Genomic DNA, 115,343 nt, shown 5'->3' with positions numbered 1-115,343 from the left:
TCTTTACAAAAAGCCATCGTAATAAAATACCTTGCGTCAGTTTCTTCTTCAAAGTTGTTTGGCATAATTGGATTATGGTAAATATTTTTATTTTTGTTGGGTCTACATTCTGAATAATTGCAACGTCTGGTTCATATTCGTCTAAAAAGCAATTAAGACTATTATCTATTTGTAAATTAAACATTTTCATATTTAAAGTTAGTAATCGCATTCTTTTTGAGCCCTCCAAATTCAAATTGACCCATTTAATCTTACTTACTCTATTTCATAAATATAATGGAAACCTCACTATCTATATGTAGCACTAGACTTTTTTATCTCAATAGAGTTTGAATCATACCCATTGCTTGGGCATGAAAGTATTGCCACAACCGAAATTTATACGCATGTTGATGAGGGGCAACTACAGGCTGCTGTAAATTTCAATCCTTTAGCTATGATGTTCAGTTGAACATTATGGCTTTCTAAACGTAATGTAAAATTCCATTAATTTTCCTTTTGGAGCTTAATTCATAATATTTTTTTGCTTAACGTTGCCATTGACAACCTCATTTACATTTTGACCAGTAAATATTTGAAATGGCAGTCCGCTCACATCAATGATGGCGGAATGCAAAGAGACCTCAACACCCAATTTGTCATTATTATTTATAATCCTATAGTTAAACAAAGAGTTAGAACTTCCTTTCGCCTGTTTGATAATAGAGTATATTTCATTCTCGTTTGAAACTGTTGGTAATACTCCGAGAACAAGAGCCAATTCACTTAGCAATTCCTTTTTTACAGCAAAACTCTCATCCACATTTTTTGTTAATGCAGCATATTTCAATGAATTAATCACATCTTCATATTTACTACAAATAAGTTCATTACCTTTTGTTTGGATTTCACCTATTTCATCAGCCGCCGCTGATGGCTTTTCGCTATAAGCGGTATTAGGTGCATACAAATAATAGCTTTCGATGGCTCCTTTTTTAAGAACGAAACATCCAACAGTTTCAAGAATTGAAAAAAGAGAATTTAATCTTGTTTTCAAACTCATCCATGCTGTGGCATCAGGCCAATTTTGTAATACATTATCATCAAAGCTGAATAATTGAGCTACTAGTGCTCTTCGAATATCTATGTCTTCATCCTCTTTATCATCCTTATTTATCCAATATGGATGTGTTTCATAAACAGCCTTCATATCATCCTTATGTGATTGTACTAATTCTGAGATTTTCGTCTTGATACTTCTAATCATCTCAGAAATATTATCGTTACCACATTCGTTTGCTAGCTTTATTGTGTCAGGTAATTGTGAAAATAAGTCTACAATACTATTATCATCGGTGAATCCGTCTAAATCAGTCAAAACAGCAACTTCTTTTCCAATTAATCTAAAAAGTTTTGTAACCACAGGAAATTGGCCCTTTCCATCAACTGGAATAATTTGTGAACCTGCTGCATCAATATTGAGGTCCAACTTGTTCGAAAGAAATCGGCAAATAATTAAATCGCTTGCTCCCTCAATTAAGAGCACTTTCTTGGCAAAGAACCCAGTTTTATAAACTTGACTCATTCTCATAAAAAAGTCTTTTAGTTTTCGATTTTCCAATTCAGGCATTTCTGGTGCTATTTGTATTGGGACTTCTTTTTCAGTAAAAAAGACCAAGTTACTTAAATCTTTAATTGAATTAAATGATATCATTTCTGTTGAATGAGTCGAAATAATAATAACTTTTCCATAACTGGCAACCGCTTTTTGAATTTCACGTAATAAATACGACTGAAGTTGTGGATGCAAAGAAACCTCTGGTTCATCAATCATTAATACTTGAACATCTTCATCAAATAAAGCAGCCAAAATTGAAATAATATTAACAAGTCCACTTGCCTCAGCTACAACTGAATACTCTTCCTCAAAATCTGTCTTTCCAAAAAATACTTTCATATTCCCTGCATCCCAGCGTATGTAAATTTGTCTGTTAAATAACACTGAGAGACGCTCTGCAACCTTAATATATACATCCTTTCTATCATCCATTGTAAAAAAGTCTCCATTAACAGTTTCAATCTCATGTCTAGCTTGTCTCGCACCTATATCACCAACATTATATTGATCTTCTGAATATGAATATTGATTAATCTTCGACCTAAACTGTTCCATTGTCCCGATTCGATTCGAAGATAAATATCTCACCTTATTACTACCTATATTCGTTTTAAGGTAACTTCTCAGTGCTTTTAAAGTTTGCGTTTTTCCTGATGCATTTGCACCTACGAAAGTTGTAAGTCCAGAATATAATGTTATTCCAACTTGTTGCTCTCCAAAAACTTTTTCCACTTTCAAATTACATTTATACGGATAATCCATCCCAATCCTCCTCATTTCATAAGTTACAAAATATCTTAATATCTGCGTAGTCCATAATTGCACTTTTATAATGAAGGGTATTTTCCTTTCATTATTGTTTATAATGCAGCTTAACTAAATTACTAAATTAATAAACTACTATTTATTATTACTTTGAACTTCCCATAATTGCTACAATACGTACAGTAACGAACTGCTAATTATTAGCCAAATGGGCACTTCCCACTATTTCAAAATCTTAATACCTTCTACTAAACATTTCCATTATACTCCAATACAATAAATATTTCTACAAAAATATATATTTTTTGCTAAATTTTACTATAATTTATTTTATATTAGTATATTGATAATATTTTTTTTCTTTCAGCAACTCATATATTATTATTTATCGATAAAGTTAATTGGTATTAATCTCTAGGAGAATTTTGCTAGCATATAAAAAAAGCATTCGAGTTTTTGCTTACTCGAATGCTAAATTGAAGTTACATTTGTATAACCTTATGTAAAAATTATTTACACAGTCAATTATTAGAATCATATTCTTTTTTTAATTGAAATCTTTCATGTTAAAATTCAATAAATTTAGCTGTTATACCTTCTAATCCTGTAATATCTTTGTATAAGGAATCAATTTCATCCTCTTTGCCTTTAAGTTGGAGCAATATAATTCCATCCACACTACATTTGTCACCTTCTCCACTCTCATGAAACCCGACTCTTGTCATAATTAAGCATCCGTATTTTGTAAGTATTTCCTGAAGGTGTGGAGCTTTTGAATTTCTTCCATTTACTTTTATTGCCATTAATCTGTTCATAATCTATTTCTCCTGTTTACAATTTTGAATTATAGCATAATTATTCGCTAAAATCTTAGTTATTATTCATATGCAAAATATGTGTCACTTGAATGGTTAATATATTAAATCTCATTTATTATTTTATCATCATTTATCAGATCTTTTTTATATGATAATACTTTCATTAACATCAAGAATAATTACTTCTGATGAGGTAACCTTTTTATTGAAATCATGAGGATCAGCTTCTATAGGTTTAAATGTGTTGTAATGCATAGGCACTACCTTTTTTGGTTTTATAAAATCTACCGCCTTTACTGCATCATCTATATCCATCGTATAATTGCCACCTATAGGTAGAAATGCAACATCTATTTTCTCATCTTCTAATAATTTCATATCGTAAATTAATCCTGTATCCCCTGCATGATACACTTTTTTACCATCTATTTCAATTATAAATCCTCCTGGATTTCCTCCATATATCATAGTTTCACCTTCTGTTATTCCTGAACCATGAACTGCATTAGTCATTTTTACTACACCAAAATCAAATTTTGTACGTCCTCCAATATGCATGGCATGAGTTTTTACATCAAATTTACATAAATAATTGCAAATTTCTGCATTTGATATGACTAAGGAATTATTTTTCTTTGCAATTTCAACAGCATCACCTAAATGATCTCCATGTCCATGTGTGATGAAAATATGTGTTATATTATGCAAATCATTTACAGTCAATGTGCATAATGAATTGCCTGTAATAAACGGATCTATTATCCCTTTAAAATTATCCTTTTCCATCAATATTACTGAATGTCCTAAATAAGATAATTTCATAAACAATAACCTCTCTTTTCTATATTTTTATAATATTAAATTGTAAGATTCATCCTATTTAATTAATTTCATCAGAGTTTTAAATTCTGGGGTACCTGATTCTTTTAATAGGTCAAATACTATTGTTTCTGTATTAGTAATAACTGCTCCCATTTCCCTCATAAGAGCTATTGCATTATCATAATTTTCTCTTGTTCTAGAACCTACCGCATCTTCTGCAACAAAAACATAATAACCTTGTTTTAATAAATCTCTAACAGTTTGGAAGACACATACATGCGCTTCAGCCCCTGTAATAATAACTTTTTTTCTTTTGATACTTTGTATATGATCTAATACTTCATTTGAGCAACTTGAAAAAACCATTTTGCTAAACTTAACGGCGCTTTCCAGTTTTTCATCAAGCTCTTCAACCGTTTTACCTAAGCCTTTTGGATATTGCTCAGTTACTAAAATTGGAATATCCATATTTTTTGCAGTCTCTATCAAAATTCCATTATTACTAATTATTTTTTCACCTTTGTTTATTGCAGGCATTAATTTTTCTTGTATGTCTATAATTAGTAAAATTGCCTCTTCTCTATGTAAACAATATTTTTCCATAAAATTTCTCCTTTTATTAGCAAATGCTGTGTCGTAACAGTATATTTACCTTTTTTGTTATATATTTGTTTATATTTTACCATATTTATATATCAACAGTAAAGAGAGTTTATCCAAATAAATCAACTTTATAATATATTTTACACTAAAATAATATACCTTGGAACTTTATCTATCCATGTTCGTCTAATAAATATAAACTAAAATTAACTAGGAGGTTACATAAATTGAAAAAAACAACTAAAATGTCAGCATTAATATTGTCAATGACAATTTCCTTTTCTTCAATTTCTGCTTTTGGAAACACAACAGGAAATGTCACTACTCAATTCAATGATACTAATGAAGTAATGCCAATAAGTGCAATTAATGAAACTATTAAGCCACATTCATTTTATTTATCATTTACAGGAACAGTAAAGGAAATTGATGAAACTAAAGATGGTATATCTAAAATATTTTTAGAAAACAAAGATGGTAATCAAGCATATTTTATTTTATCCGAAAATACTTATTATATTGATGATGTTAATATCGAGGTAGGTACTGAACTCACTGGTTACTATGAAAGTGATAGACCAATGATTTTAATTTACCCACCTCAATACAGCATTGATATAGTATCACCAGTTATTAAAGATGAAAATATAAAGGCAGATAAATTTGATACAGATCTATTAAGTAGAGATAAATGTTTAAAATTAAATATTTCTGAAAATACTGAAATATTATGGGAAAATAATACTCAAATAAATTGGATAAAAACACCAACTTTATCCGAACTTGAAACTATTCTTGGCAATAGAAAGCTTATAGCTTTTTATGACGTGACTACAAAAAGTATACCTGCTCAAACTACTCCAAATAAAATAATTGTATTATCTCAACAAGAAGATGATTCAATTATTAATATTTCAGTTAATAATGAAAAAATTGATTCTCCGCAAGCATTCATAAATCAAGATGGTGTAGCAATGGTTCCAATTCGTGCTATTGCTGAATCACTAGGATATAAAGTTACTTGGAATAATGATGAGAGAAGTGTTAAAATAGATGATGAAGCATCTTTAAAAATTGAGCAAAATATTTACTTGAATTTTGATAAAACACAAATTGAATTAGAAACAGCTCCTGTAATCGTAAATGACAATACGTTTGTACCACTTAGTTTTTTCAAAGAAGTACTAAATGTAGAATCAGTAAATTTCTTAAACAATGAAATTACTATAAATTAATATTTATAGTAAACTATAACAAGATATTAAAAAAGCCTAATAGCAACTATTAGGCTTTTTTGTATATTTCATATATTTACATCGATATATAATATATGAATGCAATGATTAAAGTTCTTTTATTATTTTGTCATCATTTATAATATTTTTTTCTTCAAATATACTTTTAACAGAATCCTCAACATTATTTAATAATGTTGATTGATGGCTATCATCTAGTTTTTTCATTTCAAAGAAAATAAATGTTCCAGTTACTACGGAAGATAATACATCTGCCAAAGGACCTGCTGATACTACCCCTTCTAGCCCAAAAAATCTTGGTAAAATTAACAAAGCAGGTATTAATATAAGTACTTGTCTCGATAGCGAAAGCAAGGCTGAATGTTTTGGTTTTCCAACAGCTTGAAAGTAATTTGATGATACTATTTGGAATCCAATTATAGGGAAAAACATCATGAATCTTTTTATAGCAAATGTTCCAAAAGATATAAGCTCTTTATCATCACTGTTAAACATAGAAACAAATTGTTCTGGGAACAACCTAGTCGCAACCCAACCAGTTGTAATAATAACCGTTGCAGAAATAACTGCTAATTTATATGCTTCCTTTACTCTATCGTACTTTTTAGCACCATAGTTATATCCAATAATAGGTTGAACACCTTGATTAATTCCAAAAATAGGCATAATCATAAGAGTAACAATACTATTAACAACACCCATACCTGAAATAGCAATATCACCACCATAAGTTGCTAAACTAGTATTCATAATAAAATTCTGAACACTTGCTGCAAGTTGCATTGCAAAAGGTGCAGCACCTAAAGCTACTATTTTGCTTACAACCGATGCTCTTAGTTTTATATTTTTAGTATGAATTTTTAACAAACTTTTCCCACCTAAGAAATAACTAATTACCCAAATTGCTGAAGTAGCTTGAGATATTATTGTAGCTATTGCAGCACCTCTCATACCCCAACGAAAGCCAAATATGAAAATAGGATCTAAAATCGTATTTACAACAGCACCTATTAGCATTGAATACATTGCTATTTTAGGATTACCTTCAGACCTTATAAAATTGTTCATACCCATTCCCACAGATTGAAATACGGCACCTATAAGTATAATTTGCAAATAGTCTCTTGCGTATGGTAATATTTTCTCACTAGCTCCTAAAAGCTTAAGTAAAGGGTTAAGGGTTAATGATCCAATAACAGTAAGACTCAATGAAATCAAAATTAATAAACTTAGAGCATTACCCAAAATACCTTCTGCTTCCTCTTTTTTATTTTCTCCCAATCTTATTGATACTAATGAGTTTGCTCCTATCCCTATTAACATTGAGAAAGCCATCATAATTAACATAACTGGAAATGCTATTGTTATACCAGCAATCCCTTCATAACCAATTCCATTGCCAATAAAAATTCTATCTACTACATTATATAAAGCATTAACTAACATACCAACTATAGCTGGTATGGAAAATTTCATCAATAGTTTTGATACTTTTACTTCACCTAATTGTTTTGATCTATCCATTTACTCACTCCTATTATAATTAACTTTTATTAAATTATTGAAATATAGATTATTGCATTTCCTTTAAATTATTTACAACACGCAATAAATAATTTCTAAAATCATTAACTTCTTCTTCTGAAAACCCCTTAACAATTGTGTTTCGGTTTTCAGAATGCATTTTTTCTAACTCTTCTAGTTTACCTACTGCTTTATCAGTAACTTTAATAAGTACAGACCTTCTATCATCTGGATTATCAAACCTTTCAACCCAACCTTGAGATTCTAACCTATCTATAACACCTGAAATAGTAGGTCTATCACATTCTAATCTAGCTGCTATACATGCAGGAGACAATCCTGAGTCAGTAGCTTTTTTTTGATAGTAATATAAATCCTTTAATACAGCAAATTGACCTGTTGTTATACCAATTGCATTTAATTTATTAGAAAAATTATTTTTCGCTAACATGGATACTTTATGCAAAATGTATCCTATATCTTTGTCTTTTAGCATTTTTCCTCCTAAAAAAGTAGTTAGTGCGCTAATCAAATTCAATATAATTAGTATACTAACTACTTTGTCAAATGTCAATCTTTATTTTATTATTCTCTGTCATTTATGCTTTCTACGCTTTCAAAATCTTCCCAGAAATTTTTAATTTTAAAGTACCTTATACCACCTTTCTTTCTATATCCTTCTTCATTATATGTTATTGGCTTATAAGATTTACCTATTACAATATCATCTGCAAAATATTTTTTATAAATAGCAATTTGTTGCAATCCATAGCTGCCTGTAATAGAAATATTAACTCTAAATCTACTCTTAAATGATTTTAATTGCTTATTATATTCATTAGCTTTATTAGCTTCTTTCATCAAATTAAAATTTGCAAAGCTATTTTTAAATGTATATGAATAATCATGCCTACCTAGATATGTAATATCACAATCTTCCACTATATTAAAAACACCAGCAATATCATCTCCTACATTATGTTCAGTAACACTTATTCTCACCTCTGGATTAATTAAAGCTTCTCTATTGGTATTAATAACTCTAAAAATTATCATATCTGTTTCTTTGTTATATATTATTTTCTTTGAAAACTTTATTGAATCTCCAGGATAAAACATTTTAATTGAAAGAACTGAAACCATTAATGCAAAATACATTGTTGACATGCATGAATGCATTATTATTAATACTTTTCCAACAAAATTAACTGGTACAAAATCACCATAACCAATTGCTAAAGAAGTCACAAACGAAAAATAAATATAATCAAAAAATCCAGTTCCATTTATTAAAACCTTATTGGCATAATAAATAATAGCAAAAAATAAATTAATTGATAAATAGAAACTTAATAATTTTGCTAAAACCATTATAAAGTTTTGTTTTCTAATTTCACTAACCCACCCATAGTTGGATCTTCTTGGATATCTAAATTTCATGAATACCTCACATTATACAATTTCTTAATTTATAATTGTATTATTGTATGCTAGAAAGCTAATATTAACAAAATATTTTATTTAAATTAGTTTTCTGGCAAAAAAAAGGTACGCACCAATGCGTACCTTACAATTTCATGTCATACTGTCTATTTAATTTAAAATTGTTGCAATAGATAAATCTCCATCTTGAACAAATTCTACTTTATATCCTAATTTTTCAAAATCTCTAACTTTTATCATAGTTTTAGAATTGAAAAGAATACCTGTTACCTCAATTTTTTCAGCACCTCTTACTATATAAGCTGTTTTTGTTGCATCTTCCCATGATACTTCCTCACCAAATGCTTCTCCTATATATCTTAGTGGCAAATATATTCTTCCATCAATTATAGTATATGGTTGAATATCAAAATCAGTATTTCCTTCTAATCTTGTAGAAGTTACCATTGCATCTTCATCTCCAGGATACCATTCTAATTCCATTTTTTGTATTGGATTAATTTTATCCTCAGCTGTGTTTAATAAACCTTCTAATTTTTCTACTTCAACAATATTGCCTTCTATTTGAGTTTTTTCAATTATTTCTGGAAATATTATAGTTTCAGATACTAAACTGCCCATTTCAATACCTTCATATACTATTTTCACTTCATCTTTTTCTATATATTTTTTTCCTTCTTTATATATTTCACTTTTTATCTTACTATCCTCTATCATATCAATATATGTATCAAGTTCGCCAGAAGCTAAAAACAATGCAGCTTCATCTATAAACTCATAGAAATCTTCTCTACTTTCCTCTAATTCAACAAACATTTCTTGTTTATCTTCTTCAGTAAAACCTTCTACCTCCATATTAGAGTATAAATTTTTAACATAAGAAACTGTTTCATCAAATACTATTGTTTTATTTTCATATAAATATGTAAATAAATTTTGAATAAATGTCAATGCATTTTCAGATGACAATTCAATAGAATACCCTTTAGATGTTTTTGTTATAATCTTAGAATCAAAACCTTTAAAAGCTTTTGTTAAATAATCATAACCACTATCTGACATTTCTTTATAAGACATATCCTTATAAACATCACCTAAATCAGTTAACAATATGTAATCAACATCTTTCAAATCATTATCATATACTTCTTGCATAACTTTTGCTTCGCTATCACTTTCCATAATACGTGCTAAAGTAATTACCTCTAATAGAGAATTTTTCGATACATATACTTTATTATCTACAACTTTAAAATTCATAGGACTTTCTATTCCCATATCATTTACTTTAAACAATAAATCAAATGACATATACATAGATTCTAAATCCTCTAAATTCACTTCTCCATCTAATGTAAAATCAACATTGAACTCTTCTCCTGCCATTTCCTCTGAAACATTAATTGTTGTGGTGTTTTCAAAACTATATTCAGTAATATTTGATAAATCTTTTGTATATTTTAAATATCCTAAATCATTTACTCCGCATCCAGTCAACATAGAAATAGACATAACACCAACTATTGCTAATGAAACTAACTTTTTAATCATATAATACACTCCCTCTTTCCCACAATTGTGGATTTGATTTTATAATATCTATTTATAGTATGTAATTTTATATACTATAATATTGTAATATGATAACACAATCCATTACAGTTCTACAAGAATAATTTTACCAAATAATAATTATCAATTTCATTTTTAATTATTTCGTTTTTGAGTTTTTATTATTTGTTGCTCCATCTGCACATCTTTTCGGAAATAAAATCAATTAAATTAAATAATAAAAAACCAACAATTGAAATCAAAATTATTCCAATATACATATCAATATAATTAATTCTAGACCACGCATCTATTATGTAATAACCCATTCCAAATTTAGTACCATATCCCTCAACAAAAAATAAAATCGCAACTGCTGTTCCTAAAGATACCCTTATACTAGTTAAAAGCTGTGGTAAAATGGCTGGTAAAGTAACGTTCCACAGTATTTGTAATTTATTTGCTCCAACGCTTTTTATTACTTGATATACCGTACTATCAATATTATTAACACTATCTCTAACCGAAATAATTACCTGAAAAACTATAATTAAAAACATAATTAATATTTTAGAACCATCCCTCATACCAAACAAAACCATTGCTATTGGCAATAGAGCTGTTTTGGGAATAGGATAACTGAAATAAATGAGTGGAAACAGTATTCTATTAGCAACTTTAGAATACGCCATACCAATTCCTATTGGAACTCCAATTAACAGAGATAGAATAAGACCAATTGCAATTCTTTTTAAGCTATAAAATACATGGAGAAATACATCATTGGTAAAAAGATTATTAAGATTTTTATATACATCAATTGGGTTGGGTACTACATTTATATTTAATATAATAGATGATATTAACCATATAGCATTTATTAAAAGAAAGCCTTGAATAAATATCTCCCATTGCTTAATCAATTTTCTCATTTATATCACCTTATTTTTGACATCTGGTTTTAGTTTATCTCTCAAAGTACGTTTAATAGATAGATATTCGACTTCATCAGGAAACAATTTCCCAAAATAAGGATTTTTAATTTGATATTTTATATTTCCCATGTTAGTTCCCATTACTAATATTCTACTTCCTAAATATAATGCTTCATCAATACTATGTGTAACTAATATTGTTGTTGGCTTATAATTTTCCCATATTTTCAAAAACAAAGACTGCGCTTCTTCTCTGGTGATTTCATCCAGTGAAGAAAACGGCTCATCCATAAGCAATAAATCAGGCTCTAAAATAAATGCCCTTGCAATAGCTGCCCTCTGAACTTGACCCCCACTTAATTCCCTAGGATATCTATGGAGCAGGGGAATAATATCTAAGGATTTGCATATTTCTTCAATACGTTTATTTGTTTCATTATTTATTTCTTCATGACGTATTTTAAGTGGTAACAAGTAATTTTCCATAACTGTTTTCCAAGGCAAAAGTCCACAGTTTTGAGGTATGATTCCAATTTTATGAACTTTAGAACTCAAAGCCTTTCTATCACCATCTTGTATATAATCAATTCTTCCACTTTCAATAGTTTTAGTTTTAGCTAGCGCATTTATTAATGTTGATTTCCCACACCCTGAAGGTCCAAGTATAACTAAAGTTTCTCCCTTTTCAATTTTTAGAGAAAGGTTATTTATGACTTGTGTTTTTTCATTTATAGATTTATAAGTTATAGAAACATTCTCTACTAAGACCATATTATCACCATGCTTTTACTATTATTCAGAATAAACATCATAAATCATTTGTTCATATTTTAAATCCGAACTACAAAGTCCTTTGTTGCTAGCCCAAGCTATTGCTTCTTCTATTTCTGATTTAGGAGGTAATTCACTTGTTCTAAAAGGCTTTATTTCAATTTTACCAATCATTTCTTCTGGATAACCTACAGCTTTAACAACAATTTCTTCATAATCCCTAATATTAGTTTTATTCATGTAGTCAACTGCTTCGTTATATGCTTTATAAAGATTATGAATTGCTTCACCCTTTTCATCTAGAACAGTTTGAGAAAACGCTGATACTGCTGGATATAAGTCAAATTCATTTGCGCTTCCTAGCAATACAGCTCCATCATTTAATGCTAAAGTTGCAAATGGTTCTGGCATTAATCCAAGGTCTATTTTGTCATTTCTAAGTAATTCTAACCTATCTGGTATCCTTGGAACTACTTCTCTTGTCACATCAACATTATCTATATTGTTATTCTTTAAAATATCATCAAAAGTGTAGTCTATTAAAGTATTTTCTGAAATAGCAATGCTTTTTCCCTTAATTTGACTTATATCTGTAATTCCTGTATTTTTACCTGCAAGCAATAAGTAATCTCCATCTGTGATACCTGTTATTTTAACATCAAAATTAGCATTTTGATACATGCACACACCTATATAATCTGTTAATACTCCATCTATTTCTTCAGCTTGAAATGCAGCATCTCTGTCTTTTGCCGATGTAAATACTTCTAAATTTAATTTAATATTATATTTTTCAGCTAATCCAATCTCATTTATCAATACATAAGGAATTACATCTGACGATGACATCATTCCTATTGTAATTTCAGTTGCTTCCTGTGTTGGTATATCACTAGAAGTTTCATTTTGAACTTCGTTAGGTGTTTCATTTGGTGTTTGGTTCTTTGTAGTACATCCTGTAAATAGTAGTGCTAAAATTAATAGCACAGAATAAATTTTAATTTTCATATCTTTACCTTTCAATTTTATTATTTTTCATATAAATGCATCAAGTAATCCAAAAACTAGCAAAACTATACTAACAAGTTGATTTATGCTATAAGATGCAATGTTTACATTTGTTAAATTAGTTGGTGATACAATGTTATACTCTGCTACAAAAAGTGCTGCTATAACTGCTATTCCTAAATAATAAATTAAACTCAATTCTATTGATAAAATTCCGATAAATATCAAGCATACCAATGTAATAACATGAAACATCATTGAAATGAACAAGGCATTTTTCACACCAAACTTTGCAGGAACAGAATGAAGTCCATTAGCTCTATCAAAATCATAATCCTGAGAACCATAAATAATATCAAATCCAGCAACCCATAATGTATTGGCTACCCCCATTACTAATGGAATCAAAGAAATTTTACCAGTTACTGCAATCCATGCCCCAACAGGAGCGCATGCACATGTAACTCCAAGTATGAGATGGCAAAAAAAAGTAAATCTTTTGGTATAAGAATAAATAATCATTAAGAACAAAGCAACTGGTGATAGCAATAAACAAACTAAGTTCAGTTTATATGCTCCAAAAAGCATGATAATAAAGCAAACTGATGTAAAAATAATTACTTCAATCTTTTTTATTTCTCCCTTTGGTATTTGTCTAGTTGCAGTACGAGGATTTCGTGAATCAATTTCTGCATCTATAACCCTGTTTATAGCATTTGCACCTGTTCTTGCCGCCATAAAACAAACAAGTATCCAAAACATTGTTGAAAGAGTTGGCAAGCCTTTAGCCGCCAAAATCATAGAGACAGCCGCGAAGCTAAGAGAAAAAATAGTATGAGAAAACATAACAAGCTTGCCATAATCTTTAATTTTGTTAATTATTTTAGTCAATTCCATATTCGTCCCATCTTTCATTTACATATTGTTTAATTTCTTCTGACATTTCAATATCATTTGGCCAATCTCTAGTTAGTCCTTCACTCTTCAATTTTTTCGTAGCATCAATTCCTATTTTATCATCAATTATTATAATATCTCTCTTTGCATCAATATTGTTAAATAACTTCCATATTATAGTTGATATATCCTTTGGATTATTAACATCATCTACAACAATTACAAATTTTTCAGGGTTTGTTTTAAAAAATTCCTTTAAAGTTTCTTTACCTTGATATGGTTTTTCTTTTTTAATTATAATAAATTTATAAGAATCATTTGTTTTATCTTGTTCTTCAATATTTATATTAGTAGTTGCATCAACACCTAAACGGCTACCATACATGGCATTATTTGAAGAATGATCTAAAGCATCTAAAGGGCCATCTGAAAAAACCAAATTTTCTTTATTTATTACATTTCTCAGAACAGCATCTTTTACTTCATTTAAATTTTGGACATTAACCTCTTCATCTACCACTACAATTAATTTAGTGTACATCATTTGTCCTATGCCCCAAATAGCATTCATGATTTTATGAGCACAGCCTGGATATTTATTTTTTACAGATACGATAGCACAGTTATGAAATACTCCTTCAAATGGTAAATTTAAATCTACTAATTCAGGCATAATCATTTTAAGCATAGGAAGAAAAATACGCTCCGTAGCTTTTGCCATGTAGCAATCCTCCATTGGAGGTTTTCCAACAATAGTAGCAGGATAAATGGCATTCTTTTTATGAGTTATGCAAGTAACATGAAACTTGGGATAATAATCCGCTAAAGAATAATATCCTGTGTGGTCACCAAAGGGACCTTCAAGAACTAATTCTTCTGCTGGGTCGACATATCCTTCTAGTATTATTTCTGCATTGCTTGGAACATATATATCATTTGTAATACACTTAACCATTTTTACATTTGATTTCCTAAGCCATCCAGCTAACATCATTTCATCAATCATTTTAGGAAGAGGAGCCGTTGCAGCATAAGTAATAGATGGATCGCAACCCAATGCAACTGAAACAGGCATTTTTTGTTTATTATCTTTATATCCTTTGTAGATTTCCGAACCATCCTTATGCTTATGCCAATGCATACCAGTGCTTTTTTCATCAAGTATCTGCAATCTATACATCCCAACATTTTGTTGTTTAGATTTTATATCCTTTGTAAATACTAAAGGCAAAGTTATAAATTTGCCTCCATCTTCTGGCCAACATTTAAGTACAGGCAATGCGTTTAGGTCTACTTGTTTTTCAATTACCTGCTGACATTTACCTTTTAATTTGCTTTTTATAGGAAAAACATGCAAAAGCCTAAATAATCTCGGTATGCTTTTAATCAGCTTTTTAACTGATAAGTAGTTAGACAAATCTAAATATTTATCTATTTCATCTCCAATATCATCTAAATTCTCAACACCCAAACCAATGCTCATTCTATCATAGCTACCCATTGCGTTAATTAAAAGTGGATATTTAGAATTTTTAACGTTTTTAAACAACAATGCTGGTCCATTAGCTTTTGATATTCTATCTGCGATTTCTGTAATCTCAAGTTCTGATAAAACACTTACATCTATAGATTTCAACTGACCCCTAGAATCTATTTCATTTATAAAAGTTTGTAAATCTTTATATGCCATAAAGCACATACCTCATAATTAGTTAAAATATTTATTTGCTTTATGTTTATTATTTAATAACATTATTGACAAATATAAGCTTATTCTAATACATCAAACTCAATTTTGCAATAATGAATTAAAAAAGCGACTACATTACTAGTCGCAATTATATTTATAACTTATTTAATATTTTAATCTTCCCATAACTCATTCATAAGATTAATTATTTTTTCTTTACGCTCCTCCGTTTCATTTACATCCACTTCAATAGAAATAACATCTCCTACTTTAGCGTTTGTAGGAATTATAGATTTTGGAATATTTATCATTTCTTTATTTTCTAATTCAACAACAAAAAAATTTTCTTCAATACGATCTATTATTATTTTCATAATCTTTCCTTATTTAAATATATTTTTCTTTATTATAAAAATTCTTCTACATTAATATTATATCCATCAGACATAATTACAATTGTACCTGACAAATCAGTTCTATAAATTTCAATGTTTGATTTATTTAGTAAATTTATTGTTTCCTCGTGAGGATGACCGTATTCATTATCTTTACCGGCAGAAATTATAGCATATGTTGGTGAAGCTTTTTTTAAAAATTCTTCCGATGTTGAGGTGTGACTTCCATGATGACCTATTTTTATTACATCCGCCCTAACATTTGCCATAATTTCATCTTCTGATAATTTTTCGGCATCTCCCATAAACAAAAATGAATTATTTTTATATGAAATTTTTACAACAGCAGAATAATTATTTAAATCTTCATAACTTTCATTTACAGGTGCTATTATATCTATTTTTAAATTATCGTTGTTTATAATATTCACCCCAGCTTTTGCTGCTTTAATTTTAAGATTTTTGTTTTTTATAGAAAGCAACACATCTTCAAAAGTTTTTGTAGTATGCTCAACTTTTGGCATATAAACATTCCCAATTTCAAATGTATTAATTACCGTATCAAGTCCTCCTATATGATCTTCGTGAGGATGTGTTCCAACAACATAATCTATTTTATCATAATGTAATTTTTTAATGTAATTAACTACAAATTTATCATCGGCGTTATTTCCAGCATCTATTAACATAGTTTCTTTGTTAGGTAATTCTATTAAAATAGAATCTGCTTGACCAACGTCTAAAAAATGTACTTTTAATGCATCTGTTAATTCAAGGGAATCTTGACTAGTACTTTTTAAATCATCAAGCCCTGGAAAATACGATATAAATAAGTATATTAAAAAACTTAGTGCAAAAATAATAGCTTTAATTTTATTCTTCTTCATTAAGCAATTGTTCCTCTTTTCATTTCAGTGTCATGGTTCTATTAATATAATCATTATAAAATTAAAAGAACACTCCCTTGCTATTTTAACATAATTTATATAAACTCACCAATCAATTTTTGAACAATATTTAAGTCCACTTTTTTATCAAGCAAAGGTTCACTATCTGATAAAGTAATATTTTGTTGATGATAAGTATTTCTTTTTTCTTTATAAATAACACCAATAGGTATTTTATCTTCAAATTCCATTGATTTTTGAATTGCTCCTAATTTATTTGAAGAATCATAATCTTTCTCTAAATGATAAACTCTGCTTTTATAATAAGCAAAAGTATTTATTTTGTTAAAACTAACACAAGGTTGCAAAATATCTACAATTGCGTATCCATCATAAGAAATTGCTTGTTTCATCATAGAAACAAGATGTTTTGTATCACCACTAAATGACCTTGCAACAAATCCAGCACCAGCTGAAATTGCTAAAAGTATGGGGTTTAATGGTAGGTTAGTATTTCCATTAGGCTGTATTCTAGTCACTTGACCTTCACTAGTTGTAGGTGATGCTTGCCCTTTCGTAAGTCCATATATTTGATTATCATGTACAAAATGAGTAATATTTACATTTCTGCGAATGTTGTGTATGAAATGATTTCCACCTTCTCCATATGAATCACCATCGCCTGAATTTACTATAACTGTTAATTTTTCATTTGCTATTTTAGCCGCTATAGCAACCGGTAAAGCTCTGCCATGCAATCCATTAAAGCTATTTGCGCTAATGTATTGAGCTGTTTTAGCCGCTTGACCTATACCAGAAACCATTAATACCTCATAAGGATCTTTATCTAGTTCTTCAAGCGCTGTCTTTAGACATTTTAATATATTAAAATTACCACATCCAGGACACCATGATGTTTTATAAGTATTAAAAGTATTCATATTATTGGTCTCCTCCTTTGAAAATTTGTGATACAATCTCTTCTGCAGATATTTGTCTTCCATCATATCTTAATATGCTTTGGCTACATTCTATACCAGTTTTTTCTCGAATCAAACTAGCTAATTGCCCTGTTGCATTTTGTTCTACATTTATGATATTATTCGTCACCATTGCCTTTTCTCTTAATAATTTTTCTGGAAGAGGATAAACATCTCCAAAAACTAATGCTCCATATTTCTTTTTCCCATCATTATTAAGGTTTTTAATTGCTTCAACGATTGCTCCATAAGTAGAACCCCAGCCAACAATTAGTGTTTCGCAATTTTCAAAACCAATAAACTCAGGATCTTGTAAATCTTCTTCTATTAATCTTTCAAGTTTTTTCATTCTTTTATCAACCATCTTTACACGTGTTTTAGCTTCTTCACAAATCCATCCTTGTTCATCATGTTCATGGCTATCAGCAGTGACAAAATTTCTTGATTTGCCTGGAATCAACCTAGGTGATACATAGTTATCCGTATAACGATATCTTAGATACTCTTCTTCCTTTTGTGGTGCTGTTATTGGTAGTTCCCAGCTTACTTTACTTAAATCATAAGGCTTCACACTTGAGGATGTGTCTGCAAGATATTGATCACTTAGAATAATAACTGGAATTTGATATTTTTCTGATAAATTAAAAGCTCTGACTGTTTGGTAAAATGCATCTGTATGGTTTCTTAATGCAATTACCATTCGCGGAAATTCCCCTTGAGATGCTGAGATTACAAATTTCAAATCAGATTGTTCTGTCCTAGTAGCTAATCCTGTTGCTGGTCCCGGTCTTTGAACATCAACTACTACAACTGGAATTTCTGCAACACCTGATAAACCTAAAGCTTCTACCATTAAACAAAATCCCCCACCTGATGTAGCAGTCATTGACCTAACTCCAGCAAATGATGCTCCAATAGCCATATTCATAGCAGCAATTTCATCTTCTGCCTGTTCTACTACTATTTCAGCCTCATTGCTTTTTGAAGCGATATAATCCATTATAGAAGTAGATGGAGACATGGGATATGCAGAGTAGAATTTCACACCTGCGGCAATTGCCCCTAATGCTAAAGCTTTATTGCCTGAAATAAGCATCCAGTCACTAAATTCTCCATTTTTACTTAAAAACATTGAATCTGCAATTCCATATCCAGCCTTTACAGCCTTTACATTCACTTCAATATTTTTTTCTTTTGTAGAAGCTCTTATTATATCTTCAAGTCCATCTAAATTTTCATTAAACATTTTTAATATAACACCAACTGCTATACTTCCCGCTACGTTTATATTTCCTATTTCTTTAGCCATTTTATTAATATCAAATTTGATTATCTGAGGACCGTCCGAATTCAAGCCTGAGTCACAAAGTATAAAACCATTATCTTTTAGCTTATTACTATGTAATTCTATCGTTTCATCATTAAGTGCTATTATAACATCAACTTTATTACTGTGGGAAGTTATAATTTCATTTCCAAATCGCAATAAAGAAAAATTATGTCCACCTCTTACACGAGACATAAAATCTTTAGTAGTAAAAACATAGTATCCAGATTTTTTGAAAAATTTCTCTAAAATAAATGAAGTAGTATCGATACCTTGACCTGCTTCCCCACCAATTAAAATATTGTACATATGTACCTCCATAGACTTTCTATTCATAATGTTACTTATTTATATATTATGATTAAGTAAATATAAAATGTTAACGAATGTATTTATTATACCCCCTACAGCTAAATTAAAACAAAAAGATGTCAATACAATTTAAATTACTTGTTTGCGAAGTAATTTAAATTGACTTTCATCTTTTTATATGTTTTCTTATATTTATTAATATCCTAAATCATTAACCTCCTGAAACAATATGTAGAAGTTTTATATTCATACCATTATTCAGAATTTCATCCTTTAATTTATCTAGGGCAATTACCTTTTCATCAACAACTACTAAAGTCATGTTATTGATAGATTCGCCTGATTCTTGCAAAGCATCATAAACAGACATTCCAATTTTATAATTTATTTCTCTATTATTTACAGTTATCATTTTTATTAGAAATCAAACAATACTTCTAATTCATAATCATTTATATCAAATTTTGAACCCGTTGCAAATGATTTGTCTTTATAGAAAAATCCTGGAAGTCTATCATCTTCAATAGTCATTCCTGCCATTTTATTATATTGCCTTTCCGTTAGCAGAGTTTTAACACCCATAGCGGCAACTCTTGAAAAATCGGCTTCTCCTCCATACAATGAAGCTACAAGTTCTCCAAGTAATGGTAAATTATTGGCAGCATGAGCAAATGCAAACAAACACATCATACTATCAGAGAAACAAATAGCAACCTGAAGTTTATTGGATACATATGCTTGTGCAGTTCTTCCAGCATCTTCAAAAGCACGCCCCATTGTTAGACCTGCGGTATGGTCTGCACCCATAGGACTTGTTGCATATGTTATACCAGTACCCTTAGTGTTTCGTGGATCATAACCAGCGAGTGCTTGGTGCTTAACAACTGGAATTCTCTCTACCCCTAAATGTTTACCAACTGCTTCACATCCATTACCTATAAGATTTCCAAATTCAGTTCCATCTTCCATTTCTTTCAGTAATGAAATAACAGCCTCAGAATCTCCCCAATTTATTTTACCTGATTCCATGCACATGGCTATTGCATTGGCCGTTTCTATAGTATCCACACCTAAATTATCACAGATACGATCCATTTGAGCAATTGCATCGAGATCAGAAATATGGCAATTTGGACCAAAAAGAGCTATTGTTTCATATTCAAACCCCGAAGTAAGGTATTTTCCATCTTTATCATTATAGCAATTTGAACATTGTATAACACATCCAGGTTGACATGGAATTTTGTTTCGACCACCACGAGCAGATAAATTGGTCATAAACTTATTTACTCCAACTTCTTGATATTCAGGGAACAACTTACCAGAAAAATTGTCAACAGGAAGTATGCCGTTTGCACCAGTTGCTTCTATTGTTGAAATTGTTCCAAAATTATGGAAAGGATCTTTTTTAGCTCCTGCTGCTATCATTTTATTAAATTTGAGACATGATTCATTAAATTTTCCCTCATCTGCATATTCAACCTTATATTTTTCCACGGGATTCTCTATTACTATGGCTTTAAGACATTTACTTCCCATTAATGATCCAAGTCCACCACGTGCGGCAGCACGGCTAGGATGATTTGAATTAAACTCAGTAACCTGTATTGAAGCGCTTTTATAAAGCCTTTCACCACCAATACCTATTGATATTACAGCAACCTTATCTCCATATCTTTCATTTATTTTTTCAACAAATTCGTAATTATTAATTCCCTTGTAAATATTTGCATCTTCTAATGACACATTACCTTTTGAGTCAATATGCGCAAACCACAATCCTTTTTCTTTTGGGATATTTTTAACTACTACCATTTTTATTCCTTGATTTGCTAATTGATATGCTGCATTTCCTCCAGCATTACTTTCCTTAATCCCTCCAGTTAAAGGACTTTTACCTCCGATTGAAAGTCTGTGTGCCGTTGTTAGCTTTGTTCCAGCAAAAATAGTATTACATATAACTAGTTGATTTTCACTGCCTAAAGGATCACATGTAGGAGGAACATTCCTAATCAAGTACTGAGCAATTAGTGCCCTGCCTCCTAATTCTTTGTATTCTTTTTCTATAGGTTCCTTTTTAATCTCAAGTTTTTCCATATCTATTGATAGTTTTGACCACATAGTCTTAACCTCCTTATTATTCATTAAATTAATTAAGCATCATAGGCCGATTTTATCATTTCAGCAATTCTCTTTGCTGTTATTCTATATGGTGCTATTGCCAAACCAGCATCGGCAGTTATTTTTGGAGCAACATTAACTGCATCTTCAAGAGAAATACCTAAATCCTTTAAATTAGGAATACCAACAGATTTAATTAATTTCCTCAAAGCTTCCCGTGCAGTTGACCCTACTTCTTCATATGTTGCATTGTCCTCTACATCAGCTCCTAAGCACTCACATATCATACGTACTTTATCAGATTCTGTTTTAGCTGTATATTCAATAACTTCTGGTAAAGCTATAGCACATGCGATACCATGGGGTATGTGAAAGGCTGCACCCAATGTGTGCCCTATAGAATGACCTAAGTGAACAAGTGCATTAGTAAAAGCCATACCTGCAAATGTTGAAGCTAATATCATATGTTCTCTTGCCTCTAAATTAGACCCATCCTTATATGCAATTGGCAACCATTTAGCAATTGTCCTGATAGCATCTCTAGCAAGGGCATCTGAAAGTGGATTTGATTGTCCTCCCGTTAGAGATTCTACTGCATGCGCTAATGCATCAACTCCCGTTGCTGCGGTTAATTTAGGTGGTAGCCCTAACGTAAGATCCGGGTCTACAATGGCAAGTTTAGCCAAACAAACAGGGCTTACAACACTATCCTTGTTTCCTCTTGATGTGCATGTAATAACGCACATATTTGTTACCTCACTGCCAGTACCACTTGTTGTTGGAATAAAAATCATAGGTACACCTGGCAAAAGATTTTTCTGAACACCAAAATAATTCATAATTGGAGGTTTGTTATTCATTAACACATTTACACCTTTAGCTGTATCCATGGAACTTCCTCCACCAACTGCAACTATAGAATCAATGTTCTCAGTACGAGCAATTTCTGCGGCCTCTTCAACCAAAATATCTGGAGGATCTGGTAATACTTTATCAAAGATAACGATTTCCATTCCTGCACTTTTTATATTTTCTACAATAACATCTGCTATTCCAACATCTTTGAGTCCTTTATCAAAAATTATAAGTGGTTTTTTACACCCAAAGCTTCGTAATTTCATGCCCGTACGTAGTGAAGAGCCACTACCCATGATAGTTGGAACAAATATTTCATATGACGTAATCATTCTATCTACTCCTTTCATATTTAATTTCCTATTTTTAAATTATATCAAAATATAATTAAACAGTATACGTACAGCAAACACAAAATAAAGTAAGTATTTTTGTGTAATATTCACAATAGGTGCTATCATCCAATTATTGCTTTTCTATTTTACTTTGTTTATTTTAATTTTAAGGATGAAAAAAAACAAATTTTATAGTATACTATATTATAAATAACGTACATCCATCTCTTTTCATATTCTAATTAAAGGAGAATTACAATGCGATTTATCGAGTTAGTAAATTTACTTAAAGAAAATCATGAGATTAATGTAATTATGGACTCCAATTCTAATAAAGTTACAGATATTAAATTAATAGACAGGAATATTTCTAAATGGGATGAAAATACATTATATTTAGGAAGTATAGATAATTTAAGTAATAAGCCCATCTGTCCTATTATGCTTTTTTGTATTGAAACTTACCCTGATTTACCTGTTGGAAGCAGTTGCATGCAAATACAAGAAAACGATTTAAATGATATATACAAAGAATCAATAGAATTAATTATTGAAGATTTGCGTATAGGTTCTGCTTTATTTGAATTAGCTAAATCAGTTATAGATAAAAAAAGCATAGTTCAAATTATTAATTTAGCTGCTAAAATTATAGGAAATGCACTAATTCTTGTAGATTCAGGAAACAAAATTCTAGCACATTCTACTATTTATGAAATTGCAGACCCTCTTTGGGCTGAAAATATAAAACGTGGATTCTGCTCTTTGGAATTTATGCAGCAAGTCCGTTCTAATAAAGAAATGTTGGAATGGAATAGGAATGGTTGTGAAACTAAAACAATCACATTGCCAGATGATTTACAACCAAAGCTTGTAGCTCGAATCATTCAAAATAGTCATGTTGTTGGTGCACTAATTATGATTGAACACCATACAGCAATTAACTATAGTCATCTTAAACAATTACCACTGATTGGTAACATTCTCTTTGATACTTTTAATTATGACGGCACCAAGGGAATACAAAAATCATTCAACAGCACATTTCTTTATAATTTACTTGATGAAAGAAATATGGACAATTTTGATATTTTTGATATATCAAAAACAAATTTTCCTGAAAAAATGTATGTAGTAGTAGCTCAATTTTTAAAAAGAATAGAAAATAACTATTTAAAGAATACAATTAGTTTATATTTAGAAAATATTTTCCCAAATGGAAATTCTGTCCGCTACAAAAGTTATATAGCAATTCTTGTTTCCTCGATTTCAGAAAAGCAAAGAAAAGAATTAACTTTTTTGGCTAAAAGAGAAAATATTAATATTGGTATAAGTTGGCCTTTTGAGGATATATTAGATTTCAAACGATTTTTTAACCAAGCGGTAACCTGTATTAAACAAGCCCACCATTTTGGAAAAACAAACCAAATATTTGATTACACATATTTCTCATATTATGACTTAATGTACAATTACTCGGGAAAAATAGATTTGAAGAACTATATTCATCCAGCTCTAAAAATACTCAAAAATTATGACACAGATTTCTATACAACTTTAAAAACATACTTAGAATGTAATAAGAATCTCGGTGAAACATCGGAATTATTGTTTATTCATAGAAATACATTAAATTACAGAATAAATCGCATAAAACAATTGACTGGATTAAATCTAGAGAATAGCAATGTAATTTATTCACTTATAGATTCTTTTAGAATTGAAGCATTCCTTGAATCGATGACTACAGATGTTAATAAATAAAAAAGATGATATATTTTTTTATTTCACAACTGTTATTTGTTTAACAGCTATGCTTTCAAAAAATTTATCATCCATAACTACAATTAATAAATTAGAATGCTATAATATTCTAATTTCTACTCAAGCTCCTTATGATGAATTTTATTTATAATAATTTGCTTAGCCTTTTCATGTCCATATTTGGCCTTGCCTTGAATTTCCGGAACTGGTGGCACATCATTTTTTGGCATATGCATTTTATGATTGCTTTCCGTTCCATGTGGTTCTTTTGGGTCTGGTCTTCTCATACCAGCTTTTGCCATATTTATCACCTCTTTATTAGTTTTTCACTTTTCAAAACAGTTATACCTGTTTTTTTATTTTAAATAATATAAATTTACATTCAAAAAAACAACAGGTAGACCATTTAGTCTACCCGTAAGATTTTAAATATTACAATTTTGCTCTTTTAACTGCACTTTCAATTATTGTGTTTCTATTTACTATGACTTTTTCATATTTACCTTTGCAAAATTCACCAAGGTAATCACTTCCCACAAATTCCAAATGAACTCTTTGTTTATCTACTTTTACTACTTTAATAACAATTGATATTTTTTCTCCTATTAGTGTAGGATGATAGTGAGAAAGCTCTAAATTACGACCAACAGTAATATATTCATCTGGCAACAACTTATCTAACATCTTACATGATACATCAATTATCGTAGAAAGAAGCGACGGTGATGAAAGAAGACTATCTATTGATGTTGAATTAGATATATATGAATCTGCTGCTGTTGTAACTTTCTCGTAAGTAATGGAAAGTCCTTCATAAATTTTATGGTTTATATTTGAATTTAACATAATGTGACCTCCTATTAATGATATCGTTTTCAATTAATTATACCATTAAATGAGATTTATTACAAGGGTCGAATTTTAATATCTTTTAGAATAAAAAGGCAGACCAAATAGTCTGCCTTTATGAATTAAATCTGTTTTCTATTTATTTGTTATTATTTCAATTTCATCACCAGGTTTAATATAACCTGGAATTATAATTTTTGTAAATATTCCCTCTCTTGGCATTACACAATCTCCTACAAGATCTCTAATTGCACAACCTGCATGGCATTCTTTTCCTATTTGAGTAACTTCCATTGTAACCTCTCCAACCTTCATTCTAGTACCTATAGGAAGTTCGAATAGTAAAACGCCCTCTGTAGTTAGATTTTCTGCAAATTTTCCAGTACATAATCCATCAACACCAACTGCTGTCATTTTATCAATACTTTCTTGTCCAAGTAAACTTACTTGTCTATGCCAATTTCCTGCATGAGCATCTCCTACAAGTCCATGGTCAACTTCAAAATATCCTTTTTCTATAGAAACCTTTGGTACACCTTTTGTTTCACTTATATTGACTGCTAGTACTTTAGCCATTTTTATTCCTCCATTATATTTGTTCCCTCTGAAAAATACCTGACTTACCACCTGTTTTCCTTATTAACATAACATCTGAAATTATCATTTCTTTATCTATTGCTTTACACATATCATATATAGTTAGGCCTGCAACCACAACTGCAGTCAATGCCTCCATTTCAACTCCAGTTTGTCCTGAATTTTTCACAGTTGAAATAATTTCAACTCTATTATATTCAAAATCAAGCTTAAAACTTATATCACATCCCGAAAGCATAATTGGATGGCACATAGGAATTATACTTGCTGTGCTTTTTGCACCCATTATTCCTGCAACCTGTGAAACTGAAAGAACATCACCCTTTTTCATAGTACCTTCATTGATTCTATCTAGAGTTTCTCTCTTCATATACACATAGCCTTTTGCTATGGCTTCCCTATTAGTTTCTTCTTTGTCACTTACATCAACCATTCTAGCTCTTCCCTGATCATTTATATGTGATAAATCCATTTTACCCTCCTATTTGATACATCATTTTATCGGTTTGACTTTTTTTATCTTCTGCTAAATGATGTTCATCAGGTTTATTGTATATTGCATCTTCAATTACTTTCTTTAACATTTTTTCATCATTAAAATATGGCTTTAAACTTATTTCATCATGTGAGTGTAAACAAGGTTTTATGGAACCTGTTGATGTAAGTCTAATTCTATTACAATTATTACAAAACTTACAGCTTATAGGACTTATAAATCCTACAGTGCCCTTTGCACCTTCTATTTTATATACTGATGCAACATTACTTTTATCCTTTATATGAATGAGCTCTTTATGATTATCGATAATTTCGTCAATTTTCATACTGCTTTTTTCGTAAAATTTCAATCCTTCACCTATTGGCATGAGTTCAATAAATCTAACTTGTACTGGCATAGCTTTTGTTAAATTGATAAAATCTTCCACTTCATCATCATTTATTCCCTTCATCAATACAACATTGATTTTAACAGGTTTTAAATCTATACTAATGCATTTTTCTATGGCAGACAAAACTTTACTAATATCTCCACCTCTTGTAATTTTCTTATACTTTTCTTTATTCAATGTATCAAGACTTATATTTACCCTATTAAGTCCAGCCTTTTTAAGTTCTTCAACTTTATCATATAACAAAATTCCATTAGTTGTCAATGATACATCCTCAATTGATGGCAGTGATGAAGTAAATTTAATAAGCTTTTCAATTCCATTTAAAATTAATGGTTCTCCACCTGTAAATCTAACCTTTTTTATACCAAGAGTTGCAAATGCACTAATCACTTTTTCAAAATTTTCAAAACGAACTATATCATCATGTGTTTTTTTTGGTATTCCTTCTTCAGGCATACAATAAATACATCTTAAATTACATCTATCCGTTAGAGAAACCCTAAGATAATCTATTTTTCTTCCTGTTTTGTCTAGCATCCTCTTCAACTCCTCATTGGTATATTATATCTCCTGTTTCAGTATAATCATATCCACCAAGTTTTTCAAGTTCTTCTTTAAAAGTTTTTGATTTTATTGTTTTAATGAATTCCTTAACAATGTTCATTTCTATATATTCTTCTGGAATAGCTATGTCATATTCTTCATTACAAACTGGTATAAAATCAAGATTCATCATAGTAGCAGCAGAGTATACCCCAAGTCCAACATCTGCATCACCAGCCGAAACAGCAGCTGCAACAGCTAGATGAGTGTATTCCTCTCTGAAGTATCCCGAGATTTTTTCTGGTGAAATATTTAATTTTTTAAGATTATAATCTAACAACAATCTTGTTCCAGAACCTCTTTGTCTATTTACAAATTTTAGTCCATCTCTGGACAGGTCCTTAAAATCTTTTACATTTAAGGGGTTTCCCTTTTTAACCATAAAACCCTGTATTCTTTTAACACATTTTACAAGGCATATTTTTTTGTTGGGAATATATTTTTCTACATAGGATTTATTATATTCACCTGTCTCCATATTAAGCAAATGTATTGGTGCCATATGTGCCTCCCCCTTATTAAGAGACATAATACCTCCCATGCTTCCAACATTAGCAGATGAAAGAAAATACATTTTATTTCTTTGATGCATGATATCAGATGCAATATCAATTATTGGATCATGACTGCCTATACAAACAAGAGTATTTTTTATATTTTCCTCAGAATTTAGCATCTTAATTTTTACTATTGTACCTGCTTCTATACCTTCTACATTTTGGTCAATTTCAAGAACTCCATCAGCCTTTACCAATGACATTGTTGCTCCAGCACCTCTTGCAAGTGGTGTTGCTATAAATTTATTATCTATGTACCCAAGCTTAACCCTAACAAACTCTAAATATTTAAGGGAGGACATTGCTCGTTTAGTAAGTGTTGCGTCAATAACTTTATCTACTTTACTTTCAATTCCTTGCAATCCTTCTACAATTTGCTTTGCTATTTTTTCCATTACAAAATAAGCTGAAACAGGAAATCCTGGAATACCTATGATTGGCTTGTTATTTACTTTTCCCATCATTACTGGTTTTCCTGGTTTTATTGCTACACCATGGATCATTAATTCACCAACTTCACTTATAACTTCTGAAGTAAAATCTTCTCTCCCAGCTGATGATCCTGCGTTTATCAACACCATATCACATTCGCTTGATGCTTTTATAACAGTGTTTTTGATTTCTTGATAATTATCTTTAACTATATTATATCGTTTGGCTATTCCTCCCCAATCACTCACCTGAGCAGAAAAAACTCTAGAATTAAAATCTATTATATCTCCTATCTTAAGAGATGTACCAGGTTCAACAAGCTCTGTTCCAGTTGGGATTATTCCAATTACAGGTTTTTTATATACCTCCAAAGAGTTTATACCACCAGCTATGAGCGCACCTATATCAACAGGTCTAATTTTATGATTAGACGGTATAATAAGCTGATTTTCAACTATATCTTCTCCTAACGGTCTAATATTCTGCCACGGAGTAGCACTTTGATAAATTTCAATTTTTTTTTCATCAACCTTTATTAAATCTTCAACCATAATTACGCAATCATATTCTCTTGGTATTGGATCACCCGTATCAACTACTATATAATCCTCAAATTCCTCTAAAATAACATGATTTCTATCAGATGCTGAAAATGTTTTTTCACTTTTTGTTGCAATTCCATCCATTGCTGATGAATTATAATGTGGTGACGAAATAATTGAAAACATAGGATTACAAGTTATTCTACCATTTGCATCCCAAGTACTAATTTTTTCTTTATTCAAACTAAAATTTCCTAATTTTTTTAAATATATTTCTATTGCTTCATTTAGTTCATAATTCGACAAATAAACATTTTGCACAAAATCACCTCTTAAAATTTGTTTACACTAACTTTTTGGCCTTCTTTTAATCCTTCTTCATTTCTATCTATCCGAACATAACCCCATGCTTTAGAAAAGCCAGTTATTAATCCTGATTTCCCAAAAACTGGTTTAGAAATCATTTCTCCATTAATCATGTGTAGCGTTACAGGTAAGTATTCCTCTCGACCTTTTGCCTTGTGATAATTTATTTCAAATTTACTTTCTACAGGATATGAAATATCGCTATATTCCATAATTTTATCTATGTAATTTTTTACAATTGATTTGAAAATTACAGCGCAAGCTAAAGGATGTCCTGGAAGTCCAAATACTATTTTATTCTCAGCTTTTCCAATTATTGTTGGCTTGCCAGGCTTTACAGAGATACCATGAACAAGTATTTCTCCTATAGAATTTATTACATTTACAGTGTGGTCTTTCTTGCCAACTGAACTTCCTCCTGACATTAAAACCATATCACACTTTGACAAAGCATCTTTAAAAGTATTTTTGAGCATGTTATAATCATCTTTAATTAACCCAAATTTTATTGGTATGCAGCCACTTTCAATTATTAAAGAATAAAGCAAATATGTATTTATATCTCTTATTTGTCCAATTTTTTTTTCATCATCACAATCAACGATTTCATCTCCTGTAGATATGATACCTATTACAGGTTTCTTATATACTTCAACCACACTATACCCAAGGCTAGAAAGAACACCTATTTCATAAGCACGAAGTTTTGTTCCTTTTTTTATTACAACTTCATCAACTTTTATATCTTCACCAATATCTATTACATTTTCTAGCGGAGCTGAAGGTTTTGATGCAAGAATTATATTATCATCAAGTTTATCGGTGTATTCAATCATTACTACGGAATCAGCACCTTTTGGCAACATCCCACCTGTTGGAACATAGAAACATTCTCCTGGAAAATTTATTTCTTCTTGAACTTCCTGTCCCATCAAAACTTCACCCTTATAATCTAACATTGATGGAATAGTTTCACTTGCTCCAAAAACATCTCTAGAATATACTGCATATCCATCAACGGTTGACCTTCTAAAATCCGGGACATTTTCTTTTGATTTTATATTATTGTATAAAATTCTTCCTGTACATTCTAAAATACTAACTGTTTCGCTTCCCATTATTTTAGAAAATTTATCATCTATTAGTTTTCTTGTTTCATCTATAGTCAAAACCTTGAATAAATCCATATAAGTATAACTCCTCCTTATCTAGCACATTCTCCTCCAGTACCATTTAATATTTCTATACCATGTGGTAATGCCGGCAATACAAATTCTAGATTTTCAACTGCTCCCTTTGGACTTCCAGGAAGATTTATTATTAAAGAACCATCTCTTATTCCTGCTGTTGCTCTTGAAAGCATTGCCTTAGGAGTAATTGCAAGTGATTTTTGCCTCATTGCTTCACAAATTCCAGGTGCTTGTTTCTTTATAACCTTCAGTGTCGCCTCAGGTGTTATGTCTCTTTGTGAAAAACCAGTTCCGCCATTTGTAAGAACAAGTTCAAGCTTAAGTTCATCACACATATAAATTAATTCTTTAACTATAATATCTATTTCATCTGGAACAACTTTATAATACTCAACTATGTATTTTTCATCGAGTGTGTTTTCTATTGCTGGACCCGTTCCATCTTCTCGCTCTCCTCTTGAACCCTTATCGCTAATTGTTAATATTCCTGTTCTAATCATTTGCTTCCTCCTCTATTTGTTTGCCATTTATATATAAAGAATACTTAATAGTAGTATATCTTACATCTATTAATGTAGCCTAAATTTTCATATTCATAAGTTGCTTAACCAAATTATTCTCAGGGTTTTTTAAGACTTTATCTTTTAAACCCATTTCAATTACTTTTCCTTTATCCATAAAAAGTACATAATCAGCAATTCTACCTGCTTGATATACATCATGTGTAATAATAATTATCGTTCTTTTACCACCAGACATGCTCTTTATCAATATTTCTGCATTTATAGTACTTTCAATATCCATGCTAGCCGTTGGTTCATCTAGTAATGTTAAATCCGTTTCAAGAATAGCGGTTCTAAGCAATGCAATTTTTGCTCTTTCTCCACCTGAAAGCCACTTTGATTTTTTGTGTTTTAATTCATTGATGTCTAAATATGACAAATACCTTTCTAGTCTTTCTGCTATTTCATTTTTACTAATTTTCCTAAATTTCAAGCCACTAACAATGTTATTTAAAGAAGTGTCGTTAAAAAGATATGGCTTTTGGACCATTATTGAAATGCTATTTCTTATTTTATAATTTATGCACTCGTTGTTATACAGAACGCTTCCTCCACTAAATGAATTAAACCCTGCAATACAATTAACAAGAGTACTTTTACCGCTTCCGTTTGAACCAAGTATAACGTATATTTTACCTTCTGTAAATTCTAATTTATCTATATCAAGAACACGAACACCACTATATTCTTTGTATGCATTTTCTAGTTTCAAATTCATGTCTAATTCCTCCCCTGTAATTTAAAAAGTACTGAATTTACAGAAAATGATATTAGCAATAAAACAAAACCGATAATTATAGCTTCATTAAAGTTACCCTTACCTGTTTCTAATGCTATATAGGTTGTCATAACTCTCGTGTACCCTTTAATATTCCCACCAACCATCATAACTGCACCCACTTCAGAGATTGCTCTGCCAAAACCTGCTGTAACAACGGATAAAAGCGGTAACTTGCATTCTTTTATTATAGTATAAAATGTATCCAATTTATTTGCTCCAAGAGAAATACAAGTTTTTTCCACTTCAACAGCTATTTCAGTTACGGATGAAACCGTAAGTCCAAATATAATCGGGAAGACTAACATAGATTGGGCGATTATCATTGCCATTGGTGAAAATAATAAACCGAATTGTCCAAGTGGTCCTTTGCGGGAGAGAAGAATATAAACTAACAGACCAATTAAAACAGGAGGTAAGCTCATGAGAGTATTTGCTACTCTCATGATATGTTTCTTTAATTTAAATTCATTTAACGATACTATTATACCCAATGTCAAACCTAATACAGATGAAATCAAGGTTGATGATAATGACACAGTCAAAGACATCGTTATAACCTTGAAAATATCATTATATGTATTAAAAAAATTTATAATTAATTGAATCATAGCTCACCTTTTGTTTTTTTATTTTTTTGAGTTTGGAATGAACAATGGTTGCCCAAATTCCTCTACTCCGTATGTAGAAATTAAATCTTGTCCTTTGTCAGATAATATCCAATTTATAAATTCTTGCATTTCGGCTTTTTTTATAGGATATTTTTCTGGGTTAACCATAATTACTCCATATTGATTATACATTAAATCATTTTTCTCTGTTACAATAGTTAGGTCAAGATCATCTTTCATAGAAAGATAAGTTGCTCTATCTGTTAATGTATATCCTTGCTTTTCACTAGCCATCTGCAAAACTGCTCCCATTCCACTTCCTGCTGACACATACCAATCACCCTCTGGTGTTATATCAACTTTTTCCCAGTAAGATTTTTCTTTTGTATGTGTTCCAGAATCATCACCTCTAGAAATAAATGTAGCTTGTTTTTCTGATAACAAAGAGAACGCTTTTATTGGATCATTTGGTGCATCTGTTTTCAAGCCCGCTGGGTCCGCTTCTGGTCCTACAATTACAAAATCATTGTACATTACATCAAATCGTTCTACTCCATAGCCTTCTTCTACAAATTTCTCTTCTTGAGCCTTTGCATGTACTAAAAGTCCATCTGCATCACCATTTCTACCAAGTTCAAGAGCTGCTCCTGTTCCTTTTGCAACAACGTTTACAGTAATGCCTGTCTCATTTTTAAACTCAGGCAATAAATAATCTAAAAGTCCTGAATCCTGAGTACTTGTAGTTGTTGCTAAAATTATTGACTTTTCCTCTGTAGCTGGGTTTGTTGCTTGTTGTTCAGAAGGTGTTTCCGATGGTGCAGGTTTTGTCGATTGACAAGCAACGAGAGATATTACCATCATTAATGCTAAAAGAACTATAAACAAGCCCTTCCTTTGAAAATGTTTTGTTTTTTTCATAAAAAAAACTCCTTTCAATATATTAATATATGAAAAGAGACATGCTAATATAGCAATCTCCTTTCCACTGGGAGGCTCAATTGTTTCCAATTAAACCCTAACGGCTAATATTCATAGCATACGCCTTAGAAATTTTAGCTCGGAGAATAACACATTAAAATTCTAAATCAATTTACTAAATTTGTCAATGAATAAAAATCTGATAAGCTGTCTTTGAAATAATAATTTGCACTCAACTTAAAAGAGTTGTATTTTGTAATATTCAGTTGTATAATAGCACTATCATAACTAAAGGAGCGTTTTTATGGATTTTTTATTAGCAATAACTATTTTCACACTTTCATTAATCTTTAGTGTACTAAAAAAAATACCAACAACTATTCCTTTATTAATTGGACTTCTTTGTTTCATTTTTACAGCTCTACATAGAGGTTTTACATTAAAACAAATATTTAAGATGATGTCAACAGGAACAATTAAATCTCTCATTGTAATTTCTATTCTTTTATTGATAGGATTAATTACCGGAATTTGGAGGGCATGTGGAACGATACCATTTTTTGTCTATTATGGAACTAAGGTAATTATACCTCAATATTTTATATTGTTTGCATTTCTATTATCATGCATGGTATCTTTTACTTTGGGGACAAGTTTTGGAACCGTTGGAACAATTGGTGTTGTATTAATTGTTCTTGCAAAGAGTGGAAATGTTGATTTAAATATAACTGCAGGTGCAATTTTTTCAGGTGCTTTTTTCGGAGACCGATGCGCTCCTACTTCTTCTAGCGCAAACCTCATTGCAACTATAACAGAAACAAATTTATACAACAATATAAAAAACATGTTTGCTACAGCTTCAGTACCATTTATTTTCGCTGTATTAATTTATGTATTCTTATCAAAGGATAACCCCTTAGAAATTGCAAACACTTCACTTTTAAATGAAATCGAACAACACTTCAATTTAAATCCTATTGTAATGATACCTGCTATAATTATTTTATCACTTGCAATTTTTAAAGTTGATGTGAAAATTTCCATGTTTCTCAGCATTGTTTCTGGTATTATAATTTGCATTTTTGTTCAAAATATAGAGTTAATTAATGTATTTAGATTTATGTTTATTGGATATGAATTAGGTACAGCTGGAAGCTTTTCAGATATAATTTCTGGTGGTGGCATGACATCTATGATTGGTGTTTCTTTTATAGTATTAATTGCATCTACTTATTCTGGAATATTTGAAGGAACAGGTATGCTAAATGTAATACAAAGTTTATTAGAAAAAATAGCTTATAAAATTAAGCTTTATCCTACAATGATCCTAACAAGTATTTTAACAAGTATATTTAGCTGTAATCAAACTTTATCTATTATGTTATCTCACCAATTAATGAATAAAATTTATAAAAATAACAATTCATCAAACAGCGAAATAGCAATTGATTTAGAAAATACTGTAGTTTTAATTTCTGAACTAATTCCATGGAATATAGCTATAGCTGTGCCTATGGCAACATTATCAGTTGGAATAAAAAGTATACCATATGCTGTATTTCTATACCTAGTTCCACTTTTTAATTTGCGAAGAAAAAAGCTTAAAAGTCAAACTACGAATATATAAGATAATGGAGGATGTATAACATTATATGTCCTCCATTATCTTATAATTAAATCACTATGTTTGATTCGTCTTCAAGCATAGCAATTACTTCTTGTTTAGTTAATGGTTGCAAATGCCCAAATAGTGCTGTTTCAAAATCTATGGCTTTCATATTTTCTATTAAGCTTTTAAGCTTATTTCTATAATACACAGGTTCTCCATGATGTAAGTCTTCGCATATAATATCTCCTATAAAAATGACTTTTTCCTGTGGTATATAAGCTACAACACAATCATCTGCATGAGAACTTTCTATCTTTCTAAGCTCACAACTAATGTTTCCTAAATAAATGGAAAGTCCATTTTCAAATACAATATCAGCAGTTTTTACAAGGATTTCGTCTCTATTTTCATATTCCCTTTTAATCATGGTATCACAAAATTCTATATCTTCTCCATTTATTAATCTATCTTTCATTGCCTCATCTGTCCATTCCCACTTGCTCATCTTTTCTAAATGATCATTTGTTTCACGGCATGCTATTGATACAGCATTTAATCCACTTAGCCCATATGTATGATCCCAGTGAGAATGTGTTAAGATTACATATACAGGATGCGGCAACCCTAATTTAGAAATCTCATCTAAAAAAATTTCAACATGTTGTTTTGAATTTCCTGCATCTACCATAAGCGAATAATTATCGCCTTTAATATACCCCAAAATTGGTCTATCAGTTTCCTCATTATGTGGCATATAATAAATTCTATCGGTTAATTTAATAAGCATTTTATCCTCCAGTAAGTAAACTTATAATAAAATTATACAAAACAAAATACTAGATAGTGTATCACTTCATACTTTATTTTTATTCTTATTTTATATCAAAATTTCATTCATTAATTATGTTTCGAATTATATATTATACTTATATCCTTGTCAACAAAAGTGATGAAAAGAAATTTTTTAAAATATAATCTAATATATAGGCTTGAATTTTAAAATTATATAATATATACTACCTACACATCTATTTTTAAAAACAAATAACAAATTAGGAGAACATTAATTATGGAAAATTTCGTTTATTCAATACCTACCGAAATATATTTTGGTAAAGGTCAAATTAAAAATTTAGTTAATATTATAAAAAAATACGGCAGTAGAGTATTGATTGTATATGGTGGTGGAAGCATTAAAAAAATTGGAGTATATGATACTATAGCAACTATGTTTAATGAAAATAACATACCTTATACTGAACTATCTGGTGTAGAGCCTAATCCAAAGCTTACTTCTGTAAAAAAAGGAGTTGAACTTTGTAGGCAATTTAATGCTGACATTGTTTTATCAGTTGGTGGTGGAAGCACCATAGATTGTGGGAAGGTTATTGCTGCTGGAGTAGCATACGATGGAGACCCTTGGGATTTAGTAATAAACCCTAAAAAAATCAAAGAAGTATTACCGGTTGTAAGTATTTTAACTCTAGCAGCAACTGGTTCTGAAATGGATATGATGGCTGTAATATCAAACATGGACACAAATGATAAAATTGGTGTGGGTAATATAAATATGAGACCAGTTGCATCAATTTTAGACCCAGAATACACTTACACTGTTTCAAAATATCAAACTGCAGCAGGTACAGCGGATATTATGAGTCATATTATCGAAGCTTATTTTTCTAATTCCAAAGGATATATGCAAGACAGAATGGCAGAAGGATTATTAAAGACATGTATCGAATTTGGTGTTAAAGCTATAGAAAAACCCGATGATTATGAAGCTAGAGCTAATTTAATGTGGACATCAAGCTGGGCTATTAATGGATTTTTAGCTTTAGGAAAACCAGGTGCATGGAGCTGCCATGCTATAGAACATGAATTAAGTGCATATTATGATATAACTCATGGGGTAGGATTAGCTATGGTTACACCTCATTGGATGAAGCGCGTATTAAATGATGAGCATCTAGACAAATTCGTAGAATTTGGAACAAATGTATGGGGTATAGATTCGTCATTAGACAAATATGAAATTGCTAATAAAGCAATAGAAAAAACAAGAGAATATTTTATAAGTTTAGGTATCCCAACAACTTTAAGAGAAGTTGGAATTAACGAAGAAAAATTTGATATTATGGCAACAAAGTCATCTGCAAAATTGTCAAATGCTTATTGTCCTCTTTCTAAAGAAGATGTATTAAATATATATAAGGCAGCATTATAAAGTTCAAATAATAAAAGAATAAATTAGAGGGCAAAACCTTCTTATTTATTCTTTTAATTTATTTTCTATTTTGATAAGATTCTCTTTTATATTTAGTCCACCAGCATAACCCACTAATTTGCCATTTGCTCCAATTACCCTATGACAAGGAATTACTATGGGAAGTGGATTTTTATTATTTGCCATTCCAACTGCTCGACATGCTTTTTCATTCCCTATCGCAATAGCTATTTCTTTATATGTCTTAGTTTCTCCATATGGAATTTCTTGCAATGCTCTCCATACACTTTTTTGAAATTCAGTTCCATTTAGCTCAATTGGAAAATCAAATGTTTTTCTTTTTCCATTGAGATACTCTTTAATTTGTTCAAAAGCATTTTTTATAAGTGGTGTTTCAACTAATTGCACTTTATTTTCCAGACTTTCATTTTCAAAATATATATTTGTAACTGCCTTTCCATTTTCTGAAATTCCAATCTTTCCAATTGTTGTATCATAAAAAAACATCATTTCCACTATACTCCCTTGCTACTATTTTATCGAAAAATGTAACTTATCTTAATATTATTATACTATTGTAATTTTACAAAATCAATAAAAACTATCTTTTTCTAACAGTAAAATTATCCGCTAATAATTCCCAGTTCTGTTGGAATGGGTATCCTAAAACCCAGTAGCTTAATCCTCTTAAATTATAATCTTTTACTAAGTCAAATTTTGCTTGTGCACTTCTTGCATCTTCGAACCAAACTTCATGAGCTATTCCATTTTCATCAGTATATTGATAAAACGGTGATTGACTTATTACATCATACTGAATTGTAGCTTTATATTTATATGCCCTATCAATTGCCTCTTGGACACTAAATGTTTCAGCTTCGCGGCCACCAACAAATGGTAGTGTCCAATCTCTTGCATAAATTTGAAATCCCATCAAAATTTTATCCGTAGGAATAACTGTTACTGCGTAATCTAAAACTCTTTCCATTTCATTTACTGGAGATATAGCTCTAGGTGGCCCACCTCTCCATCCCCATTCGTATGTCATCAATACTACAAAATCAACTATTTTACCATGTGCTTCATAATCATGAGCCTCATAAAGAAGTCCTACTTGATCTTTATTTATTTTTGGTGCTAAGGCTGTAGAAACAAAAAATCCTTCTTTGTGCATTATATCAACAGTACTTTTTAAAAATCTATTATAAGCCTCTCGGTCACTAGGAAGAACATTTTCAAAATCAATATTTAATCCTTTATAACCTTTTTCCTTCATAATATTTATTATGTTTGTCTGAAGTTTTTGTATAATTCTAGGATTATTAAGTACCTCGCGTGCAAGGTTTTCTCCTTTTGATGTTACACTAAAATTAGTAATTGCCATCATAGGAACTATATTTTCAGATATTGCTGTTTTAATTGCAGCCATATCATCAAGTCCCTGTAGCCCTCCATCTTCTTTTATTAGATAAGCAAATGGACTTAGATATGTTAAATTATCCCCAACTTCTTCAATTATAGGTACAGAATCATTTCCTAGCATGTAGATGTAACCATTTACATCTATTTTTTTCTTTTCCCTTTGTGGTATAGTAATTTTAGTTCCAGGATATAAAAAATTAGGATTTATAATACTGTTTGTCTTCATAATATTTTCTACTGAGACACCATATTTTTCAGCTATTCTCCACAGCACATCTCCATATTTTATTGTATATAAAGTGTCATCCGTTGGTATTAACAATGATTGCCCAACTAACAGTTTGTTTGGATCATGCAAATTATTAACTTCAACGATCCTATCTACACTAGAATTATAATATTTTGCAATTTTCCATAATATATCGCCCCAATTTACAACATGTATAACCATAGTCCCCTCCTACTACCTTTTATTATATAAATATATTCAGGAGTTCAATCATAATGATTAAATTAGGTAAATTGATAAAAAAAGGTTGATACATATGCGTACCAACCTCAATCACTTTCTTCTATAATTTTGCTATATCTTTTCTATATTCCATTTTATCAAACTTAATTTTTTCTATATTTTTATAAACCTTATTTCTTGCTTCTTCTATTGTATCTCCTAAAGCAGTTACCGCTAGAACTCTTCCACCATCTGTCAATATTTTACCTTCTGATAATTTAGTTCCACCATGAAATACTATAACATCCTCATCAACTAAATCAAGTCCAGTTATTTCTTTACCCTTTTCATAATTATCTGGATAACCTCCAGAAGCTAATACAACAGTTGTGCTATGCATTTCTGTCCATTGTAAATCCTTTAAAGTAAGGGTTCCATCAATCGTTTTTTCCATAACTTTACACAAATCAGATTTTAATCTAGGCAAAACAACCTCTGTTTCAGGGTCTCCAAATCTAGTATTGTATTCAAGAACCTTAGCTTCATCACCTGTTATCATAAGTCCAATGAATAAAATTCCTTTAAAATCCATATTTTCTTCTATAAATCCATTGAGCGTAGTATCAAGAATATTTTCCTTAATATACTTCTTAAGAGATTCTGTATAAATAGGATTAGGTGAAAAGCAACCCATACCACCAGTGTTAAGACCTTTATCATTGTCATATGCTTTTTTATAATCTCTTGCACTTTCCATAGGTATTATATCTTTACCATTTACAAAACAAAGCAAAGAAGTTTCTATTCCATTTAAAAATTCTTCAATTACCACGGTATTACCCGCTTCACCAAATTGCTTATCTCTCATAATACTATTTATAGCATCTTTTGCTTCATTTATAGTTTCACATATTAGAACGCCTTTTCCAGCTGCAAGTCCATCTGCCTTAATTACAATTGGAGTAGTGAAATTATGCAAACCTTCTAAAGCTTTTTTCGAATCTATATATGTTTCATATTTAGCTGTGGGAATATTATATTTTTTCATAAAATCTTTAGAGTATGATTTGCTACCTTCTAGTCTAGCACCTTTTTTACTTGGTCCAAAAGCTTTAATTCCTTTTTCCATAAGTATATCTACTAAACCATCTACTAAAGGACCCTCTGGACCGACTACTACCATATCTATGTTATTATCTACTGAGAAATCAGTGATTTTTTCTATATCTTCCGCCTTAATATCTACACATTTTGCTATTTGAGATATTCCAGCATTTCCAGGGGCACAATATATTTTGGTAACCATGTTACTTTGATTAAGCTTCCAACATATTGTATGCTCTCTTGCGCCGCCTCCAACAACAAGTATTTTCATCGTTCCCTCCTCTAATTACGAAATTTAGTGCTTAAAGTGCCTCATGTCTGTCATCAACATTGACATATTATGTTTATCACATGCTTCAATGGATTTTATATCATTCATTGAGCCACCTGGCTGAATTATAGCTGTTATACCAGATTCTGCTGCAGCCTCAACGCAATCAGGAAATGGGAAATATGCATCAGAACCTAAACATGCACCTTTGAGACTATCTTTTCCCAAATATTCAATAGCATGTTCTATTGCTTGTTTACATGCCCAGATACGATTTACTTGTCCAGGACCAATTCCAATTGACTGTCCATTTTTAACAATTGTTATTGCATTAGATTTCGTATGCTTAACAATTTTCCAAGCCATTATTAAATCTTTCATTTCTGCTTCTGTAGGTTGTTTTTTTGTAACTTTTTTTAATTCGCTACCATATGGTAAAAGTTTAGAGTCTATTGTTTGTACTAAAATTCCACCAGCTACTTTTTTTAGATCATATGAATTTTCATCTTGCTTTGTCATAATATTTTCTATTTTTAAAAGTCTTATATTTTTCTTCGATTTAAGTATATCTAAAGCTTCGTCGCTATATGATGGCGCAACTACTATTTCTATAAATATTTTATTAATTTCTTCTGCTGTTCTTTTATCTATTTCTCTATTAGCAACTACAATTCCACCAAATATCGAAGTTGGGTCAGCAGAATAAGCCTTAATATACGCATCATAAATACTATTTGCAGTTCCTACGCCGCAAGGGTTTGAATGCTTGCAACCAACAACTGTAGGTTCATCAAATTCCTTTAATAATTCAAGTGCTCCATTTGTATCATTTATATTATTAAATGATAATTCTTTACCATGAAGTTGTATGGCCGATGCAAGAAGTCCTTTGTTTTTATTAACTTCTTTATAAAACGCAGCCTTTTGATGAGGGTTCTCACCATATCTCATATCTTGAACCTTTTCAAAAGTCATAGTAAATGTTTCAGGTAACCCAATATCTCTTCTTTCTTTTTTCATATATGTAGCAATAAGTGTATCATAATGAGCTGTATGTTCAAAAACTTTCGAACATAAATAAAATTTAGTATCCAATGATACTTCTTTACTATTTTCTATTTCTTTAATTACCTTATCATAGTCTTTTGGGTCAACAACCACCGCAACATCTTGATAATTTTTTGCAGCTGAACGAAGCATAGTAGGTCCGCCTATATCTATATTTTCTATAGCAGTTTGCCTATCTACAGATTCTTTAAGTATAGTTTGTTTAAATGGATATAAGTTAACAACAACAATATCAATGGTTTTAATATTTAAATCTCTAAGTTGTTTCATATGCTCATTATTTGAACGTATTGCCAACAACCCTGCATGGATATTTGGATGAAGTGTTTTTACTCTTCCATCTAAACATTCTGGAAATCCTGTTACTTCAGATATACCTATTACTTTTATACCAGCATCTTTCAATACTTTAGAAGTTCCTCCAGTAGATATTATTTCTACTCCTAAATTAGATAATTTTTGTGCAAACTCTACAATTCCTGTTTTATCAGAAACACTAATTAAAGCTCTCATTATTATTCCTCCATGTTTATTTTAACTTTTCTATCTATTATTTCTATCTTACCATCACAATAATATTGAACAGCTTGTGGTAAAATTTTATGTTCTATTTTTAGTACTTTTTTCTGCAATATTTCAGCACTGTCACTATATTCTATATTAACTGACTCTTGAAGTATAATTGGTCCTGTATCTGCATTTTCATCTACAAAATGAACAGTTGCTCCACTTATTTTAACACCATAGTTTATTGCAGCCTCATGTACCTTAATACCATAATAACCCTTTCCACAAAATGATGGAATCAAAGATGGATGTATATTTATTATTTTATTATTATACTCCTCAATGAATTTCGAAGTCAATATTTTTAAATATCCTGCTAAAATTACTAATTCAACATTATGTCTTTTTAATTCTCTGATTATAGCTTCATCAAATTGTTCTATATTAGCAAATTCTTTTGAGTGGACAAAAACAGCATCTATACCATGCTGTCTCGCTCGCTCTAGCCCATAGGCATTTTCTCTATTAGAAATAACCACTTCAATTTTTCCATTAATTTTGCCTAGCTCTATATTATCTATTATAGACTGTAGGTTTGATCCAGAACCAGATACCAAAACTCCAATTTTTACTTGTGGCATATTTTGAGCTCCCCTTCTCTTTTTATAGTTTTACCTATAATTACAGGATTCTCATTTTTTTCATTGAGGTAAGAAATCAAATTTTCTGCTACTTCAGCACTAACAGCCATTACCATGCCAATTCCCATATTGAATGTTGAATACATCTCATCTATATCAATATTTCCTTCTCTTTGCATAAGTTTAAATATTGGCAATACGTTAATATCTTTAGTGTCTATGTCTGCTGTAATGCCATCTGGAAACATCCTAGGAATATTTTCATAAAAACCACCACCTGTAATATTTGACATTCCCTTAATTTCAAATTTAGAAATCAAATCAAGTATTAATTCCGGATAAATCCTAGTTGGTACCATTAATGCTTCACCTAACGTTGATCCAAGTTCTTCTACATATTCATTTACATCATAACTCTTATGTTCAAAAAATACTTTTCTTACCAAGGAATACCCATTACTATGAATTCCACTTGATGGTATTCCTATAAGGATATCACCCTCCACAATATTACTACCATCAATTATTTTCTTTTTATCAACTATACCAACACAAAATCCTGCAATATCATATTCCCCTTCGCTATAAAGACCTGGCATTTCAGCAGTTTCACCACCAATGAGCGCTGCTCCTGCTTTGATGCACCCATTTGCAACACCTTTAACAATGTCAGAAGCTTTATTAGGATCTAATTTACCTGTAGCAATATAATCTAAGAAAAATAAAGGTTTTGCACCTTGGCATATTACATCATTTACGCACATAGCAACAGCATCTTCACCAATTGTATCATGAATATCTGTCTTAAAGGCTATCATAAGCTTTGTTCCTACCCCATCGGTTCCAGAAACTAAAACTGGTTCATCATATTCATTTTTATCTATTGCAAACAAGCTTCCAAAACCACCTATATCAGATACTACACCTTTAGTATAAGTTTTTTTTACATAATTTTTAATTAATTTTACTGTTTCATATCCTGCATGTATATCTACTCCGGAATCTTTATACGTTAATTTATCAGACATAATTTGCTCCTTTTGTTTATTTGCATATTTGCTTATTTAAAATTAGGTACTTCCATTGGATAATCTCCATTCAAACAGGCTAAACAAAAGCCATGCTGTGAACTTGTTGCCGTTTTCAAACCTTCTAGGCTAAGATATGCAATACTGTCAGCCTTAATAAATTCCTTTATCTCATCAATAGTTTTCGTCGCCCCTATTAAATAGCTTCTAAAAGGCGTATCTATACCAAAAAAACATGAATGAGTTACTGGTGGTGATGCAATTCTTATGTGTACTTCTTTAGCACCTGCATCTCTAACCATTTGCGCTAACTGCCTAATTGTAGTACCCCTTACGATACTATCATCAATCATTACTACTACTTTATCTTTGACTATTTCTTTGAGAACACTTAGTTTTGTTTTAACACCTTGCTCTCTAAGCTCTTGTTTAGGTTCTATAAAAGTTCTTTTTGCATATCTGTTTTTAATCAGTCCTAAACCAAATGGTATTCCTAATTCTTGTGCATATCCTATTGCAGCAGGTGTACCAGAGTCAGGAACTGAAAAAACTAAATCTGCTTTTACAGGAGCTTCTTTTGCTAAATTTCTTCCTGCATTAAATCTTGCTTGATAAACATTTATACCATCGATATTACTATCTGGTCTAGCAAAATATACATACTCAAATATACATGATTTTTTTTGAGCATATTTTGTGCTTTTTATACTTTGTACTCCATCTTCATTAATTATTACTATTTCTCCAGGTTCGATATCTCTTACGAATTCTCCACCCATAGCATTTATTGCACAACTTTCCGATGCAAGTATATACCCATCAAGCCTTTTTCCCAAACATAAAGGTCTAAGACCAAAATGGTCTCTTACGCCTATTAACTCTTTTTCTGTCATTATTACAAATGCAAATGCACCCTTAATAATTTCCATTACATTTTTAATAGATTTTAATAAATCTCCATTAAAATTTCTAGCAAGCATATTAGCCACAACCTCTGTATCAGTTGAAGTTTGAAAAATAACTCCGCTATCTTCTAGGATTTCTCGCATTGAATCTGCATTTACTAAATTTCCATTGTGAGCTAAAGCAAGAGAACCTTTTTTATACCTAACTACTAATGGCTGGGCATTTTCAACTTGGCTATCACCACATGTTGAATATCTAACATGCCCAACAGCAATTCCACCTGATAGCCTTTCAATTACATCATCAGTTAATACATCTGATACAAGTCCCATATTTTTATGATATTCAATTTTGCCGCCTGTATTTATTGCAATACCCGCACTCTCTTGTCCTCTATGCTGTAATGCAAACAATCCATAATATATTAATTGTGATGTTATTTCTGGGCTTTCAGAAAAAACCCCAACAACACCACATTCTTCATGTAGTTTGTCGTCATCTAGTAATTTTCCGTACATGGCTTCTCCTATCTTTCTATTTTTTACTTATTCTATTTAGAACTTCTTGATACACTTCTTCTACTCCGCCCATATCTCTTCTGAATCTATCTTTATCAAGCTTTTTATTAGTTTCTGCGTCCCATAATCTACATGTATCTGGTGATATTTCATCTGCTAAAATCACTTGTCCATCATATAAACCAAATTCAAGTTTAAAATCTATCAACTTAATATTTCTCTCTAAGAAAAACTTAGATAAAATTTCATTTACTTTTAACGCATATTTTTTCACTAAATCTAATTGTTCTCTAGTAGCAAACTCCATAGCAAATATATGATAATCATTTATCATTGGGTCACCTAAATCATCATTCTTATAACTAAATTCAAGAACAGTTTCTTTCATAGGAATGCCCTCTTCAATTCCAAGCCTCTGTGCCAATGAACCTGCTGAAACATTTCTAACTATAACCTCAAGTGGCAAAATTGTAACTGCTTTTACAAGAGATTCTCTATCACTTAATAGCTCTATCTGATGTGTTGGTATTCCATTTTCTTCAAGAAGTGAAAATAAAGCTGCTGACATTTTGTTATTAACTACGCCTTTACCTATAATAGTTCCCTTCTTAACTCCATTAAATGCAGTAGCATCATCTTTGTAATCTACGATATATTGTTTGTCATTATTAGTTTTATAAACTTTTTTTGCTTTTCCTTCATATAACATTTCTAATTTTTCCATTTTGATTCCTCCAAAGTTATAATTTTATTTGTTATTTATTTTTTTATTTAATTTTCGGTCTTTTTCAACAACCTTTTGAGCCATTTGTTCTTTATATTCTTTGAACTTATTTCTAAGTTCAGGATATTTTACAGACAATATCTGAACAGCTAAAAGGGCTGCATTTTCCGCGCTATTTATTGCTACAGTTGCAACTGGAACCCCTGGAGGCATTTGAACTATGGCTAACAAAGCATCCATTCCATCTAGTTCTGATGCTTTTATTGGCAATCCTATTACAGGAAGTGGTGTACAACCTGCTAATACCCCTGGTAAATGTGCTGCCTTACCTGCTGCACCTATTATTAGCTCATATCCATTCTCTTCTGCATTTTTTGCAAATTCAAGTGCTGTAAAAGGCGTTCTGTGAGCTGATATAACCCTTACATCAACTTCAACGCTAAAATCGTTTAAAATTTTAAGTCCTTTTTCAACTACCGGAAAATCTGAATCGCTTCCCATTACAATTGCTATTTTCATACTTCCTCCTCCATTAATTAAAATTATTTATCTAAAATATTTAACACCTGACTCAAATATATATTGATCCTTATTTCCATGTACATTTAAATATAAATCCCTGTCTAATCTTTCAGAATGGCCCATTTTGCCTAGTATTCTTCCATCTGGACTAGTAATGCCTTCAACTGATTCAATTGAACCATTTGGATTATATAAACCGTCATATGTCGGATTATTGTTTTCATCAACGTATTGAGTTGCTATTTGTCCATTTTCTTTTAATTTATTTACCCAAAATTCATTAGCAACAAACCTTCCTTCACCATGGGACAAAGGCATGTAATGTATATCTTCTAAATTGCATCCATTTAGCCAAGGGGAAAGATTTGAAACAACTTTAGTCTTTGCAAATGTTGATATGTGCCTTGCAATGCAGTTATATGTTAAAGTTGGATAATCATCTTCTATATCTACTATTTCACCAAATGGCACAAGTCCTAACTTTATTAAGGCTTGGAACCCATTGCAAATTCCAATTATTAAGCCATCTCTGTTTTTCAGCAAATCCATAACTGCATCTTTTAAAATTTCATTTCTAAATACAGAAGCTATAAATTTTCCAGAACCTTCTGGTTCATCTCCAGCACTAAATCCACCAGGAAATGCAATAATTTGAGATTTTTTAATTATTTTATCCATTTCTTTTATTGAGTCTTCTACATCAGTTGGGTTTAAGTTTTTAAATACAAATAATTCTGTATCCGCCCCTGCTCTTTCAAAAGCTCGTTTTGTGTCGAATTCGCAGTTTGTCCCGGGAAATACTGGTATGAACACCTTAGGTTTTGCAATTTTTAACGAAGACTTAATTTTATTTCCCAAACTATAACTGTACGGTTTAATTTGACCTTCTGCATCTTTTTTAATAGGATATATATTATTTAATGGCTGTATCCAAAACTTAGTCATTTCATCTATTTTTATAGCAAATGAACCATTTATAACTATTTCTTTTTCTTCTGTTGTTTTTCCAATATGAATAAACTCTAAATTACTAATTTCGGTTATATCTTTTACTTCAAGTATTATATCTCCATAGTTAGAAGCAAAAAGTCCATCAGAATCGATTAACAACCCCGTTGCTCCACTTTCTGTTTTTTCATAAAGTGTTTTAAATCCAATTTCATTACCAAAAGTCATTTTGCTTATAGCACCTGCTAATCCACCATAGCCAACAGTATGAGCACTTAATATATTGCCTGATTTTACAGCTTCATGTATTGCATCATATTTCATCTTCATATCTTCAAAATCAGGAATATCCAATGAATCTTTTTTTAATTTAACTAATACTACATCGCTATTTATTTTTTTAAATTCTGGCGATATAATATTTTTTATATCTGACACTGCTACTGCAAAGCTAACAAGGGTTGGGGGAACATTAATATCCATGAAGGTTCCAGACATGCTGTCCTTTCCTCCTATTGCTGGAATTTCAAGCTCATGCTGAACTTTAAATGCTCCAAGTAGAGCACTAAGTGGTTTACCCCATTTTTCAGGATCTTTATATAATTTTTCAAAATACTCTTGTAAAGTTAATCTCACTTTTTTATAACTTCCACCCATAGAAACTACTTTTGCTACAGAATGTATAACCGCATACATTGCTCCGTGGTATGGACTTGATTTTGAAAGATATGGGTCAAATCCATAACTCATTATTGTACATGTATTTGTTATGCCATTTTGAACAGGTATCTTGGCAACCATTCCCTCTGATGGTGTCAACTGAGTTTTGCCTCCAAATGGCATTAAAACTGTTCCAGCACCTACAGTAGAATCAAATCTTTCCACTAATCCTTTCTGACAAGCTACATTTAAATCTTTAAGATTTTCTATCCACATATCTTCTAAATTTTTAGATTTGAATTTTTTTATTGAATTATTCTCTATACCAATATTTTTAGGTTCTTTTATTGTTGCATTAATTTTTTGTTTAATTCCATTTGTATCTAAAAAATCTCTACTTATATCTAGTATTACTTCACCTTTCCAACTCATCTTAAGCCTTCTATCATCAGTGACTACGGCAACAACTGTAGATTCAAGATTTTCCTCACGTGCATACTTATTAAACATTTCTACATCACTTGGACTAACTACAACAGCCATCCTTTCCTGTGACTCTGAAATTGCTAGTTCTGTTCCATCTAACCCTTCGTATTTTTTTGGTACTAAATCTAAATTTATATTTAATCCATCTGCTAATTCTCCAATAGCTACAGATACACCGCCCGCGCCAAAATCATTGCATTTTTTTACTAATTTGCTTACTTCCTTATTCCTAAACAATCTTTGTATTTTTCTTTCTGTAGGCGCATTACCTTTTTGAACTTCTGAACCACATAAAGATATCGACTCTTCTGTATGCTCTTTAGAAGACCCTGTAGCACCACCACAACCATCTCTGCCAGTTCTACCACCTACTAAAATAACTACATCATCTTTTATAGGTGCTTCTCTTCTTACATTTTCCAAAGGTACTGCAGCTATAACTGCTCCAATTTCCATTCTCTTTGCTACATAATCTGGGTGGTAAATTTCAACTACATGACCAGTTGCTAATCCAATTTGGTTTCCATATGAACTGTAACCAGCTGCTGCTTCTGTAGAAATTTTTCTTTGTGGAAGTTTTCCTATTAATGTATCTTCTATATTTTGTCTTGGGTCACCACTTCCTGTAACTCTCATGGCTTGATAAACATAAGATCTTCCTGAAAGGGGATCTCTTATAGCTCCTCCTAAACAGGTTGCTGCTCCACCGAATGGTTCTATTTCCGTAGGATGATTGTGTGTTTCATTTTTAAACATCACTAACCACTTTTCGTCCTTATTATCAATTTCTACGTCTACAACTATGCTACATGCATTGATTTCATCGGAAATTTCTAAATCATCAAGCATCCCTTTTTTTCTCAACTCTTTAGCTGCAATTGTAGCTATATCCATAAGACAAATATCTTTATTTTTTTCTCTATCTCCATACGAATAACTTCTACTATTTATGTACTCATTGTACGTACTTTTAATTTTGTCTGTAATTTTTCCCTTTTCAAATTTAATATTCTCAATTACAGTTGAAAAGGTTGTATGTCTGCAGTGATCAGACCAATAAGTATCTATTACTTTGATTTCCGTTATTGTAGGATTTCTTTTTTCTATTGTTCTAAAATAGTCTTGACAAAACAATAAGTCTTCTATGCTCATTGCAAGACCCATATAATATTTATAATCTTCTATTTCTTCTAGTGTTTTATTTGTAAAATTATCAACTACTTCTACTGGGGATGATTCTGGATAGATTTCTTCTAATGTTAAGGGTTTTTCAAGACTTGACTCTCTTGAGTCAACTGGATTTATATAATATTTTTTTATTTTTTCAAATTCATTATCAGTTAAATTACCTTCAAGAATTATTACTTTAGCGTATTTCACAGGTGGTTTTTCTTTTCCTGTTACAATCTGGATACATTGAGAAGCAGAATCAGCCCTCTGATCATATTGTCCTGGCAAATATTCAACTGCAAAAACTTTATTTTGTGATGTATCTATCTTCTCCATATACAATACATCTTGATTTAGTTCAGAAAAAACAATTGACAAAGCTTTATCATAATCTTCATCAGTTACATGAGATATATCATATCTATTTAAAACTCTAATATTTTTCAAGTGGTCCAACTTAAGATTTTCTTTAAAGTTATTTAGTAGATTAATAGCTTCTGTATTAAATCCATCCTTTTTTTCTACAAACACTCTTTTAACATCAAAATTCATAATTGGTTCCTTTCTTTATTTAAATATTTAAAAGCTCATTTATGCGTTTATGATATCAAATAACAAAATGCTTGTCAATGATTTTTCTCTACATTTTTTATTTAATTTTAATAATAGTTCGTATTATATCGTACATTGATATTTATTTTGCTTCATAAGTTCGTATTGTGTGTGTAATGTATACTTTTAACTTCTATATATACATTTATTATTTATATATCCATATATTATTTTATCTTACTTTCATTAATCATTAAAAAGAGGGGAACAATAATATAAAAATTAGCATAAAATATTAAATCGCAAATTAATTTATTTGAAAATTACTTATATTATTTATTTTCAAATAATAAAGCAAGGAGGGCAATAATGTGTGTGGAATAGTTGGATGGATAAATACAAACAGTAATATATCAGATAATATTGGTGTCATGGAAAAAATGACAGATAAACTCATTAGGAGAGGTCCTGATAGCAGTGATTACTACCAATCAGAAAATGTACTTTTTGGTCACAGAAGATTAATAATTGTAGACCCTGAGGGTGGAGCACAACCAATGATTAGATATAAAGGAGAAAAAAAATATGTAATTGTTTATAATGGAGAATTATACAATACTGATGAGGTTAGAGAGGAACTTAAATTAAATGGATATAAATTTGAATCTTATTCAGATACTGAGGTTTTAATAAACTCATATATTGAATGGGGAAGTGCCTGTGTACATCATATCAATGGTATATATGCATTTGGTGTTTGGGATGAAACCAACAAATCTTTATTTTTAGCACGAGATCCCCTAGGTGTAAAACCACTTTTTTACAGTTTTAAAAATAACAATCTTTTATTTGCTTCACAAATTAAAGCTTTACTAGCTCATCCATTAGTAGAACCAATCATAGACCAAGTAGGAGTAATGGAAATATTAGGTCTAGGACCTGCTCGTACACTAGGCAATGGGATTTTCAAAGATATAAATGAAATTCCACCTGCTCACCACCTATTATACAAAGATGGAGTTTGTAAAATAACTGAATATTGGAAACTAGAAGCTGTTCATAATGAGGAAACCTTTGAACAAACTAGAGATACTACTAAAAATCTATTAATTGATGCTATAGAAAGACAATTAGTATCAGATGTACCTCTTTGTACGTTTTTATCAGGCGGACTTGATTCAAGTGCTATCTCTGCAATATCAGCAAACTATTACAATAAAAATGGACGGGGAAAATTAGATACTTTCTCTATTGATTATAAAGATAATGATAAGTATTTCAAATCAAATTTGTTTCAACCATCATCTGATCAAGTATATGCAGAAAAGATGTCAGAATACATCGGTAGCAATCACCATACGATTATTCTTGATAATTTCAAACTAACAGAAGCATTAACAGATGCTGTAAGAGCAAATGATTTACCTGGCATGGCTGACATTGATTCTTCTCTACTGTTATTTTGCAAGGAAATAAAGAAAACCTCTACAGTAGCACTTTCAGGTGAGTGTGCTGATGAAATTTTCGGAGGGTATCCGTGGTTTACTCGTTCAGAAGACATAAACGCAACTACATTTCCATGGTCTAAATCAACCAAGGAACGTAAAAATATACTAAATAAAAATCTATACAATTTACCATTAGAGGAGTACGTTGCTCAAAGATATAGTGATACTATTAAACAAGTACCTAAACTAAAAGGAGAATCTAAGGAAGAATCAAGAATGAGAGAACTATTTTATTTAAATATCAAATGGTTTATGATGACATTACTTAACAGAAAGGATAGGATGAGTATGTGGAACAGTTTAGAAGTTAGAGTTCCATTTGCTGATTATAGACTTGTAGAATACTGCTTTAACATCCCAAATGAATATAAATTTTATAAAGGACGAGAAAAAGGATTGTTAAGAGAAGCTTTAAAGGGAATCTTACCCGAGGAAATTATCGAAAGGAAAAAAAGTCCTTATCCCAAAACTCATCATGTTGATTATACAAATGCAGTTCAAAATTTAGCTACAAAAATTTTAGACAACAAAAAAGCTCCAATATTTGAATTAATTGAGCGCAATAATATAAAAGAAATTGTTGATACTGGCGGAAAGTCATTTAAAGTTCCATGGTATGGACAGTTAATGACAGGACCTCAGTTAATTGCATATTTTATTCAAATAAATACTTGGCTAGAAGAATATAATGTAACCATCAAAAATTAATTAGATTAAATAAAACAAAACAGGCAAATCGGGGCAAATCAGGGACGGTTCTTTTTGATTGACAATTGTTGTCAATCAAAAAGAACCGTCCCTGATTTGTTTTATTTGTTATTTACCATTAAGCATGGTAAGGTTTATAATTTCATTTTCTATTTCTATAATATTATTATTAATTTTATTAAGTGAATCTAAATTAATATCTTTTTTCAAATTACCTTCAGTTAATTTCAAAGCATTTTCAAACAACCTTCTTAGTTCTTCTACATCCTTAGTAAGTTCCTTTATTTGTTCTTCATTTGCCTTTTCAATAATTTTTTTTACTTCAGATGTCAATCCATCAAGCTTGGTAGTTTTATCAGAATCATTAACCTTAATTTCATTTATATGTTCAAACGGTTTAATATCATATATTACATTGTATTCTGGAACAATACAGTTTAATCCAAGCTCTGTTGTTACAGATTTTGCGAAATCTATTTTTGATTCTAATTCGCCATGAACTATAAATACATTTTTAGGTTTTTCTTTAAACCCTCTGAGCCATTTCATCAATGCTGGTTTATCTGCATGACCTGAAAATCCCTCAACATTACATATCTCTGCATTAATATGTATTTCCTCACCTAGAATTTTTACATCCTTTTCTCCATCAACAATTCTTCTTCCAAGGGTTCCTTCTGCTTGATATCCAACAAAAACAATGCTACATTCTTTTTTCCACAAATTGTGTTTTAAATGATGTTTAATTCTACCTGCATCACACATTCCGCTTGCAGAAATAATAATTTTAGGTTCATCAGAAAAGTTTAACGCTTTTGATTCGTCTGCGCTTTGAGTAAAATGAAGATTTTCGAATTCTAATGGGTTATCTCCACCCAAAATATAATTTCTTGCTTCTTCATCAAAAACTAAAGCATTTGCTTTAAATATTTCAGTAGCCTTTGTAGCAAGAGGACTATCTATATACACAGGAATCTTTTTAAGTTCATTTTCCTTTCCACCATTTTCACTCATTTTTTTATCATAATATTTATTTAACTCATATATTATTTCTTGAGTTCTTCCTACTGCAAATGATGGAATGATTACACTTCCACCTCTTCTTACCGTCTTTAAAATTACTTCAATAAGTTCTTCTGTTCTTTGCTCCATATTTTCATGAATTCTATTTCCATAAGTTGATTCTATTATTACATAATCTGCACTATCTATTATTGCAGGGTCCTTTAACAAAGGTTTTTCATCCATTCCTAAATCCCCTGAATAAACAAGTTTTATTGTTTCATTATCTTCTTTAAACCACATTTCAATAATTGATGAGCCTAATATATGACCTGCATCATTAATTTTTACTGTCAAATCATCACCTATAGTTATAACTTGATCATAAAATATAGGTTTAAAATACTTTAAGCTATCTATTGCATCACTTTGTGTATACATAGGTTCTACAAGTTTTTTCCCTGAACGTTTTGATTTCCTATTTTTCCATTCAGCTTCTGTTTCTTGAATATGGGCACTATCAACTAACATTATCTGACATAAATCATATGTAGGCTTTGAACAATATATTACACCTTTAAATCCATTTTTAACAAGTAACGGAATTCTACCACTGTGATCAATATGACTATGACTCAAGAATAAATAATCAATTTCACCAGGATTTACTTCTAGCACCTCTCCATTTAAATCTTCATCCTTACCTTGAAACATTCCGCAATCTAATAATATTTTTTTGTCTTTAAACTGGATTAAATGACTGGAACCTGTAACACCTTTTACTGCGCCTAAAAATCTTATATTCATATAACGACCCCATTTCTATTTATTTTATATTATTACTAATATATTTTTTATACCACATTATAATTTATTTAAACTTAATCCATGAATAAATAAATTTTACAAAAAAGATGAACCCTTTATTTAGAATTCATCTTTATTACTTCAATCTTTTTAATTTAAATTAATATTAAAACGTGTTAACTCTCCATTTGTCTTGATAAAAAGATACATGCAGTTTTAACTAACTTTTCTTCTACTTCACTCATTTTTGCATTTTTTTCCTTTGAAAGTAACATTACTGAACCTATTGGATCACCATGTACTAATATTGGGGAAATTACTTGACTTGTATAGTTGTCAGGATTAAATTCATTAGCAGTTATTCTAATTGGTTTTGTATTACCTGTAGTAAAATAAACTTCCCTGCTTTCTATTATCTTTTCAAGTTCAGGACTCAATCTCTTTTCAGTATAATCTTTTTTAGAACTACCTGAAACTGCAATCACACCATCTCTATCAGTTATTATAGCTATATGTCTAGTTGTTTCAAAAAGCGATTCAACATATTCTCCCGAAAACTCAGTCAATTCTCCTATTGGAGAATATTTTTTTAGTATAATTTCGCCCTCTCTATCAGTAAATATTTCAAGAGGATCTCCTTCTCTTATTCTCAAGGTTCTTCTTATTTCTTTAGGGATTACTACTCTGCCCAAATCATCAATTCTTCTGACAATTCCCGTTGCTTTCATATTATCGTTCCTCCAATTACTATATTTTTATCTTGATATGACATTTCTTTTAATAGTTAGTATTATTTGCACTTTAATGAATATTATCCCCAAATGTTTTAGGATATATCTGGTAAAAATTTGTCATATTTTATATTATATATTAATAACTAAAGAATAGCAATAATTATTTACTAAATTTAACATTCTTTTATTTTCTTTCAATAATTGCATTATTTTTCAAATTTTCAACAAGAGTATTATAAATATTTGTTTTATATGTTTCTGTCAAAGAATCTTTTGAATTCTCAAATGTTACTGTATCATCTGTTTTCTTATCAGTTACCTTAATTATATGATATCCAAATTGTGATTTTACTGGATCACTTACATCTCCAACATTCATAGAGAATGCAGCTTCTGAAAATTCTTTAACCATACTTCCATATGAGAAGAAATCTAAATCCCCACCGTTATCTTTGCTTCCATCTATTGATACTTCTTTTGCAACATCTTCAAAATTTTCACCTTTATTTAATCTATCAATTACAGACTTAGCTTCATCTTCTGTATTTACTAATATATGACTCGCTCTAACCTGTTGACCCATTTTTATATCTTCGTACACTTTCTTTAATTCTTCATCAGTTGGCACTGCACCTTCAATATTTTTTTGTAAATATTGATTAATTATATATTCCTTCTTTATAGCTTCAGTTAAGTACTCTTCTGTCATTTCATTTAAGTACTCTTCTGTCATTTCATTTGTTTCTAAAAAAGTTTTATACTCTTCGTCAGTATTGAAATATCCTTTATAAACATCTAATTCTTTTTTAAGCTCTTCATCTGACATAGAAAAACCATCTTTTTCAGCTGCATCTATTAAAAGCAACTCTAATACCATATTTTCCATTATTGCTTCATCTTTATAATAATCCCCAAAAGTTTTTCCATTTGCCATTGGAGTATCCCAAGCACCCTCACCATACTGAGTTTCTACCATTTTTTTATATGATGCTAACGTCTCATCAAAATCCTTTTGCATGATTGCTTTTCCATTAACAACAGCTAAAACACCTTCTTGATTAATTAAATCTGATTTACTATCATCACTTTTTGTACATGCTGTTACAGCTAAAGCAATACAAAATACTAAAGTTAAACTAACTACATTTTTAAATTTCTTCATTTTTTTCCTCCTTGGCAGGTTTTTTCAACTCTGCTTTATAATTGTACAATTTTTCAAATATATTTTCAAGATCCTCAAGTATTTTTATTTGTTCTGGAGAATCTAAGCGATATTTAATAATAGGTTCTTTTGAAACATCGAATTTTATTTTATCTTTAAAATTATCTATTAAAAAACCTATTAAATTTGAATTGAGATCATTGTTTAAGTTCAATTCTATGTTTACTGAATTTCCAATTTGTGTAATTGCTTTAATGCTTAGCTTTTTACACAAAGATTTAATATACGATATTTTAAGCAAATTATTAACTTGCTTTGGAGGTGTTCCAAATCTATCAATAATTTCTTCAGTTATATCAAAGATATCTTCTTTACTAGAAGTTGCAGCAATTTTTTTGTATATTTCTATTTTTTGCTCTTCATTTTCTATATAATTTGATGGTATATACCCATCAACACTTAAATCAACTGTTGTTTCTATTTCCTCTTCTAGCTTACCTGAACCTTGCAATTCTCTAACAGCTCTATCTAAAAACTTAACATACAAATCATATCCAATAGCAAGCATGTGTCCATGTTGTTCTGCTCCAAGTATATTACCACAGCCCCTAATTTCTAAATCTCTCATTGCAATTTTAAATCCTGACCCAAAATCAGTAAATTCTCTTATAGCCCTTAGTCTTTTATCCGCTACTTCTGAAAGCATTTTATCTCTTTCATATGTGAGATAAGCAAATGATATTTTATTAGATCTTCCTATTCTACCTCTCAGTTGGTATAATTGAGACAACCCTAAGTGATCTGCATTATCTATAATCAAAGTATTAACATTAGGTATATCCATACCAGTTTCAATTATAGTGGTACAAACAAGTATATCATATTCTCTTTTCACAAAATCAAGCATTACATTTTCAAGATGTCTTTCACCCATTTGTCCATGTCCAACAGCTATTCTGACGTCTGGTAATAACTTTTGCAACTTTGATGCAGTACTTTCTATGTCAATTACTTTATTATGAACATAGTATACCTGTCCGCCTCTAGATAATTCTTTTTCAATTGCATCTTTTATTATACCTTCATTATATTCAATTACGTATGTTTGTATAGGAAGTCTATCTCCAGGCGGTTCTGATATGATACTCATATCCCTAACACCTATCATTGACATATGCAATGTTCTAGGTATAGGTGTTGCTGATAATGTCAAAACGTCTATATTTGTTTTAAGTTGTTTAATAGATTCTTTGTGCTTTACTCCAAACCGTTGTTCTTCATCAATTATTAAAAGTCCTAAATCTTTAAATTTTAAATCTTTTGACAATATTTTATGAGTTCCTATAACTATATCGATTAAGCCCTTATTCAAATCATTTATTATTTTAGCTTGTTGATATGGTGTTCTAAACCTACTAAGCATTTCAATTTTTATTGGATATCCTCTAAACCTTTCAACCATATTTGTATAGTGTTGTTGAGCTAATATTGTTGTTGGAACGAGAACAGCAACCTGTTTTGAATCCATTATAGCTTTAAAAGCTGCCCGCATAGCAACCTCGGTTTTACCAAACCCAACATCTCCACAAAGCAATCTATCCATAGATGTAGATTTTTCCATATCTTTTTTTATTTCTTTTATACATCTAAGCTGATCATTTGTTTCTTGAAAAGGAAATTTATATTCAAACTCCTTTTGCCACTCAGAATCTGGTGAAAACTGATATCCTTTTATAACTTTTCTTTCAGCATATAATTTTACCAACTCATTAGCCATATTTGCTATAGCTGCTTTTGTACGCTCTTTTGTTTTAACCCAATCCTGAGTTCCCATTTTATTAAGCTTAGGTTTCTCAGAATCTGCACCTATATATTTTTGTATAAGTGACATCTGGTCAACAGGAACATAAAGTTTGTCTTCACCTTTGTACTTTATACACAAATAATCTTTTTTAATATTTTGAACATCAATTTTTTCTATACCAACATATTGCCCTATACCATGATGCTCATGTACTACATAATCGCCTACTTTTAAGTCACTAAAAATACTAATTTTTGAACCTTTTGTTTTTTTCTTCCTCTTAGTTTTTTTACTGACAGACCCAAAAATTTCATTTTCAGTTAATACAAGAATTTTATTATCATAGTACTCAAATCCCTTTTTTAACTCACCATGAAGTATTGCTACCTGCCCACTCTCAATTGATTCACTAGTACTGCTTGACAAAATTGTGCTACATTCATAATCATTTAAAAGATTGTGAAGCTTATTGCATCCTTCCTTACTACTTAAAACTATTGCAACCTTATATCCTTTATACTTATATCTATTTAAATCCTTAGATAAATCTTCAAGCTTTCCATAGTAAGAAACTGCTTCTTTAAATAAAAACTGAACCGAATCCTCAGTTTCTATAGTCTTATTTAGTTTTCCATTAATAGAAATATAGTTTTTTTCTAGTATCTTAGTTTTTATTTCACTAGCACTAAAATAAACATCACTTTGTTTTGTAAAAATTTCTCCCTTTTCAAACAATTCGCTATATTTTACTTCAAAGCTTTCGTTTAAAGTTTTTATTTCTTCAAATATTCGTTCAGGTTCATCTATTAATATAATAAAATCATCGTCAAAATAATCTAATATACTTACAAAAGAATCCTTCAAAAACGGAACTAATAAATCAGAATTTTCAAAATTCAATTTTTCTTGAAGTTTATCTTTATAACTATTTAATAGATTCTTAAGTTTTTTACCTATTTCCTTAGAATTAGGCAAATCCGCAATCTTTTTAAGCCTCTTGTCATAGTCCTTTTCTACTTCACGTAGTATTTTACTTATTTCATCTTCTTCAAATATCAAATCACTACATGGTATAATTTTTACAGATTTTTGATTCTTTATTGATCTCTGTGTTTTTAAATCAATAATTCTTATTGAATCTATTTCATCATCAAAAAATTCAATTCTACATGGATTTATTTCCGATGAAGAATAAATATCAATAATCCCACCTCGAACAGAAAATTGTCCTACTCCTTCAACCGAATCCACTCTTTCATACTTTAATTTAATTAGATTATTTTTTAATTGGTTAAGGTCATAGTTTTTTCCATACTTTAATTCTATTATATTTTCCTTAAATCTATCTTTAACCATTACTCTTGTAATAATAGAGTTTACAGATGCAGTCATAATCATTTTTTTGGACGAAAGGATTTTATCAATCGTATTCGTCCGCTTGTATTCAATATCTTTACTAAGTGCATCAACGTTATATAAGATAAATTCTTTAGGCAGAAGTCTTTTCGCATCATTAGAATACGCTTTTAACATTTCTTCATATTTTTTTGATTTTGATTCATTATTTGTTAATATTAATACTTTATTAACAGTACTATCCACTAAATTACATGCCAAATAAGCCAGTCCTTCTTCGTTAATACCTTGAACAAGCTGACTTTTACCTTTTTTAATATTATCACTAATAACATTAAATTTCTCTGTTTTTTGAAATTGCGAAAATAAAATTTTATCCATTTTTCCCTTTATTCTAGAGTTATAACTTCTCTTCTAAATTTAATTTACTTAATAATCAATCCATATTTTAGTTATACAATATTATTTATTCTTAATATAAAAATACAATTTACTTCATGTTTCATAATAAACAATAAAAATATACTACACTAATAGTCTATTACTCGTTTTTTGTTTTAATGTTGAATTTTTGCATTGAACTATCTAAACTTTTTAAAATTATTTCTTCAACAGCTTCAGAAGCTAATTTAATTATATTGTCAATTATCAATCTTTCTTCTTTGTTAAACCTTTGAAGCACATAATCTGCAAGGTCCATATCAGGATTCCGTCCAATTCCAATCCGCACACGAGGAAACATATCATTCTGAAGTTGATATATAATTGACTTCATCCCATTATGAGTTCCAGAACTCCCGTGAGGTCGTATTCGTAATGACCCTGGAGCTATATCTATATCATCATATATAACTATAAGGTTTTCGATTGGAACCTTATAAAACTTTGCTATTTCAGCTATTGCTATTCCACTTCTATTCATATAAGTAACTGGTTTAACAAGCATAACCTTTTCTCCATTTATATTAAATTCACCATAAATGGAGTTAAATTTTAATTTATTTAAATTTACATTGTGCTTTTGTGCTAGGTAATCAATTGTGTCAAACCCAACATTGTGCCTTGTACCAGAATACTCTTTACCTGGATTCCCTAGTCCTGCAATTATATACATGTTAAAATTATACCTCTTTTCAATTTTTACCAAATACTATTTTTTTATTAAAATCTATTTTTTCCTAATCCTTTTTTATTCACCTGTCTAGATCTTGCTATTGCTAAATCACCTGTTTCAACATTTTTTGTTATTGTTGAACCACAAGCCACATAGCCCCCATCATTTATATTAACTGGAGCTACAAGATTAGAGTTACTGCCTATGAAGGCACCATCTCCCACTATAGTTTTATGTTTGTTTTTACCGTCATAATTCACAAATACAACTCCACATCCTATGTTAACATTCTTACCAACTTCAGCATCGCCTATGTATGATAAATGAGATGATTTTGAATTATCTCCAATAATAGACTTTTTAACTTCTACAAAATCCCCTATCTTTACATTTTTCCCAAGTTTTGTACCAGGCCTTAGATATGCAAACGGACCAACGGTTGTATTATCATCTACATATGATTCTATTACCTTTGAACTTTCTATATTGACATAGTCTTTAATTATGGAATTTATTATTCTTGAATTCGGTCCTATAATACAATGATTACCTATTGTTGAACCACCTTCTAATATAACTCCTGGATATATAACTGTATCATTACCAATTTTTACACTATCTTCAATATATGTATGTTCTGAATCAATAAAGGTAACTCCTGACAGCATATGTCTTTTATTAATTCTCATCTGCATTATCTTATTTACTTCCGATAGCTGAACTCTATCATTTACTGCTTTTATCTCAGATTCATCTTCAAGTATATAGCCACCAATTTTATATTGTTCATTATTTAAAACTTTGATAGTATCAGTAAGATAATATTCATTTTGAGAATTGTTTGTATCTATATTCTCCAAGGCCATTTTCAACATACTACCGTTAAAACAAAAAATTCCAGTATTAATTTCTTTTATAGCTTTTATTTGTTCAGTGGCATCTTTTTCTTCTACTATGCCTGATATAGTCATATCTTCTTTTCTAACTATTCTGCCATAACCTTTAGGATTATCCAGTATAGCGGTTAAAACAGAAGCTTCATACCCTTTATCCTTATGAAACTTAACAAAGCCCTCTAATGTCTCTTTTGTTATAAGTGGTCCATCACCGCAAAGTATTAAAACTGTGTCATCATCATTAATATGGCCTTTAGCAGACATAACTGCAAATCCAGTTCCATATGGAAGACCTTCTCCAATAGGTTGTTCTACTGTAAAAACACCATAATCATCTATGCTTTCTTTAATCTTTTCTTTACCATGCCCTAAGATTACAACATTTTTTTCTATGCCTGATTTATCAGCAGCTTCTATAACATATTTTATCATTTCTTTACCACAAACTTTATGTAAGGTTTTTGGAGTATCAGATTTCATTCTCGTACCTTCTCCAGCCGCCAAAATTATTGAAATATCCATTTAATATATCTCCTTATAATTTATAATTACCAGTTATTATACATCATAATATGAACTTCTTCAAGAAATAAAACATATAAAACACAAAAATAGGGTCTTTAATAAGACCCTGAAACTGTTAATATTTAATAACAGTTGTTCGTTACAGTGGCACAGCTTGTTCTTCTAATTCATTTTCCTCTGTAAGTTTTTCTTCATAAGCCTTGAATACTGCTTCTGCAACAAGATTCCTAGTATCAGAATTGATTGGGTGAGCAATATCCTTAAATTCTCCATCAGGCATTTTTCTACTAGGCATAGCTATGAATAGACCATTTTGTCCTTCAATGATTTTTATATCATGTACTACAAAACAATCCTCAAAAGTTACCGAAACGATTGCCTTCATCTTGCCTTCTGTGTTTATTTTCCTGACCCTTACGTCCGTTATCTGCATGTTGTCACCACCTTCCCCCGAAAAAATTATGTCCAATTAAATGTATTATACTACATCTACCAAATAATTGCAAAAAAACATTTTCATTTTTTGCAATTATTTTATGAATTTATTTTAACAATTTCAAATTTGGCTCAATTTCAATAGTTTCATCCTTATCATTAAATCTATTTAGGACCATTAAGGATAAATAATTATCTACAAGTTTCTTTTCTGGTTCCTTTGTTTCAATAACAACTGCTGTTCCTACAACTTGTGCATTAAATTCTCTCATCATATCAGCCATACCCTTTGCAGTTCCTCCACCCTTCATGAAATCATCCACTAATAAAACCTTACAGTTTTCTTTTAAAGACCTACGAGATAGAGACATAGTTTGAATATTGTTTGATGAACCAGAAACATAATTTATACTAACAGTAGCTCCCTCTGTAACTTTATTATTTCTTCTTATAACTGCAACTGGTACATTTAACTTCTGAGCAGTCAATATAGCTACAGGAATACCCTTCGTTTCAACTGTTACTACGTAATCTATTTTTACACCACTAAATTCCGATGCAATTATTTTAGCAATATTAGAAACAACATTTGGATCATTAAATAGATCTGTCATATAAATAAATCTTCCTGCAATAATTCTGTTTTTTTGAGAAAACAAGTCGCAAAGGCCTTTCAATATGTCTTCTTTTTCTTTTTTGCCTAAAAGAGGTATAAAGACTGCCCCTCCTGACGCACCTGCCATAGTTTCTATTTTACCACATTCAATCTCTTCGACCAATTCTTTAACTATTGCAATATCTTCACTTATAGTTGATTTAGCAGCATTAAACATTTCGCAAAAGTAATTATATGAGAAAATGTAATTCGGCTTTTCAGCGAAAATTTTCATTAACGCTCCAATTCTTTGATTTCTTTTGTATTTATTCACAGTTACTCCTCATTACGTACGTTTTATATAAATTATATAACATAAGTTCGTCATTTACAAATATTATTTATTTAAATTGCTTTAAACAACTCTTTCACACAATAATAAAATTTATTTCACTTGTCCACCTGCAAATATTATTGATTTATGAGCAAGTACTTCTATAGGATTAATAAAATTCCCTTTAAACTTAAAGATAAAGTCAGCCGATGATAATTCTGTACACCCTAACAAAATAGATGTTGCACCCATTTCTTTAAGTTCCTCAGCTGCTTCCAATAAAAGACTAGGACCTACTTCAATTTTCGAGCTCTTAATTACATCATATATAAAACTCATAACTTTTGTCTGTGTTTTATTTGGCACTATGGTCTTTATTCCTCTTTTCGAAAAAGAGTTTTCATATATTTTTGATTTAATAGTTCCATCTGTGGCTAATATACCAACAATTGCATCTTTACCGTATTTGTCATATGTGTAATTTACTGTTTCATCAACCATATTAATCATCGGTATACTAATATTAGATAATATTTTATCAATAAAAAAATGAGCAGTATTACAAGGCATTATTAAAAAATCAGCACCACAAGATTCTAAATGTTTTGCTGAAATAACCATTTCTTTTAATGGATCTTCTACACCATTCAATATTGCTTTTGTTCTATCTGGAATATTAGTATTGCTGTCAATCAAAACATGTATATGATCTTGATCTTTTTCTGCATTTGTGTTTAATACAATTCTTTCAAACAAATGGGCTGTTGCAAGAGGTCCCATACCTCCAAGAATTCCTATAGTTTTCATTTTACACCTCAAAATTTTTTTAATTACCTATTATAAATTATATCATAAAATATATTACAAACAAACTAATTTATCCAATTATTTCAAATAAAAAGAACAAGCTTACTTAAGCCTGCCCTTTTTGTATTTTATACATTTAACATAATTCTAAATAATTCAGACCATCTTCTGGCACTAACATTATTATTCTAGGTGACTCACCATATTTACCAATGACAAATACCGTATAGTACATTTTAGGTGCAAAATCAATAGTAGGTATTGTTAATATATTTTTATCTGAATTTGTTTCTTTTAGATGCAGTATGTACCGCCCTGAAGGCAATGCTATATTTTCGGTAGTTTCTCCATATTTAACTCCAGAAAACAAAATAGTTCCATCATCTGTAATTAAATCTATTGGAGGAGCATCCAAACCTACATGAATTATTTTCACTGCTGCCATGTTATTCATATTGTAAGGTTCTTTATGTTCGGGTATCATGTGTATACTTAAATTAGGTATGTCTAACATTTCACCTGATAACACTCCCGTATAAGCTAAATTTCTATCAATAGTTATGTTTGTTTCAAAAATTGCAGCTTCTTTTCCACCGGAAGGAACTGCACTCACAATATAATTTCCAGGCATAAACTGCATATATCGAGAAAAATCTCCATGTTTCAAATTTGATGCTATCAGCATTTCATTTACATAAACATCTAAAGCAGGTGCTCCAGATATAGCATTTAAAATTCTAAAATAAGATTTTACACAACGACATTCACTATTGTTATTCATACTTTGACTATTTGAAAATCCAAAATTATCGTATATCTGATAATGATTATTATTCAGATATCTTGCATCATACATAAATTCACCCCATTTCATTATGATAATAGTATATGAATTTAAATATGAAATGTTCTGTAGCCAAATTATTTATATAAATTCATCAGGGAATTCTATATATTTAATCAATAAATCTACAAATTTTTCTAAATATTTTTTATCTTCATTGTCGAACCTATTGATTATCGGACTGTCTATATCAAGAACACCTATAATTTTATTACCTTTTATAATGGGCACAACTATTTCCGAATTAGATTCGCTGTCACATGCTATGTGACCTGGAAAGTCATGAACATTCATTACTAATTGAGTTGTTTTAGTTTCAATGGATGTTCCACAAACTCCTTTTCCTATTTCAATATGTGTGCAAGCTGGTTTTCCTTGAAAAGGTCCTAAAACTAATTCTTCATTTTTATATAGATAAAAGCCTGCCCAATTAATTTTATCCAAAAGTAACCACAAAAGTGCAGAAGCATTAGAAAGATTTGCTAACCAATCCTTCTCTTCACATATCAATCCTGTAAGTTTCAAATTCAAATAATTGTAGAATTTATCTTTAGTTTCAAAATTAATTTTTTTTATAGCTTTCATAAGTTCCCCCATATTTGAGTATTTGAACAAAATTATTTAACAACTATATTGAATATTTTTCCAGGTACATAAATTTCCTTAACTACCGTTTTACCTGCAATGTATTTATATATATTTTCATCTTCCATGGCTGCTTTCTTTGCAGCTTCTACATCAGCATCTTTGGATACTGAAATTTTTCCTCTAACTTTACCACTTATTTGAACTGGAAGTTCTATTACATCATCAACAGTTTTCTCTTCGTCCCATGTTGGCCATCCTGCTTTATTAAGCATTCCACCAAATCCTTGAATTTCCCATATTTCTTCAGTTATATGCGGTGCAACTGGATTTAGCAATGTTATAAATGATTTTAATTCATCTCTAGTAATAAATTTATCATTATTGAAATCATTAACAGCACTCATCATAGTTGCAATAGCAGTGTTAAACTTCATAGCTTCAAAATCTTCGCTAACCTTTTTAATTGTTTTATGCATCAATGAAGTATGTTGCTTTGAATATCCTTTTTCATCAGTCAAAAATTCTTGTAGCTTCCATACTCTGTCTAAAAATCTTTTACATCCTTTAACGCTTGAATCTGACCATATAGCATATTTTTCATAATCACCTATAAACATTGTATATGTTCTTAAGGTATCTGCACCAAACTCATTTATAATATCATTAGGATTTACAACATTACCTCTTGATTTAGACATTTTTTCTCCATCTCCACCAAGAACTAAACCTTGTGCTGTTCTTTTTGCATATGGCTCTTTAAAAGGTACTACTCCTATATCATAAAGGAATCTATGCCAGAATCTAGAATAAATTAAATGTCTAGTAACATGTTCCATTCCACCATTGTACCAGTCGATTGGTCCCCAATAATCAAAGTTTTCCTTGGATGCAATTGCATCATGATTATTTGGATCCATGTATCTTAAAAAATACCAAGAAGAACCCGCCCATTGTGGCATTGTATCAGTTTCTCTTTTTGCATCCTCTCCACATACAGGGCATTTTACATTAACCCATTCTGGAATATTTGCTAGTGGTGATTCTCCAGTTTCTGTTGGTTTATAATTATCAACTACTGGCAATGTAACAGGTAGATCTTCTTCTGGAACAGGAACCATACCACATTTTTCGCAGTGGATTATTGGAATAGGCTCTCCCCAATATCTTTGTCTGTTAAATGCCCAGTCCTTCATTTTATAATTTGTTTTTCTTTCACCTATTTTATTTTCTTGTAAATAGTCAATCATTTTATCAATAGCTTCTTTTACTCTCATACCGTTTATGAAGCCAGAATTCACCATTACACCATCATTTACATCAGTAAAAGCTTCGTTTTGTACATCTCCACCTTCTATAACTTCAATGATAGGAATATTAAATTTCTTAGCAAATTCCCAGTCTCTTGTGTCATGTGCTGGAACTGCCATGATTGCTCCTGTTCCATAACCCATCATTACATAATCAGCAACCCAAACAGGCACAGTTTCTCCAGAAACAGGATTAACAGCAGATAATCCCTTTATTTCAACGCCCGTTTTATCTTTTGCAAGCTGTACTCTCTCAAATTCAGTTTTCTTTTTAGATTGTACTTGATATTCTTTTATTTCTTCTAAATTTTCTATTTGAGAAGCATATTTTTCTAAATATGGATGTTCTGGTGCTATAACCATAAATGTAACTCCATAAAGAGTATCAGGTCTTGTAGTAAATACTCTTAAGAAATCACTAGTATCTTTTAACTTAAAGTCAACTTCTGCACCATATGAACGACCTATCCAATTTTCTTGTTCAGTTCTGATTCTAGGTAAGAAATTAACTTCATCTAATCCATCTAACAATTTATCAGCATATTCTCTTATTTTTAAGAACCATACATCTTTTTCAAGCTGTACTACCTCATCTCCACATCTATCACATACTCCGTCCTGTGACTCCTCATTAGCAAGTACTACCTTACACTTATTACAGAAATTGACGTATGATTTATCTTTAAATGCTAAACCGTGCTTAAACATTTGTAAAAAAATCCACTGAGTCCACTTGAAATAATTAGGATTAGTAGTATCTACAGTTCTAGACCAATCAAAAGAATACCCAGCAGCTTTTAACTGAGATGTAAATACTTTAATATTGTCATCTGTTACTTTTCTTGGGTGTTTTCCTGTCTGCATTGCATAATTCTCAGTAGGTAAACCAAATGCATCCCAACCTATTGGAAACAATACATTAAATCCTTCCAATCTTCTTTTTCTTGAAATTACTTCAAGAGATGTATACGCTCTAATATGTCCAACGTGTAATCCTACACCTGAAGGGTATGGAAATTCTACCAATGCATAAAATTTCTTCTTATCACTATTGCTAAGTGCCTTAAATGTTTCTTTTTTTTCCCATATATCCTGCCATTTTTTTTCAACAGCTAGTGGATTGTATGATTTCATAAATTTTTCCTCCAATAATTTTTTTATATCTTTAATATTTTAGTTATTTCAAAACAAAAAAGCCCTCTCCCATAATGGGGCGAAAGCTTTCCGCGGTACCACCCAAATTAGGCATTTACACGCCTCACTCTTTATGTTAACGACTTACGCCGTTTGAAACTACTTTGTTCGCCTCAAATACTCCTAGATGAGTTCAATTTTCACAAATACCATCTCGCACCACCCGACAGCTCTCTTATAATATGCTAAAACCTACTACTTCCAATCATTGTATACATATTAACTTATTTTAGTGTATTATATCAGAATAATATTTGTTATGCAACAAAAAAATACATAGGTTGCAAAATTTACAAAATCATTGATAATGGCATAAGATTATGCTATTATGGACAGGATAAATAAAATGATTTAATAAATTTATAATTTTTATATTGGAGTAATTTAATGGGAGCAATAACTTTATTTTTCACATCTATTGGTTTATCTATGGATGCCTGTGCTGTTTCAATTTCTAATGGAATGTGCTTTACAAATATTCACAGAAAACAAATTATATATACAGCCATTGCTTTTGGATTTTTTCAAGCATTTATGCCTGTTATTGGATATATTGTCGGACAGACATTCAGCGACCTAATTTCTTTCTTAGATCATTGGATTGCACTTATTTTATTAAGTATAATTGGTGGTAAAATGATTGTTGAAGCATTAAAGGAACTTAAATATCCTGAAGCTTGCTTAACAACAATAAAAACACTTACTTATAAAACATTATTCGTGCAATCAATTGCTACCAGCATTGATGCCCTAGCAGTTGGAATTAGCTTTGCAGTTATGCAAGTTAATATATTATACGCAGCTCTTTCTATAGGAGTCATAACATTTATATGTTCACTAGCTGGTTCATATCTAGGCAAGAGATTTGGGCAAATGTTTAAACAAAAAGCAGAAATCTTAGGTGGTTCTATTTTAATTATTATAGGGATTAAAATATTTTTAGAACATACTTTGTTATAATATCTCCACTACGAATTATAGTGGAGATATTATTATGTATTAACTTTTATATTTGAAATAAACGTTACAGTCACTGTAACTATTGCACCTACATCAGTCTTAAACAATAATTAATTCTGGATTTTCAAGGTATTCCTTCATATCATACATAATTCTACCTACCTCAAGACCGTCTAATACTCTATGATCAAAAGTAACAAAAATATTCATCATAGTTCTTATGCAAGGCTCGTCATTAACAATGACCATCTTTTTGACAGAGCGTCCAAAACCCATAATGGCAACCTGTGGCGGGTTAATAATAGGTGTTGCAATATCAATAGGAAATACTCCTACATTTGAGATTGTAAATGTTCCTCCCAACTGTTCGTCACTTACAAGTTTACCTTCTTTTGCTCTTTCAACAAGATCTTTTAAGTTAGTGCTTATTTGCGTTAATGTCATTTTATCTGCATATTTAAGTACAGGTACCATAAGTCCATTTTCAGCGCCTACAGCCACCGATAAATTTACATAAGGATAAGTTGTGATATTTGTACCGTCAAAAGTAGAATTAGTAAGGGGATGTTTTTTTAATACCTTAACTGTAGCCATTGCAAGAATGTCATTCATAGTAACTTTACATCCAATTATATTAATTTTATCCGTAAATATTTTTTTCATTTCCATTAGCTTTGTAACATCAACCTCAACTGCAGCTGATGACTGTGCCATATTTTGAAGGCTTTCATACATATTTTTAGCAATAGAACGTCTTATACCGGTCAAAGGTATAACTTCAGGTTTTAAATATTTTTCATTATTTGTATCATTTACTATTGCCATGCTATTAATGTAATCATCAATATCTTTTGCAACAATGCGCCCATTAGGTCCTGTACCATTAACTTTTTTAATATCAATTTCTGCTGAAATAGCCATTTTTTTAGCCAAACCTGTTGCTCTGACATGTCCTTTGTTTGTTACATGTGATGAATAAATTTCATTGTCTTTTTTTATTTCAAACTTTTGTTTAGATGATGATATTTCACCATCATTAGAACATACTTCAACTGTAGTTGAATTAAAATCTTTTTTATTTTTTGAAAGTTCATTGTATTCTTCTTTAGTTTCCGCCACAAATCCTATTCTTCTACCAACAGCGACAACTTCTCCTGGTTCTGCAACAATATGTATGAATCCATCTGCAGTACACTCAAAATCAATCATAGTTTTCTCATTTTCTATCTCAAGAATCGAATCTCCCTTTTTAACTTCAGATCCCTCTTCAACTTTCCACATCATTACTGTACCCTCGACCATAGTTAAACCTGCTCTAGGCATTACCAATTCAACACTCATATATTCTTATTGCTAACAACGTAAAAGTGCTAGCACTCCTCCTTTATTGAATTAATGATTTAAGCTTTAACATCATTTAAAACAAAGCTTCTACGGCAGTCACAATTTTCTGCGCATCTGGCACACAATGCAATTCAAGTGCAATATTATATGGCAGCGGAACATCTAGCGCTGCAACCCTTAAGACAGGTCCGTCAAGTTCATCATACATTGACTCCTGAATCATCGCTGCCAATTCAGCTCCTATACCTGCAGTCTTATTACTTTCCTCAACTACAACTACCCTATGTGTTTTTCTTATAGATTCAAAAACAGTCTCTTTATCAAAAGGTACAAGTGTTCTTGGATCTATAATCTCAATACTTATTCCTTTTTCTTCAAGTATAGAAGCCGCTTCAATAGCTTTTTTAACCATCAGTCCAACAGCTATTATTGTTACATCTTTGCCTTCTCTTTTTACATCGGCAACACCAAAAGGTATTGTATACTCATCATCAGGAATATTTTCTTTTGTCTGATATAGCTGTTTATGTTCAAAGAAAAGGACCGGGTCATCTGAGCGAATAGCAGTTTTAAGAAGTCCCTTTGCGTCATAAGCTGTTGAAGGGCTAACAATTATAAGACCCGTAGCGTGCATAAACAAACTTTCAACACAATTTGAATGTTCAGCTCCAGCACCAAATGATGAACCCATAGCACTTCTAACTACCAATGGAAGTTTATACTCAGGTCCATGCATATATCTCCATTTACCAACACAATGAAACAGCTCACTAAAAGCAACCAGTGCAAAATCTGAATACATCAATTCAACGCATGGTCTAAGACCTGTAATCGCTGCACCTATAGCACTTCCGATTATAGCAGTTTCTGAAATAGGAGTATTTTTCACCCTGTCGTGTCCAAATTCTTCAAGCGCACCTTTCGTTATGCCAAAAATATTTCCCATTTCTGCAACATCTTCGCCAAATATTATCACATTTTCATCATTACGCATTTCTTCTTTTATAGCATCGCCAATTGCTTGTCCATATGTTACCAGCATCTTTTACTCCTCCTAATTATTTAACATACATGTATTCATATATTTCTTCCACAGTTATAGACTGGCTTTCATCTGCAAATTTAATTGCTTTATCAAGATCGTCATTTATTTTTTTACATATTGCATTTATTTCTTCTTGTGTCGCAACCTTGCTTTCGCAAATATATTTTTTCATCTTTTCAACACAATCTTTTCTCTTCCATTCCTCGGTAACCCCTGCATCACGGTATCGCGCCTGATCACCTTCAAAATGACCTCTCCATCGATATGATTTTGCTTCTAATATAGCAGGTCCTTTTCCACTTCTTATGTAATCTGTAAGTTCTTTAGCTCCTTCATAAACTGATAAAACATCTGTGCCATCAACTATCTTTGAAGGCATACCATATCCGGCAGCTCTATCAGCTCCAGGATTTTCTACTGATATGCCTTCTGTTGCATGTGTTGAAATCGCAAACTGATTGTTCTCACATATAAAAAGAACCGGAAGTTGCCATACAGCAGCAAGATTCATTGCTTCATGAACAGGACCTCTGCTTGATGTTCCGTCACCGTAATACACGTAAACTATATTGTCTGTACCTTTTTTCTTGATTGTTAATCCTGCGCCTACGCCTACTGCAATATCACAGGCTAATGTTCCAGAAAAGCCCAGCATTCCTTTACTCAGTAAAGATACGTGATTTACTCCACCTCTTCCACCTGAATTACCATCTCTTTTACCCATAATTTCAGAGAATATTGTATTTAAAGGCACTCCTATAATAGCTGAAGCCCCAACAGGTCTATGAGTAATCTTATAATAATCTCCATCTTTTCTTGTTGCAAGGGTTCCTACATACGTAGCCTCTTCACCTACTCCACTATGAATATGTCCCGGAACTTTTCCTAAATTATAAATCTCCACCAATTTTTCCTCAAATAATCTTAATTCAACTAATTCTTCATAAATATCAATTAAAAAATTCTTTGAATAAGCCATATACATTCCTCCTTGTATAATTTTTCTTAAAGGCAAAAAATTTAAACACCATATAATTTTACATTCATAATAATTTTTTAGAAACTTAGAAAAAACATGCAAACGTTATGTTTTTATGATATAATAAATACAATTAATGAAACAAAGACATAAGTCTTTGTCTTGATGTATTTATTGAATCGTTGTGATGCAAGCCGTTATCTGGCTTGCTTTATGATATAATAATAATTCACAAAGACAAAATAAAATGTAGCATTAGTTACATTTTAAAAATATTAACTGGATTTTTTCTAACATATTATGACTTTAATTATAGGGGTGATTTTTGTGAAAACAGAAAATATAGAATTAAAAGTTGCTGAAATATTTAAATTATATGGACATGCTCATACATACTCTCCAAAAGAAATAATCTTTCAAAAAGGTGATGATGTAAATAAAATATATTTTATTTCGAAGGGTCGTGTCAGAGCATATTGCCTAAATAAATATGGTAATGAAATAACTCTTTTTTACATCAGCGAAAACCATCTAATCGGAATTGAAGCAATAGCAAATATCCTAATACGTAAAGTTAACGTTGATTCTCTTACAGATGTGGTTCTTTATTCAATTAATGCTAATATTTTGTTAGAAAAATGCGTGAAAAATAAAATATCACTTCAAAACCTTATGGGCTTTTTTATTACAAAAGTAACAATGTTATCTGATTATATATGCTGTTCTCGATTTTTGAAGAATGATGAAAAATTGGCTTATTTTCTGTATTCCAACTGTATTAGTGAAGGAAGTGTAATTCAATATACACATGAACAAATTGCATCAGTAACTGGTATGAATAGAGTCTCCGTCACTAGGTTATTAAACATTTTTGTAGGGAAAAATTTGATTTCACAACATTATAAAGAAATCAAGGTTCTAAATAAAGAAGGGTTAGCTGATATCTTTAATTCAATTGGATATTTTTTAGACTAAAACAAATCACAGTGCATTGTAATATTTTGTCGAACATAATTGCAATTGTATTATCGATACTCAAAATTACAGCAATTTCATAAACAATTGAAATTTCAGACTGTAGATTAAAAGCTGCTTTATAAATCATATAAAGCAGCTTTTTTAGTGTAAACCTCTAAACACTTTATATAGGTTGAGAGGTTTAATACTTAGATTAAATTACTTTTACCACATTAAACATTTGGTTCAATAACACTGAAGCAGCAGGAAATGGATCCATAACTGTCCAAAAGCTAACTCCAGCTAGACCATATTCGTTTACAAGTTCAAGTTTAGCCCTCAAACTTCTTTCATCTTCAAACCAAACAACATGCTGACGCCCTTGAGCATCAATATACTCATAGAATGGTGTTTGAGCTATTTCATCGTATTGAATTTGAGCTCCAACACCGTCTGCTCTGGCAATTGCTTCAGGGATAGAAAGATTTTCTGCAACAGATTGACCTTGAACATAAGGCAAAGTCCAGTCATACCCATAATTCGGTATACCCATTAAAATTTTTTCAGGTGGAATTTGAGTTATGCCATATTCTAAGACTTTTCTAACGTTGTTTATAGGTGCCACAGCCATAGGAGGTCCATAAGTATACCCCCACTCATATGTCATTAGTAGTGCTAAATCAGCTGCCTCTCCTAGTCCTTTATAGTCATGCCCCTCATAAAGAAGTCCTGGTTGCTCAGTATAAGTTTTAGGTGCTAACGCAACCAATGTTACAGCTCCAATTTCATTAAGCCTTTCTCTCATCTGTGATACTAATAGAACATACTCATCAGCATCATCAGGAAATAGAAATTCAAAATCAAAATCCACACCATAATAATCTTTTCTTAAGACAGTATTATAAATATTATTTATTAATCTATTTCTTGCTGCAACATTATTTAAAACTATGCTTGCAAGTTCATTGCTAAATTTTCCTTCTTCATCTAAAGGCGTTATTACCATTAAAGGAGCTACGCCATTTCTGTATGCATTTAAAATTAAACTTTCATCAAATAACGGTATTAAATCACCATTTTGTGTAAATCCATAACTAAAAGATGACGCATAAGTTAAATTATTAGTCCATTGTTGAAAAACCCACTGGTTAATAAAAGGATATGCATATCCATTTACTATTATTGGACCATATTGTGAAGCTCTAATATTAAACATTTATATACCTTCACCTCCTGGTTACAGTATATGTGACATTTTTTATAAAGTGATAAAACTAATAAATGTTCTGCACAGTGGTTATAAAGAATTAGTTAACAACAATACTGATAACAATTCTTTTAATTGTATAAAAATACCTCCAAAATTTCAAGTGCAAACACCGCAATTTAAATTTTTGGAGGTATCCCGTAGTCGGCAGTACTTATTCATATTCCTTTTACTAATGCCATATTTAATGATTTGACTGATATTCCTGAGATATGAGTTCAATGTTACTGTATTGTTTATTCCTTTATCTCTTTTCATATTATTCTGTATGCCTATAACTCTTTATAGTTCATTCCGACAGTCCTCTAACCTCTGCACACCCTATAAATTCCTCTGTTAATCCTTAAATTTCTTGCTTTTTAATGGTTTACATGCTATCACTCTTTTCGCTTTGATTTCTCCAAACTTTATATCTAACAAGTCTCCTTTTTGGGTTAAAATAAGTACCTTCTTTTTAACTGTATTTATTTATAAATTATGTATTTTTCAATATTATTAACTATAAGTTTTCTTTTACTTTCTTCACGTTCAAATATTTTAACATCAGCATAGTGCATCATTCTATGATGGTTCGGACATAAAATTACTACATTATATTCATCTTGACTGCCATTATCCGATAATGGTTTAAGATATATACTCATAAGGTCAACACTATATTTAGTTCGTAAAATATGAATATTGCGTCGCATCAGTAAAATTTTGCGTTGCAATTTACTTTACAAAACAAAAATTAGCAGTTATATACATTATTAATTTTATAACTGCTATAGTTGACTAAAATGTGAATTTTTATATACAGTACTAATCAAACTTAGGTTTTGGCAGATTAACTATTTGTTCAAGGTTTACCCCAGGTATTTTTATTGGTATAGGATTCATAGGATAAGTTAATATAGTTGTTATTCCTGGATAAAAGCGTACATTATTTGTCTGTGCTGAGTAATATCCTACATATTCTACCCTTACATTATAGGTTGTAAAATTTATATTCTGTCCTGTCAGATTGCTTATGACATATGTTGTTGGCACTGAAAAGTGGGGTGACTTACCTTCTGCATCTGTCAATCCAAATTGAATTGGAGCTTCCCCAGTAAACCTATCTAATATTAATATTGTTACTACAGCATTTTCCATTGGTACCATATGTTCATTAAATACTATGACATCTAAAAATCCTGGCTGAATTATACTATCTGTTTCAGGTAAAGCATTACATGTGTTTACATAATTGTATTTTAAGTATGGAAAATTCCAATTGTACAATTTTAAAACGCCTCCTTATTTCTATATATTAAAATTTTTGTTATACATATCAATATATTCAAATATTATCATTATGTAACTAAATTAATAATATAAAATGCAGAGTATATCCTTTGATATTACAATATGTATTCCATATTAAAAGAGTTTTCAAGCAATAAATATTACACAGTTTAATTAATGTAAAGTTCGTACTTTACTACTATTACGAATTAATTATACAGCAAAAATATCCAAATTTCTACCAAAATTAAAACGATTAAATAATGATAAAATAAACTTTGTCTTAAATCTATCTTGACCTAATTATAAAGTCAAAACATAAAGGTTTTATGCGATAACCTAACGATTGATGTTTTGCAAGTCTAATTTTTATTATATTCAATCTCTTTAATAACTAACATTTTAAATAAGTTTTTCGTAATTCGTATAAATATAACAGAGAATTATGTACAAATGTATTCTCTGTTACTTATATTGTGGGGTGCTAACGCCCCCACACCCCTGTTATCATGATGTTCACTACGCGAACATCATGAAGTTAAATATAAATCATCGCAAACTATATATCAATTTAAGGTGAAATTTCCGCAAATATAAATTTCCTTATATATTACTATTTTTACTTATTTTACCTTTATGTTAATAATTTTCAATCCATTATTTTTGTTACCATACGATTCTAATTTATATCCAAGATAAGTAACAACTGCACCAAAACTTTTGTAAACTTGATTTTTAGTACCCCTTAATCCTATTTGAGTTAGTTCTTTAAGTAATATATTCATTTCTTCCGAATTTAATGGTTTACCTATATAGTCTTGTAAAAGTAGTCTACCTTTTTCTTTAATTCCATTATCATATAACTTCTTTCCATTCAGTATAATGTTAATTCCCTCACCAAAGACACTACCTAAGTATAAACATGTATTGGTATTAAAACTATCTAAATCTTTTTCCTCTTTTTCACAACCAATAATACGTTGATTGTAAATTTCAAATTTATTATTGTATCTGTCAAACTTAATTAAGCTAAATCTTTTTTCCATCATTTCATAAAATCTTTTACAATCTTCAAACATTGCATAAGGTTTTTTATTTATACCGAATCCCCATTTTGTATACTGAACTATAACTTCGTCAAATTTTTCTATCAGTTTACTTGAAGCATCCAATTCAAACCTATTTATATTGTTTCTATTTTGTTTCTTATCATCAACAATATAAAGTGTTTCAATTCCTGCCCTAACCCTTCCTGCAAATTGCCTAATATCCACTGAACTATGGCAACCTGATATACATTCCTTAATTCTGTAATCTTCAATATTTACACCCTCACGAAGTTTTGTTGTTGTCAGTAAAATATTCACATCATTAGGAAGTTTATTTTCTTTAATTATGGTTTCATAAGTTTCATCCTCTCTCTCAATCCTTTTGAGGTCAACTATACCATCTCTTTTTTCTTTAGATGATGTAATAGCAACTATATCATTCCTACCGTAAAGAAGACCTATTCCAATAGTCAAAGATATTATTCTCTGTTTTTTATTCATGGTTATACCCCCCAATATAATAATTCGTATTATAATAGCACTAACGCATTCTGAAATCTACTAATTTTTACCAAATAAGCAAACTAGATGCTTTGAACAGTATTGTACTGTTTTATATAGTTGAATACATCTGTATTTTACTATTTATAGCGTATATAAACGATAGATACTTTTAGCCCTACTATTTCAAAACACTTAATGGACTTGTTACTTGTCCTTGCTCAATAATCTTCTCATTAGTTAATGAAGAAAGATAAATTTGAGTAATCTTTACTTTCGAATGACCTAGAAGTTTTGAAACTGTATAAATATCATTGTTTTCAAGCATCTTAACTGCATAGTAATGTCTGGCAGTATGAGGACTACATCTGATTTTTTTTCTTACTTTTGCAAATTCTCCGCCTTTAACGTATATTCTCTCTATTGCCTCAACAGTAAGAGGTCTACCAGTTCTACTTAAAAAGTAATTATTTGGTATATCCTTATTATTAAAGTATATTTTTTTTATTCGCTCGTATCTCTTTAGTACTTTTGTTAATTCAATTGACATAGGCACATATCTTTCTTTGCTCCCTTTCCCATGTATTAGTATTCTATCTCCTTGTAAATCATCATTAAGTATTTCTATTGTTTCAGTTGTTCTTATTCCTGTATCAAATTGCATTGATAAAATTGCTTTATTTCTTGCATTAAGATAATTAGAAAAATCATAAACCATTAATAATTTTCTAACTTCACTATCATTGAATATATCAATAATTTTTATTTCAGCCTTAGAAAACTTCAACTTTTCAATTGGATTATTTATTATATAACTTTCATCTTGACAATATTGAAAAAATGCTCTCAATACCTTATGAATTGAATTAATATAAACATTGGTACAATTATTATCACCTTTGTATTTAAAATACTTTTTTACATGCAATGCTTGAATATCCTTCACCTTATTAATACCTAATTCTTTCTCTGCATACTTCAAGAACAACAAAGTATTATTCCTATAACTTTTTATTGTTTTTGGTGATAATCCTTTTGACTCACAATTAAATAAAAAATCTTCAAATTCTAAATACATAAAAAACACCTCCAAAATTATTAGTATTTTACAAATATACATAACAAAATTTAAGGTGTTTATCATCATTCAAGATATTAAGATTGTTTAGGAATATCATAATTTGAGGGCATTATACATACATATTATTTTTCATTGTATGTCATTATCCATCACAAAAACTCAATTTTCCTAAAAACCGTAGTTGGCTGTAACCATTACCGTTACTTGCTTATGACTATTCTTCTTCCTCTTCTTCTGGTTCATCCCAGTTGTGGTAGATTTCTTGTACGTCGTCATTGTCCTCTAATGCATCTATAAGTTTCTCTAGCATTTTTAGATTTTCTTCCCCTTCAACTTTTACAGTTGTTTGTGGAATGAACATTACATCGCCCTTTAAGTTTTCATAACCAGCGGCTTTTAAATCTTTAAGTACGCTTATAAAATCTTCTGGACTAGTTGTTATTTCATAAGTATCTTCTTCTACTTCGAAATCTTCTGCTCCCAAATCTAATGCAGCCATCATAATTGTTTCTTCGTCTATATTGTCATTCATTTCTATAGATATTATTCCTTTTCTATCAAATAGATAACCTACGCAACCTGTTGTTCCAAGATTTCCATTATATTTTGAAAAATAATGTCTAACGTCTGCTGCTGTTCTGTTTTTGTTATCTGTTAAACATTGTACCATGAAGGCAGTGCCACATGGACCATATCCTTCGTAAGTTATAGTTTCAAAATTCTGACCAGATGCAGCTCCTAATCCAGCCTTTATTGCTCTATCGATATTATCATTTGGCATATTTTCAGCTTTTGCTTTTTCTATTGCAGTTGCCAATGCAGAGTTATAGTCGGCATCTGCTCCACCTTCTCTTGTGGCTACTGTAATAGCCCTAGCTAATTTTGTAAATATTTTACCTTTTTTAGCATCTTGCTTTCCTTTTCTATGCTTCATATTAGACCATTTTGAATGTCCTGACATATATATATCCTCCTAACACTTATCTTATATTTATTTTGCAAACCTACATTAACGAGATATTTTAACATATTAGAAAAAATCATTCAACTATTTTTTCATCTTTAATTGAATAATATGATGATTGTCCAATAATTAGCTGTGCTTTACCACTTGTAACTTCATTAAATAAATTATTTAATCTTTCTATTTCTTCATCTCTTACTAGTACTAATATATCAACGTTTTCACCGTATTTTTTATCCTTTATTATGAAGTTGTTTTTAGTTAGCTCATTTTCGATTTTACCAAGCATTGTGTATTCAATTGTAGCGCTTATTTCATGATATAAACTTTTATCAACAATTAAACCTTTTTCCAAACCTGTCTTGGCACTTTTAGAATATGCCCTTGCAAGTCCTCCAGCACCAAGCAATACTCCTCCAAAGTACCTTGTGACTACAACTACTACATTTTTTAGATTTTCTTGATTTATAACATTTAATACTGGCATGCCTGCTGTACCAGAAGGTTCACCATCATCTGTGAACCTTTGTACATTGCTATTTTGCCCAATTACATATGCATAAACATTATGAGTAGCCTCTTTAAACTCTTTTTTGATTTTTTCAATAAAGTCTATTGCTTCTTCTTCACTGCTTATAGGTAGTACTGAACATATAAATCTTGATTTATTTATTATTATTTCATCTCGCCCATACTTATGTATTGATTTATACAAACTCATATCAATAAATTTCCTTTATATATTTTTTGTATATATTTATCTCATTTTCATATAATATAGCATCAAATATAATACCATCCGAATCATATTCTACATTATCTGTTTCTCGATTTTCATATAGAGCATAATAAGTTTTTAAATCACTATTAGGAATCTTAAGTCTTAATTTAATTCTACTTCCATTCAGCTTGTAATCTATATAATCTAATAATTTATCAATATTATACCTATTAGTTGCAGAAATATATATTATATCATTTGAAGGAATAGTAGTAATATTCCCATTAAGAATTTTATCAACTTTATTATAAACTGTTATTACAGGTATTTCTCTATTGGTTATTTTTTCAATCAATTTTGTAGTAGTTTCTTTATGAACCTGCAAATTTTCATCATTTATATCTATTAAATGTATAATTATATCAGCATATTTTACTTCTTCTAGTGTTCCTTTAAATGCTTCTACTATTTGAGTAGGAAGTTTTTTAATAAACCCAACTGTATCAGAAAATACAACCTTTCTCCCTCCAGGAAGTCTTACTCTTCTCAACTCGGTATCAAGAGTTGCAAAAAGCATATCGTGGGAAAATACTTTTTTACTTTCAAATTCCTCATCGCTAAATTGGTCCTCAATCAATGCATTTAACAGTGTGGATTTACCAGCATTAGTATATCCTACAATAGATATAATAGGTACTTCATCTTTCATTCTCTTCTTTCTCTTTGTATCTCTAACTTTGCTTAGATCGTTCAATTGACTTTGTATATCATCTATTTTTTCTTTTATTCGCCTTCTGTCTGTTTCTAGCTTTTTCTCCCCGGGACCTTTGCTTCCAATGCCGCCACCTTGTCTTGACAAACTTTTGTTAAGACCTATTAATCTTGGCAAACTATATTTAAGCTGAGCCAATTCAACTTGTAATTGACCTTCTTTTGTAAGAGCTCTCTTTGCAAATATATCAAGAATCAGATTTGTCCTATCTATTACTTTTACATCCACAACTTCTTCTATATTTCTAATTTGAGATCCACTTAATTCATCATTAAATATGACCGTATCTATTTCTAATTCTTTGACATATGCTGCTATTTCATCAACTTTACCTTTACCTACATAAAATCTATTATCTATTCCATGTTTGTTTTGAGTTATGCTAGATATAGCTACTCCATCAGCTGCTTCTACAAGTTGTTCAAGTTCTTCAATATCATATTCATCTTTATCACTTGATAATTGAACTGCTACTAATAAACATCTTTCTTTATCGTCCATTTTTCCTCCATAAATACATACATGTATTCTTTAAACCCTACTGCCGTATTTTATCATATTTATTATGTATCTGTACAGCTTAAATTATACAATTGTCTTATGTTTCATGAGTTTTTATGAAATTCTAGGATACTATTATTGTTTACATAACAAACTAAACAGAACTAAAATTAATTAGTTCCGTTTCGCTTAAAATACTAGTGTTGAGATTGGTAACAAGAAACTACTGTAGTTTCAGCTACTCCACCAGTAATTACAAATCTGGTATATTGCAAGAAGTTATTAACAGTGATCATTTTAGAAGTACCAAATGCGACTGTTATACTAGTTCCAGTATCTTCTACCCAATCTGTTTGATTAGCACTCAAATATACTTTTAATGATATATTCTGATTAGCTGCAGTTCCATTATTTTTTATAAACCAGTTATATGAAGTTTCTTTTGATATATCTTTTGTATCAGAATTTACAGTACTTGTAGCACCTATTGATTTCGGTGTTAATATTGTAGCTCCCCCAAAAGAGTCTGCACTAGTAAATACAAGATCATTTCTAACCGAACCTATTATATTTGTTCCTTCTGCTAACCCTACCGTTGTTCCTGTTGCTAATCCTACAGTACCTATTTCTTCTGTTCCTGCTGCTAACCCTACGGTACCTATTTCTTCTGTTCCTGCTGCTAATCCTACAGTTGTTCCTGTCGCTAATCCTACAGTACCTATTTCTTCCGTTCCTGCTGCTAGACCTACAGTTGTTCCTGTTGCTAACCCTACAGTACCTATTTCTTCTGTTCCTGCTGCTAATCCTACTGTTGTTCCTGTTGCTAACCCTACGGTACCTATTTCTTCTGTTCCTGCTGTTAACCCTACAGTTGTTCCTGTTGCTAATCCTACAGTACCTATTTCTTCTGTTCCTGCTGCTAGACCTACAGTTGTTCCTGCATCTAATCCTACTGTTGTTCCTGTTGTTAATCCTACTTCTGCACCTGTTGCTAATCCTACTGTACCAGCTACATTGAGATTTCCTGTAGTATCTACTTTCAAAGGTTCTACAGCACTTGTAGTACTATTTAAAACATATATTTGACCCTTTAATTGGGACGGCGTATCTTGGAATATTGGCATTCCTGGCATATTGATTCACTCCATTTTTATATTAGGGGTTATCCCCTTTATAGTATATGTGCTTATCCCAATAGTGATAATACCTTTTCTATTTTTTCCCTTGTAGCCACACTTTTATTAAACTACAGCTATTTGATAAATTTTTATATGAGAGTCTTACAAACTGACTTTCCCTCATAGGTTGCAAATAACTTACTTCTTTTGCTTTTATAATTAATTCTTCCGAGTCTTGGAACACTAAATTCTTATCAGGACTTATTTCAATAGAAACAACTATATCGCTATCTCCTGAATTTTTGATGAAATAGTAATATTTATTCAACAAACTACAATCTATCCATTCAGTATATCTTAAATTGCGAGTTGCTGTATAATCAGTAACAAAATTAACTATATTGTGGTCAGGATTCGGTAATTTATTATCTACAATTATCTCTAATACAGGCATTTTTTTATAATCTATAGCTTCAAATTCTTTTATACTGCAGTGGCTTATCCACATTTTAGGATATATAAATAAATTTAAATTATGGTTATTGCAACTTGTTACTAAATTTGTTACATCCCATTCATAATCACCCTTACCATATACATCTTCATTTATATCATCATTGTTTATGCATATATTAATACAATCGTATGAGCTACAAGCATTTTTACAATGCATTTTCAATACAGCATTTACAATAATTTCATTATCATTTATTAATATAGGTTTAAAAATTAAGTTTGATAAATAATAAGAATTACACCTACATTTACCAACCAAAATACAATTTCTATTCACATTATCACAACCCTTTATGAAGCTCTCAACTTCAATAGGATTGAATTGTAGAACATGCATGTTTTCACATCCTCAAATTTTCGCTACTTCATAATATACATTTGTACACAATTTGATACAAAAAACAGGACAAAACGAAGTTTATCCTGTTTTTTGTATCAATTATAATAATATTTCTTTAACTCTATATATTCTGTTCTATTTGTTTAGAAAGTACTTTTGTTATCACTCCTTCAACGGAAATTTCATATATGATTCAGGTACCTCTCCAACTATTACAATTTCGGCTATTAATACATTGTTATTTACAGTTACACTGCTCGTAGTTACAGGGCTTATAATTCTCATATCTACTGTAACAGTAATATAAATCTTATATCTTGTTTGATTTATTCCCGATTCGTCAAATTCTGTCACAAAATCAACTATAACACTTCCTTGATGTAATATAGTAAATTTAAGCATCGGTCCAGTATTTGAAAGAAGTTGACTATCAAGTGCAGACCCTAAAGGAATTGAAAATTCTTGATTAGCAAGTGATTCAATTTTACTCTGAACTTTACTTGCTATATTGGAAGATACTGTATTCATTGCCAATGCATCAGTTCTAATCATATTGATTTTGCCATCATTGTCAAAAGTTGGTATTAATATTTGTTCTTTTAAAACATCATTTTTTAATTCCTCTCTAACCGTAGCATTAATTATTTCAGTTGCAATGACTTTAGCCTTTACTTCACATATGGATACTAATGTTGGTCTTATGCTTTTTTCTATGTAATAATATGAAATTAATAATAAAATTACTAAAAAAAGGATAATAATATGCATGTTTCTCCTCTTATAATTTTTCAACTATTGCATTCCCTCCTTTTTTGTTCTATTATATAATATGAAAGAAATTAAAAATTTTGACAATATTAATATATTTTGTGGTATACTAATATGGTAATTTTTACGGAGGTTGAAATGTCAAAAGAAAATAATAATAATATAGAAAATCCAAATGGTAAAAAATCAAATGGTGAAAAATCTAAAAAGAAAAAAAATAAAAGAAGAAGAAAAATAATATTTAGAAGTGTATTATTAGTTATATTAGTAGCTATAATAATTGGTGGAGGTGCCATTGCTGGAATGATATTCGGCATTATTAAAAGTGCACCTGAAATTGATACAACTAATTTGCTTTCAAATCTAACGGAGAGTTCTGTTATTTTAGATGAGAACGGAACTATTATTGAACAAATTCATGATCCTAATGAAAATAGGGAAATTGTTGAACTAAAAAATATACCTTTAAATCTACAAAATGCTTTTATTGCAATTGAAGATCATAGATTTATAGATCATCCCGGTATAGATATAAGACGTATTTTTGGTTCGCTTCTACATAATATTAAAGTGGGTGATGCTAAAGCACAAGGTGCAAGCACTATAACTCAACAGTTAATTAAAAATTTATATTTCACTAATGAAAAATTATGGGAACGTAAAATAAAGGAAATGTATCTAGCTGTTATGTTAGAGAGAAAACTCTCTAAAGACCAAATACTAGAAAATTACTTAAATACTATCCCACTTGGTCAAAGTACATATGGAGTTCAAACTGCTTCTTATGCATATTTTTCTAAAGATGTAAGTGAATTAACTTTAGCGGAAGCTGCATTATTGGCAGGAGCTGCAAAAAGCACAGTTAAATATGCACCATTTAACAGATATGATTTAGAAGATACTGAAGGTTTGCCAGAAGAGGATATCGTGGGATATGTTTTTATTGGTTCTGTTCAATATGCATGTGTTTATAATCAAGATGCAATTGATAGACAACATGTAGTATTAAATAGAATGTTAGAACTTGGCTTAATATCTCAAAGTGAATATGATTCTGCGATAAATGAAGATATGCATATTGCATTAAATCCTGGTCAAACAAAAATAGAAGGTATTTCTTCTACTCCTATGGATTATGTAAAAGAAAAGGTAATTGAAGATTTAATGATAACACAAGATATGAGCTATGAAGATGCTGAAAAGTATGTATATCAAGGTGGTCTATCAATTACAACTACCATAGATATTAATATGCAAAAAACTCTTGAATCATCTTATGATAATTTTGCTAAACTGTTTCTTGGGTTAGAGCCAACTGGTGATAAACCAATTTCACAAAACTGGAAATATTTTAAATGGTCAGGAGGTTCATCCTCTGGATGTCTTGATTCAGCATTAAATATATTAGATGAAAATGGTCAACTTATTTATTATGATAAGAACAATATTTTAGATGAAGATAATAATTTTTACCTTAATCCTGATGAATACAGTTATGATGAAAACAAAAATATAATTATTAATTCTAAAAAACTTAATATATACTCAACAACAATAGACCTTGTTGATTGTTATACAATTGATGATAAGCTAAATTTTGTTTCTCATAGGATAGGTGGTCTAAATATTGGCGATAACTATGAAGTTATTGAACAAAAGGGTACCAAAGGAAGTATAAAGATACTTAGTAATTATGTTAAAAAAAATCCAGAAATGTTTGTGATAGGAACTGACAATATCTTGAAAATACCTGAAGGCTATTTCTTCTATCAAGAAAACGGAACAGTTCAGCCACAATCTTCAACAGTAATTATGGATTACAAAACAGGTAAAATTAAAGCTATGATAGGTGGCAGAGATATTGAAGGAAGCAAAACCTTTAACAGGGCCGTTGATGCAGCAAGACAACCAGGTTCAACTATAAAGCCATTATCTGTATATCTTCCTGCTTTAAATCTAGGATATTCAGCTGCTTACATTTTAGATGACCTACCAAGGTATAACAAAGGTGGAGATAGATGGCCAAAAAACTGGTACGAATATAAAGATATTAAATATTGGGGTAAAACGACCCTTCGTAAATCAGTTGAACAATCAATTAATACTAATGCCGTTACAATGCTTGAAACAATAGGTATTGATTCAGCTATGGATTCTCTTAAAGCTTTGGGAATGATTAATACTGAACACCCTGAAAATGACACATTTGTTTCACCTGAAGAGAATACAGCCTATAATGATGTTAATTTAGCATCTTTGGCATTAGGTGGTTTAACAAAGGGATTTTCTCCTTTAGCAATGACTGCTGCCTATGGTGCTATTGCAAATGATGGTGTCTATATTGAACCTATTGCATATACAAAGGTTGTAAATAACAAAAATGAAATAATCTTAGAAAATATACCCGAAACACATGTTGCTGTTAGTCCAGAAGTTGCATCATTAATGAAAGATATATTAAGAACTACTGTTAATCCAGGTTTGTCATATAAAGCAAAACTTCCTGAAGCTCTAGGAATCGAAGTAGCTGGGAAAACAGGAACAACTCAAGCAAATGGTGATTTTTGGTACATGGGATTTTCTCCATACTATGTAGGTGGAATATGGGTTGGTAATGATAATGTTCAAATGAAGCTTACTGGTGATAGTGGTAATACAGCAAGATTATGGAGTGCCATTATGACCCCTATACACGAAGGGTTGCCTCCTGCAAAATTTGAATTAAATAAAAATTTAATTCCAGTACAGGTATGTAGTCAATCTGGAAAAATTCCTACTGACTTATGCGCTCATGATCAACGTGGAAGTCAAATAATAACAGAATATTTTATTCCTGGTACTCAGCCTACAGATACATGTGATATTCATATTAAGACTTCTGTATGCACAAGTTCAAATATGCTAAAATCACAGTACTGTCCAGGTAATTTAACAGAAGAAAGAGTATTTATTAAAAGAGATTATGATATTGATGCATACCCATATAGTAAAGGTGCTGGATTTGATGCTAGATATCAAGCAAAAAAATTATATCAGCAAATACTAGAAGACTCACTTACTTTTTCTTTAGATGAAATAAAACAATTGTATGTAGGTCAAGTGGAATTTGATGAAGATAATAAATTAAAAGCTGTAAACGGAATAGCTGTAGAGGATTTACAAACCAGCGGAATTGTACCTCTAGATTATCAATACCAGTTACCTTCTCAAATATGTACTTACCACACACCATGGCATTATAACCAGTGGTTAAATAACAAAGATACAGAAAATAACAATAACAATGACAACAATAATAACAATGATAACAATGATAATGACGAAGATAACAATCAAGAAAATGAAGATAATGACGCAGACACAAATAATCCTGAAAATTTAGACAATATAATTGAAACGGATGATCCTGTTGACTCAGATGTAATTGACTCAATTTTAGATTCCATTACAAATTAAAATTTCACAATGGGAATGTCACACTGCATTAAATTAAAAATGAACAATAAAAAAGAAATTATTATTTAAAAATAACAATTTCTTTTTTATTTAGTAATTATATTCATATTTATCACTTCTTTTTAGGATTAAATATTATCGCCACCATATAACCAAATAAAAGAGCTGCTGCCACACCAGGAGCTGTTTTCATTACTCCACCGCTCAATGCACCCATAAAACCATTTTTGGACGCTTCTTCAATTGCACCCTTGGCTAAAGAATTTCCAAACCCAGGCAATGGTACTGTAGCTCCTGAATACCCTATTTCTACTAATTTATCATATATTCCAAAATAGTTTAAAAACACTCCACTAACTACAAATGTAACCAATATATAAGCTGCATTTAGCTTAAATTTATCCATTATTATTTGGCCAATTACACAAAACAATCCACCTATTACAAAACTCATCACATAATTCATATTAACTCCTTTAACCTTCAATACCAATACAATGCGCTATACCTGGTATACTATCCCCTTGCAATGAAACTGTAGGAGAATGTAGCGCCCCTGTTGAAGTAAATAAAAGTTTTTTTATTTCTTTATTTAAAAGTTTTTTATATAAAAATGAACCAAATACAACTGCTGAGCAACCACATCCACTTCCTCCAGCATGCACATCCTGCTTTTCAATATCAAAAATAATTGTACCACAGTCATCATATTTTTTTTCTATACTCATGTTTTCATCATGAAACATTCTGTTTACAATGCTTTTTCCAACTATTCCCAAATCCCCTGTAACTATTAAATCATAATCTATTTTAGTGTCTAACATATTTTGTTTTAAAGTATCATGTGCAGCTGGAGCCATAGCAGCACCCATATTATTTGCATCCGTAACACCTAAATCTAATATTTTACCAAAAGTTACATTTTTAATTTTAGGACCCTTTCCTGTATTTGAAAGCCATACTGCACCAGAACCTGTTACAGTCCATTGAGAAGACATGGGCCTTTGACCACCCATTTCTAATGGCAATCTATATTGTTTTTCTGCACTGCAGAAATGACTTGAAGTTGCACAAATAACATTGCTTGCAAACCCTCCATCAATAAGTAGAGAACCAACTCCCATGCTAAGTGCCATTGTTGAACATGCGCCATATATACCAATATAAGGTAATCCAATATCTCTTGCTGCAAAAGAAGAGGATACTATTTGATTTAAAAGATCACCAGAAATTAACAAGTCAATATCGTCTTTTTGAAGTCTATTTTTATTCAACAAAGTTTCTATGGCCGTCTTTTGAAATTTCCTTTCACTTTTTTCCCATGAATCCTCTCCCCATAAATCATCAACAATTAAATCAAAATTATTTTTTAAAGGACCTTCTCCTTCCTTAGTTCCAACAACTGTAAAAGTATCTCTAATTACCACATCATCTTTTATGTTATATGTTTGTTTACCTATTTTTTTCAAAATTAATTATCTTTCCTTTCTTCTTAATGATAAATTAGAATTTATAATTTTTAAAACAACTACTTAAAAATCAAACTTAATAAACCTACAATGAAGGCAGATAAATATCCATAAACTAATACTGGACCAGCCAATTTAAATATATTTGCGGCAGTACCTAAAACTAAACCTTCCTTTTTATATTCTAATGCAGGAGAAACTACAGAATTAGCAAAACCTGTTATAGGAACAATGGTTCCAGCACCAGCAATTTTACCTAAATCGTCATATACTCCAAAACCTGTTAGCAATGCACTTAATCCTACTAGAACTACCGATGCCATTACTCCTGCATCATCTTTAGGTACATCAAATCCTGATACAAAAATATTTTTTATAATTTCACCCAATGTACAAATAGCACCTCCAAAAATAAAAGCCATAAAACAATTTTTTACAATTTTATTTTTTGGAGTATACTCATCTATAACTTTTTTATAACTTTCCTTATTATACTTCATTTCTCCTCCATTATAATAATACTGCGCTTTCAGGTATTTTTTTTAAAGATTTATCTATGCTATTACCAAAAACAATAGCTGATATGCTAATCAATAATACTATTACTAAAAAAAATATCTTTTTTTTCATAAAAATCACCTCAAAAGTATTATTTACAAAAAAATTTATTGCATGCAAAAAAAAAAGCACTAACCGTGCTTTTTTTATCAAAAGTTGCTATTAATTTCATTTTTTGAACTGATTGTTTTTCTTAATATTACTTTTGTTCCAATATCTTTTTCGGATAAGACCACAAGTTCATCCATAAAAGTTTCCATTACTGCAAATCCCATCCCAGATCTTTCAAGTTCTGGTTTAGATGTATACAATGGTTCCTTAGCCTTGTCCACATTTACAATGCCACAACCGAAATCTTCGACAATTATCTCTACTCCATGATTTTTTATTCTACATTGTATTACTATATCTCCAACCATGTTTTCATATCCATGAATTATTGCATTTGTGACAGCTTCTGATACTGCAGTTTTTATATCTGAAATTTCCTCTATAGTTGGATTTAAACTTGAACAGAATGCTGCAACTGCCGCTCTAGCAAATGATTCATTATTTGAAAGACTTGGTATTTTAATATATACATAATTGTTATGCATTTTATCCCCCTATTTAATATTTATTATTTTTCCTATTCCGCTCATATCAAGTATTTTTCTAACTTTTTTATTAGCGTTTATTATTTCTATAACCCCATTTCGTTTCCTAATATTTTTATATCGTCCAATTACAAATCCTATGCCAGAACTATCAATAAAATCAATTTTTTTAAAATCAATAATAACTTTACTGATATTATCATCCATTATTTTTTCATCAATTCTATTTCTATTTTGATCCGCTCCATGATGATCTAAGTCACCTTTAAGTCTAATAACTAGTTCTTGTCCTGATTCAATAAATTCTATATTCACAGACGTCCCAATCCTTTCTCTTATAGTGTAAATAAATTATACTATTTAATGAACAATTTATCCTTGACTTGTTTTGTAACCTTTTGTCGAATATTGATAGTATCTGTGATTTTGAAATATATTTTTATTATTAATTAGGATATTTTTTGTAAAAAAGGTAACAAAATTATAAATTCAGAACCTTTATCTACTGTGCTTTTTACTTTTATTTTTCCTTTATGCCCTAATATAATAATTTTAGCTATAGATAATCCTAATCCATGACCTCCAACATCCTTATTTCTTGACTGCTCTGCTCTGTAAAGTCTGTTGAATATTTTATCTAGATCTTTTTTTTCAATACCCATCCCAGAATCAGATACTTTTATTACATAATAATCTTCATCAATATATGAAAGAACTTTTATATAACCATTTTGCGGAGTAAACTTTATTGCATTTTCTATAAATATCCTTATTGCCTGCTTTATCCTGTTTTTATCTGCATATATACTTGCATCATCATAAAATTTAAAGTCAAAATTGTGTTTTGTATCAATCATACATGTTTCTTTTTCTATTTCGAATAGAATTTCACATATTTTAAAATCCTCTTTTGTAAAAGATATTGATTGTTTATCACTTCTAGCAATAAATAAAAGTTTTTCAATTAAATCCTGCATGCTATCAGTTTCATTTTTTATTGCATTAATTGATTCTTCTAATATATCTTTATCATTTTTACCCCAGCGATCTAACATATTTACATATCCTTTTATAACAGCTATAGGTGTTCTAAGCTCATGAGAGGCATCAGATACGAATTGTTGCTGCGTTTTGTACCCTTGTTCAATTCTATTCATCATCTCATTAAACGTCTCAGAAAGCTCCTTTAATTCGTCCTGAGTATCTTTTACATCAAGTCTTGTATTAATATTATTAACCGTTATAGTTTTAGTTATTTCTGTCATTTTTTTTATTGGTCCAATTAACTTATAGCTGGTTCGTGATACTATTGGTACAAATACAAATAATCCAGCTGCTCCAGAACTAATTATCATAATACATATTCTAAAGGCTTCTGATAATATATCATTCACCAAATAATTAATATTAATATAATATTCCATATTATTATAATAAAACTTAGATGAAAATATATATTCTTTATTGTTGATTAATTTTTCTAACAAGACAATAATATTTTTTGAATATCTATGCTCATATCCTTTCAAAGAATATATATTATTCAAATAGTTATCGTAAATATTAATTGACTTTATTTCATCATTGTCAGCAATAGATTCAATTTTTCTCATATTAGGAAAACTGCTTGTTATTTTATCCATGTCATTTTCCATTACATCTGATTTATATTGATTTAACTTATAAACAGAATATCCCATTGTCGTAATTGCAGCAACAATTAAAATTACAGTTATATACAACAATAAATATGAAACCGAAATTTTAAATGTTATTGAAAATTTTAATCTTTTTATAAGTTTTACTAAAATTTTTAAAATCACCCTAAAAGGAAAACTTATTATATGAAAAATTGATTTTACTATTGTTTTTAAAAACCCTGAAAATGATATTGTTTTCTTATTATTATAATTTTCATACGAGAAATTTTTTTTGTATATTTTCTCTTTTTTTCTCTCTTTTTTCAACTGCTTATCTACTCTTTTTCGCTCTAATTTTTTCATAGCAATTCCTTTTGGATAATGCAATGTAAAACTGTCCCATTACATTTTAATCTCTAATTATATAACCTACACCTCTGACCGTTTCAATAAAACCAACATTATATTTCTGATCTATTTTACTTCTTAAGTATCTAATGTACACATCTATTATATTTGTATCACCAAAATAATCGTAACCCCAAACTTTATCAAGAATTTTTTCCCTTGACATTACAATATTTTTATTTATCATCATAATTTCTAATAATTCAAATTCTTTTTTTGTTAATTCGATGTTTTCATTATCATACTCTACTTTATAATTGTTTTTGTACAATTTTAACTTACCTATTGTTAATATTGTAGATTCCTCTTTATTCTTAGGAACATATTTTCTTTTTAACAATACTCTAATTCTAGCTAAAAGTTCTTCAACAGCAAATGGCTTAGTCATATAATCATCGGCTCCTATATCAAGCCCTGTAACCTTATCTGATATATCATCCTTAGCTGTAAGCATAATTATAGGTACCCCTGAAGTTTGCCTTATTCTCCTGCAAACTTCTATACCACTTAAGCCAGGCAACATTAAATCTAGAATAATTAAACTTATATCATCATTTTTACCTTTTTCTAATCCATCTCTACCATTGTTTGCTATATCAACCTCATAGCCCTCATACTTCAATTCTAATTCAAGAAAACGTGCAATTTTATGTTCATCTTCAACTATTAAAATTTTCCTTTTATCATCCATACAACGCCGCCCTTGTTTTTTTATATATTATACTATTAATTACAAATTTTATCAATTAGTGTTTTAAGGGACCGTTCAAAAAGAACCGCCCCTTAAACTTTGTTATTCTATTATAATTTCATTTTCCATGTCATCTGATTCGTAATATTTTTCTTCTTTTATTTCTGCATCTTCTTTTATTATTTCTTCAGATTTTACTTTTATTTTTTCTACAGTTTCTTTCATATTTCTTTTAATACCGTTAATGTTAACAGAATTTTTATCTCTGAAAACTTTTATCTTACATGATGTTAATACTGCAAGTATAAGTCCAAATATAACTACCCAAAATGCCATTACAAATGTTACAAGAACAAGAACTAACGGTACGTTTATTAAAGTATTTTCATTTTTATTTTTAACTGAAAATCTTAATTGTAGTAATCTATTAGCAAAGCTAGTAAACCCTTCTCCTCGTCTATTTTTTTCATTTCCCCGAGTTCCTTTTCCTTTTTCTAGTTCAATTATTGATTTAATTAAATCTCCATCATTTTTTTCTAGAGTGCTTTTTGCTTCTTCATATGTTACATTAACTCTGTTTCTTAATTCATCAATTTGCTCTAATGTTACCTTCATTTTATCCTCCACGATTTTTTTATTTCTTATAATGATAATATACAATAGTTTTATTAATTAATCTTTAGGTATTTATTAAAAACTAATTAGAATTTGATTTATCTTTTTAATATAATTCACTTTAATCTAAATGCTTTTTGTTTTCTTATTATTGGACTTAACAAATTATCTATGATATAATTATTTGAAATATTTAAGATATTACACACAAAATGCATAATTAAAAACAGAAGGGTGGGATATGTCAAAATCGTTTAAATTTGACAATTTATTTTATGAAGTTTTTTAAAAATCGAAAAGCTAAAGGTTATAAATATGTTGATATGGCATTAGATTTAGTCGAAGATGGAGATGATTTAAATCTAGTTGATTTACCTAAAAATCATCTACCTAATAATATAACCTCAAAATTGCTCTATCGAGACATAGTTAACATTGCATGGCCTTCAGTCCTTGAATTAACATTAACGCAACTTGCTTCAATGGTTGATTTAATGATGGTTGGGCAGCTCGGTCCTTGGGCTCTTACAGCCGTAGGTTTAACCCTGCAACCAAAATTTTTATTAATGATAATGTTTATGTCAATGAACGTTGGAGCAACTTCTATGGTTGCAAGATACAAAGGTTCAGGTAACCGAGAAAACGCAAATTTAATTTTGCGTCAGGCACTATTGCTTACTATAACATTTTCTATAATAGCATCTATAGTAGGTTTTATTTTTTCAGAACCTTTGGTTAAATTCATGGGAGCTGCTGATGCGCAAACTTTAGCAGGTGGTACAACTTATCTAAAGATACAGATGGTTGGATTTATATTTATGGCTCTTACTACAACTATAACAGCAACTCTTAGGGGTGTTGGTGATTCTAGGACTGCTATGATATATAACTTAACTGCAAATGCTGTTAATGTTATTTTTAATTATTTACTTATTGGAGGAAATTTAGGTTTTCCAAGATTAGAAGTTGCAGGTGCTTCTCTTGCAACAATAATTGGTCAGCTAGTTGCATTTGTTTTTGCATTTGTATATATAACTAGAGGAAATCAATATTTACACTTAAGATTTAAAGATGGCTTTAAACCTAATAAAACAGCATTAAAGCAAATTTTTGTTATAGGTGTTCCTGCTATGATAGAGCAATTAATGATGCGTATTGGTATAATTATTTACTCTAAAACTGTTGCTTCTCTTGGAACAGTAGCATTTGCCGCTCATCAAGTATGTATGAACATATTATCTATTTCATTTATGAATGGGCAAGGATTTGCAGTTTCAGCAACATCTCTAACAGGGCAAAGTTTAGGAAAAAAACGTCCTGATATGGCAAATGCGTATGTTATGAGAACTAGAAGAACTGGAATGATTATATCTGTAATTATGGGAATTATCTTTATTATATGGGGTGGCAAAATAGTTTCTTTATATTCCGATGATGTAACTGTAATTGAAAAAGGTGCAAAAATTATGATGCTTGTTGGTTTTATTCAACCATTTCAATCATCTCAGTTTATTTTAGCTGGAGCCTTAAGAGGTGCTGGAGATACTAAAGCAACTGCAATTATAACATTTATAACTGTTTTAATCATTAGACCAGGCTTAGCTATTATATTGGTTAATTTCATGCACTTAGGTCTAGAAGGTGCATGGGTTGCTTTTGCAGCTGACCAGCTTCTTAGATCATTATTTGTTTTATTAAGATACAGTTCAGGAAAATGGAAATCCATAAAGATATAAATAAATAATGGGACGGTTATTAATCGCCCCATTACTAATTTTATTTCTATATATTACTATAAGTTAATTTTGTCTTCTTTAATTAAATTTCTTATTGCTTCTATTGCTACCTCAATAGCAGCTTCTGTATCATGACTTTGTGGATCATCTAATCCTTTTTTTCTTCTCTCTTGATTTGCAACAACATTTAAAACAGTTCCAACTCTAACCTTTCGATAAGCTCCAACGATAAAAAGTGCTGCTGATTCCATTTCAGATGCTAATGCACCTAACCTAAGCCAAGCTTCCCATTTATTTTCAAGTTCATAACTTACAGGTTTTGTTCCTGGTTCATGTTGTCCATAAAACGAATCTTTACATTCTACTACTCCAACATGATGTTTTCTACCTATATCTTTAGCTGACTTTACAAGTGCATTAATAACTTCATGATTTGCGACAGCTGGGAATTCCATTGGTGCATATTCTCTTCCTGTCCCTTCCATACGAATTGCACCTGATGCTATAACTAAATCTCCACCCATAACATTTATGTCCATACCTCCAGATGTTCCAACTCTTATAAATGTATCTGCTCCTATATTAACAAGTTCCTCCATTGCTATTGCTGCTGAAGGTCCTCCTATACCAGTCGATGTTACACTAACTTTTTCACCATCAATATACCCTGTATATGTTACAAATTCTCTATGATCAGCTACTAAATTAGGATTATCAAAATGCTCTGCAATTAATTTACACCTTTTAGGATCTCCTGGTAAAATTACATATTTACCTACATCCCCCTCTTTCATATTAATATGATATTGAATATCCGAGTATACTGTGCTCATATTTATTTCCTCCCTTTTAATAAAATTTCATATAGTTGATTTATAAATTTACAGCACCCAACTAATAAGTTGAATGCTGTATTACTGAGATGTTTTTAAATAAAATTCTAATTATTTTTATTGTGGCGAGTCATTTTCTCTTGTTTTTATTTTATTTAATATAATATCAGAAATTTCTTTTGTACTCATACTTCCAATATCACCTTTTTGTCTTTCCCTAACTGACACAGAATTTCCTTCTGCTTCCTTCTCTCCAACTACAAACATGTAAGGAACTTTTTCTAATTGAGCTTCTCTTATTTTATAGCCTATTTTTTCTGCCCTTGTATCTATTTCAACTCTTATATTAAATACTTCTAATTCTTCTTTTACCTTTTCCGCATATCCATTGAATTTATCTGATATAGGTAAAACTTTTACTTGAACTGGAGATAACCAAGTTGGGAATGCACCTGCAAATTGCTCTATTAAAATACCAAAGAACCTTTCTATACTTCCAAATGCAACTCTGTGAATCATTATAGGTCTATGCTTTTGTCCATCTGCACCTACATATTCAAGGTCAAAGCGTTGTGGCATTTGATAATCCAACTGAATTGTTCCACACTGCCATGTTCTTCCTATGCAATCATTTAAGTGGAAATCTATTTTAGGTCCGTAGAATGCTCCATCACCTTCATTTATTATATAATCAAGTCCAAGTTCTTCAAGCGCTTCTTTTAATGAACTTTCTGCTACATCCCAATCTTTTAAATCTCCTAAGAAATCCTCAGGTCTTGTTGAAAGTTCAACATGATAAGTGAATCCAAATGTTTTATACATTCCATCTATTAAGTTTGCAACATTTTTAATTTCATCTTTTATTTGTTCAGGAAGCATGAATATATGAGCGTCATCTTGAGTAAAAGCACGAACTCTCATCAATCCATGAAGAGCACCTGACAACTCGTGTCTATGAACTCTTCCTATTTCCGCTGCCTTAATTGGGAAATCCTTGTAAGAATGCATAGAATTTTTATATACCATCATTCCTCCAGGGCAGTTCATAGGCTTAACACAGAAATCTTCTTCATCTATTTTAACTGTGTACATATTATCTTTGTAATGGTCCCAATGTCCTGAATTTTCCCATAGATGTTTACTTAGCATCAATGGAGTTTCAATTTCTACATATCCTGCTTTTTTGTGTACTTCTCTCCAATATTTAAGGAGCTCGTTTTTAATTTCAATTCCTTTTGGTAAAAAGAATGGAAAGCCAGGTCCTTCTTCAGACATAAAGAACAATTCTAATTCTTTACCTAGTTTTCTGTGGTCACGCTTTTTAGCTTCTTCTAGCATATGAATATATTCTTCTAATCCTTTGGCTTTCTCAAATGCAATACCATATACTCTTTGAAGCATCTTGTTCTTTTCATTTCCTCTCCAATACGCCCCTGCAATACTTAAAAGTTTAATAGCTTTTGGTTTTTTAGTTGATTCCAAATGTGGTCCTGCACATAAATCTACAAAATCACCTTGCTTATAAAATGAAATTATTGCATCTGCTGGAAGGTCTTTTATTAATTCAACCTTGTATGGTTCTTCTTTTTCTTCCATAAATTTTATTGCTTCTTCCCTTGGAAGTTCAAATCTCTCAAGTTCAAGGCCTTCTTTAACTATTTTTTTCATCTCTGATTCTATTTTTTCAAAATCTTCTTGTACTAATCTATAGTCTAAATCTATATCATAGTAAAATCCATTGTCTATAGATGGTCCTATTGCAAGTTTAGCTTCTGGCCATATTCTTTTTATTGCTTGTGCTAATATATGTGATGAAGTGTGCCAAAATATGTCTTTTCCTTCTTTATCTTCAAACTTAAGGAATTTAATGTTGCCATCTTCATTTATTTGTTCTTGGAGACCAATAGTTTTTCCGTTAAAACTTGCCCCCACTACGCTTCTAGCTAAACCTTCGCTGATACTTTTAACAACATCTATTGCTTTTGTTCCATCTTCATACTCTCTGATACTCATATCTGGTAATGTTAATTTTATCATAATATTACTCCTCCAATTAATAAACTCCCGTCTCTAAACACACTAATGTGTTTAAGGACGAGAGTTACCATCGTGGTTCCACCTTATTTACTTCTCAACAGATTTAAGGCATCCATACCAAATCCTTATATCTAGACTTTAAACTAGATTTTCAGATTTAACTCAAGATTAGTTTTCAAACAGTCATATATTAGGATACTCTCAGCAAGTTGTATTCCTTCTCTGAAATATTGTATCTGTTTTACTCGATCTTTCATAGTTTATTATCAGTTTGCTATTTTTATAGATTATATTACTCATGTATCTATTTTGTCAACAGCTTTTTAATATTTTTTTCTAAAACCTTGGCTTTTATGTCTGAATCCTCTATCACTGCTTCCACCAAAACCACTTTTTGATTTTTTCTCTTTAGAAATTTCTACAACAACATCTTTTCCTTTTATTTGCGAGCCTTCCATTCTGCCTAATATTGCATCCGCATGCTCTGATGACGCATTGAAAAATGAATAGTTTTCAAGTATTTCAATTGCTCCAATATCCGAACCTGGTATATCACATTCACCAGCTATAGCACCTAGTATATCTCCTGGTCTGATACCTTGTTTTTTACCTAAGTTTACATGGAATCTAACTGAATTTCCAATATCTCTTGATGAACCTTTAGTTCTAGTAAATTTCTTTCTCTCAGGTATTGTGTCATTTAAATCTCTTTCTGCAGAAGAGTCAAATTTAACAAGTTTTTTTATCATTGCAGCTATTAAAGTTTCAGCATCATAGCCTTTTTCCATTAATTTACCCGCTAGTACTCTGTTTTCTCCAACTCCATCTTTTTCAATAACATCAACTATGTTTCTAATAAATTTATCTTGTTTTACTTCATTAACCTTATCTACTGTAGGAACTGATCTTTTGCGTATTTGTTTTTTTGTATATCTTTCAATATTTTCAATTTTCTTTATTTCTTTCCCTGAAGCAAGTGTGAAAGATGAACCCTCTCGACCTGCTCTTCCTGTTCTACCAATACGGTGAACGTAATAATCTTCTTTTCCTGGAACTTCATAGTTAATAACTGCTTCAACTTCTTTAATATCAAGTCCTCTTGCAGCAACATCTGTTGCAATTAAAACATCAATTACACCATTATTGAACTTATTCAAAGTATCCAATCTTTGCGTTTGCTTAATATCACCATGTATTTTATCACAGTTATAACCTTTTTCTATAAGTCTATCATATAAATCATCAACACTTTTTTTAGTATTACAGAAAACCAAAGTTAATTTTGGTGTGTATGTGTCTATAATTCTTGTCAATGCTTCAACTTTATCTGTATGTTTAACAAGAAAATAGCTTTGCTTAACTTCTTTTGCAGTAATTCCTTCTCTCATTGTTTTAATAATGACTGGGTTATTTTGAAATTTCTTTATTATTTTAGATATTCCATCAGGAATAGTAGCAGAAAACAAAAGTGTCTGAGTTGTGTGATTTACTTTATCAAGAATCAACTCAATATCTTCTCTGAAACCCATTTTTAACATTTCATCGGCTTCATCCAAAACTGAAACTTTTAGTTCACTAAGTTTTATTACTTTTCTGTCAATGAGGTCTATAATTCTACCAGGGGTTCCTACTATAATTTGTGCTCCGTTTTTAAGCTTATTAATCTGATCCCTGATATCCGCGCCACCATAGACACTAACGGTTTTAATACCATCCATGTATTTACCGATTTTTCTAAATTCATTTGCAACTTGCACAGCAAGCTCCCTTGTAGGTAAAAGAACTATTGCCTGTGGAAGTCTCAAATCTTTATCTATTTTCTCTAGAATAGGTATACCAAACGCTGCCGTTTTACCCGTTCCTGTATTTGATTGACCAATTATATCTTTTCCTTCAAGTATTACTGGTATTGCTTCTTGTTGAATCTGGGTACTATTTTCAAATCCCATTTCATCTAAAGCTTTTTGAATGTTTTCATTCAAATTTACATTTTCAATTTTCATTAATTTTATCATCCTCGTTTACTAATTTTATTAACTTCTCATTATACTATAAATTTTTGTTAATTACAAACATTTTTTAATAATAATATTATATTTACCAAATTTAGTGTTCATGATATAATTATTTTATGTTTAGTTTTACTTTAATGAGTACAATTATTCATAATCTACAATCAAAATAAAAAATAATTAGGAGCTGTTAATATGAAAATTTATTACATACACCACAGTTGTTTTATTGTTGAGTCAAAATCTTCTTTTTTAATATTCGATTATTATAAATCAAAGCCTTATATGAATGATTTTGATTTTGATTTCAAAGACCTAATAGACAAAATAATGAAGTCGGATAAGGCTGTATATATATTTGCCTCTCACAGTCATAACGATCACTATAGTAGCGAAATATTGACTTGGAATGCTAGCAAGAACAATGTTTATTATATGCTTAGCGATGATATAGAAATATATAATCAAATAGATAGGTGTTATTTTTTAAAGCCTAATCAAGAAATCGTTATAAACAACCTAAAAATAAATACTTTTGGCTCTACAGATGCTGGCATTAGCATTATTATTAATTTAGATAATAATAACATTTTTCATGCGGGTGATTTAAATTGGTGGAAATGGAATGATGATACACCTTCTGAAGAAAAAGAAATGGAATTTGCATTTAAAAGCATAGTTAACGATATAATTAATTTAAATATTAATATAGATATAGCTTTTTTCCCTGTAGATAAAAGACTCGAAGAGAATTTCATGTATGGTGGAGAATTTTTCATTGAAAAACTTTCTCCCAATATATTTATACCAATGCACTTTTGGGATAATTTCCATGCTACGAATGAATTTGTACAATTAGTTAATCGTAAAGCTTTAAAAACTAAAGTATTAAAAATTAAACATGCTAATGAAATACTAATATAATTGAAATCTAATATAATAATATTATTTCAATTGTTATATATGATAATACACGACATATTTTTTAATTTATATTAATATTATATAAAACTATTCACCTTTTTAAATAGGAATTTTACGAATTATATGCTAAAATCCAAAATACATAATATATTTTTACAAACACTGTTTATGGATTTATAAAGGGGGGGATATTAAATGAAAATTACTATTACAAATGAGTGTGGTGATTTTAAGGAAATGCTTTACACTAAAGATAAGGTTACATATGAGGTTAAAAGTCAAGAAATTGTTGATTTTTTCTCTAAACTAAGTGAAGCTTATATTAATAATTATAATATGGACGAAATGTATGAATGCTTATATAATCTAATTAATTATGGATATTTGTATACGGATATTGATTACGAAGAAAGTAGTAATTATGACAGTTATGATGATTTTGATGATTATTTATATGATGATCTAGATTATGACTATATTGCACCTGCTGAAGGTATAAAACTCATTGATTCTGAAATAGAATATTTTATTAATAATGAGCAGGTTACAAAGGAAGAATATAATAATGCATGGGATGAAAAGCTCGGATATTTAGGTTCATCAAATTGGGAAGAAAAAGGATTATGTATAACTAACACTGATACAGAAGAAATATTATTTTTAGGAAAAATATCATAATATATAACAGCAGGGTAAAATTTTCCCTGCTGTTACCTATTGTCCTAAAATCCTCTTCCTGCTCCGCCGCCGCCTGATCTGCCGCCGCCTCCAAAGCTACCTCCTCCGAAGCCGCCTCCGCCGCCGAAACCTCCACCACCTCTAAATATGCTAGGTGGAATATAAAAACCTCTTCTTCGTCTTCTTCCTGGTCCACCACCAAATCCTCCAAAGAATAACAATAAAAGTATAATTAATATTGGTCTTATCATCCTATATAATTGAACTTGGTTTTGGTTGCTTGATTGTTTTCGTATATTTACATTTATATTTTCAAATATTACATTTTCATCATAGTTATATTCTTCGTTTACACTTTTAGCTAATTGAAAAAATATGTTTTCAATGCCTCTAGAATAATCTCCTTCAGAAAGAAAACTTGTTGAAGAATCTAATATCCGTCCTACTTCAGAATCAGGTAATGCACCTTCAAGTCCATAACCAGTTTCAATTTTGATTCTTCTTTCATCTATAGCAAGAAGAATTAAAACTCCGTTATTATATTCTTTGTTACCTATTTTCCATTTTTCAAATAATTCTGTTGCATAACTATTTTCATCTAGTCCTTGCATATTTTGTACCGTTGCTACTACAATTTGAGGTTTTTCACTGGTTTTTTCATAATTAAGATTTACATTTGTAATGCTTGCTTCTACATCCTCATCTATTACATTAGCAAAATCGTTTATGTAAAACATCTTTGTAGGCTCAGGCATCACTACCTCACCGTATGATACTACAGTAGTGAATAGAATCAAAATAATTAAAGATAAAGTTAATATTCTTTTTCCCATAATTACCTACTTTCTACTTTAATCAAATTTTACCTCTGGTGCTGTATCTGCTCCTTGTGTTGCTTCAAAATATGGTCTTTTTTCAAAGCCAAACATTCCAGCCATTATATTTTTAGGAAACCTTCTTATAGCTGAATTATATTTGCTCACCACTTCATTATATCTATCTCTTTCCACAGATATTCTATTTTCAGTACCTGCCAATTCATCCATAAGCGCTGTTACATTTTCATTTGATTTTAGCACTGGATAATTTTCTGTAACTACAAGCAATCTTCCAAGTGCTCCTTCTAACTGATTTGACGCTTCAACCTTTTCACTCAAACTTTTAGCACCCGCCATTCTTGCCCTTGCATCTGCTATAGCTGTAAATATTTCTTGCTCTTGTGCCATTGCTCCTTTTACTGATTCTACTAAATTAGGTATTAAATCAAATCTTCTTTGAAGCTTGCTTTCTACATTTGCCCACTGTGTATTCACATCTTCATCTAATGTTACTAATGAATTGTAACTTCCAAAAGTAAATGCAACTAATACCACTACTACTAATAAAATCAAAACAACTGCAATCAGTCCTTTTCTCAAAATAATCCTCCTCTTAATAAATATTGTTTAATACTATTAGTATATATAATTCATACTATATTATCAATTACATTTTGATTCAATTCCATAACAAATTAAAATATATAAAATTAAATCTTAAAGCATGAATAATCACTTTAAGATTTAATTATTATTTAATCTTCATCATATTTTAAAACAGCTAAGAATGCTTCTTGTGGAACTTCAACACTTCCAATTTGTCTCATTCTTTTTTTGCCTTCTTTTTGCTTCTCTAACAATTTTTTCTTTCTAGTTATATCTCCACCGTAACATTTTGCCAACACATCTTTTCTAAGTGCACTAACTGTTTCTCTAGCTATTATCTTACCTCCAACTGTAGCTTGAAGTGGTACAGCAAACATATGTCTTGGTATAACATTTTTTAGCTTTTCAACTATACCTTTACCTCTTTCATAAGCTTTGCTTTCATGCACAATAATTGAGAATGCATCTACTAATTCACTATTAATTAAAATATCCATTTTTACTAATTCAGATCGTTGGTATCCAGCTAGCTCATAATCCAGTGAAGCATATCCTCTTGTTTTAGATTTAAGAGAATCAAAAAAGTCATAAATAACTTCATTTAATGGTAATTTGTAATGCAATATAACTCTTGTAGCTTCCATATATTCCATGTTTACAAATACCCCTCTACGATTCTGACACAACTCCATTATTGCTCCTACATGCTCTGTAGGTGACATAATTGCTGCATCAACTATAGGTTCTTCCATATATTCTATTTCTTGAGCTGGTGGCATATTAGTTGGATTTTGCATAATCATCAGTTCACCATCAGTTTTGTACACTTTATATATTACACTAGGAGTTGTTGCAATTATATTTAAATTAAATTCTCTCTCTAATCTTTGCTGTATAATTTCCATATGTAAAAGACCTAAGAAACCACACCTAAAACCAAAACCTAATGCTACTGAAGTTTCATGTTCAAATGACAACGATGCGTCATTTACCTGCAACTTTTCAAGTGCATCTCTTACCTCGTTAAAGTCTTCTCCCTCAGCAGGATATACTCCACAATAAACCATTGAAACTACCTTCTTGTATCCTGGTAATGCCTCTTTTGCAGGATTTTCGCATGATGTAATTGTATCACCAACATTACAGCTTCTAACTTCCTTCATGCTAGCACACAAATAACCTACATCCCCTGAATATAATGCAGGTACAGGCTTCTGGTTAGGTGATATTATACCTACCTCTGTTACATCAAAGGATTTTCCAGTTGCCATCATTTTAATTCTATCACCCTTTTTAACTTGACCTTCTTTAATCCTTATATATGCTATAACACCTTTATAGCTATCATAATACGAGTCAAAAACAAGAGCTTTAAGTGGTGCATCTTCTTCTCCTGTTGGTGGTGGAATAAATTTAACTATTGCTTCTAATACTTGATCTATATTAATATTATCTTTAGCTGATATAAGTGGTGTATTTTCGCAATCAAGCCCAATTACATCTTCTATTTCTTGCTTTATTTCTTCTGGTCTAGCACTTGGTAAATCTATTTTATTTATAACAGGTACGATTTCTAAATTTTGATCTAGTGCTAAATAAACATTAGCCAAAGTTTGAGCTTCAATTCCTTGTGCAGCATCAACTACTAAAACAGCACCCTCACAAGCCGCTAAACTCCTTGAAACTTCATAATTAAAATCCACATGACCTGGAGTATCAATCAAATTCAATATATAATCATTGCCATCTTTGGCTTTATATAAAAGACTAATATTTTGAAGTTTAATTGTTATACCTCTTTCCCTTTCTAAGTCCATATTATCTAATACTTGTTCATGCATCTCTCTATGAGATAAAAGTCCTGTATTTTCAATTAATCTATCTGCTAACGTTGATTTGCCATGATCTATGTGAGCTATTATGGAAAAGTTTCTTATATATTTTTTTCTATCCAAGTAAATTTAACCTCCCTATTTTTCATAATACAAATGTCATAGGGTATTATATCAAAGTTTATGTAATATTTAAAGCATTAATTATTAATTTTTGCAATTGTTTCACATAGTATTTCTGATAATAAATCCGCTGTATACTGTGCTTCTTCTATGTTGTTTAATGTAGTTCCAACTTCTATCAACATAGCGTAATCAGATAGATATTGATTGAAGTATGCACCATTTCTTATTACAATATCTCTAAATAATCCTGGGTACATTTCATTAGCCGTATCAAATGTTGTTTGAGCCATTTTCTTTATATCTTCTAAATTTCCATTCTTATCTCCAATGACTAATGTACACGTTGCTGCTGTCTTACCATTTATCTCTATTGATTTCACTTTTGACAAAAATTCTTCATAGCTTGAACCTTCATCAGCTCCATCTCTATGTATATCTATCATCACATTTTTCTTACTGTTTGACAATACCTGTTTTACATTATAATTAGAATTTGCATAAGACTTATTATAGTCTGGATAATCATTATAATCTTTTAGATGAGTTATATTTAATCCATAATTTTTCAAATTAGATGTAATTATATTACCGATTCCCATTACATTATAATTTTCATCATGAGTTCTATAGTTCGATTCTTTATTAGGTAAATATGATTCTGTAGCGTGTGTATGATAGATGATAAAATTAATATTCTTATTTATAGAAGCAGTATCTATTTTCATTTCTCTTGGAACACTGCTTCTAGAAATAGTGTTTGATTCTATGACCTTAAAAAAGTCATCCTTTCTATTGCTTGCTAAATATACTTCCGTAACAGCTATTTGGCTGCTGCTATATTCTTTTTCATCAAACACTTGTAAGTCCTCAGTTTGTTCCCTATCTGCACTGTCAATAATTTTATAAACCTCTTTCACAGGTTCATCTTCTTTATTTTCAATTATTTTGCTATCATCTGATTCTTTAAAAGTCTCTTCGAAAAAAATATTAAAGTATGACATAACCTTATCAAAGAATTCGTTATACTTATTAGCTGCCCCCTCTCCATCATAGTTCAATGAAATAGTCGTAATTTCTTGTCCTGTCTTTCTAGCTTCAGAAAGCTTATATACATAGCTGTAGCCTGCAAACAATACAACTAAGCATATAATTGACATAACCATGTAAAATTTTGTTTCACTTTTTTTTCTTCTACGTCTTTTCATAATTAAATTCAACTCCACATATTTTCTCAATATAGTAATATATTAATGTATATGTGTATTGTTTCCGTAATAATACTGTTTATTTTTACAATATTATTACGAATTTAATTCATATCCTGGATGCACTGCTTTATTAATAGATTCAGCAAGTATGTCCGATAAAATTTCTATTTGCTCATCTATTCCATTTGGAGTTACAATTGAATCACCATATAATGGACTCAAAATTTCCTTAATAAACATATGCTTTTCATTCTTTTCTAAATCACTTAATATTCCCATTATCTGTCCCACGTCATCAGTTTTATCTCTTAACGCTTCTTCCATCATATCTATTGTATCATTTACAATTGTTGCTGTATCTACAACTGTTGGTACACCAATAGCTATAACTTTTACTCCAATAGTATCTTCATTTAAAGATCCTTGCATATTACCTATACCAGAACCTGGTTCAATACCTGCATCTGTAATTTGCACAACTGAACAAAGCCTTTTCATCTTTCGTGAAGCAAGGGCATCTATTATTATAAGTAAAGTGGGTTTTATCTTCTCTACAACACCAATTATTGTATCAATAGTTTCTATGCCTGTTATCCCTAATACCCCTGGAGCTAATATGCAAACCTCATTATAATCATCATCAAATTCTTTATTATATGCTTTAAAATATTGCCTTGTAACCTTAATTTTATCTACAGTTCTAGGTCCTAGTGCATCTGCTGTAATGTTTCTATTTCCTAAACCAACAACTAAAACTCTTTCACGTTTTAAATCAGCTATATTTTTTATGTTCTCTGATAAAATTTCTACTACTTGATTTCTTGTTTCTTCACTCATATTTTTAAAATTTTTTGTTTCATATGTTACATATTTTCCTACCCTTTTTCCAATTGCTTTTTCTGCTTCTTCATTCATTATTTCAAGTTCAACTATTTCCCCATGTTTAAAATCCTGTGTTTCTAACTTAACCCCTTTAAATTTTTGAGCTATTGACTCATTTGCTTCATACGCTAAATCTGTTCTATACATAGTTGTAATCCTCCATTAAGTATAAAAAACTATTAATTTATTTCGCTACAGCTAATATTTAATTTTTATGATAAAATACTAGATAAAACATAAAATATCTTATATTGGAATTATTATATATTTTTTTTAATTTTTTATTCTTTTCTATTGATTTTTGTTCCTTTTACCTGTATAATTGACATGCTGTCTTAAATATTATCACTTTAAAAATATTAACAGTGTTAAAATATTAAAAGATTTAAAGGAGGTGAAAATATTGGCAAATATTAAATCCGCTAAAAAAAGAATATTAGTTATTAATAAAAAAACAGAAGTTAATAAAAGTAGAAAATCTGAAATTAAAACTTATATAAAGAAATTTGAAACAGTTTTAAACGAAGGTAACTTAGAACAGGCTAAAGAATATTTAAAAGTTATAGAGAAGAAATTATATCAAGCCGCTGCTAAAAATACTATCCATAAAAAGGCTGCTTCAAGAAAAGTAAGTAGATTAGCAAACAGATTAAACAAAATAGCATAATCGACTTTTATTATAGGTTCAGTTGGTGGGTAAACCACCTCTGAAGCTAAAAGTTTGAGATTCATCAACTAACCTCATAATCCTAAATATTAACAGATGTGGTGTTAGTCGATGAATCTCTTGGAAATTTAAAAGACCTTATCGGTCTTTTTTTGTTTATGTAATATTAAAATATTGTTCCATTTGTAATAATTTGTAAACCTATTTTTTTATCAATCTCTCCAACCTTAATTTTTCTATCTATTTCTAAAAATTTATCCATATAACTTTCAATTTTATTTAATGTAAGATTTTTTGTTAATTTAGATAGCTTTATAGCTATGAATTTTTTGATTTTCATTTTATTTATAATATAATCCATATTATAACCCTTATCATTAAGTAAAATATATTGGTAAAGCATTCTATATTGTCTGGTGATCATATGAATTATATATTGCTCAGGTACATTATTTAAAAGCATTTCTTCTAATATTTCATATGCTTTTTCTGTTTTCCTTTCACATACGTAATCCACTAATTTAAAAATATTGCTTTCAATTGAAATAATCATAAGATTATCAATATCATCTTTTGTTATTATCTGTGCATCCATACAATAAGATTTAAGCTTATCTAACTCATTGTTGACATCATACAAGGTTATTAGGCTTTCATATTCTAAATATCCAGAATTATTAGATATATAATTTGCATCGGATAAACTTATTTTAATATCATGTTTATTAAAGTAATCTACAATATACTTGTTAAGTTCAACTTCATTTAATTTATTAACTTCAAAAACAGAATTTTTCTCCTTTAACTTCTTTACAATTCTTTTTCTAGCATCAGGTTTTCCTCCTCTGATTAAAAACACAATGATGCATGAATCATAATTGTTTTCAATTATATTTATAATTTTATCTTCATCTTTTTTATTCAAACTACCAGTTGAAGTTAAAAAATCAGATTCTCTGACAATACATAATTTTTTATCTGATATAAAAGGCAAAGTAGTTATAGATTCATAAAACAAATTAAAATCATAATCTATTTTATCAAACTCAACATAATTCATATCCTCATAGTCACTATTTATGTATTTATTTTTTATATTCTTAACTGATTTATCAATTAAATAAACTTCCTCACCATAAAAAAGTACACATGTTGGAATTTTTCCTTTATTTATTAAATCTGATATGTTTTTATAACTCATAATTTACCTCTTCTATATATGTTTTAATAATTATCAATGAAACAAATAGTACAAATATAACTAATTTTGGAAATATCATTACGAAATATAATTCATAATAATTATCCGATTTCATTCCTGTATATGTATTATAATATAAATTATCACCTTTTAAAACAAAATTTATTTCTCCATTATAAAAAGTAGATAAAATATTACTATTAATCTTTTTATACCTTTCCAAAACTTCACCAGATGGTATGCCATAATTATTTATACCATAGCTTATTACAGCTAATTTAGGATTAACTCTATTAACAAAGTTTTCAGATGATGATGTTATACTACCATGATGTGGTAATAATAGTATATCTGATTTAACTACATCATTTATAATTTCCTGTTCTACTTTCGCTTCAATATCACCAGGGAGGAGTATATTAAATCTGTTGAAATTTAAGTGAATTACAAGTGATGAATTATTCTTGTTATTTTTAACAATATCATCAGATGGCGACAATATATTGATTTTAAAATTATTAGTTACTTTAATACTATCATCCTTATTTAAAACAATAATATCATTATAGATATCTTTATTCTTTGATGAAGAGAAAATTTTGTTTACATTTATATAATCCCCCTCAATTAAACCATAAATCCCAGAATAATGGTCATTGTCCCAATGACTTATAAAAATTCCATCAATATCACTTATACCCCTTTTAGTAAAATAAGGCACCGCCACATAATCACCTAAGTTTTTATTGCTTGTACTCCCACAGTCAAATATAAAATTATAATTCTTGTAACTGACGTAAGAAAACAAACCTTGTCCAACATCTACTATGTTAAAATACAAGCTATTATCAGTTATTGGAACAATAATATACGTAATTATATAAAATGATATAATTATTAAATAGCTAATCTTATTAATAAATTTCAACTTAATTTTGTATGTATATATTATTAAAAAAATAGATATATACATAAATAAGATTTCAAAAATTGACGGTGTAGCCATTATAATGCCGTTTAAACTAATATTTTCTGTAAAGTTAATTATATATCTCAAACTATAAAGAAAATAATCAAATAGTTTAAATGGTACAATTAATGTATATGTAAATATATTATTGAATATCAAAAATATGAAACTGCATATTAAAACAACTGTAAATAGAGGAATTAATAATAAATTATAAATTATTCCTAATAAAGGCAAATAATTAAAGAAATATATTACAATGGGACAAGTTAATAATTGCAAGAATAAATACATGTATATTGTTTTTAAAATCATATTTTTTGTTTTTATATTTATTTGAATATATTTATTAAATAAAATTAAGCTAAGTGCTGCTGAAAACGATAAAAGAAAACCAATATCAAAAATCCAAAATGGATTAATTATAGTTAGTATTAATGCTGCTAGTGATATTGCATTAAGAGAATTGTATTTTCTATAAAGCATTTCAGATCCAAACAAAAATGTGAACATAACTAAAGTTCTCATTATTGATACTGGCAAACCAATTAATAACCCATAAATCCAAAGTAATGACCAAGTAATTATCCAACTAATTCTTCTATTAAATCCTGCTAATCTTAAACAATATAATACAAATACATAAAGTAGCCCAATATGTAATCCTGATACTGCAAATATATGAGCTAACCCCATTCTTTTAATATTTTCATAAAGTACATCATCTAAATAATTAACGTCCCCAAGAATCATGGATAAAATTATTTCTGAATTTTGTTTATTCAAATTGTTCGCAAAAATATCCTCAGTATACACTTAAATTTATTAGTAAAATTATTATATACAGAATAATTTTGTTCAATCATTATTGGATTTGATGTGCAGAAAATCATTGCATAGATTTTTTTTGATCTAAGATAGTTTTTATAATTAAACAGCATAAAGTTCTTCCCAAAACTTATATCCGATACATTACCTTTTATATTAATAATAGAATTCAAATCTAATACTTGTGTTTTATCCAGATAAATTATTGTATTTTCGTTACCATGTAATGTTTTACCTTTTATTTCGGTTATAGTAGCATTATAACTATTAAAATTTGTATTATCATTAGAAGTATAATTAACGCTTTTTATTTTAGCAACAAAATCTATTTCTTCACCAATATATTGTTCTAAAACAGATTTTGAATTATAATAAATATTAATAAAAGATAAAACTAAAAATGAAATAATCACAATATTATATATGAATTTTTTGCTTTTTATTGTATTATATAAAAGCACAGAAAAAACAATTAAAAAATAATAATTAAAGAAATTGTATTCATAAGATATTATACCAATTGCGTAAAACACAAATACAGATAATATTATATACATACGATTATGCACCTCTATATATTTTAGCAAATAATGGAGGAAAAATCAAAGTTATTATTTTGGAGGAAATATGATTGTAAAATATACAGATATAGAAAATATTGAAACTAAAGATAAATATATAAACGAATTGCTTAGAGACGCATTTTTCTTTGACATAGAAACAACAGGATTATCTCGTGAATACAGTAATATTATATCTATTACTACTTTATTAATGGAAGATAATAAATATAAAGTATATCAACTTTACTGCGAATATAAAATTGATGAAAAAGAAGTTATAAAATATTTTAAAGATTTAGTCCGTACCAAGAAATATGTTGTTACATATAATGGAAATAATTTTGATATTCCTTTTATTATAAATAAATGCAAACAAAATGATATAAATTTCAATTGGGATTTATTCGTAAAAATTGATCTTTATAGTGATATGAAAAATATTCGTAATAAAATTGATATTATTAATCTAAAACTAAAAACAGTTGAAGAATTTTTTGGAATCAAAAGATACGACACCATAACAGGACAAGATGTTTTAGTTCTTTATGAAGCATATTGTATTGAGCCAAAAAAAGAATTCTCCCAGCTAATATTGCAACATAACTATGAAGACGTATATAATCTTGCTATTTTATTTAAAAAAATCTTTAATTTGTATGATAAAATTATTATATCTAACGATTTAATAGTAAAACTAAATTATAGTGATTTTGTATTTAAAAAAAATACACTATTAGGTAATTATCACGTTATATCAACATTAGAAAAAAACTATATACATAGAGCATTTAACTTTGATCTAAAATTTGATAAATATTCTCAAATTTTAAAAATTGACATACCTTTTAAATTTTATAAAGATCAAAAAATAGGAGAATTTTATTATTTAAACAATGATGATTATAATATTGCTAATTATACTATTATAGAAGGTATAAAAAGGAATCTAATCCCTTTAAAACTAAATGATAAGGTATATAATGAGAATATATTAAAAATAGTAAAAAGTATATTATCTTCAATATTTTAATTAATCTTTTTAGTCAATCTAATTCAATAAGCAATTTTACTATCACTAAATCTATTATAGATAATTTTACAAAAAGCAAAAAACTTATACTACATAATATTATGAGTATAAGTTTTTTTTTGGTGCCCAAACGCGGAATCGAACCACGGACACGAAGATTTTCAGTCTTCTGCTCTACCGACTGAGCTATCTGGGCATATACAGTGGGCCTTCAAGGACTCGAACCTTGGACCTACCGGTTATGAGCCGGGCGCTCTAACCAACTGAGCTAAAGGCCCAAAATAACAAGTATTTTGGTTTTTGGTGGGCTTAGATGGACTCGAACCATCGACCTCACGCTTATCAGGCGTGCGCTCTAACCACCTGAGCTATAAGCCCGTAAGAGTCGGGGCGGCAGGATTTGAACCCGCGGCCCTCTGGTCCCAAACCAGATGCGCTACCAAACTGCGCTACGCCCCGATTGTTAAACTGATTTTATCCTGTCCAATTTTAATTGGCAGGAGTGGCAGGACTCGAACCCACGACATTTGGTTTTGGAGACCAACGTTCTACCAACTGAACTACACTCCTATAGTGTACATGGTGGGCCTTCAAGGACTCGAACCTTGGACCTACCGGTTATGAGCCGGGCGCTCTAACCAACTGAGCTAAAGGCCCAGAATTAACCTCTGGGTTTATATGGCGGAGAAGGAGGGATTTGAACCCTCGCGTCCTTATCAGACCTACTCCCTTAGCAGGGGAGCCTCTTCAGCCGCTTGAGTACTTCTCCATATTTAACTTTTAAAATTTATATAATTTAATTCTCTTTAATATTATTCAAACTGGCGGAGAAGGTGGGATTCGAACCCACGTGGGCTTGCACCCTAACGGTTTTCAAGACCGCCCCGTTATGACCGCTTCGGTACCTCTCCTTAAATTGGTGATCCATCGGCGATTCGAACGCCGGACACCCTGATTAAAAGTCAGGTGCTCTGCCTGCTGAGCTAATGGATCAAATGGCTGGGGAGGCAGGATTCGAACCTACGAATGCTAGAGTCAAAGTCTAGTGCCTTGCCGCTTGGCGACACCCCAATAATATATTATTTATTTGTTACATATGTTACTTTTGGTGCACCCAGGAGGATTCGAACCCCCGGCACACGGATTAGAAGTCCGTTGCTCTATCCTACTGAGCTATGAGTGCATTTTGGTGTTTATATGGAGCGGGTGAAGGGAATCGGACCCTCGCAACCAGCTTGGAAGGCTGGGGCTCTACCACTGAGCTACACCCGCAAATTAAGTTTTAGTGGAGCGGAAGACGAGATTCGAACTCGCGACCCTCGCCTTGGCAAGGCGATGCTCTACCACTGAGCCACTTCCGCACACTTATTCTTATTTATTTAAAATGGTGGAAGAGATTGGATTCGAACCAATGAAGGCGTTGCCAACGGATTTACAGTCCGTCCCCTTTAGCCACTCGGGAACTCTTCCATATTTTTTTGGAGCTGGTGGGAGGACTTGAACCCCTAACCTACTGATTACAAGTCAGTTGCTCTACCAATTGAGCTACACCAGCATATCAATCAATTTCTACAATAATTTGCTTTTTTGGCGACCTGGAAGGGGCTCGAACCCTCGACCTCCAGCGTGACAGGCTGGCATTCTAACCAACTGAACTACCAGGCCGCTATATATTGGGGACATTCCTCATACCATCAAAGACTATCTTGATATTAAAGGTGCTTACCCTTTCTTTATATGTGGTGGGAACAATAGGGCTCGAACCTATGACCCCCTGCTTGTAAGGCAGATGCTCTCCCAACTGAGCTATGCTCCCACTATTAATTTAAAATGGTGACCCTACCGGGAATCGAACCCGGGTTATCGCCGTGAAAGGGCGGTGTCTTAACCGCTTGACCATAGGGCCTTAATTTTTCATACTTTAGGTCTTATTGGTAGCGGCGAACGGATTTGAACCGCTGACACTGCGGGTATGAACCGCATGCTCTAGCCAACTGAGCTACGCCGCCATGCTCACCTTGTTAATTTATGGTAGCGGGAGCTGGACTCGAACCAACGACCTTCGGGTTATGAGCCCGACGAGCTACCAACTGCTCCATCCCGCGATAATATATTTATTTATTGGTGCCGAAGACCGGACTCGAACCGGTACGATTTTGAGGATCGCAGGATTTTAAGTCCTGTGCGTCTGCCAATTCCGCCACTTCGGCGTTGGCTCCGAGGGTGGGGCTCGAACCCACGACCTACCGGTTAACAGCCGGTTGCTCCACCATTGAGCTACCTCGGAACTATTTAACCTGGCGACGTCTTACTTTCCCGGGCAGTTACCCACCGAGTATCATCAGCGCTGAAGAGCTTAACTTCCGTGTTCGGGATGGGAACGGGTGTGTCCTCTTCGCTATTGCCACCAGATTCTAGTCCTAACCCAATTTCTTCGACCAGAGGAAGAAAGAAATTGTTGGTAGGTCTGACGCACCGAGCTCCAAATTTGCACGAGCGTTAGCGAGTGAACAAATTTGTGATGCGAGACTGCGCATACCTTACCTATTATATTAGGTTATTTATGTAAAAGGTTCTAATTTTTAGTACCTTCAAAATTACATAGGAATCATAGAGAAAACATATATTTGGTCAAGACCTCGACCTATTAGTATTGCTCAGCTCAATGTATTGCTACACTTACACATGCAACCTATCTACCTGTTAGTCTATCAGGGGTCT

General features: G+C 30.4%; 101 protein-coding genes, 22 tRNA genes, 2 rRNA genes, 1 pseudogene, 1 riboswitch and 1 other annotated feature (1 of these 128 running past the window's edge). Of the genes and pseudogenes, 14 read left to right on the top strand and 112 right to left on the bottom strand.

Annotated features, from left to right (window positions below; genetic code table 11):
- Positions 1–65, bottom strand: the 5' portion of a protein-coding gene (locus tag J2Z76_RS15040) for a basic helix-loop-helix domain-containing protein (protein ID WP_209512880.1). The gene continues 511 nt to the left of window position 1, outside the view; the window shows 65 of its 576 coding nt (coding positions 1–65); it begins with the start codon at positions 63–65; the stop codon falls past the left edge of the window.
- A gap of 278 nt (positions 66–343) precedes the next feature.
- Between J2Z76_RS15040 and J2Z76_RS17025 the strand changes: the two are divergent.
- Positions 344–451: pseudogene (locus J2Z76_RS17025) on the top strand (tyrosine-type recombinase/integrase); the annotation flags it as partial.
- Positions 452–505: 54 nt separating this feature from the next.
- On the opposite strand, the gene J2Z76_RS15035 reads toward J2Z76_RS17025, so the two are convergent.
- From J2Z76_RS15035 to J2Z76_RS15020, 4 genes are all read right to left on the bottom strand, one after another.
- On the bottom strand, positions 506–2,359 hold the full coding sequence (locus tag J2Z76_RS15035; protein WP_209512879.1) for an ATP-dependent nuclease: 1,854 nt from the start codon (positions 2,357–2,359) through the stop codon (positions 506–508).
- Between the two features lie 569 nt (positions 2,360–2,928).
- On the bottom strand, positions 2,929–3,177 hold the full coding sequence (locus J2Z76_RS15030; protein ID WP_209512878.1) for a CPF_0552 family protein: 249 nt from the start codon (positions 3,175–3,177) through the stop codon (positions 2,929–2,931).
- 147 nt (positions 3,178–3,324) lie between these two features.
- On the bottom strand, positions 3,325–4,002 hold the full coding sequence (locus J2Z76_RS15025; protein ID WP_209512877.1) for a metal-dependent hydrolase: 678 nt from the start codon (positions 4,000–4,002) through the stop codon (positions 3,325–3,327).
- Between the two features lie 54 nt (positions 4,003–4,056).
- The gene (locus J2Z76_RS15020; RefSeq protein ID WP_209512876.1) at positions 4,057–4,605 is read right to left on the bottom strand and encodes a hydrolase; all 549 of its coding nucleotides are present in this window, start codon (positions 4,603–4,605) and stop codon (positions 4,057–4,059) included.
- Between the two features lie 227 nt (positions 4,606–4,832).
- On the opposite strand from J2Z76_RS15020, the gene J2Z76_RS15015 reads away from it, so the two are divergent.
- Positions 4,833–5,840, top strand: a complete 1,008-nt coding sequence (locus J2Z76_RS15015; RefSeq protein ID WP_209512875.1) for a stalk domain-containing protein — start codon at positions 4,833–4,835, stop codon at positions 5,838–5,840.
- A 108-nt stretch (positions 5,841–5,948) separates the two neighbouring features.
- Here the strand turns inward: J2Z76_RS15015 and J2Z76_RS15010 are convergent, their stop codons facing one another.
- The 16 genes from J2Z76_RS15010 to J2Z76_RS14935 form a co-directional block, all read right to left on the bottom strand.
- On the bottom strand, positions 5,949–7,385 hold the full coding sequence (locus tag J2Z76_RS15010) for an MATE family efflux transporter (protein WP_209512874.1): 1,437 nt from the start codon (positions 7,383–7,385) through the stop codon (positions 5,949–5,951).
- A gap of 49 nt (positions 7,386–7,434) precedes the next feature.
- Positions 7,435–7,881 carry a MarR family winged helix-turn-helix transcriptional regulator gene (locus tag J2Z76_RS15005; protein ID WP_209512873.1) on the bottom strand — a complete coding sequence of 149 codons (447 nt, stop codon included), beginning with the start codon at positions 7,879–7,881 and terminating at the stop codon, positions 7,435–7,437.
- 89 nt (positions 7,882–7,970) lie between these two features.
- On the bottom strand, positions 7,971–8,825 hold the full coding sequence (locus J2Z76_RS15000; RefSeq protein WP_209512872.1) for a potassium channel family protein: 855 nt from the start codon (positions 8,823–8,825) through the stop codon (positions 7,971–7,973).
- A 153-nt stretch (positions 8,826–8,978) separates the two neighbouring features.
- On the bottom strand, positions 8,979–10,379 hold the full coding sequence (locus tag J2Z76_RS14995; RefSeq protein WP_209512871.1) for a stalk domain-containing protein: 1,401 nt from the start codon (positions 10,377–10,379) through the stop codon (positions 8,979–8,981).
- A 182-nt stretch (positions 10,380–10,561) separates the two neighbouring features.
- Positions 10,562–11,311 carry an ABC transporter permease gene (locus J2Z76_RS14990; protein WP_209512870.1) on the bottom strand — a complete coding sequence of 250 codons (750 nt, stop codon included), beginning with the start codon at positions 11,309–11,311 and terminating at the stop codon, positions 10,562–10,564.
- Positions 11,312–12,085, bottom strand: coding sequence for an ABC transporter ATP-binding protein (locus J2Z76_RS14985; RefSeq protein ID WP_209512869.1), 774 nt, complete (start codon positions 12,083–12,085; stop codon positions 11,312–11,314).
- A gap of 21 nt (positions 12,086–12,106) precedes the next feature.
- The gene (locus J2Z76_RS14980; protein ID WP_209512868.1) at positions 12,107–13,093 is read right to left on the bottom strand and encodes an ABC transporter substrate-binding protein; all 987 of its coding nucleotides are present in this window, start codon (positions 13,091–13,093) and stop codon (positions 12,107–12,109) included.
- 27 nt (positions 13,094–13,120) lie between these two features.
- Positions 13,121–13,990: a UbiA-like polyprenyltransferase gene (locus tag J2Z76_RS14975; RefSeq protein WP_209512867.1), complete on the bottom strand. Its 870-nt coding sequence runs from the start codon at positions 13,988–13,990 to the stop codon at positions 13,121–13,123.
- Positions 13,977–15,680 (bottom strand): menaquinone biosynthesis decarboxylase, encoded by a 1,704-nt coding sequence (locus J2Z76_RS14970; RefSeq protein ID WP_209512866.1) that lies wholly within the window; start codon positions 15,678–15,680, stop codon positions 13,977–13,979. The genes J2Z76_RS14975 and J2Z76_RS14970 overlap by 14 nt, the downstream gene beginning before the upstream one ends.
- A 173-nt stretch (positions 15,681–15,853) precedes the next feature.
- Positions 15,854–16,054: a DUF3006 domain-containing protein gene (locus tag J2Z76_RS14965; RefSeq protein ID WP_209512865.1), complete on the bottom strand. Its 201-nt coding sequence runs from the start codon at positions 16,052–16,054 to the stop codon at positions 15,854–15,856.
- A gap of 32 nt (positions 16,055–16,086) precedes the next feature.
- Positions 16,087–16,962, bottom strand: coding sequence for a ComEC/Rec2 family competence protein (locus J2Z76_RS14960; RefSeq protein ID WP_209512864.1), 876 nt, complete (start codon positions 16,960–16,962; stop codon positions 16,087–16,089).
- Between the two features lie 95 nt (positions 16,963–17,057).
- On the bottom strand, positions 17,058–17,903 hold the full coding sequence (locus tag J2Z76_RS14955) for a 2-oxoacid:ferredoxin oxidoreductase subunit beta (RefSeq protein ID WP_209512863.1): 846 nt from the start codon (positions 17,901–17,903) through the stop codon (positions 17,058–17,060).
- 1 nt (position 17,904) lies between these two features.
- Positions 17,905–19,578: a 2-oxoacid:acceptor oxidoreductase subunit alpha gene (locus J2Z76_RS14950; RefSeq protein ID WP_209512862.1), complete on the bottom strand. Its 1,674-nt coding sequence runs from the start codon at positions 19,576–19,578 to the stop codon at positions 17,905–17,907.
- Between the two features lie 214 nt (positions 19,579–19,792).
- Positions 19,793–19,993: a MoaD/ThiS family protein gene (locus J2Z76_RS14945; RefSeq protein WP_209512861.1), complete on the bottom strand. Its 201-nt coding sequence runs from the start codon at positions 19,991–19,993 to the stop codon at positions 19,793–19,795.
- A gap of 5 nt (positions 19,994–19,998) precedes the next feature.
- Positions 19,999–21,702, bottom strand: a complete 1,704-nt coding sequence (locus J2Z76_RS14940) for an aldehyde ferredoxin oxidoreductase C-terminal domain-containing protein (RefSeq protein WP_209512860.1) — start codon at positions 21,700–21,702, stop codon at positions 19,999–20,001.
- A gap of 32 nt (positions 21,703–21,734) precedes the next feature.
- Entirely contained in the window at positions 21,735–22,907 is a 1,173-nt protein-coding gene (locus J2Z76_RS14935) for an iron-containing alcohol dehydrogenase (RefSeq protein WP_209512859.1), read from the bottom strand.
- 243 nt (positions 22,908–23,150) lie between these two features.
- Between J2Z76_RS14935 and J2Z76_RS16910 the strand changes: the two genes are divergently transcribed.
- Positions 23,151–24,653 (top strand): PucR family transcriptional regulator, encoded by a 1,503-nt coding sequence (locus tag J2Z76_RS16910; RefSeq protein ID WP_280922424.1) that lies wholly within the window; start codon positions 23,151–23,153, stop codon positions 24,651–24,653.
- Positions 24,654–24,769: 116 nt separating this feature from the next.
- Here J2Z76_RS16910 and J2Z76_RS14925 read toward each other — a convergent pair whose 3' ends face one another.
- The 11 genes from J2Z76_RS14925 to J2Z76_RS14875 form a co-directional block, all read right to left on the bottom strand.
- The gene (locus J2Z76_RS14925; protein WP_209512858.1) at positions 24,770–24,955 is read right to left on the bottom strand and encodes a hypothetical protein; all 186 of its coding nucleotides are present in this window, start codon (positions 24,953–24,955) and stop codon (positions 24,770–24,772) included.
- Positions 24,956–25,085: 130 nt separating this feature from the next.
- Positions 25,086–25,499: a thioesterase family protein gene (locus J2Z76_RS14920; RefSeq protein ID WP_209512857.1), complete on the bottom strand. Its 414-nt coding sequence runs from the start codon at positions 25,497–25,499 to the stop codon at positions 25,086–25,088.
- A gap of 138 nt (positions 25,500–25,637) precedes the next feature.
- On the bottom strand, positions 25,638–26,078 hold the full coding sequence (locus J2Z76_RS14915; protein WP_209512856.1) for an MOSC domain-containing protein: 441 nt from the start codon (positions 26,076–26,078) through the stop codon (positions 25,638–25,640).
- A gap of 13 nt (positions 26,079–26,091) precedes the next feature.
- Positions 26,092–26,571 carry a cyclic pyranopterin monophosphate synthase MoaC gene (gene moaC / locus J2Z76_RS14910; protein WP_209512855.1) on the bottom strand — a complete coding sequence of 160 codons (480 nt, stop codon included), beginning with the start codon at positions 26,569–26,571 and terminating at the stop codon, positions 26,092–26,094.
- A 1-nt stretch (position 26,572) separates the two neighbouring features.
- A complete protein-coding gene (gene moaA, locus J2Z76_RS14905; protein WP_209512854.1) occupies positions 26,573–27,529 on the bottom strand; it encodes a GTP 3',8-cyclase MoaA in 957 nt (318 codons plus the stop codon).
- A gap of 13 nt (positions 27,530–27,542) precedes the next feature.
- Positions 27,543–29,447 carry a molybdopterin biosynthesis protein gene (locus J2Z76_RS14900; protein ID WP_209512853.1) on the bottom strand — a complete coding sequence of 635 codons (1,905 nt, stop codon included), beginning with the start codon at positions 29,445–29,447 and terminating at the stop codon, positions 27,543–27,545.
- Between the two features lie 11 nt (positions 29,448–29,458).
- Positions 29,459–30,679 carry a molybdopterin molybdotransferase MoeA gene (locus J2Z76_RS14895; RefSeq protein WP_209512852.1) on the bottom strand — a complete coding sequence of 407 codons (1,221 nt, stop codon included), beginning with the start codon at positions 30,677–30,679 and terminating at the stop codon, positions 29,459–29,461.
- Between the two features lie 17 nt (positions 30,680–30,696).
- Positions 30,697–31,182 (bottom strand): MogA/MoaB family molybdenum cofactor biosynthesis protein, encoded by a 486-nt coding sequence (locus J2Z76_RS14890; RefSeq protein ID WP_209512851.1) that lies wholly within the window; start codon positions 31,180–31,182, stop codon positions 30,697–30,699.
- Positions 31,183–31,261: 79 nt separating this feature from the next.
- Positions 31,262–31,963: an ATP-binding cassette domain-containing protein gene (locus J2Z76_RS14885; protein ID WP_209512850.1), complete on the bottom strand. Its 702-nt coding sequence runs from the start codon at positions 31,961–31,963 to the stop codon at positions 31,262–31,264.
- 2 nt (positions 31,964–31,965) lie between these two features.
- Positions 31,966–32,634 carry an ABC transporter permease gene (locus tag J2Z76_RS14880; RefSeq protein ID WP_209512849.1) on the bottom strand — a complete coding sequence of 223 codons (669 nt, stop codon included), beginning with the start codon at positions 32,632–32,634 and terminating at the stop codon, positions 31,966–31,968.
- A gap of 18 nt (positions 32,635–32,652) precedes the next feature.
- Entirely contained in the window at positions 32,653–33,552 is a 900-nt protein-coding gene (locus tag J2Z76_RS14875) for an ABC transporter substrate-binding protein (protein WP_209512848.1), read from the bottom strand.
- 41 nt (positions 33,553–33,593) lie between these two features.
- Positions 33,594–33,709, bottom strand: a riboswitch (molybdenum cofactor riboswitch).
- A 147-nt stretch (positions 33,710–33,856) separates the two neighbouring features.
- Between J2Z76_RS14875 and J2Z76_RS14870 the strand changes: the two genes are divergently transcribed.
- Positions 33,857–35,179: a Na+/H+ antiporter NhaC family protein gene (locus tag J2Z76_RS14870; protein ID WP_209512847.1), complete on the top strand. Its 1,323-nt coding sequence runs from the start codon at positions 33,857–33,859 to the stop codon at positions 35,177–35,179.
- Positions 35,180–35,225: 46 nt separating this feature from the next.
- Here the strand turns inward: J2Z76_RS14870 and J2Z76_RS14865 are convergent, their stop codons facing one another.
- On the bottom strand, positions 35,226–35,948 hold the full coding sequence (locus tag J2Z76_RS14865; RefSeq protein WP_209512846.1) for an MBL fold metallo-hydrolase: 723 nt from the start codon (positions 35,946–35,948) through the stop codon (positions 35,226–35,228).
- A 282-nt stretch (positions 35,949–36,230) separates the two neighbouring features.
- Here J2Z76_RS14865 and J2Z76_RS14860 point away from each other — a divergent pair, with 282 nt between their 5' ends.
- Entirely contained in the window at positions 36,231–37,388 is a 1,158-nt protein-coding gene (locus J2Z76_RS14860; RefSeq protein ID WP_209512845.1) for an iron-containing alcohol dehydrogenase, read from the top strand.
- 45 nt (positions 37,389–37,433) lie between these two features.
- Here J2Z76_RS14860 and J2Z76_RS14855 read toward each other — a convergent pair whose 3' ends face one another.
- From J2Z76_RS14855 to J2Z76_RS14810, 10 genes are all read right to left on the bottom strand, one after another.
- Positions 37,434–37,904 carry a methylated-DNA--[protein]-cysteine S-methyltransferase gene (locus J2Z76_RS14855; RefSeq protein ID WP_209512844.1) on the bottom strand — a complete coding sequence of 157 codons (471 nt, stop codon included), beginning with the start codon at positions 37,902–37,904 and terminating at the stop codon, positions 37,434–37,436.
- A gap of 85 nt (positions 37,905–37,989) precedes the next feature.
- A complete protein-coding gene (locus J2Z76_RS14850) occupies positions 37,990–39,261 on the bottom strand; it encodes a LysM peptidoglycan-binding domain-containing protein (RefSeq protein WP_209512843.1) in 1,272 nt (423 codons plus the stop codon).
- A gap of 121 nt (positions 39,262–39,382) precedes the next feature.
- On the bottom strand, positions 39,383–40,636 hold the full coding sequence (gene purD, locus J2Z76_RS14845; RefSeq protein ID WP_209512842.1) for a phosphoribosylamine--glycine ligase: 1,254 nt from the start codon (positions 40,634–40,636) through the stop codon (positions 39,383–39,385).
- A gap of 24 nt (positions 40,637–40,660) precedes the next feature.
- Positions 40,661–42,223 (bottom strand): bifunctional phosphoribosylaminoimidazolecarboxamide formyltransferase/IMP cyclohydrolase, encoded by a 1,563-nt coding sequence (gene purH / locus J2Z76_RS14840; RefSeq protein ID WP_209512908.1) that lies wholly within the window; start codon positions 42,221–42,223, stop codon positions 40,661–40,663.
- Entirely contained in the window at positions 42,220–42,852 is a 633-nt protein-coding gene (purN, locus tag J2Z76_RS14835) for a phosphoribosylglycinamide formyltransferase (protein WP_209512841.1), read from the bottom strand. Before purN ends, purH begins: the two co-directional genes overlap by 4 nt.
- Positions 42,840–43,880: a phosphoribosylformylglycinamidine cyclo-ligase gene (purM, locus tag J2Z76_RS14830; RefSeq protein ID WP_209512840.1), complete on the bottom strand. Its 1,041-nt coding sequence runs from the start codon at positions 43,878–43,880 to the stop codon at positions 42,840–42,842. The genes purN and purM overlap by 13 nt, the downstream gene beginning before the upstream one ends.
- Positions 43,881–43,912: 32 nt before the next feature.
- Positions 43,913–45,304 carry an amidophosphoribosyltransferase gene (gene purF / locus J2Z76_RS14825; protein WP_209512839.1) on the bottom strand — a complete coding sequence of 464 codons (1,392 nt, stop codon included), beginning with the start codon at positions 45,302–45,304 and terminating at the stop codon, positions 43,913–43,915.
- Positions 45,305–45,320: 16 nt separating this feature from the next.
- Positions 45,321–46,028 carry a phosphoribosylaminoimidazolesuccinocarboxamide synthase gene (gene purC, locus J2Z76_RS14820; RefSeq protein WP_209512838.1) on the bottom strand — a complete coding sequence of 236 codons (708 nt, stop codon included), beginning with the start codon at positions 46,026–46,028 and terminating at the stop codon, positions 45,321–45,323.
- Between the two features lie 24 nt (positions 46,029–46,052).
- Positions 46,053–46,547, bottom strand: a complete 495-nt coding sequence (gene purE, locus J2Z76_RS14815) for a 5-(carboxyamino)imidazole ribonucleotide mutase (protein ID WP_209512837.1) — start codon at positions 46,545–46,547, stop codon at positions 46,053–46,055.
- 27 nt (positions 46,548–46,574) lie between these two features.
- The gene (locus J2Z76_RS14810; protein ID WP_209512836.1) at positions 46,575–50,366 is read right to left on the bottom strand and encodes a phosphoribosylformylglycinamidine synthase; all 3,792 of its coding nucleotides are present in this window, start codon (positions 50,364–50,366) and stop codon (positions 46,575–46,577) included.
- A gap of 371 nt (positions 50,367–50,737) precedes the next feature.
- Between J2Z76_RS14810 and asnB the strand changes: the two genes are divergently transcribed.
- Positions 50,738–52,582, top strand: coding sequence for an asparagine synthase (glutamine-hydrolyzing) (asnB, locus tag J2Z76_RS14805; RefSeq protein ID WP_209512835.1), 1,845 nt, complete (start codon positions 50,738–50,740; stop codon positions 52,580–52,582).
- Between the two features lie 108 nt (positions 52,583–52,690).
- Here the strand turns inward: asnB and J2Z76_RS14800 are convergent, their stop codons facing one another.
- From J2Z76_RS14800 to leuS, 12 genes are all read right to left on the bottom strand, one after another.
- Positions 52,691–54,391: an MBL fold metallo-hydrolase RNA specificity domain-containing protein gene (locus tag J2Z76_RS14800; protein ID WP_209512834.1), complete on the bottom strand. Its 1,701-nt coding sequence runs from the start codon at positions 54,389–54,391 to the stop codon at positions 52,691–52,693.
- Positions 54,392–54,567: 176 nt separating this feature from the next.
- The gene (gene spoVT / locus J2Z76_RS14795) at positions 54,568–55,119 is read right to left on the bottom strand and encodes a stage V sporulation protein T (RefSeq protein ID WP_209512833.1); all 552 of its coding nucleotides are present in this window, start codon (positions 55,117–55,119) and stop codon (positions 54,568–54,570) included.
- Positions 55,120–55,309: 190 nt separating this feature from the next.
- A complete protein-coding gene (locus J2Z76_RS14790) occupies positions 55,310–56,287 on the bottom strand; it encodes a peptidylprolyl isomerase (RefSeq protein WP_209512832.1) in 978 nt (325 codons plus the stop codon).
- On the bottom strand, positions 56,274–59,828 hold the full coding sequence (gene mfd / locus J2Z76_RS14785) for a transcription-repair coupling factor (RefSeq protein WP_209512831.1): 3,555 nt from the start codon (positions 59,826–59,828) through the stop codon (positions 56,274–56,276). The genes J2Z76_RS14790 and mfd overlap by 14 nt, the downstream gene beginning before the upstream one ends.
- Before the next feature lie 160 nt (positions 59,829–59,988).
- Entirely contained in the window at positions 59,989–60,561 is a 573-nt protein-coding gene (pth, locus tag J2Z76_RS14780) for an aminoacyl-tRNA hydrolase (protein WP_209512830.1), read from the bottom strand.
- Positions 60,562–60,608: 47 nt separating this feature from the next.
- Positions 60,609–61,979, bottom strand: coding sequence for a bifunctional UDP-N-acetylglucosamine diphosphorylase/glucosamine-1-phosphate N-acetyltransferase GlmU (gene glmU / locus J2Z76_RS14775; RefSeq protein ID WP_209512829.1), 1,371 nt, complete (start codon positions 61,977–61,979; stop codon positions 60,609–60,611).
- A gap of 142 nt (positions 61,980–62,121) precedes the next feature.
- Positions 62,122–62,415: a septation regulator SpoVG gene (spoVG, locus tag J2Z76_RS14770; protein ID WP_209512828.1), complete on the bottom strand. Its 294-nt coding sequence runs from the start codon at positions 62,413–62,415 to the stop codon at positions 62,122–62,124.
- A 109-nt stretch (positions 62,416–62,524) separates the two neighbouring features.
- Positions 62,525–63,346, bottom strand: a complete 822-nt coding sequence (purR, locus tag J2Z76_RS14765) for a pur operon repressor (RefSeq protein WP_209512827.1) — start codon at positions 63,344–63,346, stop codon at positions 62,525–62,527.
- A 111-nt stretch (positions 63,347–63,457) separates the two neighbouring features.
- Complete coding sequence (gene cuyB, locus J2Z76_RS14760; RefSeq protein WP_209512826.1) at positions 63,458–64,153, bottom strand: cysteate racemase; 696 nt, start codon at positions 64,151–64,153, stop codon at positions 63,458–63,460.
- A gap of 136 nt (positions 64,154–64,289) precedes the next feature.
- Positions 64,290–65,009 (bottom strand): DUF4397 domain-containing protein, encoded by a 720-nt coding sequence (locus tag J2Z76_RS14755; RefSeq protein WP_209512825.1) that lies wholly within the window; start codon positions 65,007–65,009, stop codon positions 64,290–64,292.
- Between the two features lie 69 nt (positions 65,010–65,078).
- The gene (locus J2Z76_RS14750) at positions 65,079–65,582 is read right to left on the bottom strand and encodes a GAF domain-containing protein (protein ID WP_209512824.1); all 504 of its coding nucleotides are present in this window, start codon (positions 65,580–65,582) and stop codon (positions 65,079–65,081) included.
- A gap of 32 nt (positions 65,583–65,614) precedes the next feature.
- A complete protein-coding gene (gene leuS / locus J2Z76_RS14745) occupies positions 65,615–68,026 on the bottom strand; it encodes a leucine--tRNA ligase (protein ID WP_209512823.1) in 2,412 nt (803 codons plus the stop codon).
- A gap of 72 nt (positions 68,027–68,098) precedes the next feature.
- Positions 68,099–68,304 (bottom strand) — a binding site (T-box leader).
- A 169-nt stretch (positions 68,305–68,473) separates the two neighbouring features.
- On the opposite strand from leuS, the gene J2Z76_RS14740 reads away from it, so the two are divergent.
- Entirely contained in the window at positions 68,474–69,046 is a 573-nt protein-coding gene (locus J2Z76_RS14740) for a manganese efflux pump MntP (protein ID WP_209512822.1), read from the top strand.
- Positions 69,047–69,145: 99 nt separating this feature from the next.
- On the opposite strand, the gene J2Z76_RS14735 is transcribed toward J2Z76_RS14740, so the two are convergent.
- The 3 genes from J2Z76_RS14735 to J2Z76_RS14725 form a co-directional block, all read right to left on the bottom strand.
- A complete protein-coding gene (locus tag J2Z76_RS14735; protein WP_209512821.1) occupies positions 69,146–70,387 on the bottom strand; it encodes a dihydrolipoamide acetyltransferase family protein in 1,242 nt (413 codons plus the stop codon).
- Between the two features lie 76 nt (positions 70,388–70,463).
- Entirely contained in the window at positions 70,464–71,432 is a 969-nt protein-coding gene (locus tag J2Z76_RS14730; protein ID WP_209512820.1) for an alpha-ketoacid dehydrogenase subunit beta, read from the bottom strand.
- Positions 71,433–71,448: 16 nt separating this feature from the next.
- Entirely contained in the window at positions 71,449–72,414 is a 966-nt protein-coding gene (locus J2Z76_RS14725; RefSeq protein WP_209512819.1) for a thiamine pyrophosphate-dependent dehydrogenase E1 component subunit alpha, read from the bottom strand.
- Positions 72,415–72,741: 327 nt separating this feature from the next.
- Between J2Z76_RS14725 and J2Z76_RS14720 the strand changes: the two genes are divergently transcribed.
- Positions 72,742–73,389 (top strand): Crp/Fnr family transcriptional regulator, encoded by a 648-nt coding sequence (locus J2Z76_RS14720; protein ID WP_209512818.1) that lies wholly within the window; start codon positions 72,742–72,744, stop codon positions 73,387–73,389.
- A gap of 196 nt (positions 73,390–73,585) precedes the next feature.
- Here the strand turns inward: J2Z76_RS14720 and J2Z76_RS14715 are convergent, their stop codons facing one another.
- The 11 genes from J2Z76_RS14715 to yunB form a co-directional block, all read right to left on the bottom strand.
- A complete protein-coding gene (locus J2Z76_RS14715; RefSeq protein WP_209512817.1) occupies positions 73,586–74,587 on the bottom strand; it encodes a glycosyl hydrolase family 18 protein in 1,002 nt (333 codons plus the stop codon).
- 515 nt (positions 74,588–75,102) lie between these two features.
- Complete coding sequence (locus J2Z76_RS14710; protein ID WP_209512816.1) at positions 75,103–75,282, bottom strand: hypothetical protein; 180 nt, start codon at positions 75,280–75,282, stop codon at positions 75,103–75,105.
- Positions 75,283–75,442: 160 nt separating this feature from the next.
- Positions 75,443–75,904 (bottom strand): carboxypeptidase-like regulatory domain-containing protein, encoded by a 462-nt coding sequence (locus J2Z76_RS14705; RefSeq protein ID WP_209512815.1) that lies wholly within the window; start codon positions 75,902–75,904, stop codon positions 75,443–75,445.
- Positions 75,905–76,530: 626 nt separating this feature from the next.
- Positions 76,531–77,457: a hypothetical protein gene (locus J2Z76_RS14700; protein ID WP_209512814.1), complete on the bottom strand. Its 927-nt coding sequence runs from the start codon at positions 77,455–77,457 to the stop codon at positions 76,531–76,533.
- A 181-nt stretch (positions 77,458–77,638) separates the two neighbouring features.
- Entirely contained in the window at positions 77,639–78,535 is an 897-nt protein-coding gene (locus tag J2Z76_RS14695; RefSeq protein ID WP_209512813.1) for a tyrosine-type recombinase/integrase, read from the bottom strand.
- 217 nt (positions 78,536–78,752) lie between these two features.
- Complete coding sequence (locus J2Z76_RS14690; RefSeq protein ID WP_209512812.1) at positions 78,753–79,499, bottom strand: YebC/PmpR family DNA-binding transcriptional regulator; 747 nt, start codon at positions 79,497–79,499, stop codon at positions 78,753–78,755.
- A 79-nt stretch (positions 79,500–79,578) separates the two neighbouring features.
- The gene (locus tag J2Z76_RS14685) at positions 79,579–80,223 is read right to left on the bottom strand and encodes a YigZ family protein (protein WP_209512811.1); all 645 of its coding nucleotides are present in this window, start codon (positions 80,221–80,223) and stop codon (positions 79,579–79,581) included.
- Between the two features lies 1 nt (position 80,224).
- Positions 80,225–81,496: a GTPase HflX gene (gene hflX, locus J2Z76_RS14680; protein WP_209512810.1), complete on the bottom strand. Its 1,272-nt coding sequence runs from the start codon at positions 81,494–81,496 to the stop codon at positions 80,225–80,227.
- Positions 81,497–81,693: 197 nt separating this feature from the next.
- Entirely contained in the window at positions 81,694–82,629 is a 936-nt protein-coding gene (locus J2Z76_RS14675; protein WP_209512809.1) for a DUF6385 domain-containing protein, read from the bottom strand.
- A gap of 79 nt (positions 82,630–82,708) precedes the next feature.
- Positions 82,709–83,467 (bottom strand): DUF6385 domain-containing protein, encoded by a 759-nt coding sequence (locus tag J2Z76_RS14670; RefSeq protein WP_209512808.1) that lies wholly within the window; start codon positions 83,465–83,467, stop codon positions 82,709–82,711.
- Between the two features lie 165 nt (positions 83,468–83,632).
- Entirely contained in the window at positions 83,633–84,262 is a 630-nt protein-coding gene (gene yunB, locus J2Z76_RS14665; protein WP_209512807.1) for a sporulation protein YunB, read from the bottom strand.
- Positions 84,263–84,376: 114 nt separating this feature from the next.
- On the opposite strand from yunB, the gene J2Z76_RS14660 reads away from it, so the two are divergent.
- Positions 84,377–87,694: a transglycosylase domain-containing protein gene (locus J2Z76_RS14660; RefSeq protein WP_209512806.1), complete on the top strand. Its 3,318-nt coding sequence runs from the start codon at positions 84,377–84,379 to the stop codon at positions 87,692–87,694.
- A gap of 112 nt (positions 87,695–87,806) precedes the next feature.
- Here the strand turns inward: J2Z76_RS14660 and spoVAE are convergent, their stop codons facing one another.
- The 8 genes from spoVAE to J2Z76_RS14620 all read right to left on the bottom strand — a co-directional run bounded on the left by spoVAE (position 87,807) and on the right by J2Z76_RS14620 (position 93,671).
- Positions 87,807–88,160: a stage V sporulation protein AE gene (spoVAE, locus tag J2Z76_RS14655; protein ID WP_209512805.1), complete on the bottom strand. Its 354-nt coding sequence runs from the start codon at positions 88,158–88,160 to the stop codon at positions 87,807–87,809.
- 10 nt (positions 88,161–88,170) lie between these two features.
- Positions 88,171–89,163, bottom strand: a complete 993-nt coding sequence (gene spoVAD / locus J2Z76_RS14650) for a stage V sporulation protein AD (protein ID WP_245210482.1) — start codon at positions 89,161–89,163, stop codon at positions 88,171–88,173.
- A gap of 59 nt (positions 89,164–89,222) precedes the next feature.
- Positions 89,223–89,663, bottom strand: coding sequence for a stage V sporulation protein AC (gene spoVAC / locus J2Z76_RS14645; RefSeq protein ID WP_209512804.1), 441 nt, complete (start codon positions 89,661–89,663; stop codon positions 89,223–89,225).
- 207 nt (positions 89,664–89,870) lie between these two features.
- Positions 89,871–90,317 (bottom strand): anti-sigma F factor, encoded by a 447-nt coding sequence (gene spoIIAB / locus J2Z76_RS14640; RefSeq protein ID WP_209512803.1) that lies wholly within the window; start codon positions 90,315–90,317, stop codon positions 89,871–89,873.
- 9 nt (positions 90,318–90,326) lie between these two features.
- Complete coding sequence (gene spoIIAA / locus J2Z76_RS14635) at positions 90,327–90,632, bottom strand: anti-sigma F factor antagonist (RefSeq protein WP_209512802.1); 306 nt, start codon at positions 90,630–90,632, stop codon at positions 90,327–90,329.
- A gap of 134 nt (positions 90,633–90,766) precedes the next feature.
- Positions 90,767–92,320: a sensor histidine kinase gene (locus J2Z76_RS14630; RefSeq protein WP_209512801.1), complete on the bottom strand. Its 1,554-nt coding sequence runs from the start codon at positions 92,318–92,320 to the stop codon at positions 90,767–90,769.
- Between the two features lie 46 nt (positions 92,321–92,366).
- The gene (locus J2Z76_RS14625) at positions 92,367–93,056 is read right to left on the bottom strand and encodes a response regulator transcription factor (RefSeq protein WP_209512800.1); all 690 of its coding nucleotides are present in this window, start codon (positions 93,054–93,056) and stop codon (positions 92,367–92,369) included.
- 102 nt (positions 93,057–93,158) lie between these two features.
- Complete coding sequence (locus J2Z76_RS14620; protein WP_209512799.1) at positions 93,159–93,671, bottom strand: DUF4342 domain-containing protein; 513 nt, start codon at positions 93,669–93,671, stop codon at positions 93,159–93,161.
- Positions 93,672–93,946: 275 nt separating this feature from the next.
- Between J2Z76_RS14620 and J2Z76_RS14615 the strand changes: the two genes are divergently transcribed.
- Positions 93,947–95,407, top strand: coding sequence for an MATE family efflux transporter (locus tag J2Z76_RS14615; RefSeq protein ID WP_245210481.1), 1,461 nt, complete (start codon positions 93,947–93,949; stop codon positions 95,405–95,407).
- A gap of 56 nt (positions 95,408–95,463) precedes the next feature.
- On the opposite strand, the gene udp is transcribed toward J2Z76_RS14615, so the two are convergent.
- The 3 genes from udp to J2Z76_RS14600 all read right to left on the bottom strand — a co-directional run bounded on the left by udp (position 95,464) and on the right by J2Z76_RS14600 (position 100,280).
- The gene (udp, locus tag J2Z76_RS14610; RefSeq protein WP_209512798.1) at positions 95,464–96,240 is read right to left on the bottom strand and encodes a uridine phosphorylase; all 777 of its coding nucleotides are present in this window, start codon (positions 96,238–96,240) and stop codon (positions 95,464–95,466) included.
- Positions 96,241–96,357: 117 nt separating this feature from the next.
- Complete coding sequence (gene thrS, locus J2Z76_RS14605; RefSeq protein WP_209512797.1) at positions 96,358–98,277, bottom strand: threonine--tRNA ligase; 1,920 nt, start codon at positions 98,275–98,277, stop codon at positions 96,358–96,360.
- A 323-nt stretch (positions 98,278–98,600) separates the two neighbouring features.
- Positions 98,601–100,280, bottom strand: a complete 1,680-nt coding sequence (locus J2Z76_RS14600) for a DEAD/DEAH box helicase (RefSeq protein ID WP_209512796.1) — start codon at positions 100,278–100,280, stop codon at positions 98,601–98,603.
- Between the two features lie 204 nt (positions 100,281–100,484).
- On the opposite strand from J2Z76_RS14600, the gene J2Z76_RS14595 reads away from it, so the two are divergent.
- Positions 100,485–101,213: an MBL fold metallo-hydrolase gene (locus tag J2Z76_RS14595; protein WP_209512795.1), complete on the top strand. Its 729-nt coding sequence runs from the start codon at positions 100,485–100,487 to the stop codon at positions 101,211–101,213.
- A gap of 195 nt (positions 101,214–101,408) precedes the next feature.
- A complete protein-coding gene (locus J2Z76_RS14590; RefSeq protein WP_209512794.1) occupies positions 101,409–101,891 on the top strand; it encodes a hypothetical protein in 483 nt (160 codons plus the stop codon).
- A gap of 44 nt (positions 101,892–101,935) precedes the next feature.
- On the opposite strand, the gene J2Z76_RS14585 is transcribed toward J2Z76_RS14590, so the two are convergent.
- From J2Z76_RS14585 to gpr, 5 genes are all read right to left on the bottom strand, one after another.
- Positions 101,936–102,724: a TPM domain-containing protein gene (locus J2Z76_RS14585; RefSeq protein ID WP_209512793.1), complete on the bottom strand. Its 789-nt coding sequence runs from the start codon at positions 102,722–102,724 to the stop codon at positions 101,936–101,938.
- Between the two features lie 18 nt (positions 102,725–102,742).
- Positions 102,743–103,309 (bottom strand): LemA family protein, encoded by a 567-nt coding sequence (locus tag J2Z76_RS14580; protein WP_209512792.1) that lies wholly within the window; start codon positions 103,307–103,309, stop codon positions 102,743–102,745.
- 155 nt (positions 103,310–103,464) lie between these two features.
- Positions 103,465–105,270 carry a translation elongation factor 4 gene (gene lepA / locus J2Z76_RS14575; protein WP_209512791.1) on the bottom strand — a complete coding sequence of 602 codons (1,806 nt, stop codon included), beginning with the start codon at positions 105,268–105,270 and terminating at the stop codon, positions 103,465–103,467.
- A 77-nt stretch (positions 105,271–105,347) separates the two neighbouring features.
- Positions 105,348–106,478: a stage II sporulation protein P gene (gene spoIIP / locus J2Z76_RS14570; protein ID WP_209512790.1), complete on the bottom strand. Its 1,131-nt coding sequence runs from the start codon at positions 106,476–106,478 to the stop codon at positions 105,348–105,350.
- Positions 106,479–106,574: 96 nt separating this feature from the next.
- Positions 106,575–107,510, bottom strand: coding sequence for a GPR endopeptidase (gpr, locus tag J2Z76_RS14565; protein WP_209512789.1), 936 nt, complete (start codon positions 107,508–107,510; stop codon positions 106,575–106,577).
- Positions 107,511–107,766: 256 nt separating this feature from the next.
- On the opposite strand from gpr, the gene rpsT reads away from it, so the two are divergent.
- On the top strand, positions 107,767–108,030 hold the full coding sequence (gene rpsT / locus J2Z76_RS14560) for a 30S ribosomal protein S20 (RefSeq protein ID WP_209512788.1): 264 nt from the start codon (positions 107,767–107,769) through the stop codon (positions 108,028–108,030).
- A 166-nt stretch (positions 108,031–108,196) separates the two neighbouring features.
- Here rpsT and holA read toward each other — a convergent pair whose 3' ends face one another.
- The 3 genes from holA to J2Z76_RS14545 are packed head-to-tail and all read right to left on the bottom strand — an operon-like array spanning position 108,197 to position 111,586.
- A complete protein-coding gene (gene holA, locus J2Z76_RS14555) occupies positions 108,197–109,231 on the bottom strand; it encodes a DNA polymerase III subunit delta (RefSeq protein WP_209512787.1) in 1,035 nt (344 codons plus the stop codon).
- Positions 109,221–110,987 carry a DNA internalization-related competence protein ComEC/Rec2 gene (locus tag J2Z76_RS14550; RefSeq protein ID WP_209512786.1) on the bottom strand — a complete coding sequence of 589 codons (1,767 nt, stop codon included), beginning with the start codon at positions 110,985–110,987 and terminating at the stop codon, positions 109,221–109,223. Before J2Z76_RS14550 ends, holA begins: the two co-directional genes overlap by 11 nt.
- Positions 110,984–111,586 carry a DUF4131 domain-containing protein gene (locus J2Z76_RS14545; RefSeq protein WP_209512785.1) on the bottom strand — a complete coding sequence of 201 codons (603 nt, stop codon included), beginning with the start codon at positions 111,584–111,586 and terminating at the stop codon, positions 110,984–110,986. The genes J2Z76_RS14550 and J2Z76_RS14545 overlap by 4 nt, the downstream gene beginning before the upstream one ends.
- A 70-nt stretch (positions 111,587–111,656) precedes the next feature.
- Between J2Z76_RS14545 and J2Z76_RS14540 the strand changes: the two genes are divergently transcribed.
- Entirely contained in the window at positions 111,657–112,622 is a 966-nt protein-coding gene (locus tag J2Z76_RS14540; RefSeq protein ID WP_209512784.1) for a ribonuclease H-like domain-containing protein, read from the top strand.
- Positions 112,623–112,742: 120 nt separating this feature from the next.
- On the opposite strand, the gene J2Z76_RS14535 is transcribed toward J2Z76_RS14540, so the two are convergent.
- The 24 genes from J2Z76_RS14535 to J2Z76_RS14420 form a co-directional block, all read right to left on the bottom strand.
- Positions 112,743–112,818: transfer RNA gene (locus tag J2Z76_RS14535), tRNA-Phe, on the bottom strand.
- A gap of 8 nt (positions 112,819–112,826) precedes the next feature.
- Positions 112,827–112,900, bottom strand: a tRNA-Ile gene (locus J2Z76_RS14530).
- A 23-nt stretch (positions 112,901–112,923) separates the two neighbouring features.
- Positions 112,924–113,000: transfer RNA gene (locus J2Z76_RS14525), tRNA-Ile, on the bottom strand.
- A gap of 7 nt (positions 113,001–113,007) precedes the next feature.
- Positions 113,008–113,081 (bottom strand) — tRNA-Pro (locus J2Z76_RS14520).
- Positions 113,082–113,116: 35 nt separating this feature from the next.
- Positions 113,117–113,192, bottom strand: a tRNA-Trp gene (locus J2Z76_RS14515).
- Between the two features lie 10 nt (positions 113,193–113,202).
- Positions 113,203–113,279: transfer RNA gene (locus J2Z76_RS14510), tRNA-Ile, on the bottom strand.
- A gap of 22 nt (positions 113,280–113,301) precedes the next feature.
- Positions 113,302–113,391: transfer RNA gene (locus J2Z76_RS14505), tRNA-Ser, on the bottom strand.
- Positions 113,392–113,444: 53 nt separating this feature from the next.
- Positions 113,445–113,533, bottom strand: a tRNA-Ser gene (locus J2Z76_RS14500).
- Positions 113,534–113,539: 6 nt separating this feature from the next.
- Positions 113,540–113,615 (bottom strand) — tRNA-Lys (locus J2Z76_RS14495).
- 3 nt (positions 113,616–113,618) lie between these two features.
- Positions 113,619–113,693 (bottom strand) — tRNA-Gln (locus J2Z76_RS14490).
- A 35-nt stretch (positions 113,694–113,728) separates the two neighbouring features.
- Positions 113,729–113,805, bottom strand: a tRNA-Arg gene (locus J2Z76_RS14485).
- 15 nt (positions 113,806–113,820) lie between these two features.
- Positions 113,821–113,894 (bottom strand) — tRNA-Gly (locus J2Z76_RS14480).
- Between the two features lie 14 nt (positions 113,895–113,908).
- A tRNA-Gly gene (locus J2Z76_RS14475) sits at positions 113,909–113,983 on the bottom strand.
- A 24-nt stretch (positions 113,984–114,007) separates the two neighbouring features.
- A tRNA-Tyr gene (locus J2Z76_RS14470) sits at positions 114,008–114,092 on the bottom strand.
- 9 nt (positions 114,093–114,101) lie between these two features.
- Positions 114,102–114,177 (bottom strand) — tRNA-Thr (locus tag J2Z76_RS14465).
- A 33-nt stretch (positions 114,178–114,210) separates the two neighbouring features.
- Positions 114,211–114,287 (bottom strand) — tRNA-Asp (locus J2Z76_RS14460).
- Between the two features lie 75 nt (positions 114,288–114,362).
- Positions 114,363–114,438: transfer RNA gene (locus tag J2Z76_RS14455), tRNA-Val, on the bottom strand.
- Between the two features lie 15 nt (positions 114,439–114,453).
- A tRNA-Glu gene (locus tag J2Z76_RS14450) sits at positions 114,454–114,528 on the bottom strand.
- Between the two features lie 26 nt (positions 114,529–114,554).
- A tRNA-Met gene (locus J2Z76_RS14445) sits at positions 114,555–114,631 on the bottom strand.
- Between the two features lie 20 nt (positions 114,632–114,651).
- Positions 114,652–114,727: transfer RNA gene (locus J2Z76_RS14440), tRNA-Met, on the bottom strand.
- Between the two features lie 17 nt (positions 114,728–114,744).
- Positions 114,745–114,832: transfer RNA gene (locus tag J2Z76_RS14435), tRNA-Leu, on the bottom strand.
- A gap of 2 nt (positions 114,833–114,834) precedes the next feature.
- A tRNA-Asn gene (locus J2Z76_RS14430) sits at positions 114,835–114,909 on the bottom strand.
- Between the two features lie 8 nt (positions 114,910–114,917).
- A 5S ribosomal RNA gene (rrf, locus tag J2Z76_RS14425) occupies positions 114,918–115,034 on the bottom strand.
- 215 nt (positions 115,035–115,249) lie between these two features.
- A 23S ribosomal RNA gene (locus tag J2Z76_RS14420) occupies positions 115,250–115,343 on the bottom strand; the annotation flags it as partial.

It is taken from the genome of Sedimentibacter acidaminivorans (assembly GCF_017873955.1).
GTDB lineage: Bacteria > Bacillota > Clostridia > Tissierellales > Sedimentibacteraceae > Sedimentibacter > Sedimentibacter acidaminivorans.
This window is presented reverse-complemented; position numbering and strand designations above follow the sequence as displayed.

Bases quoted from the DNA above. Each gene is read 5' to 3' on its own strand.
- spoVG (WP_209512828.1), bottom strand. From the start codon at position 62,415: ATGCAGATAACGGACGTAAGGGTCAGGAAAATAAACACAGAAGGCAAG.
- J2Z76_RS15030 (WP_209512878.1), bottom strand. From the start codon at position 3,177: ATGAACAGATTAATGGCAATAAAAGTAAATGGAAGAAATTCAAAAGCT.
- J2Z76_RS14670 (WP_209512808.1), bottom strand. From the start codon at position 83,467: ATGCATGTTCTACAATTCAATCCTATTGAAGTTGAGAGCTTCATAAAG.
- J2Z76_RS14615 (WP_245210481.1), top strand. From the start codon at position 93,947: ATGAAGTTTTTTAAAAATCGAAAAGCTAAAGGTTATAAATATGTTGAT.
- J2Z76_RS14675 (WP_209512809.1), bottom strand. From the start codon at position 82,629: ATGCCAGGAATGCCAATATTCCAAGATACGCCGTCCCAATTAAAGGGT.
- J2Z76_RS14915 (WP_209512856.1), bottom strand. From the start codon at position 26,078: ATGGCTAAAGTACTAGCAGTCAATATAAGTGAAACAAAAGGTGTACCA.
- J2Z76_RS14810 (WP_209512836.1), bottom strand. From the start codon at position 50,366: ATGAATTTTGATGTTAAAAGAGTGTTTGTAGAAAAAAAGGATGGATTT.
- J2Z76_RS14980 (WP_209512868.1), bottom strand. From the start codon at position 13,093: ATGAAAATTAAAATTTATTCTGTGCTATTAATTTTAGCACTACTATTT.
- J2Z76_RS14880 (WP_209512849.1), bottom strand. From the start codon at position 32,634: ATGATTCAATTAATTATAAATTTTTTTAATACATATAATGATATTTTC.
- J2Z76_RS14970 (WP_209512866.1), bottom strand. From the start codon at position 15,680: ATGGCATATAAAGATTTACAAACTTTTATAAATGAAATAGATTCTAGG.
- J2Z76_RS14590 (WP_209512794.1), top strand. From the start codon at position 101,409: ATGAAAATTACTATTACAAATGAGTGTGGTGATTTTAAGGAAATGCTT.
- purN (WP_209512841.1), bottom strand. From the start codon at position 42,852: ATGCCACAAGTAAAAATTGGAGTTTTGGTATCTGGTTCTGGATCAAAC.
- leuS (WP_209512823.1), bottom strand. From the start codon at position 68,026: ATGAAATCATACAATCCACTAGCTGTTGAAAAAAAATGGCAGGATATA.
- J2Z76_RS14895 (WP_209512852.1), bottom strand. From the start codon at position 30,679: ATGGATTTATTCAAGGTTTTGACTATAGATGAAACAAGAAAACTAATA.
- J2Z76_RS14710 (WP_209512816.1), bottom strand. From the start codon at position 75,282: ATGAGTATATATCTTAAACCATTATCGGATAATGGCAGTCAAGATGAA.
- J2Z76_RS14950 (WP_209512862.1), bottom strand. From the start codon at position 19,578: ATGTACAATATTTTAATTGGTGGGGAAGCAGGTCAAGGTATCGATACT.
- J2Z76_RS14870 (WP_209512847.1), top strand. From the start codon at position 33,857: ATGGATTTTTTATTAGCAATAACTATTTTCACACTTTCATTAATCTTT.
- J2Z76_RS14600 (WP_209512796.1), bottom strand. From the start codon at position 100,280: ATGAAAATTGAAAATGTAAATTTGAATGAAAACATTCAAAAAGCTTTA.
- J2Z76_RS14800 (WP_209512834.1), bottom strand. From the start codon at position 54,391: ATGAATATAAGATTTTTAGGCGCAGTAAAAGGTGTTACAGGTTCCAGT.
- J2Z76_RS14860 (WP_209512845.1), top strand. From the start codon at position 36,231: ATGGAAAATTTCGTTTATTCAATACCTACCGAAATATATTTTGGTAAA.
- J2Z76_RS14690 (WP_209512812.1), bottom strand. From the start codon at position 79,499: ATGTCAGGACATTCAAAATGGTCTAATATGAAGCATAGAAAAGGAAAG.
- J2Z76_RS14540 (WP_209512784.1), top strand. From the start codon at position 111,657: ATGATTGTAAAATATACAGATATAGAAAATATTGAAACTAAAGATAAA.
- J2Z76_RS15005 (WP_209512873.1), bottom strand. From the start codon at position 7,881: ATGCTAAAAGACAAAGATATAGGATACATTTTGCATAAAGTATCCATG.
- J2Z76_RS14715 (WP_209512817.1), bottom strand. From the start codon at position 74,587: ATGTTTAATATTAGAGCTTCACAATATGGTCCAATAATAGTAAATGGA.
- glmU (WP_209512829.1), bottom strand. From the start codon at position 61,979: ATGGATATTTCAATAATTTTGGCGGCTGGAGAAGGTACGAGAATGAAA.
- J2Z76_RS14625 (WP_209512800.1), bottom strand. From the start codon at position 93,056: ATGGATGATAAAAGGAAAATTTTAATAGTTGAAGATGAACATAAAATT.
- spoIIP (WP_209512790.1), bottom strand. From the start codon at position 106,478: ATGAAAAGACGTAGAAGAAAAAAAAGTGAAACAAAATTTTACATGGTT.
- J2Z76_RS14755 (WP_209512825.1), bottom strand. From the start codon at position 65,009: ATGTATGATGCAAGATATCTGAATAATAATCATTATCAGATATACGAT.
- J2Z76_RS14595 (WP_209512795.1), top strand. From the start codon at position 100,485: ATGAAAATTTATTACATACACCACAGTTGTTTTATTGTTGAGTCAAAA.
- purD (WP_209512842.1), bottom strand. From the start codon at position 40,636: ATGAAAATACTTGTTGTTGGAGGCGGCGCAAGAGAGCATACAATATGT.
- purM (WP_209512840.1), bottom strand. From the start codon at position 43,880: ATGTCTGATAAATTAACGTATAAAGATTCCGGAGTAGATATACATGCA.
- moaA (WP_209512854.1), bottom strand. From the start codon at position 27,529: ATGCTAGACAAAACAGGAAGAAAAATAGATTATCTTAGGGTTTCTCTA.
- holA (WP_209512787.1), bottom strand. From the start codon at position 109,231: ATGAGTTATAAAAACATATCAGATTTAATAAATAAAGGAAAAATTCCA.
- J2Z76_RS14990 (WP_209512870.1), bottom strand. From the start codon at position 11,311: ATGAGAAAATTGATTAAGCAATGGGAGATATTTATTCAAGGCTTTCTT.
- hflX (WP_209512810.1), bottom strand. From the start codon at position 81,496: ATGGACGATAAAGAAAGATGTTTATTAGTAGCAGTTCAATTATCAAGT.
- moaC (WP_209512855.1), bottom strand. From the start codon at position 26,571: ATGGATTTATCACATATAAATGATCAGGGAAGAGCTAGAATGGTTGAT.
- purC (WP_209512838.1), bottom strand. From the start codon at position 46,028: ATGGAAAAATTAGAAATGTTATATGAAGGAAAAGCAAAAAAAGTTTAT.
- J2Z76_RS15000 (WP_209512872.1), bottom strand. From the start codon at position 8,825: ATGAAATTTAGATATCCAAGAAGATCCAACTATGGGTGGGTTAGTGAA.
- J2Z76_RS15025 (WP_209512877.1), bottom strand. From the start codon at position 4,002: ATGAAATTATCTTATTTAGGACATTCAGTAATATTGATGGAAAAGGAT.
- J2Z76_RS14850 (WP_209512843.1), bottom strand. From the start codon at position 39,261: ATGGTTATACATGTTGTAAATTGGGGCGATATATTATGGAAAATTGCA.
- J2Z76_RS14545 (WP_209512785.1), bottom strand. From the start codon at position 111,586: ATGTATATAATATTATCTGTATTTGTGTTTTACGCAATTGGTATAATA.
- J2Z76_RS14585 (WP_209512793.1), bottom strand. From the start codon at position 102,724: ATGGGAAAAAGAATATTAACTTTATCTTTAATTATTTTGATTCTATTC.
- J2Z76_RS14750 (WP_209512824.1), bottom strand. From the start codon at position 65,582: ATGAAAGCTATAAAAAAAATTAATTTTGAAACTAAAGATAAATTCTAC.
- J2Z76_RS14660 (WP_209512806.1), top strand. From the start codon at position 84,377: ATGTCAAAAGAAAATAATAATAATATAGAAAATCCAAATGGTAAAAAA.
- J2Z76_RS14865 (WP_209512846.1), bottom strand. From the start codon at position 35,948: ATGCTTATTAAATTAACCGATAGAATTTATTATATGCCACATAATGAG.
- J2Z76_RS14995 (WP_209512871.1), bottom strand. From the start codon at position 10,379: ATGATTAAAAAGTTAGTTTCATTAGCAATAGTTGGTGTTATGTCTATT.
- gpr (WP_209512789.1), bottom strand. From the start codon at position 107,510: ATGTATAGAACAGATTTAGCGTATGAAGCAAATGAGTCAATAGCTCAA.
- J2Z76_RS14695 (WP_209512813.1), bottom strand. From the start codon at position 78,535: ATGTATTTAGAATTTGAAGATTTTTTATTTAATTGTGAGTCAAAAGGA.
- J2Z76_RS15020 (WP_209512876.1), bottom strand. From the start codon at position 4,605: ATGGAAAAATATTGTTTACATAGAGAAGAGGCAATTTTACTAATTATA.
- spoIIAB (WP_209512803.1), bottom strand. From the start codon at position 90,317: ATGCATAACAATTATGTATATATTAAAATACCAAGTCTTTCAAATAAT.
- J2Z76_RS14890 (WP_209512851.1), bottom strand. From the start codon at position 31,182: ATGATTAGAACAGGAATATTAACAATTAGCGATAAGGGTTCAAGAGGA.
- J2Z76_RS14740 (WP_209512822.1), top strand. From the start codon at position 68,474: ATGGGAGCAATAACTTTATTTTTCACATCTATTGGTTTATCTATGGAT.
- spoVT (WP_209512833.1), bottom strand. From the start codon at position 55,119: ATGAAAGCAACGGGAATTGTCAGAAGAATTGATGATTTGGGCAGAGTA.
- J2Z76_RS14885 (WP_209512850.1), bottom strand. From the start codon at position 31,963: ATGAATTTGAAACTAGAAAATGCATACAAAGAATATAGTGGTGTTCGT.
- J2Z76_RS14730 (WP_209512820.1), bottom strand. From the start codon at position 71,432: ATGCTGGTAACATATGGACAAGCAATTGGCGATGCTATAAAAGAAGAA.
- J2Z76_RS14920 (WP_209512857.1), bottom strand. From the start codon at position 25,499: ATGTTAAATTCAAATATAAACCATAAAATTTATGAAGGACTTTCCATT.
- cuyB (WP_209512826.1), bottom strand. From the start codon at position 64,153: ATGAAAACTATAGGAATTCTTGGAGGTATGGGACCTCTTGCAACAGCC.
- J2Z76_RS14925 (WP_209512858.1), bottom strand. From the start codon at position 24,955: ATGGCAAAAGCTGGTATGAGAAGACCAGACCCAAAAGAACCACATGGA.
- J2Z76_RS14955 (WP_209512863.1), bottom strand. From the start codon at position 17,903: ATGAATACTTTTAATACTTATAAAACATCATGGTGTCCTGGATGTGGT.
- J2Z76_RS14965 (WP_209512865.1), bottom strand. From the start codon at position 16,054: ATGAAAATAATAATAGATCGTATTGAAGAAAATTTTTTTGTTGTTGAA.
- J2Z76_RS14985 (WP_209512869.1), bottom strand. From the start codon at position 12,085: ATGGTCTTAGTAGAGAATGTTTCTATAACTTATAAATCTATAAATGAA.
- pth (WP_209512830.1), bottom strand. From the start codon at position 60,561: ATGTATATAATTGCAGGACTAGGGAATCCAGGTAAAGAGTATTCTGGT.
- J2Z76_RS14630 (WP_209512801.1), bottom strand. From the start codon at position 92,320: ATGAAAAAATTAGAGCGAAAAAGAGTAGATAAGCAGTTGAAAAAAGAG.
- spoVAC (WP_209512804.1), bottom strand. From the start codon at position 89,663: ATGAAGTATAATAAGGAAAGTTATAAAAAAGTTATAGATGAGTATACT.
- J2Z76_RS14700 (WP_209512814.1), bottom strand. From the start codon at position 77,457: ATGAATAAAAAACAGAGAATAATATCTTTGACTATTGGAATAGGTCTT.
- purF (WP_209512839.1), bottom strand. From the start codon at position 45,304: ATGTACGGAAAATTACTAGATGACGACAAACTACATGAAGAATGTGGT.
- thrS (WP_209512797.1), bottom strand. From the start codon at position 98,277: ATGATAAAATTAACATTACCAGATATGAGTATCAGAGAGTATGAAGAT.
- J2Z76_RS14935 (WP_209512859.1), bottom strand. From the start codon at position 22,907: ATGAAAGGAGTAGATAGAATGATTACGTCATATGAAATATTTGTTCCA.
- mfd (WP_209512831.1), bottom strand. From the start codon at position 59,828: ATGGATAAAATTTTATTTTCGCAATTTCAAAAAACAGAGAAATTTAAT.
- purE (WP_209512837.1), bottom strand. From the start codon at position 46,547: ATGAAAATAGCAATTGTAATGGGAAGCGATTCAGATTTTCCGGTAGTT.
- J2Z76_RS15010 (WP_209512874.1), bottom strand. From the start codon at position 7,385: ATGGATAGATCAAAACAATTAGGTGAAGTAAAAGTATCAAAACTATTG.
- J2Z76_RS14975 (WP_209512867.1), bottom strand. From the start codon at position 13,990: ATGGAATTGACTAAAATAATTAACAAAATTAAAGATTATGGCAAGCTT.
- J2Z76_RS14685 (WP_209512811.1), bottom strand. From the start codon at position 80,223: ATGAGTTTGTATAAATCAATACATAAGTATGGGCGAGATGAAATAATA.
- J2Z76_RS14875 (WP_209512848.1), bottom strand. From the start codon at position 33,552: ATGAAAAAAACAAAACATTTTCAAAGGAAGGGCTTGTTTATAGTTCTT.
- J2Z76_RS14735 (WP_209512821.1), bottom strand. From the start codon at position 70,387: ATGAGTGTTGAATTGGTAATGCCTAGAGCAGGTTTAACTATGGTCGAG.
- J2Z76_RS16910 (WP_280922424.1), top strand. From the start codon at position 23,151: ATGCGATTTATCGAGTTAGTAAATTTACTTAAAGAAAATCATGAGATT.
- J2Z76_RS14940 (WP_209512860.1), bottom strand. From the start codon at position 21,702: ATGTGGTCAAAACTATCAATAGATATGGAAAAACTTGAGATTAAAAAG.
- J2Z76_RS14790 (WP_209512832.1), bottom strand. From the start codon at position 56,287: ATGAAGAAATTTAAAAATGTAGTTAGTTTAACTTTAGTATTTTGTATT.
- spoVAE (WP_209512805.1), bottom strand. From the start codon at position 88,160: ATGAATTATGTGATGAGTTTTGTAATAGGTGGATTGTTTTGTGTAATT.
- J2Z76_RS14945 (WP_209512861.1), bottom strand. From the start codon at position 19,993: ATGATAACTGTAAATAATAGAGAAATAAATTATAAAATTGGAATGTCT.
- J2Z76_RS14620 (WP_209512799.1), bottom strand. From the start codon at position 93,671: ATGAAGGTAACATTAGAGCAAATTGATGAATTAAGAAACAGAGTTAAT.
- udp (WP_209512798.1), bottom strand. From the start codon at position 96,240: ATGAGCACAGTATACTCGGATATTCAATATCATATTAATATGAAAGAG.
- J2Z76_RS14960 (WP_209512864.1), bottom strand. From the start codon at position 16,962: ATGAAGAAGAATAAAATTAAAGCTATTATTTTTGCACTAAGTTTTTTA.
- J2Z76_RS15035 (WP_209512879.1), bottom strand. From the start codon at position 2,359: ATGGATTATCCGTATAAATGTAATTTGAAAGTGGAAAAAGTTTTTGGA.
- J2Z76_RS14725 (WP_209512819.1), bottom strand. From the start codon at position 72,414: ATGGCTTATTCAAAGAATTTTTTAATTGATATTTATGAAGAATTAGTT.